Annotated in this window: 117 protein-coding genes and 4 tRNA genes (1 of these 121 only partly in view); 79 read left to right on the top strand and 42 right to left on the bottom strand. The window is 69.0% G+C overall.

Annotated features, from left to right (window positions below):
* Positions 1 to 40 precede the first annotated feature (40 nt).
* Together OG870_RS22390 and OG870_RS22395 are read left to right on the top strand one after the other, a co-directional pair.
* Entirely contained in the window at positions 41 to 337 is a 297-nt protein-coding gene (locus OG870_RS22390; RefSeq protein ID WP_003999914.1) for a type II toxin-antitoxin system VapB family antitoxin, read from the top strand.
* Positions 338 to 449: 112 nt separating this feature from the next.
* Entirely contained in the window at positions 450 to 1,088 is a 639-nt protein-coding gene (locus tag OG870_RS22395) for a LytR C-terminal domain-containing protein (protein WP_266839507.1), read from the top strand.
* Positions 1,089 to 1,217: 129 nt separating this feature from the next.
* Here the strand turns inward: OG870_RS22395 and upp are convergent, their stop codons facing one another.
* Entirely contained in the window at positions 1,218 to 1,853 is a 636-nt protein-coding gene (gene upp / locus OG870_RS22400) for a uracil phosphoribosyltransferase (protein WP_266517311.1), read from the bottom strand.
* A gap of 95 nt (positions 1,854 to 1,948) precedes the next feature.
* On the opposite strand from upp, the gene OG870_RS22405 reads away from it, so the two are divergent.
* The 9 genes from OG870_RS22405 to OG870_RS22445 all read left to right on the top strand — a co-directional run bounded on the left by OG870_RS22405 (position 1,949) and on the right by OG870_RS22445 (position 7,272).
* Positions 1,949 to 2,143, top strand: a complete 195-nt coding sequence (locus tag OG870_RS22405) for a hypothetical protein (protein ID WP_266517313.1) — start codon at positions 1,949 to 1,951, stop codon at positions 2,141 to 2,143.
* Between the two features lie 231 nt (positions 2,144 to 2,374).
* Positions 2,375 to 2,926 carry a tRNA adenosine deaminase-associated protein gene (locus OG870_RS22410; protein WP_266842130.1) on the top strand — a complete coding sequence of 184 codons (552 nt, stop codon included), beginning with the start codon at positions 2,375 to 2,377 and terminating at the stop codon, positions 2,924 to 2,926.
* Between the two features lie 59 nt (positions 2,927 to 2,985).
* Positions 2,986 to 3,411, top strand: a complete 426-nt coding sequence (tadA, locus tag OG870_RS22415) for a tRNA adenosine(34) deaminase TadA (RefSeq protein WP_266517315.1) — start codon at positions 2,986 to 2,988, stop codon at positions 3,409 to 3,411.
* 61 nt (positions 3,412 to 3,472) lie between these two features.
* Positions 3,473 to 3,557, top strand: a tRNA-Ser gene (locus OG870_RS22420).
* Positions 3,558 to 3,714: 157 nt separating this feature from the next.
* Positions 3,715 to 3,891, top strand: coding sequence for a hypothetical protein (locus OG870_RS22425; RefSeq protein ID WP_266517368.1), 177 nt, complete (start codon positions 3,715 to 3,717; stop codon positions 3,889 to 3,891).
* A 13-nt stretch (positions 3,892 to 3,904) separates the two neighbouring features.
* A complete protein-coding gene (locus OG870_RS22430; RefSeq protein ID WP_327691317.1) occupies positions 3,905 to 4,198 on the top strand; it encodes a Dabb family protein in 294 nt (97 codons plus the stop codon).
* 190 nt (positions 4,199 to 4,388) lie between these two features.
* Entirely contained in the window at positions 4,389 to 5,228 is an 840-nt protein-coding gene (locus tag OG870_RS22435) for an RNA polymerase sigma factor SigF (RefSeq protein ID WP_266517373.1), read from the top strand.
* Positions 5,229 to 5,532: 304 nt separating this feature from the next.
* Entirely contained in the window at positions 5,533 to 6,423 is an 891-nt protein-coding gene (locus OG870_RS22440) for an RNA polymerase sigma factor SigF (RefSeq protein WP_266517375.1), read from the top strand.
* 54 nt (positions 6,424 to 6,477) lie between these two features.
* Positions 6,478 to 7,272, top strand: coding sequence for a hypothetical protein (locus OG870_RS22445; protein ID WP_327691318.1), 795 nt, complete (start codon positions 6,478 to 6,480; stop codon positions 7,270 to 7,272).
* A 10-nt stretch (positions 7,273 to 7,282) separates the two neighbouring features.
* On the opposite strand, the gene OG870_RS22450 is transcribed toward OG870_RS22445, so the two are convergent.
* Complete coding sequence (locus OG870_RS22450) at positions 7,283 to 7,483, bottom strand: hypothetical protein (RefSeq protein WP_266583246.1); 201 nt, start codon at positions 7,481 to 7,483, stop codon at positions 7,283 to 7,285.
* A gap of 206 nt (positions 7,484 to 7,689) precedes the next feature.
* On the opposite strand from OG870_RS22450, the gene OG870_RS22455 reads away from it, so the two are divergent.
* From OG870_RS22455 to OG870_RS22470, 4 genes are all read left to right on the top strand, one after another.
* Positions 7,690 to 8,190, top strand: a complete 501-nt coding sequence (locus tag OG870_RS22455) for a MarR family winged helix-turn-helix transcriptional regulator (protein ID WP_266517382.1) — start codon at positions 7,690 to 7,692, stop codon at positions 8,188 to 8,190.
* Positions 8,191 to 8,203: 13 nt separating this feature from the next.
* Positions 8,204 to 10,741, top strand: coding sequence for an MFS transporter (locus tag OG870_RS22460; RefSeq protein WP_266583244.1), 2,538 nt, complete (start codon positions 8,204 to 8,206; stop codon positions 10,739 to 10,741).
* A gap of 99 nt (positions 10,742 to 10,840) precedes the next feature.
* Positions 10,841 to 11,662, top strand: a complete 822-nt coding sequence (locus tag OG870_RS22465; RefSeq protein ID WP_266583242.1) for a YceI family protein — start codon at positions 10,841 to 10,843, stop codon at positions 11,660 to 11,662.
* 49 nt (positions 11,663 to 11,711) lie between these two features.
* Positions 11,712 to 12,182 (top strand): PPOX class F420-dependent oxidoreductase, encoded by a 471-nt coding sequence (locus tag OG870_RS22470; RefSeq protein WP_266583240.1) that lies wholly within the window; start codon positions 11,712 to 11,714, stop codon positions 12,180 to 12,182.
* Here OG870_RS22470 and OG870_RS22475 read toward each other — a convergent pair whose 3' ends face one another.
* The 8 genes from OG870_RS22475 to OG870_RS22510 all read right to left on the bottom strand — a co-directional run bounded on the left by OG870_RS22475 (position 12,183) and on the right by OG870_RS22510 (position 22,821).
* Positions 12,183 to 12,938, bottom strand: coding sequence for a TetR/AcrR family transcriptional regulator (locus tag OG870_RS22475; protein ID WP_266517393.1), 756 nt, complete (start codon positions 12,936 to 12,938; stop codon positions 12,183 to 12,185).
* A gap of 64 nt (positions 12,939 to 13,002) precedes the next feature.
* Positions 13,003 to 14,508, bottom strand: a complete 1,506-nt coding sequence (locus OG870_RS22480; protein WP_266517395.1) for an MFS transporter — start codon at positions 14,506 to 14,508, stop codon at positions 13,003 to 13,005.
* Between the two features lie 66 nt (positions 14,509 to 14,574).
* Complete coding sequence (locus OG870_RS22485; RefSeq protein ID WP_327691320.1) at positions 14,575 to 16,758, bottom strand: glycosyltransferase family 39 protein; 2,184 nt, start codon at positions 16,756 to 16,758, stop codon at positions 14,575 to 14,577.
* Positions 16,755 to 18,329: a bifunctional glycosyltransferase family 2/GtrA family protein gene (locus OG870_RS22490; RefSeq protein WP_266517399.1), complete on the bottom strand. Its 1,575-nt coding sequence runs from the start codon at positions 18,327 to 18,329 to the stop codon at positions 16,755 to 16,757. Before OG870_RS22490 ends, OG870_RS22485 begins: the two co-directional genes overlap by 4 nt.
* Positions 18,330 to 18,343: 14 nt before the next feature.
* The gene (locus tag OG870_RS22495) at positions 18,344 to 20,008 is read right to left on the bottom strand and encodes a sensor histidine kinase (protein WP_266517403.1); all 1,665 of its coding nucleotides are present in this window, start codon (positions 20,006 to 20,008) and stop codon (positions 18,344 to 18,346) included.
* Positions 20,005 to 20,745, bottom strand: coding sequence for a response regulator transcription factor (locus OG870_RS22500; protein WP_266583232.1), 741 nt, complete (start codon positions 20,743 to 20,745; stop codon positions 20,005 to 20,007). The genes OG870_RS22495 and OG870_RS22500 overlap by 4 nt, the downstream gene beginning before the upstream one ends.
* A gap of 285 nt (positions 20,746 to 21,030) precedes the next feature.
* The gene (locus OG870_RS22505) at positions 21,031 to 21,906 is read right to left on the bottom strand and encodes an amidohydrolase family protein (RefSeq protein WP_266583230.1); all 876 of its coding nucleotides are present in this window, start codon (positions 21,904 to 21,906) and stop codon (positions 21,031 to 21,033) included.
* A gap of 39 nt (positions 21,907 to 21,945) precedes the next feature.
* Positions 21,946 to 22,821: a DUF2797 domain-containing protein gene (locus OG870_RS22510; protein ID WP_266517410.1), complete on the bottom strand. Its 876-nt coding sequence runs from the start codon at positions 22,819 to 22,821 to the stop codon at positions 21,946 to 21,948.
* 352 nt (positions 22,822 to 23,173) lie between these two features.
* Here OG870_RS22510 and OG870_RS22515 point away from each other — a divergent pair, with 352 nt between their 5' ends.
* The 8 genes from OG870_RS22515 to OG870_RS22550 all read left to right on the top strand — a co-directional run bounded on the left by OG870_RS22515 (position 23,174) and on the right by OG870_RS22550 (position 28,878).
* Positions 23,174 to 23,707, top strand: coding sequence for a hypothetical protein (locus tag OG870_RS22515; protein WP_327691321.1), 534 nt, complete (start codon positions 23,174 to 23,176; stop codon positions 23,705 to 23,707).
* 184 nt (positions 23,708 to 23,891) lie between these two features.
* Positions 23,892 to 24,134 (top strand): hypothetical protein, encoded by a 243-nt coding sequence (locus OG870_RS22520; RefSeq protein ID WP_266583226.1) that lies wholly within the window; start codon positions 23,892 to 23,894, stop codon positions 24,132 to 24,134.
* 253 nt (positions 24,135 to 24,387) lie between these two features.
* Positions 24,388 to 24,930, top strand: a complete 543-nt coding sequence (locus tag OG870_RS22525; RefSeq protein ID WP_327692327.1) for a hypothetical protein — start codon at positions 24,388 to 24,390, stop codon at positions 24,928 to 24,930.
* A 159-nt stretch (positions 24,931 to 25,089) separates the two neighbouring features.
* Positions 25,090 to 25,341, top strand: a complete 252-nt coding sequence (locus tag OG870_RS22530; RefSeq protein ID WP_266517416.1) for a hypothetical protein — start codon at positions 25,090 to 25,092, stop codon at positions 25,339 to 25,341.
* 342 nt (positions 25,342 to 25,683) lie between these two features.
* Entirely contained in the window at positions 25,684 to 26,658 is a 975-nt protein-coding gene (locus OG870_RS22535) for a threonine ammonia-lyase (protein WP_266583219.1), read from the top strand.
* A 92-nt stretch (positions 26,659 to 26,750) separates the two neighbouring features.
* Entirely contained in the window at positions 26,751 to 26,969 is a 219-nt protein-coding gene (locus OG870_RS22540; RefSeq protein WP_266583216.1) for a hypothetical protein, read from the top strand.
* Positions 26,970 to 27,066: 97 nt separating this feature from the next.
* A complete protein-coding gene (locus tag OG870_RS22545) occupies positions 27,067 to 27,291 on the top strand; it encodes a hypothetical protein (protein ID WP_266517423.1) in 225 nt (74 codons plus the stop codon).
* 78 nt (positions 27,292 to 27,369) lie between these two features.
* Positions 27,370 to 28,878 carry a DUF4246 domain-containing protein gene (locus tag OG870_RS22550; protein ID WP_327691323.1) on the top strand — a complete coding sequence of 503 codons (1,509 nt, stop codon included), beginning with the start codon at positions 27,370 to 27,372 and terminating at the stop codon, positions 28,876 to 28,878.
* Between the two features lie 177 nt (positions 28,879 to 29,055).
* Here the strand turns inward: OG870_RS22550 and OG870_RS22555 are convergent, their stop codons facing one another.
* Positions 29,056 to 29,481 (bottom strand): SCO4402 family protein, encoded by a 426-nt coding sequence (locus OG870_RS22555; RefSeq protein WP_327691324.1) that lies wholly within the window; start codon positions 29,479 to 29,481, stop codon positions 29,056 to 29,058.
* Positions 29,482 to 29,853: 372 nt separating this feature from the next.
* Between OG870_RS22555 and OG870_RS22560 the strand changes: the two genes are divergently transcribed.
* Positions 29,854 to 30,684 (top strand): hypothetical protein, encoded by an 831-nt coding sequence (locus OG870_RS22560; RefSeq protein WP_327691325.1) that lies wholly within the window; start codon positions 29,854 to 29,856, stop codon positions 30,682 to 30,684.
* Positions 30,681 to 31,055: a winged helix-turn-helix domain-containing protein gene (locus tag OG870_RS22565; RefSeq protein ID WP_266517441.1), complete on the top strand. Its 375-nt coding sequence runs from the start codon at positions 30,681 to 30,683 to the stop codon at positions 31,053 to 31,055. Before OG870_RS22560 ends, OG870_RS22565 begins: the two co-directional genes overlap by 4 nt.
* Positions 31,056 to 31,471: 416 nt before the next feature.
* Here OG870_RS22565 and OG870_RS22570 read toward each other — a convergent pair.
* Together OG870_RS22570 and OG870_RS22575 are read right to left on the bottom strand one after the other, a co-directional pair.
* Positions 31,472 to 31,544 (bottom strand) — tRNA-Arg (locus OG870_RS22570).
* A gap of 189 nt (positions 31,545 to 31,733) precedes the next feature.
* Positions 31,734 to 31,824: transfer RNA gene (locus OG870_RS22575), tRNA-Ser, on the bottom strand.
* A gap of 188 nt (positions 31,825 to 32,012) precedes the next feature.
* Between OG870_RS22575 and OG870_RS22580 the strand changes: the two genes are divergently transcribed.
* Together OG870_RS22580 and OG870_RS22585 are read left to right on the top strand one after the other, a co-directional pair.
* A complete protein-coding gene (locus OG870_RS22580) occupies positions 32,013 to 32,477 on the top strand; it encodes an SSI family serine proteinase inhibitor (protein ID WP_266517487.1) in 465 nt (154 codons plus the stop codon).
* Positions 32,478 to 32,724: 247 nt separating this feature from the next.
* On the top strand, positions 32,725 to 36,927 hold the full coding sequence (locus OG870_RS22585; RefSeq protein ID WP_327691326.1) for a hybrid sensor histidine kinase/response regulator: 4,203 nt from the start codon (positions 32,725 to 32,727) through the stop codon (positions 36,925 to 36,927).
* 69 nt (positions 36,928 to 36,996) lie between these two features.
* Here OG870_RS22585 and OG870_RS22590 read toward each other — a convergent pair whose 3' ends face one another.
* Positions 36,997 to 37,575, bottom strand: coding sequence for a TetR family transcriptional regulator (locus tag OG870_RS22590; protein WP_266517492.1), 579 nt, complete (start codon positions 37,573 to 37,575; stop codon positions 36,997 to 36,999).
* A gap of 131 nt (positions 37,576 to 37,706) precedes the next feature.
* Here OG870_RS22590 and OG870_RS22595 point away from each other — a divergent pair, with 131 nt between their 5' ends.
* Positions 37,707 to 38,903 carry an MFS transporter gene (locus OG870_RS22595; RefSeq protein ID WP_327691327.1) on the top strand — a complete coding sequence of 399 codons (1,197 nt, stop codon included), beginning with the start codon at positions 37,707 to 37,709 and terminating at the stop codon, positions 38,901 to 38,903.
* Positions 38,904 to 39,284: 381 nt separating this feature from the next.
* Here the strand turns inward: OG870_RS22595 and OG870_RS22600 are convergent, their stop codons facing one another.
* From OG870_RS22600 to OG870_RS22625, 6 genes are all read right to left on the bottom strand, one after another.
* A complete protein-coding gene (locus OG870_RS22600; protein WP_266517498.1) occupies positions 39,285 to 40,964 on the bottom strand; it encodes a long-chain fatty acid--CoA ligase in 1,680 nt (559 codons plus the stop codon).
* Between the two features lie 137 nt (positions 40,965 to 41,101).
* The gene (locus OG870_RS22605) at positions 41,102 to 41,659 is read right to left on the bottom strand and encodes a SigE family RNA polymerase sigma factor (protein ID WP_266517501.1); all 558 of its coding nucleotides are present in this window, start codon (positions 41,657 to 41,659) and stop codon (positions 41,102 to 41,104) included.
* A gap of 159 nt (positions 41,660 to 41,818) precedes the next feature.
* Positions 41,819 to 42,985, bottom strand: a complete 1,167-nt coding sequence (locus OG870_RS22610) for a lipid-transfer protein (protein WP_266517504.1) — start codon at positions 42,983 to 42,985, stop codon at positions 41,819 to 41,821.
* Positions 42,982 to 43,401, bottom strand: a complete 420-nt coding sequence (locus tag OG870_RS22615) for a MaoC family dehydratase (RefSeq protein ID WP_327692328.1) — start codon at positions 43,399 to 43,401, stop codon at positions 42,982 to 42,984. The genes OG870_RS22610 and OG870_RS22615 overlap by 4 nt, the downstream gene beginning before the upstream one ends.
* Positions 43,402 to 43,409: 8 nt before the next feature.
* Positions 43,410 to 44,366, bottom strand: coding sequence for a bifunctional MaoC family dehydratase N-terminal/OB-fold nucleic acid binding domain-containing protein (locus OG870_RS22620; RefSeq protein WP_327692329.1), 957 nt, complete (start codon positions 44,364 to 44,366; stop codon positions 43,410 to 43,412).
* A gap of 294 nt (positions 44,367 to 44,660) precedes the next feature.
* Positions 44,661 to 44,972, bottom strand: a complete 312-nt coding sequence (locus OG870_RS22625) for a hypothetical protein (protein WP_266517507.1) — start codon at positions 44,970 to 44,972, stop codon at positions 44,661 to 44,663.
* Positions 44,973 to 45,305: 333 nt separating this feature from the next.
* Between OG870_RS22625 and OG870_RS22630 the strand changes: the two genes are divergently transcribed.
* Together OG870_RS22630 and OG870_RS22635 are read left to right on the top strand one after the other, a co-directional pair.
* Entirely contained in the window at positions 45,306 to 46,190 is an 885-nt protein-coding gene (locus OG870_RS22630; protein WP_266517509.1) for a bifunctional DNA primase/polymerase, read from the top strand.
* Between the two features lie 68 nt (positions 46,191 to 46,258).
* Positions 46,259 to 46,717 (top strand): hypothetical protein, encoded by a 459-nt coding sequence (locus OG870_RS22635; RefSeq protein ID WP_327691328.1) that lies wholly within the window; start codon positions 46,259 to 46,261, stop codon positions 46,715 to 46,717.
* 33 nt (positions 46,718 to 46,750) lie between these two features.
* On the opposite strand, the gene OG870_RS22640 is transcribed toward OG870_RS22635, so the two are convergent.
* The 3 genes from OG870_RS22640 to OG870_RS22650 are packed head-to-tail and all read right to left on the bottom strand — an operon-like array spanning position 46,751 to position 49,206.
* Positions 46,751 to 47,290 (bottom strand): hypothetical protein, encoded by a 540-nt coding sequence (locus tag OG870_RS22640; protein ID WP_266583199.1) that lies wholly within the window; start codon positions 47,288 to 47,290, stop codon positions 46,751 to 46,753.
* Positions 47,291 to 47,344: 54 nt separating this feature from the next.
* Positions 47,345 to 47,995 (bottom strand): response regulator transcription factor, encoded by a 651-nt coding sequence (locus OG870_RS22645; protein WP_327691329.1) that lies wholly within the window; start codon positions 47,993 to 47,995, stop codon positions 47,345 to 47,347.
* Entirely contained in the window at positions 47,992 to 49,206 is a 1,215-nt protein-coding gene (locus tag OG870_RS22650) for a sensor histidine kinase (RefSeq protein WP_266925281.1), read from the bottom strand. The genes OG870_RS22645 and OG870_RS22650 overlap by 4 nt, the downstream gene beginning before the upstream one ends.
* Positions 49,207 to 49,409: 203 nt before the next feature.
* Between OG870_RS22650 and OG870_RS22655 the strand changes: the two genes are divergently transcribed.
* On the top strand, positions 49,410 to 49,841 hold the full coding sequence (locus OG870_RS22655) for a hypothetical protein (RefSeq protein ID WP_266517522.1): 432 nt from the start codon (positions 49,410 to 49,412) through the stop codon (positions 49,839 to 49,841).
* Between the two features lie 226 nt (positions 49,842 to 50,067).
* Here the strand turns inward: OG870_RS22655 and OG870_RS22660 are convergent, their stop codons facing one another.
* Complete coding sequence (locus OG870_RS22660) at positions 50,068 to 50,274, bottom strand: hypothetical protein (protein ID WP_266583193.1); 207 nt, start codon at positions 50,272 to 50,274, stop codon at positions 50,068 to 50,070.
* Positions 50,275 to 50,450: 176 nt separating this feature from the next.
* On the opposite strand from OG870_RS22660, the gene OG870_RS22665 reads away from it, so the two are divergent.
* Both OG870_RS22665 and OG870_RS22670 read left to right on the top strand, forming a co-directional pair.
* The gene (locus OG870_RS22665) at positions 50,451 to 51,344 is read left to right on the top strand and encodes an amidase domain-containing protein (RefSeq protein WP_266583191.1); all 894 of its coding nucleotides are present in this window, start codon (positions 50,451 to 50,453) and stop codon (positions 51,342 to 51,344) included.
* 13 nt (positions 51,345 to 51,357) lie between these two features.
* The gene (locus OG870_RS22670) at positions 51,358 to 51,921 is read left to right on the top strand and encodes a hypothetical protein (RefSeq protein ID WP_266583188.1); all 564 of its coding nucleotides are present in this window, start codon (positions 51,358 to 51,360) and stop codon (positions 51,919 to 51,921) included.
* A 710-nt stretch (positions 51,922 to 52,631) separates the two neighbouring features.
* Here OG870_RS22670 and OG870_RS22675 read toward each other — a convergent pair.
* The gene (locus tag OG870_RS22675) at positions 52,632 to 53,330 is read right to left on the bottom strand and encodes a hypothetical protein (protein ID WP_327691330.1); all 699 of its coding nucleotides are present in this window, start codon (positions 53,328 to 53,330) and stop codon (positions 52,632 to 52,634) included.
* Between the two features lie 475 nt (positions 53,331 to 53,805).
* On the opposite strand from OG870_RS22675, the gene OG870_RS22680 reads away from it, so the two are divergent.
* The 3 genes from OG870_RS22680 (at position 53,806) to ku (ending at position 59,246) form a co-directional block, all read left to right on the top strand.
* On the top strand, positions 53,806 to 54,777 hold the full coding sequence (locus OG870_RS22680) for an AAA family ATPase (protein WP_327691331.1): 972 nt from the start codon (positions 53,806 to 53,808) through the stop codon (positions 54,775 to 54,777).
* Between the two features lie 5 nt (positions 54,778 to 54,782).
* Positions 54,783 to 57,239 (top strand): S8 family peptidase, encoded by a 2,457-nt coding sequence (locus tag OG870_RS22685; protein ID WP_327691332.1) that lies wholly within the window; start codon positions 54,783 to 54,785, stop codon positions 57,237 to 57,239.
* A gap of 1,092 nt (positions 57,240 to 58,331) precedes the next feature.
* On the top strand, positions 58,332 to 59,246 hold the full coding sequence (gene ku / locus OG870_RS22690) for a non-homologous end joining protein Ku (protein ID WP_327692330.1): 915 nt from the start codon (positions 58,332 to 58,334) through the stop codon (positions 59,244 to 59,246).
* Here the strand turns inward: ku and OG870_RS22695 are convergent.
* Positions 59,243 to 59,581: a DUF6233 domain-containing protein gene (locus OG870_RS22695; RefSeq protein ID WP_327691333.1), complete on the bottom strand. Its 339-nt coding sequence runs from the start codon at positions 59,579 to 59,581 to the stop codon at positions 59,243 to 59,245. The genes ku and OG870_RS22695 overlap by 4 nt on opposite strands.
* Positions 59,582 to 59,631: 50 nt before the next feature.
* On the opposite strand from OG870_RS22695, the gene OG870_RS22700 reads away from it, so the two are divergent.
* Together OG870_RS22700 and OG870_RS22705 are read left to right on the top strand one after the other, a co-directional pair.
* Positions 59,632 to 60,018 carry a hypothetical protein gene (locus tag OG870_RS22700; protein WP_327691334.1) on the top strand — a complete coding sequence of 129 codons (387 nt, stop codon included), beginning with the start codon at positions 59,632 to 59,634 and terminating at the stop codon, positions 60,016 to 60,018.
* On the top strand, positions 60,005 to 60,205 hold the full coding sequence (locus OG870_RS22705) for a hypothetical protein (protein ID WP_327691335.1): 201 nt from the start codon (positions 60,005 to 60,007) through the stop codon (positions 60,203 to 60,205). Before OG870_RS22700 ends, OG870_RS22705 begins: the two co-directional genes overlap by 14 nt.
* A gap of 6 nt (positions 60,206 to 60,211) precedes the next feature.
* Here OG870_RS22705 and OG870_RS22710 read toward each other — a convergent pair whose 3' ends face one another.
* The 4 genes from OG870_RS22710 to OG870_RS22725 form a co-directional block, all read right to left on the bottom strand.
* Complete coding sequence (locus OG870_RS22710; RefSeq protein WP_327691336.1) at positions 60,212 to 60,451, bottom strand: hypothetical protein; 240 nt, start codon at positions 60,449 to 60,451, stop codon at positions 60,212 to 60,214.
* Positions 60,452 to 60,528: 77 nt separating this feature from the next.
* Positions 60,529 to 61,470 carry an SUMF1/EgtB/PvdO family nonheme iron enzyme gene (locus OG870_RS22715; protein ID WP_327691337.1) on the bottom strand — a complete coding sequence of 314 codons (942 nt, stop codon included), beginning with the start codon at positions 61,468 to 61,470 and terminating at the stop codon, positions 60,529 to 60,531.
* Between the two features lie 50 nt (positions 61,471 to 61,520).
* The gene (locus tag OG870_RS22720; RefSeq protein WP_327691338.1) at positions 61,521 to 62,306 is read right to left on the bottom strand and encodes an aminotransferase class IV family protein; all 786 of its coding nucleotides are present in this window, start codon (positions 62,304 to 62,306) and stop codon (positions 61,521 to 61,523) included.
* A 153-nt stretch (positions 62,307 to 62,459) separates the two neighbouring features.
* Complete coding sequence (locus OG870_RS22725) at positions 62,460 to 62,843, bottom strand: winged helix-turn-helix domain-containing protein (protein ID WP_327691339.1); 384 nt, start codon at positions 62,841 to 62,843, stop codon at positions 62,460 to 62,462.
* A 677-nt stretch (positions 62,844 to 63,520) separates the two neighbouring features.
* Here OG870_RS22725 and OG870_RS22730 point away from each other — a divergent pair.
* From OG870_RS22730 to OG870_RS22820, 19 genes are all read left to right on the top strand, one after another.
* The gene (locus tag OG870_RS22730; protein WP_327691340.1) at positions 63,521 to 63,730 is read left to right on the top strand and encodes a hypothetical protein; all 210 of its coding nucleotides are present in this window, start codon (positions 63,521 to 63,523) and stop codon (positions 63,728 to 63,730) included.
* Between the two features lie 165 nt (positions 63,731 to 63,895).
* A complete protein-coding gene (locus tag OG870_RS22735; RefSeq protein ID WP_266925673.1) occupies positions 63,896 to 64,246 on the top strand; it encodes a hypothetical protein in 351 nt (116 codons plus the stop codon).
* On the top strand, positions 64,243 to 64,689 hold the full coding sequence (locus OG870_RS22740) for a Pycsar system effector family protein (RefSeq protein WP_327691341.1): 447 nt from the start codon (positions 64,243 to 64,245) through the stop codon (positions 64,687 to 64,689). Before OG870_RS22735 ends, OG870_RS22740 begins: the two co-directional genes overlap by 4 nt.
* Positions 64,686 to 65,015 carry a hypothetical protein gene (locus OG870_RS22745; RefSeq protein WP_327691342.1) on the top strand — a complete coding sequence of 110 codons (330 nt, stop codon included), beginning with the start codon at positions 64,686 to 64,688 and terminating at the stop codon, positions 65,013 to 65,015. The genes OG870_RS22740 and OG870_RS22745 overlap by 4 nt, the downstream gene beginning before the upstream one ends.
* Entirely contained in the window at positions 65,015 to 65,398 is a 384-nt protein-coding gene (locus tag OG870_RS22750; RefSeq protein WP_327691343.1) for an RRQRL motif-containing zinc-binding protein, read from the top strand. The genes OG870_RS22745 and OG870_RS22750 overlap by 1 nt, the downstream gene beginning before the upstream one ends.
* 4 nt (positions 65,399 to 65,402) lie before the next feature.
* A complete protein-coding gene (locus OG870_RS22755) occupies positions 65,403 to 66,422 on the top strand; it encodes a hypothetical protein (RefSeq protein ID WP_327691344.1) in 1,020 nt (339 codons plus the stop codon).
* Positions 66,423 to 66,627: 205 nt separating this feature from the next.
* Positions 66,628 to 68,334 (top strand): FtsK/SpoIIIE domain-containing protein, encoded by a 1,707-nt coding sequence (locus tag OG870_RS22760; RefSeq protein WP_327691345.1) that lies wholly within the window; start codon positions 66,628 to 66,630, stop codon positions 68,332 to 68,334.
* A 224-nt stretch (positions 68,335 to 68,558) separates the two neighbouring features.
* Positions 68,559 to 69,497: a C40 family peptidase gene (locus OG870_RS22765; RefSeq protein WP_327691346.1), complete on the top strand. Its 939-nt coding sequence runs from the start codon at positions 68,559 to 68,561 to the stop codon at positions 69,495 to 69,497.
* A gap of 3 nt (positions 69,498 to 69,500) precedes the next feature.
* Positions 69,501 to 69,776 carry a hypothetical protein gene (locus OG870_RS22770; protein WP_327691347.1) on the top strand — a complete coding sequence of 92 codons (276 nt, stop codon included), beginning with the start codon at positions 69,501 to 69,503 and terminating at the stop codon, positions 69,774 to 69,776.
* Between the two features lie 6 nt (positions 69,777 to 69,782).
* Entirely contained in the window at positions 69,783 to 71,048 is a 1,266-nt protein-coding gene (locus tag OG870_RS22775; protein WP_327691348.1) for a hypothetical protein, read from the top strand.
* A gap of 104 nt (positions 71,049 to 71,152) precedes the next feature.
* Positions 71,153 to 72,226 carry a hypothetical protein gene (locus OG870_RS22780; protein ID WP_327691349.1) on the top strand — a complete coding sequence of 358 codons (1,074 nt, stop codon included), beginning with the start codon at positions 71,153 to 71,155 and terminating at the stop codon, positions 72,224 to 72,226.
* On the top strand, positions 72,223 to 74,397 hold the full coding sequence (locus OG870_RS22785) for a hypothetical protein (RefSeq protein ID WP_327691350.1): 2,175 nt from the start codon (positions 72,223 to 72,225) through the stop codon (positions 74,395 to 74,397). The genes OG870_RS22780 and OG870_RS22785 overlap by 4 nt, the downstream gene beginning before the upstream one ends.
* A 170-nt stretch (positions 74,398 to 74,567) precedes the next feature.
* Positions 74,568 to 74,858: a hypothetical protein gene (locus OG870_RS22790; RefSeq protein ID WP_327691351.1), complete on the top strand. Its 291-nt coding sequence runs from the start codon at positions 74,568 to 74,570 to the stop codon at positions 74,856 to 74,858.
* 17 nt (positions 74,859 to 74,875) lie between these two features.
* Positions 74,876 to 75,670, top strand: a complete 795-nt coding sequence (locus OG870_RS22795; protein ID WP_327691352.1) for a deazapurine DNA modification protein DpdA family protein — start codon at positions 74,876 to 74,878, stop codon at positions 75,668 to 75,670.
* Between the two features lie 19 nt (positions 75,671 to 75,689).
* A complete protein-coding gene (ssb, locus tag OG870_RS22800) occupies positions 75,690 to 76,136 on the top strand; it encodes a single-stranded DNA-binding protein (protein WP_327691353.1) in 447 nt (148 codons plus the stop codon).
* A gap of 91 nt (positions 76,137 to 76,227) precedes the next feature.
* Entirely contained in the window at positions 76,228 to 77,187 is a 960-nt protein-coding gene (locus OG870_RS22805; RefSeq protein ID WP_327691354.1) for a bifunctional DNA primase/polymerase, read from the top strand.
* A 190-nt stretch (positions 77,188 to 77,377) separates the two neighbouring features.
* A complete protein-coding gene (locus tag OG870_RS22810; protein WP_327691355.1) occupies positions 77,378 to 78,634 on the top strand; it encodes a DUF3631 domain-containing protein in 1,257 nt (418 codons plus the stop codon).
* Positions 78,635 to 78,790: 156 nt separating this feature from the next.
* A complete protein-coding gene (locus OG870_RS22815; RefSeq protein WP_327691356.1) occupies positions 78,791 to 78,979 on the top strand; it encodes a helix-turn-helix transcriptional regulator in 189 nt (62 codons plus the stop codon).
* A gap of 71 nt (positions 78,980 to 79,050) precedes the next feature.
* Positions 79,051 to 80,466 carry a tyrosine-type recombinase/integrase gene (locus OG870_RS22820; RefSeq protein ID WP_327691357.1) on the top strand — a complete coding sequence of 472 codons (1,416 nt, stop codon included), beginning with the start codon at positions 79,051 to 79,053 and terminating at the stop codon, positions 80,464 to 80,466.
* A gap of 303 nt (positions 80,467 to 80,769) precedes the next feature.
* Here the strand turns inward: OG870_RS22820 and OG870_RS22825 are convergent, their stop codons facing one another.
* Entirely contained in the window at positions 80,770 to 81,588 is an 819-nt protein-coding gene (locus tag OG870_RS22825) for a class I SAM-dependent methyltransferase (protein WP_266839479.1), read from the bottom strand.
* Positions 81,589 to 81,644: 56 nt separating this feature from the next.
* On the opposite strand from OG870_RS22825, the gene OG870_RS22830 reads away from it, so the two are divergent.
* The 15 genes from OG870_RS22830 (at position 81,645) to OG870_RS22900 (ending at position 93,248) form a co-directional block, all read left to right on the top strand.
* The gene (locus tag OG870_RS22830; protein WP_327691358.1) at positions 81,645 to 82,361 is read left to right on the top strand and encodes a GntR family transcriptional regulator; all 717 of its coding nucleotides are present in this window, start codon (positions 81,645 to 81,647) and stop codon (positions 82,359 to 82,361) included.
* A gap of 468 nt (positions 82,362 to 82,829) precedes the next feature.
* Positions 82,830 to 83,060, top strand: a complete 231-nt coding sequence (locus OG870_RS22835) for a hypothetical protein (protein WP_266839475.1) — start codon at positions 82,830 to 82,832, stop codon at positions 83,058 to 83,060.
* Between the two features lie 5 nt (positions 83,061 to 83,065).
* Positions 83,066 to 83,515, top strand: a complete 450-nt coding sequence (locus OG870_RS22840) for a DUF3307 domain-containing protein (RefSeq protein WP_266842127.1) — start codon at positions 83,066 to 83,068, stop codon at positions 83,513 to 83,515.
* Between the two features lie 42 nt (positions 83,516 to 83,557).
* A complete protein-coding gene (locus tag OG870_RS22845) occupies positions 83,558 to 83,710 on the top strand; it encodes a hypothetical protein (protein ID WP_266839473.1) in 153 nt (50 codons plus the stop codon).
* A gap of 138 nt (positions 83,711 to 83,848) precedes the next feature.
* The gene (locus tag OG870_RS22850) at positions 83,849 to 84,115 is read left to right on the top strand and encodes a DUF6284 family protein (RefSeq protein WP_266839471.1); all 267 of its coding nucleotides are present in this window, start codon (positions 83,849 to 83,851) and stop codon (positions 84,113 to 84,115) included.
* Positions 84,112 to 85,224: a conjugal transfer protein gene (locus tag OG870_RS22855; RefSeq protein ID WP_266839469.1), complete on the top strand. Its 1,113-nt coding sequence runs from the start codon at positions 84,112 to 84,114 to the stop codon at positions 85,222 to 85,224. The genes OG870_RS22850 and OG870_RS22855 overlap by 4 nt, the downstream gene beginning before the upstream one ends.
* Positions 85,224 to 85,571 (top strand): RRQRL motif-containing zinc-binding protein, encoded by a 348-nt coding sequence (locus OG870_RS22860; RefSeq protein WP_266839467.1) that lies wholly within the window; start codon positions 85,224 to 85,226, stop codon positions 85,569 to 85,571. The genes OG870_RS22855 and OG870_RS22860 overlap by 1 nt, the downstream gene beginning before the upstream one ends.
* 2 nt (positions 85,572 to 85,573) lie before the next feature.
* Positions 85,574 to 85,891: a hypothetical protein gene (locus OG870_RS22865; protein WP_266839465.1), complete on the top strand. Its 318-nt coding sequence runs from the start codon at positions 85,574 to 85,576 to the stop codon at positions 85,889 to 85,891.
* 2 nt (positions 85,892 to 85,893) lie between these two features.
* On the top strand, positions 85,894 to 86,064 hold the full coding sequence (locus OG870_RS22870; RefSeq protein WP_266839463.1) for a pRL2-8: 171 nt from the start codon (positions 85,894 to 85,896) through the stop codon (positions 86,062 to 86,064).
* An 82-nt stretch (positions 86,065 to 86,146) separates the two neighbouring features.
* Complete coding sequence (locus OG870_RS22875) at positions 86,147 to 88,273, top strand: FtsK/SpoIIIE domain-containing protein (RefSeq protein WP_327691360.1); 2,127 nt, start codon at positions 86,147 to 86,149, stop codon at positions 88,271 to 88,273.
* A 204-nt stretch (positions 88,274 to 88,477) separates the two neighbouring features.
* A complete protein-coding gene (locus OG870_RS22880) occupies positions 88,478 to 88,969 on the top strand; it encodes a hypothetical protein (RefSeq protein WP_266839460.1) in 492 nt (163 codons plus the stop codon).
* 88 nt (positions 88,970 to 89,057) lie between these two features.
* Positions 89,058 to 89,963, top strand: a complete 906-nt coding sequence (locus OG870_RS22885; RefSeq protein WP_327691361.1) for a bifunctional DNA primase/polymerase — start codon at positions 89,058 to 89,060, stop codon at positions 89,961 to 89,963.
* Between the two features lie 346 nt (positions 89,964 to 90,309).
* Positions 90,310 to 91,455, top strand: a complete 1,146-nt coding sequence (locus tag OG870_RS22890; RefSeq protein ID WP_266839455.1) for a DUF3631 domain-containing protein — start codon at positions 90,310 to 90,312, stop codon at positions 91,453 to 91,455.
* 169 nt (positions 91,456 to 91,624) lie between these two features.
* Positions 91,625 to 91,810 (top strand): helix-turn-helix transcriptional regulator, encoded by a 186-nt coding sequence (locus tag OG870_RS22895; protein WP_266839453.1) that lies wholly within the window; start codon positions 91,625 to 91,627, stop codon positions 91,808 to 91,810.
* Between the two features lie 61 nt (positions 91,811 to 91,871).
* Positions 91,872 to 93,248, top strand: a complete 1,377-nt coding sequence (locus OG870_RS22900; RefSeq protein WP_266839451.1) for a tyrosine-type recombinase/integrase — start codon at positions 91,872 to 91,874, stop codon at positions 93,246 to 93,248.
* 135 nt (positions 93,249 to 93,383) lie between these two features.
* On the opposite strand, the gene OG870_RS22905 is transcribed toward OG870_RS22900, so the two are convergent.
* Together OG870_RS22905 and OG870_RS22910 are read right to left on the bottom strand one after the other, a co-directional pair.
* A tRNA-Ser gene (locus OG870_RS22905) sits at positions 93,384 to 93,470 on the bottom strand.
* 112 nt (positions 93,471 to 93,582) lie between these two features.
* On the bottom strand, positions 93,583 to 95,064 hold the full coding sequence (locus OG870_RS22910; protein WP_266583186.1) for a S1C family serine protease: 1,482 nt from the start codon (positions 95,062 to 95,064) through the stop codon (positions 93,583 to 93,585).
* Positions 95,065 to 95,320: 256 nt separating this feature from the next.
* Here OG870_RS22910 and OG870_RS22915 point away from each other — a divergent pair, with 256 nt between their 5' ends.
* The 3 genes from OG870_RS22915 (at position 95,321) to OG870_RS22925 (ending at position 98,004) form a co-directional block, all read left to right on the top strand.
* Positions 95,321 to 96,148, top strand: coding sequence for a glycerophosphodiester phosphodiesterase (locus tag OG870_RS22915; protein WP_266517528.1), 828 nt, complete (start codon positions 95,321 to 95,323; stop codon positions 96,146 to 96,148).
* A gap of 236 nt (positions 96,149 to 96,384) precedes the next feature.
* Positions 96,385 to 96,945 carry an ATP-binding protein gene (locus tag OG870_RS22920; RefSeq protein ID WP_266517530.1) on the top strand — a complete coding sequence of 187 codons (561 nt, stop codon included), beginning with the start codon at positions 96,385 to 96,387 and terminating at the stop codon, positions 96,943 to 96,945.
* 93 nt (positions 96,946 to 97,038) lie between these two features.
* Positions 97,039 to 98,004 (top strand): DUF5926 family protein, encoded by a 966-nt coding sequence (locus OG870_RS22925; protein ID WP_266925283.1) that lies wholly within the window; start codon positions 97,039 to 97,041, stop codon positions 98,002 to 98,004.
* A gap of 243 nt (positions 98,005 to 98,247) precedes the next feature.
* Here OG870_RS22925 and OG870_RS22930 read toward each other — a convergent pair whose 3' ends face one another.
* Both OG870_RS22930 and OG870_RS22935 read right to left on the bottom strand, forming a co-directional pair.
* On the bottom strand, positions 98,248 to 98,856 hold the full coding sequence (locus OG870_RS22930; protein ID WP_327691362.1) for a hypothetical protein: 609 nt from the start codon (positions 98,854 to 98,856) through the stop codon (positions 98,248 to 98,250).
* A gap of 56 nt (positions 98,857 to 98,912) precedes the next feature.
* On the bottom strand, positions 98,913 to 99,578 hold the full coding sequence (locus tag OG870_RS22935; protein WP_266583180.1) for a bifunctional DNA primase/polymerase: 666 nt from the start codon (positions 99,576 to 99,578) through the stop codon (positions 98,913 to 98,915).
* Positions 99,579 to 100,071: 493 nt separating this feature from the next.
* Here OG870_RS22935 and OG870_RS22940 point away from each other — a divergent pair, with 493 nt between their 5' ends.
* The 4 genes from OG870_RS22940 (at position 100,072) to OG870_RS22955 (ending at position 105,989) form a co-directional block, all read left to right on the top strand.
* A complete protein-coding gene (locus tag OG870_RS22940; protein WP_266842125.1) occupies positions 100,072 to 101,583 on the top strand; it encodes a PP2C family protein-serine/threonine phosphatase in 1,512 nt (503 codons plus the stop codon).
* A gap of 91 nt (positions 101,584 to 101,674) precedes the next feature.
* A complete protein-coding gene (locus OG870_RS22945) occupies positions 101,675 to 103,147 on the top strand; it encodes an aminopeptidase P family protein (protein ID WP_443063436.1) in 1,473 nt (490 codons plus the stop codon).
* A gap of 157 nt (positions 103,148 to 103,304) precedes the next feature.
* Positions 103,305 to 104,672, top strand: a complete 1,368-nt coding sequence (gene pdxR, locus OG870_RS22950) for a MocR-like pyridoxine biosynthesis transcription factor PdxR (RefSeq protein ID WP_266517543.1) — start codon at positions 103,305 to 103,307, stop codon at positions 104,670 to 104,672.
* Between the two features lie 78 nt (positions 104,673 to 104,750).
* Positions 104,751 to 105,989, top strand: coding sequence for an MFS transporter (locus tag OG870_RS22955; protein WP_266517546.1), 1,239 nt, complete (start codon positions 104,751 to 104,753; stop codon positions 105,987 to 105,989).
* A 103-nt stretch (positions 105,990 to 106,092) separates the two neighbouring features.
* Here the strand turns inward: OG870_RS22955 and OG870_RS22960 are convergent, their stop codons facing one another.
* The 7 genes from OG870_RS22960 to fabD all read right to left on the bottom strand — a co-directional run.
* Positions 106,093 to 107,037: a 3-hydroxyacyl-ACP dehydratase FabZ family protein gene (locus OG870_RS22960; RefSeq protein WP_266517549.1), complete on the bottom strand. Its 945-nt coding sequence runs from the start codon at positions 107,035 to 107,037 to the stop codon at positions 106,093 to 106,095.
* Positions 107,038 to 107,066: 29 nt separating this feature from the next.
* A complete protein-coding gene (locus OG870_RS22965) occupies positions 107,067 to 107,972 on the bottom strand; it encodes a recombinase family protein (protein WP_266583174.1) in 906 nt (301 codons plus the stop codon).
* 343 nt (positions 107,973 to 108,315) lie between these two features.
* Positions 108,316 to 109,023 (bottom strand): helix-turn-helix transcriptional regulator, encoded by a 708-nt coding sequence (locus OG870_RS22970; RefSeq protein WP_266517553.1) that lies wholly within the window; start codon positions 109,021 to 109,023, stop codon positions 108,316 to 108,318.
* A 174-nt stretch (positions 109,024 to 109,197) separates the two neighbouring features.
* A complete protein-coding gene (locus OG870_RS22975) occupies positions 109,198 to 109,713 on the bottom strand; it encodes a DUF2867 domain-containing protein (RefSeq protein ID WP_266517555.1) in 516 nt (171 codons plus the stop codon).
* A gap of 304 nt (positions 109,714 to 110,017) precedes the next feature.
* Positions 110,018 to 110,212, bottom strand: coding sequence for an acyl-CoA carboxylase subunit epsilon (locus OG870_RS22980; protein WP_266517557.1), 195 nt, complete (start codon positions 110,210 to 110,212; stop codon positions 110,018 to 110,020).
* Positions 110,213 to 110,232: 20 nt separating this feature from the next.
* On the bottom strand, positions 110,233 to 111,801 hold the full coding sequence (locus OG870_RS22985) for an acyl-CoA carboxylase subunit beta (RefSeq protein ID WP_266517560.1): 1,569 nt from the start codon (positions 111,799 to 111,801) through the stop codon (positions 110,233 to 110,235).
* On the bottom strand, positions 111,798 to 112,220 hold the 3' portion of the coding sequence (gene fabD / locus OG870_RS22990; protein ID WP_327691364.1) for an ACP S-malonyltransferase. 549 nt of this gene lie beyond the right edge of the window; the window shows 423 of its 972 coding nt (coding positions 550-972); the start codon falls outside the window, past its right edge — the gene reads right to left on this strand; its stop codon occupies positions 111,798 to 111,800. The genes OG870_RS22985 and fabD overlap by 4 nt, the downstream gene beginning before the upstream one ends.

A 112,220-nucleotide genomic window follows, 5' to 3' on the forward strand; every position in this document is an offset into this window, starting at 1 on the left:
ATGGCTGCGCCCGGAAGGTCTTGACCGGTAGGCTTTCCGTGTGATCTTCAAGCGCATCGGAAACGGCCGGCCGTACCCCGACCACGGCCGGGAAAGCACCCGGCAGTGGGCGGACGTCGCGCCGCGCCCGGTCCGCCTCGATCAGCTCGTCACCACCAAGGGACAGCTCGACCTGGAGACCCTCCTGGCCGAGGACTCGACCTTCTACGGCGACCTGTTCGCACACGTCGTCAAATGGCAGGGCGATCTGTATCTCGAGGACGGCCTCCACCGCGCGGTGCGGGCGGCACTGCAGCAGCGTCAGGTCCTGCACGCGCGCGTGCTCGAACTGGACTGACGCACGCTTCCCACAGGCCTGTCGGTAAAGGCTTGGCCCTTTTGGGTTCACCTGTGCGGCGCCCGATGATCATCTAGTAGGCATTGCCGCTCAGGCGCACTACGCTGCGCTCATGAGCATGCTGACTCCCCCAGGCATGGGCGGGAAGTACCGGATCACGGGGGACAAACACCCCCGGATGCGCAGTCGCCGACGGCGCGGCAGGCTCGTGCTCGCCCTCGTGGCCTCGGTCGCCGCGCTCGGCCTGGTCGGCTGGGGCACTCTGCAGCTCATCGACGTCTTCACCGGCGGCGGCGAGAAGGCCTCGGCGGCGGGCCCCAAGGCGGACTGCGCGTCCAAGGCGAGCCCCTCGGCGAGCGTCAAGGGGGCCGCCCCCAAGCCGGGCGGGATCACGGTCAACGTCTACAACGCCACCACCCGCGGCGGTCTGGCCAAGAACACGGCGGACGAACTCAGGAAACGCGGCTTCAAGATCGGCGACGTGGGCAACGCGCCCAAGGAGTTCGACAAGAAGGTCAAGGGCACCGGGATACTGCTCGGCCCCTCGTCCTCCCTGAACAGCTCTCTGCCCGTGCTCGCCACCCAGCTCAGCACCGCCGAGCGCCGCACGGACGCGGCCCGCAAGGGCGCCGCCGTCGACCTGATCATCGGCGACGGCTTCAAAACCCTCACAGCCAAGCCGGACGCCGACAAGGCACTGGCAGCACTGACCAACCCGACGCCGACGTCGACTTCAAAGAAGGCCTGCTGAGCGACGCCCCTACAGGGGCGCGGGGCCGTGTCGACATGCGGCTCCGCCGCGTGGGCGCGATCAGCCACCGCGGACCGCCAGTCGCGACACGCCCGCACCCCTACGGCGAGAAGGCGCTAAAACGGGCCCCTACTCGGCTGCGCCGTAAAGCCGATCCCCCGCATCCCCCAGCCCCGGCACGATGTACCCGTGCTCATTGAGCCGCTCATCAACCGCGGCCGTCACCACCGTCACCGGCGTACCCGCCAGCTCGCGCTCCATCAGCTCGACGCCCTCCGGCGCGGCCAGCAGCACCACGGCGGTCACATCGTCCGCGCCGCGCTTGATCAGCTCCCGGATCGCCACGACCAGCGTGCCGCCGGTGGCCAGCATCGGGTCCAGGACGTACACCTGGCGCCCGGAGAGGTCCTCGGGCATGCGGGAGGCGTACGTGGACGCCTCCAGCGTCTCCTCGTTGCGGACCATGCCCAGGAAACCCACCTCGGCGGTCGGCAGCAGCCGGACCATGCCGTCCAGCATGCCGAGGCCGGCCCGCAGGATCGGCACCACCAAGGGGCGCGGGTAGGAGAGCTTGACGCCGGTGGTCGAGGCGACCGGCGTGTTGATGTCGACCTGTTCGGTGCGCACGTCGCGCGTGGCCTCATAGGCGAGCAGGGTGACCAGCTCGTCGGCGAGACGGCGGAAGGTCGCGGAGTCGGTGCGCTGGTCGCGCAGCGTGGTGAGCTTGTGAGCGACCAGGGGGTGGTCGACGACGTGGAGACGCATGGCCTAACAGTAACCGCGCCCGCGTAACCCCCGCGCTGGCATCAAACCGCCCATCGGAGGGAAAGTGGGAGGGACGGACCGGGGGTGGTGTGCCCATGCCTGACCTGCCAGAGCGCGACATCCGCGAGGACTCGCCGTCGAACGGGACCGACGCCGAGCGCCGGCGTCGCCGCGCCCAGTTCCTGCGTGACCTCGCCGAAGCACGCGAGCTGCGCGACCGTGTCCAGCCCCGCCGCGCCAAGACCGCCCGCCTGCGCCACGCCATGCGTATGCGCACGTTCCGCTGGTAACTCCGGGACCCGTTTGAGGGCCACCAGGTGCGTGTCCGCAAGGATCGCCGCGTACGATCCCGCTCGTGGCCGATCAAAACGGGCGGACACAGGGCGCCGAAGACGTCCCCTGAACGCCTTGTTTCTGCCACGATTCCGAGTGGGTGGGGCTCGGAGCACAGCTCTCCCCACCCAGAACCTCCGCCGGGGGGACCCCCAACCGGCACGCCTATGACCAGTGGGAGAGTCACGGTGTACTTCGCCGCACTGCTCGCGCGCACCGAAGACGGGTGGGAAGCGAGCGACACGGAGCTCGACGATGTGGAGACCCTGTCGGATCTGGCCGATCTCGCCCGGGAAGCCTCGACCGAGGACGACACGGTGCTCGTCCTGATCGAGCAGGAAGACGGGTGGTTCGGCGTCGTCCGCATCGACGGCGAGGAAGACCCTCGCATCTACGTCTCGGACGCCGCCGCCGCCGCCCGCAGCTCGTACGGAGAGATCCTGCTCACCGATGAACTGCTCGGAAGGGAGCCCGGCGACGACGATTCCGACCTGGACTCCCTCGACCTCGACGGCACGGAGGACGGTGAACCCGACGACAGAGCCGACGACGACGATGACGACGACGACGGAGACGGCGACACCTCCGCGGAGTCCGTGCCGCACAGCCCCGTCGGCGACCCCGCGATCCTCGACGACCTCGGTGTCAGCTCGAAGGAGCTGCGCTCGCTGGACGCGGACGCCTTGAACACGATCGCCGAGGCGCTGGGCGCCTCGGAGGTCCTGGAGACCGTCCGCTGACCGCTGCAGCGAGCGCGGGAGGCACCCCGGACCCGGTACGCGACCGCTGGCGGGCCGCGATGCGGCTCGCCCTGGGCGAGGCCGGGCGGGCCGGCGCGGACGTCCCCGTCGGTGCCGTGGTGCTGGCACCGGACGGGACGACCGTGCTCGCGGCCGGGCACAACGAACGCGAGGCAACCGGCGATCCGACGGCGCACGCCGAGGTCCTCGCGATCCGCCGGGCCGCCGCCGCGCTCGGGCAGTGGCGGCTGTCGGACTGCACGCTCGTCGTCACGCTCGAACCGTGCACGATGTGCGCGGGCGCGATCGTGCAGTCCCGCGTGGACCGCGTCGTCTACGGCGCCCGCGACGAGAAGGCCGGCGCGGCCGGCTCCCTCTGGGACGTCGTACGCGACCGGCGTCTCAACCATCGGCCCGAAGTCGTCGAGGGCGTACTCGCCGAGGAGTGCGCCCGTCTTCTGACCGACTTCTTCCGCTCCCGCTGACCCCTCGCTCCGCCGAATACCGATTTCAAACCACTGCCCGGCGTGCTGTAAGGTCTCCCTCGGTAGCGTGTCCGAGCGGCCGAAGGAGCTCGCCTCGAAAGCGAGTGTGGCGCAAGTCACCGAGGGTTCAAATCCCTCCGCTACCGCTTGAAAAGGGCCTCGTCGACAGACGGGGCCCTTTGTGCGTTCTGTGCGAATACCGTTCGTACAGCGGGCCGTTGATCCCAGAAAGAGCCGTGAAGGTTACACTCGCCGCCGTCAACAGGGGGCCCACGAGGCACAACAGTCCCAGGGGAGGCCGCCATGGCGGTGAATGCGAAGAAGATCGCCGTCTATGCGCTCGTGGTCTTCGCGCTGTACGTGATCATCACAGACCCGGCCAAGGCGGCCGATTACGTCCAGATAGGGTTCGAGGGCATTTCGGACGCCGCGAAGGCCATCGGCGACTTCTTCACCTGGCTCGCCGACGGGGCCCACTAGCTAGGAGCGCACCATGATCCGGCATCTCGTCCTCTTCAAGCTCGACAAGGACGTCGAGCGCGACGACCCGCGTGTCGTGGAGGGTGTCGAGGCCTTCCGGTCCCTGGAGGGGAAGATCGCCGAGATCCGCTTCTGGGAGCTCGGCTGGAACCTCAGCGACCGCCCCATCGCGTACGACTTCGCCATCAACTCCGGCTTCGACGACGCGGCCGCGCTGCGGCGCTACGTGGAGCACTCGGAGCACCAGGCGGGCGTCACGCTGTGGAAGGAGTTCTCCACCTGGGTGATCGCCGACTACGAGTACTGAGTCGGCCTTTACGAGTACTGGGTCGGCCTTTTGGGGCCCCGCGCCGGAGTGGCGTGGGGCTCTTTTGCGTCTTATGCCCCAACTTGCCATCAACACGGCGTTATGCGGTGCTTGCGCACAGTGCACATCTCTTGTGATGCTATGACCACTTTTGACGGATGAGTTGAGCGATTGCGAGGCGGAGTTGACCGTGCCGGCCAGTACTGCGCCTCAAGCACCGCCCCTGGAAACCGCTCCGGCCGCGCCGGAGACGCCTCCGGCCCGCAGCCGCGGCGCCGACACCCGGGCCCTCACCCAGGTGCTCTTCGGTGAGCTCAAGGAGCTCCTGCCGGGGACGCCGGAGCACATCCGGGTGCGTGGGGCGCTGATCGAGGCCAACCTCCCGCTCGTGCGCTACGCGGCAGCCCGCTTCCGCTCCCGCAACGAGCCGATGGAGGACGTGATCCAGGTCGGCACCATCGGCCTCATCAACGCGATCGACCGCTTCGACCCGGACCGGGGCGTGCAGTTCCCGACCTTCGCGATGCCGACCGTCGTGGGCGAGATCAAGCGGTACTTCCGCGACAACGTCCGCACGGTCCATGTCCCGCGCCGGCTGCACGAGCTGTGGGTGCAGGTCAACAGCGCGACCGAGGACCTGACGACCTCCTTCGGGCGCACCCCGACGACCCCGGAGATCGCCGAACGGCTGCGTATCACCGAGGAGGAGGTCCTCTCCTGCATCGAGGCCGGCCGCTCGTACCACGCGACCTCCCTGGAAGCCGCCCAGGAGGGCGACGGACTGCCCGGCCTCCTCGACCGGCTCGGTTACGAGGACCCGGCCCTGGACGGCGTCGAGCACCGGGACCTCGTCCGGCATCTCCTCGTCCAACTCCCCGAACGCGAACAGAGAATCCTTCTCCTGCGCTACTACAGCAACCTCACCCAGTCGCAAATCAGCGCGGAACTCGGCGTCTCCCAGATGCATGTCTCCCGGCTACTCGCGCGTAGCTTCCAGCGGCTGCGATCCGCCAATCGGATCGAGGCATAAGAGGCGCACGGGCGCACACTCCAGAACACCGCAGTTCGCAAACAGGATCGACGTGTAACCGGCACGAGCGAATCGCTCACCAGGGATGTTCCCGACAGTTCTGCGCTGAAAAAGCCTCAGACCCCCTCTTTCCAGGGCCTATTCACCCCCCGCATGTCGACATGTCACTACAGCGTGTTGCCGACATGTGACATTCTTCCGGCAGCGCGTTTGCCGTGGCTTCGGCTCCGGTATTCAGGTGAAGGCTGAACTCCTCACCAGGGGAGGCTCGGCCACGACCGTCCCGCGACCCAGAGGGGGTGGCATGTCCGCAGAACAGGGCAGCTCGAAGGTGCTCACGCTCACGAAGAGCGATTCAGCGCCCGCCGACGCCGTGCTTGACCAAGCTCCAGTGCTGGAGGCTCGCGAAGCCCCGGCCCTCCCGAGCACGGAAGGCATCGACACCCGCACCCTGTCCCGCTCCCTGTTCCTGCGGCTCGCCGCACTCGACGAGAACAGCCCCGAGCGCGCCTACGTCCGGGACACCCTCATCGAACTCAACCTCCCGCTCGTGCGGTACGCGGCAGCTCGCTTCCGCTCCCGCAACGAGCCGATGGAGGACATCGTCCAGGTCGGCACGATCGGCCTGATCAAGGCGATCGACCGCTTCGACTGCGAGCGGGGCGTGGAGTTCCCGACGTTCGCGATGCCGACGGTCGTCGGCGAGATCAAGCGTTTCTTCCGCGACACCTCGTGGTCGGTGCGCGTCCCGCGCCGGCTCCAGGAGCTGCGCCTGGCCCTCACCAAGGCCAGCGACGAGCTGTCGCAGAAGCTCGACCGTTCCCCGACCGTCCCCGAACTCGCCGCCGTTCTCGGCGTCTCCGAGGAGGACGTGGTCGACGGCCTCGCGGTCGGCAACGCGTACACGGCCTCCTCCCTCGACTCCCCGGCCCCCGAGGACGACGGCGGCGAGGGCTCCCTCGCGGACCGCCTCGGCTACGAGGACACCGCGCTGGAGGGCGTCGAGTACCGCGAGTCCCTCAAGCCCCTGCTGGCCAAACTCCCGCCCCGCGAGCGGCAGATCATCATGCTCCGCTTCTTCGCCAACATGACCCAGTCGCAGATCGGCGAGGAGGTCGGCATCTCGCAGATGCACGTCTCCCGCCTGCTGACCCGCACACTGGCGACGCTGCGCGAGGGACTCATCTCCGACTGAGCGAAGCTCCGCCCAGGGGTTCCTATTTGACGGAGCGTCAGCCACCATGGCGCGATGCTTCGTGGAACTCCTCGGCCGACATGGACACATGGCCGTCGAGGCGCCCTGATCGGCGCGTCGGCGGCCGTCGTCTGCCTGGGCACCGCGCTCGCCGCGTGCGGTGGCGGTGGCCCGGGCGGCGGATATGTGGCGGTGGGCGCGGCGGGCGGTACACCCCAGGCTTCCGGTACGGCGGTGAAGCCGACGGGGAGGGTGACGCTGGTGCCGCTCGACGGGGACCGGAAGGAGGGGAGCGGGGGCGCCGGCTCGGGCGACTCCACGGCGGGGAGCGGCGGTACGGGGAGCGGCGGTACGGGGAGCGGCGGTACGGAGAGCGGCGGTACGGAGAGCGGCCGGGAGGACCCGGCCGACGCGGGTGGCAGCCCGGGCACCTCGACCGCGGCCCCGGTCCCTACGGCCGACGACGCCACGTCCCGTCGTACGGCCTCGGGTTCACCGTCCGCGACCCCGGCACCGAGCCCGAGCCCTGCGGCCCCTGCCGGCCCCGCGGACCTGAGCTGGGGCGAACCGGTGCGCAAGGCCACGGACCAGCGGTGGTGCGAGGACGTGAGCCTCGCCTTCACCAACTCCGGGGGGACCGCGGTCCGTTCCGGCAGGGTGACCTTCGGGACGCACGTCATCGGCGCGCTCGGCATCGACTGGGCGACGGTCGAGTCGGCCGTGAAGCTTCCGGCGCCGATCGGTGCCGGGGCGCGGAAGAAGAAGACCTGGACGGTGTGCGTCGACGCGTGGCGCGTGCCGCTCGGCATGCGCATCGAGACGCGGGACGTCGCCGTCCAGTGGAAGTAGGGGTTCGCCGTTACATCAATGCGAGCCAGGCGACGGCCGCCACGACCGCGACGGCGACGGCGATGCCGACGATCAGGCCGATACGCGGGCCCGCCGGGGCGGGCGCCTGCTGCTGACGGCGACCCTGCGGGCCCTCGTCGACGAACGCACGGAACATCTGGGTGTTGCCTGCGGGGTCGTGGTTGCCCTCGGGGCCCTGGGGATTAGCCATAGCCCGAGACCCTAGCGAATCAGTGGTTGTGGCCCAAGTGGGGGGCAGCTCACGGTGGCAGGGCGGCAGCAGCGGCCCTCACCTGCGTATTTACGTTTGCAATACTTGCCTTTGCCAAGTTTTTATCCCGCATCCGACCCATTTTGTTTGCCTGCAGCAACCAACAACTTCTATGGTTGCCCCAAGCAACGAATGCGGGAGGTGTCATGGCCGAGCGGGCGCAGTACGAAGAGCTGGTACGTCAGTTCAGCGCCTTCGGTGCCGTGAAACGGGAGCTGGGACGGATCCTGCCGTCCGACTGCCCGAGCGGCAGCGCTGCCGTGCTGACGCTGCTGGGCCGCCACGGTGACATGCGCATGAGCAGGCTCGCGGAGCTGCTCGCGGTGGACATGTCGGTCACCAGCCGCCATGTCGCGCACCTCGCCGAGCGCGGCTGGATCGACCGCTCCCCCGACCCGGCGGACAAGCGGTCCCGGATCCTGCACCTCACACCCACGGGCCTGGCCCGCCTTGAGGCGCTGTCCGAGCGGACCACGCAGCTGCTCGCCGACCGGCTGAGCGACTGGAGCGACGACGAGGTCTCCCAGCTCACCCGGCTCATGGCCCGCCTGCGCGCCAGCTTCGACGACAGCCGCGCCCTGCCGCCCCGGCTCCCGCCGCCCGCACTCGAACTCGAACCGACCACCCGTACACCCGCAAGCACTTAAGAGAAGGAAGCCCATGGCAACGACCACACCAGCCGGTGTGCGGGCTCATGCCAAGCACGGGGGAGGCTCCGCCGAGTACGCCCCGATGACGCACCGGCAGATCATGGAGGCCATCTCCGGTCTGCTGCTCGGCATGTTCGTGGCGATCCTGTCCTCCACGATCGTCACCAACGCCCTGCCGCACATCATCAGCGACCTCGGCGGCGGCCAGTCCGCCTACACCTGGGTCGTCACCGCCTCTCTGCTGGCGATGACCGCGACGACCCCCCTGTGGGGCAAGCTCGCCGACCTGTACAGCAAGAAGGCGCTCGTCCAGATAGCCCTGGTCATCTACGTCCTGGGGTCCGCCGCCGCCGGTCTGTCGCAGAACTCCGGCATGCTGATCGCCTGCCGTGTCATCCAGGGTGTCGGCGTCGGCGGTCTGTCCGCCCTCGCCCAGATCGTCATGGCGGCGATGATCTCCCCGCGTGAGCGCGGCCGTTACTCCGGCTACCTCGGCGCGACCTTCGCCGTCGCCACCGTCGGCGGCCCGCTGCTCGGCGGTGTCATCACCGACACCTCGTGGCTCGGCTGGCGCTGGTGCTTCTACGTCGGCGTCCCCTTCGCCGTCCTCGCGCTGATCGTGCTGCAGAAGACCCTGCACCTGCCCGTCGTGAAGCGGGACGTGAAGGTCGACTGGGCAGGCGCGTTCTTCGTCGCCGCCGCCGTCTCGCTGCTGCTGGTCTGGGTCACCTTCGCCGGTGACAAGTACGACTGGGTGTCCTGGCAGACGTACGCCATGGTCGGCGGCTCGATCCTGCTCGGGCTGGTCTTCGTGCTCGTGGAGTCCAAGGCACGCGAGCCGATCATCCCGCTGCGGCTGTTCCGCAACCGCACCATCACGCTGGCCTCGCTGGCCTCGCTGTTCGTCGGTGTCGCGATGTTCACCGGCACGGTCTTCTTCAGCCAGTACTTCCAGCTGGCCCGCGACAACTCCCCGACGATGTCGGGTGTGATGACCATCCCGATGATCGGCGGACTGTTCGTCTCCTCCACCGTCTCCGGGCAGTTCATCACCCGCACCGGCCGCTGGAAGGCATGGCTGGTCGGTGGCGGCGTGCTGGTGACGGCCGGCCTGGGCCTGCTCGGCACCATCCGGTACGACACGGACTACTGGAAGATGGCCATCTTCATGGCCCTGCTGGGTCTCGGCATCGGCATGATGATGCAGAACCTGGTGCTGTGCACGCAGAACCAGGTCGACCCGAGCGACCTCGGCTCGGCCAGCTCCACGGTCACCTTCTTCCGCTCCCTCGGCGGTGCGGTCGGCGTCTCCGCGCTCGGCGCGGTGATGGCCCACCGGATCACGCACTACGTCACGGACGGCATCGCCGCCCTCGACCCCAAGTACCAGGCAGCGCTGGCCGGTTCCGGCTCCTCCACCGACAGCATCCCGGACCTGGGCAAGCTCCCGGCGCCGATCCGCACCCTCATGGAGAGCGCCTACGGTCACGGCATCGCCGACGTCTTCCTGATCGCCGGCTGCCTCGCGGCCGTCGCGTTGCTGGTCACCCTGTTCATCAAGGAGGTTCCGCTGAAGACGAAGGGCGCCCTGGCGCAGGCCGCTGCCGCGGACCAGCCGCAGACCGAGCCGCAGACCGCTTCGGCCACCGCCGGGACGCCGGCTCCGGCTGCCGCCGCCGAGCACGTCCCGAGCTGGGCGGTGTCCGACACCGAGACCGCCGCCGACGGCACCCAGCGGCTCGCCGCCGTGGCCACCATCGCCCGGCCCGAGGAGTCGGCCGGTGCCGGCGGTACCCCGGTGCGCGGCTTCGTGCGCGGCGCCGAGAGCGCGCCCGTGCCGCAGGCCGCCGTCACGCTGATCTCGTTGGCGGGACGGCAGTTGGGCCGGTCGGTCGCCCAGGCCGACGGCTCCTACGCCGTGGACGCGCCGGGCACGGGTTCGTACGTCCTGATCGCCTCCGCCGACGGGTTCCAGCCGCAGGCGTCCACGGTCGTGGTGAACGGTGAGCCGGTGTCGTACGACATCCTGCTCAGCGGCACCAGCGGGCTGAGCGGTGTGGTGCGGTCCGCCGAGACCACCCTGCCCGTCAAGGACGCGATGGTCGTCGTGACCGATGTGCGCGGGGACCTGCTGGCCACGGCCGTCACCGGTGAGCAGGGCGAGTTCTCCCTCGCCGAGCTGGTGCCGGGTGCCGTGACCGTCGCGGTGAACGCCGCCGGGTACCGGCCGCGGGCCCTGCCCGTCGAGGTGGGTGGCACCGGCGTCACCCGAGTCGAGGTCGACCTCGACTCGGGCGCCCAGCTCCAGGGCGTCGTACGCGCCCCGCACGGTCCCCTCGCGGACGCCCGCGTGACGCTGGTGGACGCGGCGGGCAACGTGGTCGGCACGGCCAGGACCGGCACGGACGGGGCGTACGCCTTCACCGACCTCAACGGCGGTGAGTACACGGTCATCGCGACGGGCTATCCGCCGGTCGCGACGGCACTGACGGTGAACGGCCGCGGAGTCGACGACCACGACATCGAACTCGCCCACCCCGGCGAGTAGTTCACACTCCGGCCCGTGGTGGTACGTGCGCTCTGAGCGGAGGCGCGCCCACCACGGGCCGGTTTCTTTGAGACCAGTTGCACTGCAGGGAGAAACGGGATGGGACTGACCGCGAGGATCCGCACCAGGGACGGATGGGCCGTGTCGCACGCGGTCGTCACGGTGACCGACATGACCGGCACGCAGGTGCTGCGCGCCGAGGCGGACGCCGAGGGTGCCGTCCGCGACGCCACCGAGCTGGCCCCGGGGCCGTACACCGTCATCGTCACGGCCGTCGGATACGCGCCCGTCGCCTCCACCGCGCTGGTCACCGCGAGCGGACGGGCCGAGGTCGGGGCGGTGACGCTGGCCCGGCAGGGCTGCGCCGAGCTGCCGCCGCCCGGGCCATGGACGATCGACCCCGCGCACTCCTCGGTGGGCGCGGTCGCCCAGCACCTGGGGATCTCCAGCGTGCACGGCCGGTTCACGGACTTCACCGGGCACATCGAGATCGCCCCGGACGAGGTGGAGAAGTCGCGGGTGGAGGCGGTGATCCGGGCGACGTCCATCGACACGGGCAACGGCATGCGCGACGGCCATCTGCGCTCGCCGGACTTCCTGGACGTCGAGAGGTACCCGGAGATCACCTACCGCTCGACCGGTCTCACCTCGGCGGGGACGGACCGCTGGACGGTGCACGGCGAACTGACCCTGCACGGCGTCGTACGGCCGGTGGACCTGGACCTGGCGTATCTGGGGACCGGCGCCGACCCCTGGGGCGGAACGCGGGCGGCTTTCCGCGCCACCACCGAACTGCGGCGCGAGGACTTCGCCATGAACTACAACCAGGTCGTGCAGGCCGGCATCGCCGCCATCGGTACGACGCTGAAGGTGGAACTGGACGTCCAGGCGGTGCAGGGCGAGTCACTGCCTCAGGCGTAGGCCCAGCAGGGTCACGTGCGCCGGGCAGCCCTGGCCCTAGGCTTGCGCCATGGCACCGAACATCGCGACCAACACCCGCGTCTCCCTCGACGAGCTGCTGGACTTCGTACGACCGCGGCACCGCGCGATCCTGCTGACGCGCAGGACCGACGGGAGCGCTCAGGCCTCGCCGCTGACCTGTGGGGTCGACGATGCGGGGCGGATCGTCGTCTCGACGTACCCCGAGCGCGCGAAGACGCGCAACGCCAAGCGGGACGAGCGGGTGAGCATCCTCGTGCTCAGCGACGACTGGAACGGGCCGTGGGTGCAGGTCGACGGGACCGCCGAGGTCATCGACTCGCCGGAGTCCGTCGAGCCGCTCGTGGAGTACTTCCGGAACATCTCCGGTGAACACCCGGACTGGGACGAGTACCGGGAGGCGATGGTCAAGCAGGGCAAGTCGATCATCCGGGTCACGCCGGAGAAGTGGGGCCCGGTGGCCACCGGCGGGTTCCCGGCACGGCTGGCCCCCCAGCAGTGATCAACTCCGGGCCACCATCGCCTCGATACCCGCCACCAGCAGGTCCAGGGCGAAGGTGAAGTCCCGCTCCCGCATCTCCTGCACCGTGTCGCCGCCGCGGGCCTCCATGACGTCGGCGGACGCGTGGATGACCGCGGCGGCCTCGGGTGCCCGGGTCACCGCGCTCATCGCGTGCTGGAAGTACTCGTCCTGGCTCATGCCCGCGGCCGCGCACCGGGCGATGAAGTGGCCCTCGATGGTGCCGTAGCCGTACACGAACTGGAAGACGGCCGAGAGGGCACCCGACAGACCGTGCACGGGCAGGCCCGTGTTGCGGACGACCCGCTGGACGACGAGGGAGAAGGCCAGCGAGTTCGGGCCGATGTTGAGGAAGGTGCCGGCCAGCGGCGACAGCCAGGGGTGGCGGACCAGGAGGGTGCGGTACTCGCGGGCCAGGGCGCGCAGTTGGTCCCGCCAGTCCTCGTCGCCATCCGGATCCGGCAGGGTCAGCTCGCCGAAGGCCGCGTCCAGGGCCAGCTCCAGGAGGTCGTCCTTGGTGTCGACGTACCAGTAGACGGACATCGCGGTGACGTTCAGCTCGGCGGCCAGCCGGCGCATGGAGAACTTGGCGAGCCCCTCCGCGTCCAGGAGGCGGACGGTCACCTCGGTGATCCGTTCGCGGTCGAGCCCCGACGGCTGTCCGCCGCGACCACCCCGGCGGACCTTGCCCTCCAGCCACACACTGGTCCGCGCCGCACGCTCGGCTGCCCTCACCATTGGCGCACCTTCCTCGACTTCGGTCACTGATCAAGATGCTAGGTGGCAGCTTCCCTGCCATCAGCTACCGGGCGACCGCCATCTCCGAGTCTGCCCGCTCGGCCCTGCGCAACAACGCGGCCGCCACCAACCCACCGAGCAGCACGGCCAGCGCCCCCACCAACAGGCTGGTCCCCAGCCCTGCGGAGAACGCGTCGCTGATACGTCCCTTTTCCCGCGCCGACCCCGCGGCCGCAAGGGCTGCGGGCAACGAGGACGCGGCGACGGAAATCCCCGCCGCGAACCGGGAGTTGAGCACCGCTCCGAGCACGGCCACCCCCAGACCGTTGCCGAACTCGGCCACCGTCCCGTTGACCCCGGCCCCGCTCCCCGCCTTCTCCACGGGAATCGCGCTCATGATCGCGTGCGCCATGGCGGGGCTCGCGACCGCGCCGCCGGCGCCGATGAGCAGCAGGCCGAGCAGGGTCCCCGGATAGCCCCGGTCGGCCAGCGTGGCGATGGCGACCAGGCCCGCCGACATCAGCACCATGCCCAGGCCGATCGCGACGGGCGTGCCGAGCTTCGCCGTCCACCTCGCCGACAGGCCGGTGAAGTTGAGGGCGACGATGGTGAGCGCGAGCGGCGCGGTGCGCAGGCCCGCCTCCAGAGGGCCGTATCCCAGGACGAACTGCAGGTGCTGGGTGAGCAGGAACAGCGAGCCGCCCATGCCGAAGGCGATGAGCACCGCGCCCGCGACGGCGCCCGTGAACCGCCGGTTGCTGAAGAAGTGCAGGTCGAGCATGGGGTACGGGATCCTGCTCTCCCAGTAGGCGAACAGGGAGAGCACGACCAGCGCCACCGCCGCGCTCGCCAGTACCCGTCCCGACGTCCAGCCGTGCGACGGGCCCGAGATGATCGCGAAGACCAGCGAGCTCATGCCGATCGTGGACAGCAGGGCGCCGAACAGGTCGGGGCGGTCGCCCCGGGGGTTCTTCGACTCGGGGACCAGCGCGGCGACCGCCACCAGGCCCAGCGCCGCCACCGGCAGGTTGATCAGGAAGATCGCGCCCCACCAGAAGTGGTTCAGCATGAAGCCGCCGAGCAGCGGGCCGACCGCGAAGCCGAGGGAGTTGACGGCGGCCCAGATGCCGATCGCCTTCGGCTGCTCCTCGGGCGTGAAGATCTGCATCGCCACCGCCAGCGTGGTCGTCATCAGCAGCGCGCCGCCGACGCCCATGCCGGCGCGTGCGGCGATCAGTTGGCCCGTGGATCCGGCCAGGCCCGCCACCAGGGAGCCGGTGCCGAACAGGGCCAGTCCCGCCACCAGCATCTTCTTACGGCCGTAACGGTCGGCCGCGCTGCCCGCGGTGAGCAGCAGGCCGGACTGGACGAGGGAGTAGGCGTTGATCATCCACTGAATGTCGGACGTGGCCGCGCCCAGCTCCCGGGTGAGGGAGGGGATCGCCACGTTCAGGACGGTGTTGTCGAGCAGCACGGTGAGCTGCGCCAGACAGATGACACCGAGGATCAGCCAGCGCTGGGGGTGGCCCTGGGGTCGGCCACCAGGTCGGCTTTGGGGGGACGTCGTCATGCCATACACCGTATGGCTGGGTGCTATACGGTGTACAACGATTTACTCGGTGCCCCTCTCCCTACGTCAGCTGCTCGCCTTCTGCGTCAGGTCGTAGAAGGTGGACGAACCCGCCGTCACCTTCTTGAAGTTCTTCTCGACCCATGAGGTGATCTGCGAGGAGGTGCCGTTGCTGCTGCCGTTGCCGCCCATGCCGCCTCCGGCGCCGGACGAGATGAAGTAGTGGATCCTGCCGTCCGCCACGTACTTCTTGAACTGGGCCAGGGTGGGGGACGGGTCGGTGCCGTTGAAGCCGCCGATGGCCATCACCGGGTCGCCGGTGGAGAGCTGGTAGCTCGCCGCGTTCTGCGCGCCGATGGCCGCCGCGACCCAGGTGTACTTGGACGAGTCCGTCTCCAGCAGCTTCTTGGCCTGGGAGGAGACGCTCGCGCCGTTCAGCAGACCGCCGACGCCAGCGCCGCCGCCCGTGCCGTTGCCCTTCTGCCGGCTCTGGCTGTTGCCGTTCCGGCCCGGCATACCGCCGCCGGGGAAGCCGTTGCCCTGCTGGTTCTGGCCCTGGTTCTGGCCCTGCTTCTGGCCCTGCTTCTGGCCCGGCATGCCGCCGTTGCCGCCACCGAAGCCGCCCCGGCCACCGCCACCGCCACCCGGCCCGCCGCCCATCATGCTCGCGCCCGCCGGACCGGCGGTCGGGATGGACCCGGTGTGCGCGGAGTCGACCGTGCTCAGCGTGTACGCCGTCGGACCGGCCAGCGCCGCCACGATGCTCAGGGCTGCCGCGCCGAGGGCCAGCCGCCGGGTGACACGGCCCGCGAAGATCAGGCCGAGCGCACCGGCCAGACCTCCGACCAGGACCAGCCACTTCAGCCAGGGCAGGTAGGAGGAGGTGCGGTTGAGCAGGACGTAACCCCAGGCGGAGGCCGCGACGACCGCGCCCGCGAGGGTGATCGACGCCCACGTCTCGCGCCGCTTCTCCCACAGGATGCCCGCGCCCATGCCGACCACGGCGGCGATGTAGGGGGCGAGAGCGACCGTGTAGTACTGGTGGAAGATGCCGGCCATGTAGCTGAAGACGATCGCGGTGATGAGCAGCGAGCCGCCCCAGACCAGGAACGAACCGCGGGTCACGGATGTCCGCCTGAGCTTGCGGGTGGCCACCAGGCCGCCGACGAGCAGGACCAGCGCGGCCGGCAGCAGCCACGAGATCTGGCCGCCGATCTCGGAGTCGAACATCCGGTTCCAGCCGGTCTCGCCCCACATGCCGGTACCCGTGCCACCGCCACCGCCCCCGACGCTGCCGGTCTCGTCACCGCTCAGGCGGCCGAGGCCGTTGTAGCCGAAGGTCAGCTCCAGGAAGGAGTTGTTCTGCGAGCCGCCGATGTACGGGCGGGAGGACGCGGGCCACAGCTCGACGATCGCGACCCACCAGCCGCCCGCGACGACCAGCGCGACCGTCGCCGCCGCCAGCTGCCCGAACCGCTTCTTCAGCGACACCGGGGCGCACACCGCGTACGCGACGGCCAGCGACGGGAGGATCAGAAAGGCCTGCAGGGTCTTGCCGAGGAAGGCGAAACCGATCGCCACACCGGCCCACACCAGCCACTTCGTACGACCGTCCTCGACGGCGCGGACCACGAGGTAGCAGGCCACCGACATGAGCAACGCCAGCATCGCGTCCGGGTTGTTGAACCGGAACATCAGCGCCGCGACCGGGGTGAGCGCGAGCACGGCGCCCGCGATCAGGCCGGCCGCGGGGCTGAACCGGCGTCGCACGGAGGCGTAGACGACCGCGACCGTGCCGACGCCCATGAGGACCTCGGGGGTGAGGATCGCCCACGAGTTCAGCCCGAAGACGCGGACCGAGATCTCCATCGGCCACAGGAAGGCCGAGGGCTTGTCGACGGTGATCGCGTTGGCCGCGTCCAGCGACCCGAAGAACATCGCCTTCCAGGACTTGCTGCCCGCCTGGACGGCCGCCGAGTAGAAGGAGTTGGAGTAGCCGGAGGCGCTCAGGTTGTAGAGGTAGAGCAGGGCGGTCGCCAGGAGCAGGCTCCAGAACGCGGGGCGCGCCCAGCGGGGGTCCTCGGGGCGCCCGCGCCACAGTCTGCGCACGAAGGGCTGCTGGGGCTCACCCGCCCGGGGAGCCGTGGGGGCCATCGGCTCCGGTACCGCCGTGGTCACGGGTGCCGGTCCCCAGGACGAGGGGCCCTGGTCCCCCTCCTGATGGGTCGACTGGTCGTAGTGGGTGGTCATCGGGAGTCCCTCGGATCGTTGTCGGTCGGGCGCACCGGCTGCAGATGCACGGTGGCGTCCTCCCAGCTGCGGTCCGCGACTTCGCCGGCGCGGAACGGGTTCGTCTGGTAGCCCTGCTGCCCGGTCGGCTGCGTGGCCGGGCGCTGCGGAAGCGGAGGCTGCGGAAGCGGAGGCTGCGGAAGCGGAGGCTGCAGAGGCAGGGGCTGCGACCCGTACGTCTGCTGCGGGAACTGCTGGTTCTGCGAGTACTGCTGGTGCTGCGGGTTCGCGGCCATGGCGTACGTCGGCGAGGACGGGTTGTGCGAGGCCACGACGGTGGACTGCCCGCCGTCGTTCCGGTCGGGGAAGACCCACGCGCGGAAGAGGAGGAAGCGCAGCACCGTCGCCGCGAGGTTGGCGGCGATGAGTACCGCCAGCTCGGTGGAGTGCCCGGGGTCGGACGTCGCCGCGTTCAGGGCGGCGAGCGAGCCGCTGGTCAGGGCGAGACCGATACCGAACACGACCAGGCCCTGCGCCTGGTGCCGGACGGCGCCGCCGCTGCCGCGTACCCCGAAGGTGAGCCGCCGGTTGGCCGCCGTGTTGGCCACGGCGGACACCAGCAGGGCGAGCGCGTTGGCGACCTGCGAGCCGCCGAACTGCCGGAAGAGGCTGTAGAGGACGAGATAGAACAGGGTCGACAGTCCGCCGACGACACAGAACCCGACGAGCTGGCGGGCCAGCCCCTTCGGTACGTCCTGGATCTCACGGTCGCGCGGGTCGTCCCCGAACGGCCGGGTGATCCGGTCCAGCGGCAGCGACCCGGTGGCCAGGGCCTTGCCCACGCGCCACACACCCTTGAGGTCCTCGGTCGCCGTCTTCACGATGTGGACGGTGGAGTCCGGGTCGTCGACCCAGTCGACAGGCACTTCGTGGATACGGAGCCCCGCGCGCTCGGCGATGACCAGCATCTCGGTGTCGAAGAACCAGCCGGTGTCCTCGACCATCGGCAGCAGCACCTGCGCGACGTCACGCCGTATCGCCTTGAAGCCGCACTGCGCGTCGGAGAAGCGGGCCTGCAGCGAGCCGCGCAGGATGAGGTTGTACGCCCGGCTGATGAACTCGCGCTTGGGACCGCGTACGACGCGGGAGGAGCGGGCCAGCCGGGAGCCGATCGCCAGGTCCGAGTGGCCCGAGATCAGCGGCGCCACCAGCGGCAGCAGCGCGTTGAGGTCGGTGGAGAGGTCCACGTCCATGTAGGCGAGGATCGGCGCCTCGGAAGCGGACCACACCGTCCGCAGGGCCCGACCCCGGCCCTTCTGCTCCAGTCGGAAGTGGGAGACCTCGGGGATCTCCTCCTCCAGCCGTGCCGCCACCAGCGGGGTGGTGTCGGTCGACGCGTTGTCCGCGATCGTGATGCGGAAGGCGTACGGGAACGTGCGCTTGAGGTGGTCATGCAGTCTCAGCACACACGGCTGGAGGTCCTTCTCCTCGTTGTAGACGGGGATCACTACGTCCAGGACAGGCGTACCGGCGTCGCCGGCCGGGAGGTGCTCCCGCGCCGGCAGAGTGCCGGGAGAAGAGTCGGTTCGCATGGCGCCGACTCTGGTCAAGTGCCCTGTTGCACCCATGTGTTGGCACTGTGGTCTGCCTGTGAGTGCGACTGCCAGTTCGTTTCGGGCGCCGGGCGGGGCAGGGCCGGGGCAAGCGCCGGCACATGCACGGTGAACACCGTGCGCCCCGGGACGCTGTCCACGGTCACGGCACCGCCGTGCGCCGTCGCGACGGCCTGCACGATCGCAAGCCCGAGGCCCGTCGAGCCGGAGGCACGGGAACGCGAGGAGTCTCCGCGCGCGAACCGCTCGAAGACGTGCGGGAGCAACTCCGCTGGAATTCCCTGCCCGTTGTCCTCGACGTCCACGCACATCCAGGGGCCGCGCCGCTGGATGCGTGCGGTGATGGTCGTGCCGGGGGCGGTGTGCTTGCGTGCGTTGCCCAGCAGATTGACCAGCACCTGCTGGATCCGGGCCGCGTCCGCGGACACGAGGGCCGGTTCGTCTGGCAGGTCGAGCCGCCAGTTGTGGTCCATGCCGGCCGCCCGGGAGTCGCTGATCGTGTCGACGACCAGCGGGATGAGGTCGGTCTGCTCGAACTGAAGCGGCCGTCCGGCGTCCAACCGGGCCAGGAGGAGGAGGTCTTCGACAAGCAACGTCATCCGGCCCGCCTCGGACTCGATACGGCCGAGGGCGTGCCGCGTGTCGGGGCCGACCTGCTCTCTGCCGCGTCTGGTCAGCTCGGCGTACCCGCGGATGGACGCCAGCGGTGTCCTCAGCTCATGACTGGCGTCGGCCACGAACTGCCGTACCCGCGTCTCGCTCTGCTGACGTGAGTGCAGCGCGGCGTGGACGTGGTCCAGCATCCGGTTGAGCGCGGCGCCGACCTGACCGACCTCGGTGTGCGGATCGGTCTCGGACTCGGGAACACGTTCGGAGAGGTTCACCTCGCCGGTGTGGAGGGGGAGTTCGGAGACACGGGTCGCGGTGGCGGCGACACGGCGGAGGGGGCGGGTGGCTACGCCTACGAGGACATAGCCGGCGATCACGGCTGCGCCCAGGCCGGCGGCGGTGACGCTTACCTCGACGAGGATGAGGGTGTCGATGGTGCTGTCGGGGACCTGGGTGGGGACGGCGACGTAGTAGCTGCCGTTCTCACTGGTGACGTACTTGGCGATGTACTTGCCCAGTCCGCTGATCTCCACGGTGTGGATCCTGCCGTCCTGGGGGACGGTGTTGAGCGAGGTGCGGGCCGCTTCGCCGAGGGAGTTGGGGATCATCCCGCTGAGGTCGGTGCTCTCGTCCGACCTCTCGCCGTACTTGGCGTCGGTGATGCGGCCTTTCTGGACCTTGGCTATGACGGTGCGCTCCGGCTGGGGGCCGTGCGTGACGAACTCCGTCAGGTTGAGGGTCTGCCCGTTGTCCTTCCCGGCCGAGTTCCTGCTGTCAGGGGCCGAGTACCTGCTGCCGAGAGCCGAACTCTTGCTGTCGGGGGCGCCGCCGAGCGGTCCGCCAAAACCTGCCGCACGCCCGGAGACCTGATTCAGCTGTTCGTTCAGCTGGCCGTACAGATGTGACCGCAACGCCAACGTCGTCACCGTCCCGATCACCGCACACACGGTGGCGATCAGCACCACGGAAGCGACGACGAGCCGCGCCCGCAGAGTGCGCGGCTGTCCTACTCGTCGCTTCTGCGTACGCGGGCGCCGCCGTCCGCTCATGACGCGGCAGGCTTGATCAGGTAACCGGCGCCGCGCCGGGTGTGGATCATCGGCTCACGGCCGGCGTCGATCTTCCGGCGCAGATAGGAGATGTAGAGCTCGACCACATTGGCCTGCCCACCGAAGTCGTACGACCACACACGGTCGAGGATCTGCGCCTTGCTGAGAACGCGCCGCGGGTTGCGCATCAGGAAGCGCAGCAGCTCGAACTCGGTGGCGGTGAGGTGGATGCCCTCGCCGGCCCGCGACACCTCGTGGCTGTCCTCGTCCAGCGTCAGGTCACCGACGACGAGCACGGAGTCGGAGCGCCGGTCGGCGGCACCGGACCGGCGGATCAGCCCGCGCAGCCGGGCGACGACCTCTTCGAGGCTGAACGGCTTGGTGACGTAGTCGTCGCCACCGGCGGTCAGGCCCGCGATCCGGTCCTCGACCGCGTCCTTGGCGGTGAGGAAGAGGACGGGGACGTCCGGAAGCTCGCGGCGCATCCGCCCCAGGACCGTGAGGCCGTCCATGTCGGGCAGCATCATGTCCAGGACGACGGCATCGGGCCGGAACTCGCGTGCGGTCTGGAGTGCACCCGTGCCATCCCCCGCGCTGCGGATCTGCCAGCCCTCGTAGCGAAGGGCCATGGACAGCAGCTCGGTGATCGACATCTCGTCGTCCACCACAAGCACTCGGACGGGGCTCCCGTCCGGCCTCAGCAGTTCGGTGCGCCCCTGGGGCGAGGTCGTGGTCATGTTGGAAACACTGTCGGGATCCTCTGAGAGCACGCTTTCCACAACCTGTGATTTCCCTGAGAAACGCACAGGAGCCTCTCAGGGAACCCCTGGGAAGCGCTCACCCGGGCGCATCCGCGCGGGTCGGGCCGTCATCGTGCACGGGTCGGGCCGTCATCGTGCGGGGCTGGGCGGGGTGCGGTGGAGTGCGGTGGAGTGCGGGGCGGGCGGGGCGGGCGGGGGTGATCAGGGCGTAAGCGCTGCCGGTGGGGAGCTTGGGGGTCCGGGTGGGGTGTCCCCCTGGTCTCACAGCCCGAACAGCCGCGCCCCGTTGTCATGGCAGACGGCCCGCAGCCACTCCTCCCCGAGGCCCAGCCGCTCCAGGGCGTGCAACTGATGGACGTACGGATACGGGATGTTGGGAAAGTCGCTGCCCAGCAGGATCCGGTCACCGAGGTCGGCCAGCCTGGGCAGCGCCCGCTGCGGGAACGGCGCGAACCGCTCGCTGAAGTCGGTGAACGCCATCGTCGTGTCCAGCCGCACCTCCCCGTACCGCTCGGCGAGGTCGAGGAAGTCCTCGTACTCGGGCATCCCCATGTGCGCGACGACCAGCCGGAGTTGCGGGTGCCGGGCCAGTACGCGCGCGATCGGCTCGGGCCCGGTGTGCTTGCCGGGCGCGGGCCCGGAACCGCAGTGGACGACGACCGGTGTCCCGGACTCCGCGAGCAGTCCCCATGCGGGATCGAGGAGTTCGCTCGCCGGGTCGTACGCCCCCACCTGCACATGCGCCTTGAACACCCGCGCGCCCGCCTCGATCGCCTCCCGGACGTAGGCGTCGACGCCCGGCTCCGGGAAGAGGGTCGAGGTGTGCAGACAGTCGGGTGTGCGACGGGCGAAGTCGACCGCCCAGCCGTTGAGCCACTGGGCCATGCCGGGCTTGTGCGGGTAGAGCATGGCGGTGAAGCGACGCACGCCGAACTCCCGGATCAGCGCGACCCGTTCGTCCTCCTCCTTGCGGTAGGTGATCGGCCATTCGACGCCGCCGGTCAGCGGGCCGAGCGAGTCGAAGTAGCCCCAGACCTTGCGCAGCACACGCTCCGGCATGAAGTGCGTGTGCACATCGACGAGCCCCGGCACCCCGAGCCGCTCCCAGAACTCCCGGACCTCCGCTGTCTCCGTCATGCGCCCTCTCGAACCGGGATCCAAGGAGGATCCACTCCCTCAGAACAGACCGTCCTGCACTCCTGCCGTCTGACCGAACTCCCGCACCGGAAGCGCCACTTTGTCGTCGCCCCCGGCCGGGACGATCTCCCACCCTGCCATCAGCCGGGTGTCCAGCACGACCACCCCGCGCCCCGTCGCAAGATGCAGGTCCGGGCCGGCGGCCGCCAGCAGCTCGCCCCCGACCGAGCCGCCCGCGACCAGCTCGCTCACCGCTCCGGCCGCACTCGGCAACCCTGCCAACCCGAATGCCCCGACATGGTCCACGACCTCGCATCTCTCCCGCGCCAGCGACTCCGGCCACTCGGCCAGCTCCACGGCCCGCGCATGCAGCGCCACGATCTCGGCCGCCCGCTCCGCGTCCGACGCCGGCAACCGGGACCGCACCGCCCGCTTCTCCGCGTACGGAATCCGGTCAGGCACCCGGAGCGCGGCGCGCAGCATCTCCTCGGTGCGTCGGGCCGCCATCAGCGGTCCCAGGCCCAACCAGCCGAAGCACACGGCGCCCTGCTCAAGCAGCCGCGCCGAGCCCCGCTCCTCAGCCGTGATCCCGACCTTGACCAGGCCGGGACCGAACCACGCCAGATATACGTGGTACGGCCGCGGGTCGTCCGCGATCGTGTCGGCGGCCACGGAGTGCGCCCGGTCCAGCCGCGCACACTCCTCGCACCGCGCCCCCGTGGTCCGCCCCGGCACGACCGCCCGGACCGGACACGCATGTCCCCGCGCTCCCACACATGTCCGCACACCCCCGTCCGCGACCCCGAAGGCCACGCGTTTCCCCCAGGTCAGCGCAGTGCGCCGCCCACCGTCCCACGCCAGCACGGGACCACCCGCCGCCCACCGCAGCCCCGTGCACTTCCATGCCTGTGCCATCGCTCCCGAGAGTAGAGGGCACCACTGACAACGGGGTATGGCCGGGCGGTTCACCGAGGCCAGCGACGTCAGCGCCGAGGACGTCAGCGACATCGGCGACGACAGCGACCGAATGCGCCGTCCGGACTCACCGGCCGGATTCACCGACCGGATTCACCGGCCGAGGCCGCGGCCGAGCGCACTGGCTGCGGACTGTCTGGAGGAGCACTGCAGGACGGAGTGACGTCCCCGGCGGTGTCGACTTCCTTTGGTAGAGCCAGCCCTACCCTGACTCGGTAGCACACCCCATCGTTCCGGCGAGCGGCTGACGGGATCGTTGACTCAAGTCCCGCTCCCCGGAAGGAATCCCGCGATGCAGCCGCAACTCTCCGCACAGGACGTACGGCACGCCTCGGCGGCTCCCGGCCCTTTCGGCTCCTTCGTACGGTTCGTGGTGTGCGGCGGCGGTGTCGGTGTGCTCTCCAGCGGCGCGGTCCCGCTGATGGCACTGCTGATGCCGTGGGCGGCGGCCAACGCGGTGATCACCGTCGCCTCCACCCTCCTGTGCACGGAGCTGCACGCCCGGTTCACCTTCGGCACGGGACGCCGGCCCGGCCGTCGCGAGCACTGGCAGTCGGCCGGATCCGCCGCGGCCGCCTACGTCGTGACCTGCGCCGCCGTGCTCCTCCTCCACGCGGTGCAGTCGTCCCCCTCGGTCCTGACCGCCCAACTCGTCTACCTCGGAGCGTCCGCCCTCGCCGGCACGGGCCGCTTCCTGGTCCTGCGCGTGTTCGTCTTCGCGACGGGCGGCCGGGGCCACGGGGCCGGTGCGATCACGAAGCGCCCGCGCACCAGCTGGTTCGCGTCGGCGGCCACGCCGTCCCACGCCCTGCCGCAGACGTCGTGACCCGGGGGACAGACGCCCTCCAGGGGTGCTACCCAAGAGGGTCCAGGGGGAGGACAGCCCCCTCCGGGTACAGCCAGGTGCACCCTCGTTCGGGTGGGTCGCTTCATGGCGGCGCCGAGGAGGCGGCGGCATCGTAGAACCCAACGGATCCCACACATTGAACCGCTCCCCGAAGGGAAACCGCATGAAGCCGCAGCGCCCCACCCAGCCGGGAACCAGCCCGAGCACCCGCACGAGCCCTCACGCCGGCACCCACGCCGGCACCCCTCCAACGGCCCCTCACGAGAGCGAACTCACCCCTCTCCTCACCGCCTGGGACCTGGCCCACCCGGGCCTTTCCGACCCCGAGTGGCGGCACGTCCTGGACGAGATCGCCCACCCTCGCACCACACGGGCGTTCCACCGCCTCGCCGAGGCGGCGGCTTGAGCCCGTACGCCCGGCCGGGCCCCGCCCCGGCCGACATGAACCACCGCTGCAGCCCAGACACAAGAGGCCCCGGGAAGATCCCCCGGGGCCTTTGACTGTCCGCACCCCGAAGATCTCCGCGTCTCGAAGCCCCCTGTGCCTCGAAGACGTCCACGCCTCGAAGTCACAGGATAATCACTTCTCTCACACAACCTCCACACATCACGCTCCCCACCCCTACGGTCATTTCACCTGAAACACCATGGGGGACGAGATGACCAACCCGTACACCGCGCCCATACCGCCGGCACCCCGCCCGCCCGACACCCGCCCCCTGCGCAAGCGCCCCCGCGTGTGGTTGGGCGGCGCAGGCCTCTTCGTCGCAGGCGCGATCATCGCGGCCGGCGGGAGCGGTGGGAACGGCGGACAGCAGTCCGTCGAAGCCAAGGTCAAGCCCGCGACGACCATCACCGCGACCGTGACGGCCACGCCCGAGCCCGGCCCGACCGTCACCGAGACCCTCAAGGCCAAGGCGAAGCCCCGCCCCACGATCACCGTCACCAGGACAGCCGCCGCGACCACCAGGACGGCCGGCAGCAGCAGCGGCAGCAGCAACCTGGACAGCACTGGTGCCGGCACAGGCACCGGTGCCGGCACCGGCACCGGCACTTGCTCGATCGTCTCCAACGCGGGCAACTGCTATACGGCGGGACAGTTCTGCCGGAACAGCGACCACGGCTCCGTCACGACCACCGCGAGCGGCTCGACGATCAGATGCGCGTACAGCTCGAACGCCTGGCGTTGGACGTACGCCTGACGGGACGTCGACGCCGGCCTCGGCGAGGACGAGGCCAACCGGTTGAGCCGGAGCCACGGATGGCAGACCCGGGAAGCGGTGCGGGAGATATCGGATTAGCCTCCGAAATGAGCGCAAAGTGGATCTTTCGTGCGCGCTCGACTCAACCAAGGAGGAGAAATGCGCAAGCTTCCCAAGGCTGCTGCGGCAGCCGCCATCCTCGGTATCTTCAGCCTCATAGGCACGGGCACCGCTTCGGCCCAGGGCATGGATGGCTCGCATGGCGGCGGGTGCAAGTCCCACGACATGAACATCGACATCCTCGGCCAGGTCGGTGTCCTCAACGGCCTGTTGGGCAACGCGCTCAACGGCGAAGGCAACCCGGGTGCGCAGGTGGCGCCAGTCGGTTCACACTGCGAAGGCGGTTGGTGAGCAGCAGGAATCGCATCACGTAGTCCATAAATGGGTCTCGGTGTCCGGGCAACCGGCCCGGCACCGTGCCCCGTCTTGACGCGTGGTCTTTCCGTCGCCGACCAATTCCTCGAAGTGGATGCGCAGTTAGCCGTCGGCGCCGCTCCTCCGCCCCACCCGCAGTACAAGAGGCCCCGGATCACTCCGGGGCCTCTTGTCGTGTGCGCTCCACCGGACTCGTTCCCGGAGACCTCACCGAGTCCCGCCTCGTCGGCTGCGGCGGACAGGACCCGTCGGCGGCGAGAATCGTTCGCGGGCCTTCACCCGGGTGGAACAGCGACGGCGGCGCTACGCTGCTGCGCCATGCAGGAGACGCGCCTCGACACCGCTCGGATCCGGGCGGCTCGCCGGGTGATCGACCCGATTTTTCTCGACACTCCGCTGTACCGCTGTGAGGCGCTGGAGCCAGGCCTCGGGTGCGCGGTCAGCATCAAGCTCGAAACGGCGAACCCGGTGCGCAGCTTCAAGGCCCGCGGCACGGAGCTGGTCGCGAGCCTGCTCGCCGAGAAGGGCTCGCGGGCGGCGGTGTGCGCCAGCGCGGGCAACCTCGGCCAAGCCCTCGCCTGGTCCGGTCGCGGCCGGGGACTCGACGTCACCGTCGTGGCCTCCCGCTTCGCGACCACGGCCAAGCTGGACCGCATCCGCGCACTGGGCGCTCGGCTGGAACTGGTCGACGGCGACCACGAGATGGCCCGCGACCGGGCGGCGGCCATCGCACGACACGACGGCATCCGGCTGGTCGAAGACAGCCTGGACATCGAGACCTGCGAGGGCGCGGCGACCATCGGCCTGGAACTGGTCGACACCAGGCCCACGTTCGACACCGTTCTGATCGCTCTCGGCGGCGGGGCGTTGGCCACCGGTGTGGGACATGTGGTGAAGGCCTGCGCGCCCCACGTCGAGGTGATCTGCGTCCAGCCGCTGGGCGCACCGGCCATGACGCACTCGTGGCGCCGACGGCACGTCGTCACCACCGACTCGACCGACACCATCGCTGACGGCGTCGCCGGGCGACGTCCCATCCCGGCCGTCCTGGACGACCTCCTCCTGGTCGCCGACGACGCCGTCCTGGTCCGGGAGGAGTCGATCATCGCGGGTATGCGGATGCTGTTCACCCACGCCGGCCTCGTCGTCGAACCGTCGGCCGCGCTCGGTATCGCGGCGATCCTCGAAGACCGTGACCGCTTCGCCGGCCGCCACGTGGCCACGATCGTGTGCGGCGGCAACGTCGACGTGGACGCCTACAGGCGCTGGGTCGGCCCCGAAGACGTTCGGTGACTTCGATGGCCTTCGACGACCTGCGACAACCTTCGACGACCCTCGACGACCCTCGATGGACGAATAAATCGAACACATGATTGAATCCGGCCATGCGACCGTTTCCCGCCGACCTCACCCGGGCGCAGCAGGAGTGGAGCGCCACCTACCGGCAGCTCGCCGAGCGGCCCGGCCGCACCGAGCTGCGCCGACGCCTGCACCAACTGTCGGCTCACCTGTACTTCCACCCCTACTGGCAGCAACGAAGGCCAAGCCCCGCAGCATGGTGGGAACTGCGTGACCTGGGACGCCCGAACCGGGACATGCCTTGAGCGGCCTCAACGCGCCGCGTTCCGCCACCCGGACGCCGAAGGCCCTCGGATGACGGGCCGGAATGCGGGACCGTACATCCCGGATGATCCTGAAGACATGTCCGGACCGATTCGCGTGATCGTCCATCCGCCGTCACCCACGGGCGGCCGACGCGTGCGCGTGGACGGCGAGATCCTCGGCCTGGCCCACAGCGTGGTCGACCTGGCGGAGTTCCTCCGCCGGGCCGGCCTGGAGATCGACCCTGCCGAGGTCGCGGACGCACAGTGGATCGACTGGCGCGGAGTGGGCCCTGACCACTGGGGCCCGGAAACCCCCAGCTGACGCCCCATCACCCGAGCGGTGTCAGTCCGCTGAAGTATCCTTCCCGCCACCGCACACCGACTGGGAGGATCAAGAGAATTGACGGGCCTGCCTGCTTTCCCGCTGCCGTTTCATGCTTCCCGTTCCATATCGTTCGCGACACCCCGAACGCTGAGGGAACTTCAGATGATGCAGTGCAGCGCCCATATTCGGGCGAAGCCGGGGTGGTTCGACAAGATGAACGATGCCGACATCGTCGCCAGATGGACGCAGGAAGCAGTCGCCCAGGGCCTCACCGAAGCGCAGGTTCGCTACGTGCTTGCCGAACTCCTGCATTACGCCGCGCTGCGGGACGAACGAACCGGCGTCGAGGTGTCGGCCGTCGACGGGGTGTGGCAGTCGGACACACTGGTCGACGACAAGCTCAGATCCCGGCTGCGCGAGGCGGTTCAGGTTCTCGAAGAGGTCCCCGAAGCAGAACGGGACTGGCATCCCGGATCCGACGGCCAGGTACTGGATCTCGTTCATCCCTCACTGTTCTGCCTGGTGAGAGAGGTGAGCGGTGCGCACGAGCGGGCTTGGCAGAACCCGACGGACCGTTACTCGAAGTACGAATTCTCCGAGAAATTCCAGTGGCTGCCCACGGACGTCGACATCAGTGACGACGGCGACGCCACCTTCCGTTCGTACGTCAACAACGTCCACCCCGAGACACATCGCGAACTGGCCTCCGTCCTGCCGGACTTGTTCGCGCGCCTGCGCCCGCTGCTGGAGAACGTACTCACCGATCTGCGCCACCCGCGGCCCCTGCGGATCAAGGTCGATCCTTTCGGGTGGTACGACTCGGAGCCGGAGTACCCGAACAAATCCTCCTACAGTGATCACGCGGCCTACACGGATGCCCTGAGCGCATGGGACGATGCTTACGAGAACTGGCGGGAAAACCGCCGCCCGGCCATCCCGGACGCCCCGGCCTTCACCCCGCCCGAGTTGCCCGATGAATCCGCCCGAGTCGACCTGCGCGGCCGCCGTCTCCAGGTCATCGTCAAGCTCGCCACCATTCATCTCACCCCGGACAAGCCCGAGTACTCCGGCGGTTCCTGGCATGTCGAGGGAATGATGAACGAGCGGATTGTCTCGACCGGCATTTACTACTGGGACAGCGAGAACATCACCGAAAGCCGGCTGAGTTTCCGGGCGGCACTCGACGACCCGCACTACGAACAGAACGACGACGACGGCCTGCGTGAGGTCTATGGCCTGGAGGACGAAGACGCCCTGAACCAGATGCTGGGATCGACCTCGACCCCAGCGGGCCGCTGCCTCGCATTCCCGAACATCCTGCAACACCGCGTCGACTCATTTCGCCTCACGGACCCCACCCGCCCGGGATATCGCAAAATTCTCGCGTTCTTCCTGGTCGACCCGTCAGAAAAGATCGTCTCCACATCCGACGTACCACCACAACAACCATGGTCCGACACCTCGACCATGACATTTGAACAGGCCAAGAACTACCGCGAACAACTCATGCAGGAACGCAAGTTCTTCGTCGACGAACACAACGAGCAACTATACGAGCGAGAATTCTCCCTCTGCGAACACTGACCCTCTCCCCTCCTGAACACGCGCAGGTCAGGAGGGCGAGAACGGCCTGGACGACGCCGCCGACGCGGCCGGTGGAACGTCTGGCCCGCCGGAGTCGCCAAGGCGAGCATTCATGGCGAATGTGCTGTACTCACGCTCCTCCCTGCTTGCGACGCCTGAGGCTCACGGTGAAGACACCTATTTCTCATGCGGCGGCTCGTCGCTGGACTTGGCCTGCAACAACGTGGCAAGTTCGCTCAGATCGTTCGCCACCATGACCTGTGCGAGACGCCCCGCGACGGCCACGACCTCGGGCCATGCGGATGCCTGCATGTACTCAGCGTCGGCGTCGTTCGGGGCCTCAGCCGCTGAGGCATTGAGCGCGACGCCCAGTTGCCGCATGAGAGAGACCTCTTCCTCGGTCCTCAAGCTGATGCCGAGGTAGTGCTCGGGATGGTCTGCATCGCAGAAGTCATCGAAGAGCGTGTGGAAAATGTGGTCCAGGTTCTCGAAAGATGACGGGTTGAGCCACACGTCCCGTTGCCACGGCGGATTCCCGAGAGCCAGGACCGCCGGCACAAGGTGGACTCGGAAGTCTGCTATGCGCTGACTGTCCTCGCTCACGGGCTTGAGGCTGGCGCTCCCGACCTCCAGGACCGTCGGCACTTTCCCCAGACCGGCTCAACGGCAGAGCTCCCACAGCTTCCGTCAGACGCTGAGCTTCGCAAGTTTGGGTGTTCTGGCGGGGGTTGCTGCGCTGACCCGTGAGGGAGCGGCACTCCAGCGCTGGGCGTGCCCGCGGCCAGTCCCCGCTGTTCCCGAGGTTCCCCGTACTTCCCCGCACGATCTCGGCGCGGGAGGACCCCCTGGTGCCGCCCGTACACGGCTTACTCTTGATCGCCATGTACTTTGTGTTGCAAAGTTGGGTCTCCGGCGAGCGACCGTCCGACGATCCGCTGACGAGCGCTGCCAGAGCTCCGACCGCAAGGGGGACAGATGGGAACATCCGCACAGAGCAGCGCGGAATCGGAACCGAGGGCGGCCGCGGCCGCCTTGTTGGCTGCGACCGAAGGCCTTCGAGTCAGAGCCCGCACGCAGACGAACGGCTCATGGACTCCTCTCCTTGGCTTCGGGCTCCTTTCACTGGCGGCTGCCCCGATCGCCCGGTACGCCTTCAACTTCGGAGCCCACGGGCGCGACATCGGGTCCTATCCAGCTTTCGCCTACGCCGAGCTGACCGGCCTGTGCGTCGTCCACGAACCAGGAACCCCTTGCCTGAAGGGCGACTTCGACGGCGCCGTACTGCGCTTCGCGGCCTGGGGCGTGTGGTTCGCGCTCCTCCCCCTCGCATGGTTCGCCTTCGCCCGCTGGTACCGCCTGCGTGGCGAGGCCCGGGGCATCGTCCCCCGACGCGGCATGTGGGTGCGCGTGACGGGCACAGCCGCGACATTGATCACGACAGCCCTGGTCGCGCTGCTCTTCGGCAGGGACCAGCCGTGGGAGGCCGTGCTGCTGGAGAACAGCTACGCCTCCCCGTGGTACCTGGTTGGCATCGGACTCCTCGCCCTCGGCGTGGTCGAACGCAGTTGGATCGCCGCATCGGCCGGCACCGCCCACGCCCTGCTGCTCACTGGGTACCTGGGAGCCTCCTGGGGCAGCGGATGGCTGCCGTGGCAGCACCCCGCCCACCCAGGCTGGGCCGACGGACCGCAGGCCAAGGCCCTTGTGCTCGCCGCCATCCTGCTCCTCGCCGGTCCGTGCGAGTGGGCGGTGGTCCGCCGCCGGGGCGAGCCCGGCTCCGCACGTGCGGGTACGGTCGTCTCATGAGCGCCGAACGCTCCACCGCTGCTCGGGACAACCAAGAGGGGCTGCATCCGACACAGGCGCTGGATGACACCGTCCATCAGCGTGTACGGCTCGGCGTCCTCACCGTTGCCCGCGAAGCCGACCGGGTCGAGTTCAGCTTCCTGAAAAAGCAACTGGCCGTCACCGACGGAAATCTCTCCCGGCACTTGAAGGTGCTGGAGGAGTCCGGAATGATCACCGTGGAGAAGGGCTACGCCGGTCGACGCCCCCGAACGTGGATCAGCCTCACCCGCGAAGGCGCACAGGCCCTGGACGCCGAACTCCGCGCCCTACGTGCACTCGTGCTACGCCTCGAAACTCCCCGTCCCGTGCCCGACGCCCCCGACAGGTGATCACCGCGTGCGCTGGTGTACGTCTCCGTCCGGCGCCGTTGATGTCAGCAGTGGATGTCAGCCATGGATGTCAGAAGCTTCTGATGATCCGTAGGATCGGGCAACCTCTCCTGCGTGGGCTCCGCCCTTCTTCGAGCTGATCGCTGGCACCCGCATGATCATGGAAGGCCTCGGCCGCAGCTCGATCCGCATGACCATGGACATCTACACGTGCGTGTGGCTCGACTCGCAGCGCACCGCCATCGATCGCGTCGGGGTTGCGCCGAGGGGTGACGACAATGGACCACACGACAACGGCGCGGCCGGTGCCCCCGTAAGCGTCTGATCCACCCCGAAAGGCGGTTGCCGTCAAACACCGCCGTCAAGGCAAAAGCCAGAGGCCCTGTGGATTGCTCCACAGGGCCTCTGGTCTGCTGTGCACTCGGCAGGATTCGAACCTGCAACCTTCTGATCCGTAGTCAGATGCTCTATCCGTTAAGCTACGAGTGCTTGTTTTGTTTTCTTGCCGATCCTGGTCCTTTCGGCCCGCTCGCGGCGACAGGAAGAACATTACATGACTGCCGCCGCCATGTGAAATCCGTTTGGTGCACCCCTTGTGAGCTGCGAAAACACCTTTGTGGGCGGTCTCGGGAACGACGAAGCCCCGGTCGGGTGGACCGGGGCTTCGGTGATCATGCGCGGAGGCGGAGGGATTTGAACCCTCGATGGGATTGAAGTCCCAAACCGCATTAGCAGTGCGGCGCCATAGACCGGACTAGGCGACGCCTCCCGCACAGCCGCCCGCGCGAGCGCGAGTGGTGCGTGCAGATGATGACACAGTCGAGCGTGCTGTCACCAATCGACTCCTACGGTACTAGGCAGGCGGGCCACAGGGCAAAGTCCTTCTCGGCCGCGCCGGGCCGCTGTCGCTGGTGGGGGTGCGCGCAACGTCCTGGCGGGTGATGCGTTAGGCAGCGCATGTTGCTCGCCCGGTTCCTGGTCGTCGCCGCCACCGCCGCCGCCTCCGTCGTGCCCGCCGCCGCCCACGCCGACGCCGGCCGCCTCACCCTCGCGCCGCCACCCGTACAGGACGAGGACCGGGGCGGCGACCGCCTCACCGTCACCGTCCAGCACGCGGGCGACGGTACGGACGGGACGTATGTGCTCTCCTGCCATCCCGGAGGCGGCACCCATCCCGACGTCAGCGCTGCGTGCGACGCCCTCGATCACCGCACCGTGTGGGGCAGGGACACCTTCGCGCCCGTGGCCGACGACAGCGTCTGCACCATGCAGTACGGCGGGCCCGCCACCGCGCATGTCACCGGGACCTGGGCCGGGCGGCCCGTCGACGCGTCGTACGACCGCAGCGACGGGTGTGAGATCGGCCGTTGGGACCGGCTCGTGCCGTTGCTGCCCGATCTGCGGCCGCAGGGGCTGGCGTAGAAACGGCCGGCGTTCGGGACGGTCGTAGGGCGGACTCCGTAAAAGTCCGGCGAAGGTCTCGCGCAGGCATGCGCAGGCCAGGGGATGCGGTCACATGTTCTACGTCACTTCGTCGTGCGACCTCCCTCTCATCCGGCGTCGCGAGCGGAACCACTGCGCTTAGACTCCCTCGCGTGACACGTCGCGGGCAGGTTGGCAAGATGGCCCGAGCGGTCGGCAAGGTGCGGTAACAGGGAGGAAGCGTCTCGTGAGCAGCAGGCCATCCCGAGGCGCTGCTCGCCTCGCAGCCATACTGGACGCGCTGCCCGATGCGTTGGTGCTGGTCAACGCCAATGGGACCGTCGTCAACGCGAACACCATCGCGCTCGAGGCCTTTGAAACGCCCGGGACCGCACTCGTCGGACGGGGGCTGCTCGACCTGCTGCCGCAGTTCGACTCCAAGCTCATCCCGGGGTCCATGCGGCGGCCCGATCACATGGACCCGGCCGGGCGGACCAAGCCGACGCGGATGATCGCGCGGCGGACCGACGGAGTCGAGTTCCCCGTCGAGGTCACCAGCGCCAATCTCGAGAACGGCCAGCAGGCCTACGACGGTTACGGCTACAGCGGCGACGAGCTGCTGATGCTCGTCGTACGGGACCTGACCGGGACCGTGGACACCGAGGCCGAGCTGGCGCGTTCGCAGCGGCAGACCGAGATGATCCTGCGGGCCGCGTCCGAGGGTGTGGTCGGGACCGATACGGATGGGCGGATCGTGCTCGTCAATCCGGCTGCCGCTCAGATACTGGGTTATCGGGCGAGTGATCTCGGTGGCAAGGAGCTGCACGACCTCGTGCTGCACTCGCGGCCCGACGGAACGCCGTTCCCGTACGCCGAGTCGCCGCTCGCCGACACCCTGCGCTCCGGGCGCAAGCACCGGGTGCGCGGGCAGGTGCTGTTCGCGAAGGGCGGGGACAAGGTCTCCGTCGACCTGACCACGGCGCCCGTGCGCGACGGCGACCAGCTCGTCGGTGCCGTGATGACCTTCGCCGACCGGCGGCCGTACGACACGCTCGCCGAGGAGAAGGCCGCTGACGACAAGCGGCACGCCGAGGAGCTGGAGCGGCTCGACGAGGAGCACGCCTCCGAGCTGACCGCCCTGCGCCAGAAGCACGTCGCCGAGCTCGAGGAGCTGCAGGAGCAGCACGAAGAGGAGCTGGCAGCCGGTGAGGACCGGTATGCCGCGCTCGGTGAGCGGGAGAAGGACCGTTACGAGGCGCTCGCCGGGCGGCACGAGCAGCTGCTCACGCTGCTGGGGCGGTCGTTGCGCGGGCCACTGGACGAGTTGCGGCGCGAGCTGGCCGCCCTCGCCTCCGACGACGCCGGGCAGCTGTGGCCCGAGGCCAATCAGGTGCTGCACCATCTGTCGGCCGGTTACTCCCGGATCACCACGCTCATCGACAACGTCCTCGGCTATCAGCTGCTGGACACCGGGAGCGAGCAGATCCACCGTACGAAGGTCATGCTCGACGCCGTCGTCGCCGCCGGTGTCGACGGGGCCGTCGAGCTGATCGGGCCCGGCCGGGTGCAGTTCGCCGTGCACGCGCCGCCCATCGAGGCCGAGGTCGATCCGCAGCGCCTCGCGAGTGCGCTCGCCCACCTGGTCGCGGACGTCGCCGGCGTCGACGCGACCGGCAACGCGCCCGTGTCGGCGGGCGGTTACATGGACAACACGGTCGTGGTCGCGGCGGCGCAGCGCGGTGAGGTCGTACGGATCGAGGTGCGCGGGCCGTACGCCGGGGGAGACCCGGTGCACGAGCCGATCGTGCGCGGGATCGTGCGCGCCCATGGTGGCGTGCTGCAGACGCATGACGTGCCCGGGATGAGCGGCAGCGCGTACGTGCTGGAGGTGCCCATCGGGGGCGGGGCCGGGGCCGTCGTGGCCGACGGCCCGGTCGAGGGTTCGGGTGCCGACGAGGACGCCCTGTCCGAGCAGGCCTCGGGTGGCGGGCGACGGCGCGCTCGGCGGTCGTCCGTCGACGCGTTCCTGGAGAGCGAGGCTCCGGGGGAGTCCGGTGACCCGGCCGACGCTGGTGACGGGGAGACCGGTGTGCCCACCGGACGGCGTCGCAGGCGCGCGGTCGAGGAGTCGGCGGCCGCCGCGGCCTCGGCCACCGGTGCCCTGGAGGTTTCCGGCGGTACGGGGCGGCGGCGTGGGCGGTCGGCCGAGGGTGCCGGTGGCGGTGCCGGTGACAGTGCTGCCGAGGGTGCCGTCGTCATGGCCGGCGAGCATGGCGCGGGGACCGCGGCCGTCGGTACGGGCCTGGGCGGGACCGTGCCCCCGCAGGGCGTGCCCGCGCCCGGCGGCCGACGTGCGCGACACGGCGGTGAACAGCACGCCCTGCCGGCGGCGCTGCCCGCGGCGGCAACCCCTACACCTGCCGACCGGTCCGCGCCCGGCGAGAACGCCGAACCGCCCGGGCGTCGCCGCCGCGCTCTGGCCGCCGCGAACGAGCGCGCCGCCGCGCAGGAGGCGGCCCCCCGCTCTGTGTTCGCCCTGCCGCCTGCGGAGGCGGACCGGGCGTCGGAGGGTACGCAGGGTACGGAGGCTACGCAGGGGACGGTGCCGTCGCCGGTGCCCGCTCCCGTACCGGTCCAGGCACAGGCACAGGCACAGGCACAGGCTGCCGGGTTGGTGCAGGCTCCCGTGCAGGCACAGATTCCGGGTCAGGCCCTGGTTCCGGGGCAGGTGCCGGCTCAGGGGCAGGTGCCGGTTCCCGTTCCCGTTGAATCGGCAGTGCCTGTTCAGTCACAGGTCCCGGGCCGGCCGCAGGTACCGGCGCGCCCGCAGCTTCCCGGCCAGGGTGTCCAGGAGGGGTCCGGTGACGTCCAAGCCGACGACGGACGCCACGACGCCGTGCCGCACGACCAGTCCGGCGACCACACCCCGCCCCAGCCCCACCCCACGAGCGCGCCGACGGGCCGCCGCCGTCGTGCCGTCGCACAGCCGGGTACGCCGGAGGCCGGTGGGCAGAGCGTCGGACAGGGGGCGCCGGTTCAGCAGGCCGCGCCCGTTCCCGCTCAGGTGACGCCCGGTCAGCCGGTGCCCGCGCAGGCCCCGCAGCCCGCTCCGGCCGCCTCCGGCGCCCCTCTCCCCCCGGAAGCCCCCGCTGCACGGACACCAGGGCAAGACCAGGGACAGGGACAGGGCCAGGGCCAGGGACAGGGACAGGGACAGGTACCCGGACAGGTACCGGCGCAGGCACGTCCCGCCCAGCCTCTCCCCGCCGAAGCAGGCGCAGCGGCCGCCGCACCGGTCGCTCCCGCCGCCCCCGTCGACCCGAACTCCACCCAGGGCCGGGCGATCAGTGTCCGGACCTTGGGGCAGGGCGTGCCGTTCACGCGGCAGGCAGCGCAGGTGCAGCAGCCGTCGGCCACACCCGCCCCGCACAACCCGAGCGGGTCCGGCCGGCGTCGCAAGCTCGGTACGCGGACCGATCCCGCCGCCGCGGCCCCGGAGCAGGCAGCCCGTCAGCATCCGTCGGCCGAACAGGCGCCCGCACAGCCCCAGCCGCAGCCGTCGTTGGCCGGGCAGTCCCGGCTCGCGCAGATGACGGAGGGCACCGGGCGGTCATACGCCATAGGTGCGCCGGACGAGAACGCCGCCGAGGGGCCCGAACCGCTGGACGGGCCGGGCGGGGCCGTCGAGGTGGCGGACCCGCCGCGGCCGCAGCCGATGGACGACGAACTGCCGCCGGAGCCGCTGGACAACCCGCGGCGGCTGCTGGTGTGGCCCGCGCCGGACGTGACGACCCAGCAGGCGCTGAGCGACCGTGGCTACCGGCCCGTGATCGTGCACTCGCGCGAGGAGGTCGACGCGCAGATCGCGGCGTTCCCGGCCGCGCTGTTCGTGGACCCGCTGACCGGGCCGATCACCCGTACCGCGCTGCAGTCCCTGCGGCAGGCCGCCGTCGCCGCCGAGGTGCCGGTGATGGTGACCGCGGGGCTCGGACAGGCGACGCGCGAGGCGGCGTACGGTGCCGATCCCGCCGTACTCCTGAAGGCTCTTGCGCCGCGGGACAGTGAGCAGCACCCGCCGCGGGTGCTGTTGATCGAGGAGCACGCGGAGATCGCGCTGGCGCTGACCGCGACGCTGGAGCGGCGCGGGATGCAGGTGGCGCGGGCCGCGAGTGATGCGGACGCGGTGACTCTGGCGGGGCAGTTCAGGCCGAACCTGGTCGTGATGGACCTGCTTCAGGTGCACCGGCGCCAGGCCGGGATCATCGACTGGCTGCGCGCGAACGGGCAGCTCAACCGCACCCCGCTCGTCGTCTACACCGCCGCCGTCGACCAGGCCGACCTGCCGCGGCTGGCCTCCGGCGAGACGGTGCTGTTCCTCGCGGAGCGTTCCACGAGCGGCGAGGTGCAGAGCCGGATCGTGGACCTGCTGTCGCGGATCGGGACCAACTGACCGACCGGCCGACCTATCGGCTGGCCGGCCGATAGAGCGAGTGACGGACCAACCAGGAGTCCGCGCGGTTCACTTCGCGACGAGCCTGCGTGCCGCCTCCTTGATCGAGGCGCGCAGGCGGTCCTGGTCGGTGTCGTCGGCGCCCACCAGGACGCGTCGCATCTGCGGGACGACGGTGGCCCAGTTGGCGATCGCGACCAGCAGGAACAACAGGTCCCGGGCGGGCATCACGTCGGTGATGACACCGCGGTCCTGACCGTCCTGGACGGCCGCGACCTTACGGGCGTAGTGCTCCTGGCGCTCGGCCTCGTCGGGGAGTTCGGTGGTGCCGTACTCCATGCCCTCCCAGAACAGCAGGCGCAGCAGTTCGGGGTGGGCGGCGTGGTAGTCCAGCAGGCGGTCGATCCAGCCCTCGATGTCGTCCGGGTCGACCGGGACCGAGACGGCGAGATCGACCATGCGGTTGCCCAGGACCTGCGTGAACAGCTCCGCCTTGTTGCCGAAGTAGGCATAGATCAACTGCTTGTTGGCCTTGGCCGCGGAGGCGATGCGGTCGATGCGGGCGCCCGCGATGCCGTGGCGGGCGAACTCGGCGACCGCCGCCTCGAAGATCCGGGCCTTGGTGGCCTCGGGGTCTCTGACTGCCATGGGGGCAGGGTACCTCTCCGGCTCCGGTAACCAACTATTTGGTTGACAGGGAATCCGCAGGCCGCGCAGACTGTTCCCCTTCCAACCAACCAGTTGGTTGTTGAAGTCGACTCGAAGGAGTCCGTGCGCTCATGCCGTCCGTCACCGCAGCCCGACCGGCCCTGGCCTCCGCCCAGGAGGCGGGAGGCGCGTCCCGCCTTCTCCTCCCGCTCATCGCCCTGTGCACGGCCGTCACCGCAGCCAACATCTACCTCGCGGCGCCGCTGCTCCCCCTTATTGCCCACGACTTCGGCTCGACCCCCTCGGCGGTCGCCTGGATCGCCTCGGTCGCCCAGTTCGGCTACGCGGCCGGCCTGCTCTTCTTCGCCCCGCTCGGCGACAGCGTGAACCGGCGCCGCCTGGTCGCCGTCCTGTCCCTGGTGACCGCCGCGGCCCTGGTCGTGGGCGCCACGGCCGCCGGGACCACCGCGCTCGCGGCCGCCGTCCTGGTCGCCTCGGCGGCGACCGTCGTTCCCCAGCTGCTCGTCCCGCTGGTCGCCGCCCGCGCTCCCGCCGACCGGCGCGCCCGCCATGTCGCCGCCGTCATCTCCGGCCTGTTCACCGGCATCGTGGCCGCCCGGGTGCTCGGCGGACTGGTCGGCCAGGCCTTCGGCTGGCGGGTGGTCTTCGTGGGCGCGGCCGTACTGACGGCCGTGCTGGGCCTCGCGACCGCGCGCGTTCTCCCCGTGGAGGCGCGTCGCCGCCAGGGCCCGCTCTTCTCCGGCCTCGCCGCCCTGCCGTCCGTCGTCCGCAACTCCCCCGACCTGTGGCGCGCCTGCGTGCGCCAAGCAGGGATGTACGGCGCCTGGAGCGCCCTGTGGACCTCACTCGCGCTGCTGCTGACCGGCGGATCCTACGGCCTGTCCACCGCTGCCGCCGGTCTGTTCGGCCTCTTCGGACTGGCGGCGAGCGCGGTGGCACCCCTGGCCGGGGGCCTGGTCGACCGCTTCGGCGCCGCCAAGGTCGTACGGTCCGCGTATCTGCTCGCCGGCGTGTCCGTGCCGCTGTTCTGGCTGGGCGGGCACGTCCTCGCGGCCCTGTTCGTCGCCGCGATCGCCATCCACGCGGCCCTCGTCGCCTCCCACGTCGCCAACCAGACCCTCGCCCTCACCACCACCTCGACCCCGGCCACCGCCAACAGCGCCTACGTCGTCGCGGGCTTCGCCGGCGGCGCCTCCGCCTCCGCCCTCGCGGGCCTCGGCTTCAGCCACTGGGGCTGGGGCGGAGTGTGCGCGGTGGCGGGGCTGTGGCTGGCTCTGGGGTGGGCGACGACTGTCGGACGGCGGTGAGGGTCGTTGGGAGGCGGCGAGGGTCGTCGCGCGTGGGTAAGTCGTCGTGCGGCGGCGAGGGGCGTAGTGCGTGGGTAAGTCGCCGTGCGGCGGCGAGGGGCATAGCGCGCCTGCGGTAAGTCGCTGTGCGGGCAGGGAGACGCGACGTGCGGCGCCAAGGGGCGTCGGACGACGGTGCCCGGGCGGCCGCCGCACCAGACGGTGCCCGGTCCGCCGTACGAGACGGCGCCGGACGGCCGTACGAGACGAGGCCCGGGCTTGTCGTGCGAAACGGTGCCCCGACTGCCGTACGAGGAGGCTCCCGGGCTGCCGTACGAAAGGTGCCCGGGCAGCCGTACGAAAGGTGCCCGGACAGCCGTACGACGGCCTCGCAACCGTGGGTCAGAGCTTGGTGACGTCCAGGTCTCCCTCGGCGTAACGCCTGCGCAGCACCTTCTTGTCGAACTTGCCAACGCTCGTCTTCGGCACCGCCTCGATGATCGTCCAGCGCTCGGGGAGCTGCCACCTGGCGATCTTGCAGACGTCGCTCGCGAGGAAGGCGCGCAGGGACTCGAAGTCGGCGGTGGAGCCCTCGGTCAACACGACCGTGGCGAGCGGGCGTTCGCCCCACTTCTCGTCCGGGACGGCGACGACGGCGGCCTCGGCGACCTCGGGGTGGGACATCAGGGCGTTCTCGAGGTCGACAGAGGAGATCCACTCGCCGCCGGACTTGATGACGTCCTTGGCGCGGTCGGTGAGGGTGAGGAAGCCCTCGTCGGAGATCGTGCCGACATCGCCCGTCTTCAGCCAGCCGTCCTCACTGAACTTGTCGGCCGGGCGCAGGGGTTCGGCGTCGGGGCCGTTGTAGTACGCGCCCGCGATCCAGTTGCCGCGGACCTCCAGCTCGCCGGCCGACTCGCCGTCCCAGGGGAGGCGCTCCCCTCCGGGGCCGGTGAGCCGGGCCTCGACACCGGCCGGGAAACGGCCCTGCGTCAGGCGGTACGCCAACTCCCCCTCGGTGCCGACCGCGTGGGCCGGCGGGCGGGCGATCGTGCCGAGCGGGGAGGTCTCCGTCATGCCCCAGGCGTGACAGACCCGCATACCCAGCTTGTCGAACGCCTCCATGAGGGAGGGCGGACAGGCCGAACCGCCGATGGTGACCTGGGTAAGGGAGGAGACGTCGCGCGGCTTGGCGGTCAGCTCGGCAAGCAGGCCCTGCCAGATGGTGGGGACGGCGGCCGCGTGGGTCGGGCGCTCGGACTCGATCATCTCGGCGAGCGGCGCCGGCTGCAGGAAGCGGTCCGGCATCAGCATGTTGACGCCGGTCATGAAGGTGGCGTGCGGCAGACCCCAGGCGTTGACATGGAACTGGGGGACCACGACCAGCGAGGTGTCCTGGTCGGTCAGGCCCATCGACTGGGCCATGTTGACCTGCATGGAGTGCAGGTAGATCGAACGGTGGCTGTAGACCACGCCCTTGGGGTCGCCCGTGGTGCCGGAGGTGTAGCACATGGCGGCGGCCTGGCGCTCGTCCAGCTCCGGCCAGTCGTACGTGGTCGGCCTGCCGGCGATCAGCTCCTCGTACTCGTGCACCTGCGGGCGGGCGCCGTCGAGGAGGGAGCGGTCGCCGGGGCCGGAGACGACAATGTGCTCGATCGTCGGCAGCTTCGGCAGCAACGCGGCGAGCAGCGGGAGCAGCGAGCCGTTGACGATGACGACCTTGTCGGCCGCGTGGTTGACGATCCACACCAGCTGCTCGGGAGGCAGCCGGAGGTTGAGCGTGTGCAGCACCGCGCCCATGGAGGGGATCGCGAAGTAGGCCTCGACATGCTCGGCGTTGTTCCACATCAGGGTCGCGACCCGGTCGTCGCCCCGGACGCCGAGCTCGTCGCGCAGGGCGCCTGCGAGCTGCACCGCACGCGTGCCCGCCTCCGCGAAACTGCGCCGCTGCGGCTCGTCCTCACCGGTCCAGGTGGTGATCTGGGACCGTCCGTGTACCAGCACCCCGTGGACGAGGATGCGGGTTACGGTCAGCGGTACGTCCTGCATCGTGCTCAGCACGGTGTCCTCCCGGGGCGACATTGCCTACGCGGCGGTGAGATCTGCGCTGATTCTGCGCACATACCGCGCGGTATGTCACTAGGTGCCGATGATCGATCGCATCACGTCGGCTCCCAATAGCCACCAGGTCGGCCCTCAACAGCCACCAGGTCGGCGCATTACCGCACAAGCCCCAGCTCAGAATCCTCGCGCAGCTTGCCGAGCGCACGCGAGACCGCCGACTTCACCGTCCCCACCGACACGCCGAGCACCTCGGCCGTCTGCACCTCGCTGAGGTCCTCGTAGTACCTGAGGACGACCATCGCCCGCTGCCGGGCGGGCAGTTTCATGATCGCCCGCCACATCGCGTCGCGCAGCGCCTGCTGCTCGGCCGGGTCGTCCGTGCCCCGCAGGGGCTCCGGCTCGGGCAGTTCCTCGCACACGAACTCGTCGACCCTGCGCTTGCGCCACTGCGACGTACGCGTGTTCAGCAGTGCCCGGCGCACATAGCCGTCGAGCGCGCGGTGGTCCTCGATGCGCTCCCAGGCGACATACGTCTTGGTGAGCGCGGTCTGCAGCAGGTCCTCCGCGTCGCTCGGGTTCGCGGTGAGCGACCGGGCGGTACGCAGCAGCACCGGCTGCCGGGCCCTCACGTACGACGCGAACGACGGGTACGGGAGAGTCTGCGTCGCCGGCGTGGCGGCGTTCGAAGCGCTGGTGCAGACGGGTGTGGTCATGGCTCCACGCTATGAGCGAGGGTGCCTCCGGCTCATCGGCCGCAGGTCCCGAAGCCGAGTCCGCCTCAGGTTGTAGGGGTGGAGGTGGCTGCACCTCCTGAAGGTGGACGAGCGGGTCGGGGGTACTGCGGGATGACCCCTGAGGGACACCCGGGTGTCTCAGCCGTCCGCGGTCAGGACCAGGCCCGATGTCGGCACCCCGGTCCCTGCCGTGACCAGCACCCGTCCCGCCCCCGGTATGAGGTTCACGGCCGAACCGCGCAGCTGCCGGACCCCCTCCGCCACCCCGTTCATCCCATGGAGGTACGCCTCCCCGAGCTGCCCTCCGTGTGTGTTGATCGGCAACGCCCCGCTCGCCACGAAGTCCGCCGCCTCCCCTTTCCCGCAGAACCCGAACTCCTCCAGCTGCATCAGCACGAACGGTGTGAAGTGGTCGTACAGGATCGCCACGTCCATGTCGGCCGGCGCCAGCCCGGAGGTGCGCCACAGCTGACGCGCGACCACACCCATCTCCGGCAGGCCGGCCAGGTCGTCCCGGTAGAAGCTGGTCATCTGCTCCTGCCCGCGACCCGCGCCCTGGGCGGCCGCCGCTATGACGGCGGGCGGGTGGGGCAGATCGCGGGCCCGCTCGACCGACGTGACGACGATCGCCTGGCCCCCGTCCGTCTCCTGGCAGCAGTCCAGGAGTCTGAGCGGTTCGACGATCCAGCGCGAGGCCGCGTGGTCGGCGAGGGTGATCGGGCGGCCGTGGAAGTACGCCGCCGGGTTCGTCGCCGCGTACGTCCGGTCGACCACCGCCACGTGCCCGAACGCCTCCGGGGTCAGCCCGTAGGTGTACAGATAGCGCTGGGCCGCCATCGCCACCCACGAGGCCGGGGTCAGCAGCCCGAACGGCAGGGACCAGCCGAGCGCCGCGCCCTCCGCCGACGGCTCCCGGTGCTGCACCCCTGAGCCGAAGCGGCGGCCCGATCTCTCGTTGAAGGCCCGGTAGCAGACCACCACCTCCGCCACGCCCGTCGCCACCGCGAGCGCCGCCTGCTGGACGGTCGCGCAGGCCGCGCCTCCGCCATAGTGGATCCGGGAGAAGAACGACAGCTCGCCCATCCCGCAGGCCTGGGCCACGGTGATCTCCGGGCTGGTGTCCATCGTGAACGTGACCATCCCGTCCACCTCGCCCGGCGTCAGACCCGCGTCGTCCAGCGCGGCCCGCACCGCCTCCGCGGCCAGCCGCAGCTCGCTGCGCCCCGAGTCCTTGGAGAACTCCGTGGCCCCGATGCCGACGATCGCGGCCCGCCCGCCGAGCTCGTCCCGGGTGCGGACACTCATCCGGCACCTCCTGACGGGACCTCTGACGGCACGGTGACCGTCACCGTGCCTGTGACATGGCTGCCGATGCCGTTCGCGCCGACCACCCGGACCGTCGCGGTGTCCCCCTCGGCCTCCTCGACGACTTTCTCGACCGTGCCCGTCAACACCATCGTGTCCCCGGGGTAGTTGGGCGCCCCCAGGCGTATGGCCACCTTGCGGAGGACCGCAGCCGGGCCGAAGTGGTCGGTGATGTAGCGGCCGACCAGGCCGTTCGTCGTCAGGATGTTCATGAAGATGTCCGGGGAGCCCTTCTGCCGGGCCAGCTCGGCGTCATGGTGCACGTCCTGGTAGTCGCGGGAGGCGATGGCGCCGGCGACGACCAGGGTGCGGGTGATCGGGATCTCCAGCGCGGGCAGCACCTCTCCGGGTCGCATGCCGTGGCTCATGCCGCGTCCTCCAGGGTGCGGAAGACGGGGAGCACCAACTCATCGTCGTACGACTGGAATTCGAGCCGCACCGGCATGCCGATGCGCACCTTGTCGCAGGGCACCCCCACCACGTTGCTGATCATCCGCACGCCTTCCGCCAGTTCGATCAGTGCGACCGCGTAGGGAGGGGAGAAGGCCGGGAAGGGTGGGTGGTGCATGACGACGTACGAGTACACCGTCCCCTCGCCGCTCGCCTCCACCGTGTCCCAGTCCGGGCCCCCGCAGCCGTTGCACCCCGGGAGCCAGGGGAAGCGGAGGGTCGTGCAGTCGGTGCAGCGCTGTATGAGCAGTCGGTGGTGCTGGACTCCTTCCCAGAAGCCGGCGTTGTCGCGGTTGACGACGGGGCGGGGGCGGGGCGGGGGCTTGTGGTCACGGCGGGCGGGGGCGTACTTGAGGATGCGGAAGCGGTGGGTGCCGACGAGGGGGCCGACGAAGGCAGGGGTGGTGGGGGTGGTGGGGGTGGTGGGGGCGTCCAGGGCGTGTTTCGCCCTGATGTCCGTGCGGGTGGTCACGAAGTAGCCCGTGCCCAGCTTCGTCGTCTTGCGCTGTGACACCGACTCGATCACCGTGTCGAAGGTGATCTCGTCACCGGGGCGCAGTGGTCGCACGTACTCCTGCTCGCAGTCGGTGGCGACGACCGAGGTGCAGCCCGCGTCGTCGAGCAGGCCGAGCAGTTCGTCGTAGTCCCCCGTGCGTCCCTCGTGGCCGGAGAGTCCGCCCATGGTCCAGGCCTGGAGCATGGTGGGCGGGGCCATGGCGTCGGGGCCGGCGTAGGCCGGATTGGTGTCTCCCATCGCCTCGCACCAGTGCCGGATCATCGGCATGTTGACGGGGTCCTTGCCCGTGCCGGCGACGGCGGCGGCCCGCCCCTCGTAGGCCTTCAGCCGCACCCCCAGCTCGTCCTCGCCCACCGCAGCCCTTTCACTCCCGCCCTCGCCCTCGCGCACCGTCGCCCCCTCGTCGTCTCCCGCATCCCACTGACACTTCTGGTACACCGCTGCCGCCGAGCGGGTTCCCACGATCTCCGTCGGATTTTCCTGACTGTCCGTCAGATACGGTGGACTGTCAAGGTCGGCCCGAACGCGAAAACGCCTGTGCGGCGGCACCGAAGTACCGCCGCACAGACGCCTTGCGCCCCTTGCACCCCTTGCACCCCCTGCGCCCCACAGAGCGCACCCGACTCCCCTTCGGTCAGGGGCGTCGGCTCACCACAGCTCGCTGAAGTTGATGGCGACGTTCTTGTTTCCCTGGTTGATGGCCGTGAACGCGGAGCCCTTCACCTGGGCGGTGTTGCTCTGGTTCGAGGCGCCGTTGCCGACCGCGTTCTGCTGTGTGGTGGACGAGTTGCCGTTGTTGTCGTGACCGACACCGCTGCCGACGACACTCGCGACACCCGCGTTCGATCCGTTGTCCGCGATGGCGCCGTTGTCCGCCGCCGCGACGCCGGTGAACAGAGCGGCTGCCAGCGGAAGGGCGGAGACGGCGGCGATGACGCGGGCAGTACGGATGCTTGCCATGTTGTTCCTCCAGAACACCAACGTGAACTACGGCTTGTTCCAAGGCAGTTGGCCGACCACCTCGGCGGTTGTGCTCGACGTCGCAAGACCAGAGTTGCCCACCGAATCCCCGGCGAACCACCCCGTAAGCCGCTATTCCTCCTCAAGTGCTACGACAAGTCGATAAACCCCTATCGCTACTTCCAAGCCCCGAGTCGGAACAGAAGGGACGTCTCTGCACCAAGCGCCGCAAGGGATGAAGCGTTCCGGCACAATTCCGGCCAACCTCTCCGGCCCGGCGCGTCGCACCCGATCCCCCTTCCCTTTTTCGAACGTACGTACGAACATAGAGGCATGGCCACCACCGACCGGCAGGCCACGACGCTGGCCCTCGCACACGCCCTGTCAGCCGCCGAGCGCGGACTGGCCGTCATCCCCTTGTCCCGGACGAAACTCCCGGCCCTGCGCTCCCCCCACCGCGACGATCCCGAACCCCAGTCCCAGCCCCAGTCCCAGCCCTGTCACGGCGAGTGCGGACGCCTCGGACACGGTGTGTACGACGCCTCGACCCATCCGGCGCGCATCCGCGAACAGTTCGCCGCGGCCCCCTGGGCCACCGGCTACGGCATCGCCTGCGGCCTGCCGCCCCACCACCTCATCGGCGTCGACCTCGACACGAAATCGGGCACGGACTCCTCGGCCGCCCTGCGCGAACTGGCCTTACGCCACCTGTTCACGATCCCCGACACGGTGGTCGTCGTCACCCCGAGCGGCGGCCGCCACCTCTGGCTGAGCGGCCCGCCGGACGTCGTCGTCCCCAACTCCGCCGGCCGCCTCGCCCCCGGCATCGACATCCGCGGCGCCGGCGGCTACCTCGTCGGCCCCGGCTCCCGCACCGACCACGGCGTCTACGGCACGGCTCCCGGCACCGCCCACCTCGCCCCCGCGGCCTGCCCGCCCGCTCTTCTGCGCCTGCTGCTCCCGCCGCCCCGTGCCCAGCACCCCACCCCGCCCTCGGCCGGCGACCACGGCCAGGGCCTCGTCCAGTTCGTCCTCGCCGCGCACGAGGGGCAGCGCAACACCCGCCTGTTCTGGGCGGCCTGCCGCGCCTACGAGGACGGCATCGGCCCGGCCCTCGTCGTTCCCCTGATCGAGGCGGCCCTCAACACCGGTCTGACCGAACGCGAGGCGCGGGCGACGATCGCCTCGGCGGCCCGGATGACGGGGCACCGGCCGTGAGACCCACGGGACGACCGTGGTGAGACCCACGGGACGACCGTGGCAGTACAAGAACCAAGAGGAGCCCCATGCACGACCGCCCGAGAGCGCGGACCATGTCGCTGACCCGCGTGGTCCTCGCCTCCGGCCGCCCCGTCGACCTCGCCGAGCTGCGGCTGTCGTCGACGTACGGAGGAATGCCCGCGGGCTATCCCTGCAAGCCGGTCAACGACATGGTGATCAAGAGCCTGCTGCACACCACCGAACACACCTTCCCCACCAGCCCCATCCACCTCGTCCCGCCCTCGCGCGAGTACCCGGACCAGTACGCGGGCGCCTTCGGCCCGGTCGAGATCCTGCCGCCCGTCGCCTGCGTGGGGTCGTTCCGCTCCAGGGCACTGGACCCGTCCCACGACCCGGTCGACTACTTCTCGGCGCTGACGGTCATCTGGTTCCAGCCGACGATGCGGGTACCGTCCGAGTGCGACGCGGCGGCCTCGCTGCGGGAGGTCGACTGGGAGGGGCTGGCGCGGGACCACGAGCTGTAACGCGGGACCACGAACTTCAGCGGGGCTGTCGGCTCACACCTTGTCGATCCGCCAGGCGACCATTCCCGTGGCCCCCGGACGACCGCTGACGTCGACGCGCAGCGACTTCTTGCCCGTGAAGCGGTCCCGGACCGGCGTCCCGTCGCAGGTGACCGGCTTCTTCGGGGTCCTGTGCCCCGGAGCCGTGGTCATCGACGTGAACTCGATGTCGGCGGCTCCGGTGCCGGCGCACACCACGCTCAACCGGTAGACGGTGCCCGAGGACAGGCCGGGGTCGGCGTGCACGCCGTCCCCCACACGCTCCACACCGGAGGCCACGAACGACGCGTCCGCGGCTGCCGGAGCGCCGAGCGCCGCCACGGCCTGCGCGGTCAGCTCCTTCTCCCGGTCCTTCGCGCGGTCCTTCTCCTGGTCCTTCTCGTGGTCCTTCTCCTGGTTTGTCTCCCCGTTCTTGTCCTGCTGCGCCGAGGGCGTGGGATCGGCCTGGGTTTCCTTCCCCGACGAACACGCGGCGAGAAGGAACACCGCCACCACGGCGCCGGCGAGCGCGCTCGTCCCAATGGTCCTGGTCAACGCCTGATCCTTTCGACAACCCGGTTGCCGACCTTCTCACGAGGCACCGCGCTGCTAGGGGCCCACTCCCAGGAAGTGCAGCACCGCCAGGACCCGCCGGTGGTCGGCGTCGGCCTTGGGCAGGTCGAGTTTGGCGAGGATGTTGTTGATGTGTTTGGCCACCGCGCTCTCGCTGACCACGAGTTGGGCGGCGATGCCCGCGTTGGAGCGGCCCTCGGCCATCAGGGCGAGCACCTCGCGCTCGCGGGCCGTCAGCCGGCCCAACGGGTCACTCTGCCGCCGTACCAGGAGCTGGGCGACGACCTGCGGGTCCAGCGCGGTACCGCCATCGGCCACCCGTCGCAGCGCCTCGATGAACTCCTCGACGTCCGCGACCCGTTGCTTGAGCAGATAGCCCACTCCGCTGGTGTTGGTGGCGAGCAGGTCGGCGGCGTAGCGCTCCTCGACGTACTGGGAGAGCAGCAGTACGGCGGTCGACGGCCGGGTCTGCCGGATCGACAGCGCGGCACGCACACCCTCGTCCGTGAAGGCGGGCGGCATCCGTACGTCCACCACCGCCAGTTCGGGGCGGTGCTCCTCGACCGCGGTCAGCAGCGCCTGTGCGTCGCCCACCTCGGCCGCCACCTCGAAGCCGGCCATCTCCACCACCTTGACCAGCCCGATCCGCAGCAGCACGGAGTCCTCGGCGATCACGGCACGTCTCATCGCGGGCACGGCAACTCCACGCTCATCACGGTCGGTCCCCCCACAGGGCTGCTCATCCGGAACGTGCCGTCCACCGACCGCACGCGCTGAACCAGCCCCGTGAGGCCACTTCCCTTGGCGGCGTCGGCCCCGCCCAGACCGTCGTCGGCGATCACGACCCGAAGTATCTCGCCCAGCAGAGCCACCGTCACATCCGCCCGGCTCGCCTCCTGTGCGTGCTTGGCGACATTCGTCAGCGCCTCGGAGACCACGAAGTACGCGACCGCCTCGACCGCCGGCGCCAGTCGTTGCGGCAGATCCACCCTCAGCCTCACGGGCAGCGGAGCACGAGCCGCGAGACCCGACAGCGCCGCGTCCAGCCCGAGTTCGTCCAGGACGGCCGGGTGCAGTCCGCGCACCAGACTGCTCAGCTCCTCGATCGCCTCCTTGGCCCCCCGGTGCGCCGCGTCGATCACCTGCCGCGCCTCGGGCGACAGATCCGTCAACGTCGCCTTGGCCAGACCCAGGTTCAGCGCCAGCGACACCAGCCGTTGCTGCGCACCGTCGTGCAGATCCCGTTCGATACGGCGCCGTTCCGCATCCGCGGCATGCACCGCGCCGGCCCGGCTCTCGGTGAGGTCCTCGACCCGCTGCGCCAGGTCCTCCTCCCTGCTGCGGCCGAGCAGGGAGGGCACCGTCTGACTCTCCAGGCGTACGACGGCGGCGGCCAGGCTCGGGACGACGGCCAGGACGATCAGCCCCGCGACGGAGAGATACGCCGTCTGCGTGGCGTAGCCGACGTGCTCGGTCCGCCAGTGCGCGGGCAGGGCGTAGATCCACACCGGGACAAGCGCCGCGCTCACTCCGGCCAGCAGCAGCCCCACGGTGAGGGCTTCGAGCGCCCCGAACAGCGTCCCGGCCAGGCAGTGGTAGCCGAACTGGCGCCACGGCCGCCGCCACCCCGGGCTGGCGATGTCGATCCCGAGCAGCCGCCGGAAACGCCGGCGCTGGGCCGCGGTGAGCGCCGGCGCCGAAATCCCCGTCAGCACCAGTGCGAACGCCAGGACCACCGGTGCGGTGCTGTCCCGCCCCGCGATGATCTCCCACACGAGACCGAACATCATGAACAGCGCGAAGCCCGTGAAGAGGTGCAGTGGCGCTCCCAGCGCGAGGAAGGACGTGTCGCGGTTCAGGCGGATGAGCGCCCGCCGCAGCCGGGGCGGGATTGTCATGTCCCAACCGTAGGTGCCGTACTCCGTGGCCCGACATGCCACTGCTTTCCGTATCGGGGGTGAAGCCAGTGCCACCCCAAGACGGAAAAGGGTGTTACTGACTCCGGCCGCCGCAGATCTGAGGGTGGATCACGAGCCCGAAGGCCGGGTTCGTGACACCGGAAGCGAGTTCCGTCGTGGCCCTCTTCGCCCTCAATTCACCTGTGCCAAACGGTAGTTACCTCACGACCGGGGCTGCCCTCGGTTCCGGACGGCTGAGCCGTGCCCGCCGACGGCACAGCCGCGTACTGATCGGCGCGGGCCTCGTCCTGCTGCCCTGGCTCGGCTATCTCGCCGGCACCTTGCCACCGGGCGAGGCCGCCGCCTGGGTCACGCTCGACGCGATGGAGGCCGTCGCGCTGCTCACCGCCGGCAGCCGCCTGGTACGCGTCGACGCCAGTCACCGCGCGCCCGCGGCCGCCGCGGCGGTGCTTCTCCTCGCCGACGCCTGCATCGACCTCGCCACCGCCGCTCCCGGCCCGGAACTGGCGACGGCGATCGCCATGGCCGCGGTCGCGGAACTCCCCCTCGCGGCCCTGTGCGCGGCCCTCGCCACCCGCACCGACCGACCACGGGACGGAGCACACCCGAGGTGAGACGCGCCAGCCCGTCCAGCCCGCAAAAGGGGCGCCCCGGAACCTGGGCTCTGGGGGAGCCGGCGGCAGGGATCGTTGTGGATGGACGAGGCAGTCACGTACGACATGGCCCACCGGCCGCTGCCCGTGTTGTGGGCGCCGTTGGGGCATGCCGACGCCGTTCACGGCTTGTACTACCTGCTGGAGGGCGGCCCGGATCGCGATGCTGACAGAGTCCGAGGCTGCCTCACCGCTGGCTGACGTGCCGTACTTCCTGCGCCACGCGGGCGTCTCGCTCTGGCTTGAGTCCGGCCTCTCCCCGGCTGAGGTCACGCGGCGGGCTGGCCACAGCATCGCTGTCCTCTTCCGCTTCTACGCGAAGGCGATTCACCGCAGCCGGCAGCGCGCAAACGAGCAGATCCAGCGTGCCCTTGAAGCTGCTGAGGAGCAGCAAGCCCACCTGGGGCTATCGAGACGTCACCCAGTTGCTCCGCCTCGGATGCCGCTCGAAACACGGCCAACTGGGAACCCACGCGTTCGCCCGTCCATCCTCCTAGTCACGAGTCCCGAAGCCGCACCTATCCGCGACCAGGCGGCCGGGACCCATCACAGGGGGAAGGAACCCGACTCTTGCGCAACAAGCTCGGCCGTACCATCACCGGCGCAGCGGTGCTCGCCCTCACCGCCACCGGCGTCATCACAGGAACGGCGAACGCCACCACAGACGTTCCCGACCCTTCGGGCGCCATCGCAGGAACAGCGAACGCCACCACAGACGCTGCCGACGATGCCTCCGCAGACGCTGCCAGCAGCCCCTCTATAGATCTTCCCGACAGCTTCTCCGCAGCCGTTCCCGACGCAGTGTGGACCGGGAGCGGTTGGCCTGCACCTTCAGCCGATCCGCACCTTCCTGACGCGAACGGCAACATCGCCGCCAACCAGGAGGAGGAGCCGCAGCCGCTCATTGACGAAGGCATCTACGGTCCTGACGCCAACCCGGCGTCCACGTCGGCAGATTCAGCAGATTCGGCAGCCGCAGCAGCAGCGATCGGCGGCAACGGAACGGCCAACTGGGCGTACAACAACCTGGACACCAGGTGGGAGTACAGAACCGACTGCGCGAACTTCGTCTCAAAGGCCCTGTACCACGGGGGCGGGATGCAGATGCGCCCCGGCGGCCGCAAGGCGGACAATGCATGGTGGCAGGGCAGGTACGGGTTCGGTAAGAGCTGGAGCTGGACGAGCGCGGACTACCTCCGACGGCACGTGACCAAGTGGCGGCACTCCGCGATGATTCCGCACGAGTACAACGCCAAGGTGGGGGATCTCGTCTTCTTCAAGTGGAAGAGGGAGAGGATCTACAACCACGTGGCGATCGTGAACTCCATGGTGCAAGGACACGCCGGCATCGTGCAGCACGGCCTGAAGAATGAGACCACCCTGCACGAGGTAATCCAGCGATACAGTCACACCTCGAACCCGATCGAGAAGGTCACGATCGTCAGGCCCAAGGACCGTAGGTAGCAAGGACATTGAGATGCCCAGGTTGAAGCGGAGTCATACAGCGGCCGGATGGCTGGCAGCAGCAATGTTGCTGACAGCTGGATGTGCTGTCCTGGACAGCAGCTCTGCTGATGCCAGAGGGCCGGGAGCGTCGTACGAGCAGGCGTACGCCGACCACGAGCCCTTGCACGTGGTCGGCTACCCCTCCACCGGCTCTCTGCTGGTGGTGCAAAAGCTCGTGTGGGACATCGCCGACGGCAAAACGGGTGAACTTCGCAAGCTGGCGACCAGCGACAGCAACGAGACGGACGCCCGGAAGACCGCCGAGAACTGGATCAAGGGCTTCGGTACCGGCGCCCGTCGCAATGTGACAGGCGATTTCTATGACGACGCCTCAGAGCGCCAAGTCGTGGTCCTGTACTTCCATGACACCCGCCAGGTCAAAGAGTTCACCGTTCGGCTCGATGGCGACGCGGGCAAGCAGGACTGGCGAGTTCTGATGAAGTCGGCCGATTTCAAGGACGCAACCCATACTCCCAAGTGGGCGCCGAAGGAGCCGGGAGGAACCGGCTCCAGAATGAAGAACAACGACAACTGATCGCATGAGCACCCCGGGCCCCCGCCCTCCGGAACAAGCCGGAGGGCGGGGGCTCGTCATCTGTTCGTCTCGCAATGGTGGTCCACGCCTGGTGCACACTCAGTGATCCACAACGAAACAGAGCAGGATCAAGGTGAGACAGGACCCACGCCGAAGGGGTGCCCCTAAGCACGAGGCACCCCTTCTGACCAGCACGTCTACGACCTGCGCGGAGGCGGTGGGATTTGAACCCACGGTGACATCGCTGCCACGACGGTTTTCAAGACCGATGGGCGATCGCGAGGTCTATGCCCTCTGACCTGCAGAGCAGGCCCCCGACGAACGCCCTACGACGCTTCTGGCCCACATATGGCCCATGAGCCCCCAGGAGCCACCCTTCGATCCGTGTTCAGCTGAGCTTGCGCTATCGAAGCTTGTGCCTCGGGCTGCAGTTGCTGCCCTGACTCACGGCCCAGTGGTTTTGGAACCCTGGCCGTCCCAGTCCCCAGTCCCCGCTGTTGCCCGTGGTTGCGCGGTTGCTGTCGCACAGTCCATCAGCAGGCCTCTGGTGCACGCGGCTCCGGAGGCCGCTTAGGTCCCTCAAGTTCTCGCAGGTCAACGGGTTGCAATCAGTTACCAGGGGCTAGCCCGTCCACGAATAGTCCGTGTGCCGCCTGGCCGGGGCTACCTGCTGCAGCGAGTGGAAATATTCCACTTGGCCATCGAAAATCCTATTTGCCCTTTGGGCATTCTGCTGCGGCTGTCAACTTTGTGATGGTTGCCACCGGTATCCGCGCCACCATGCCCTTCTCTCCCACGATGACCAGAACCCCTTTTGATTGTTTAGCGGAGAGGCCGCAATAGCTCCCTCCTGCGGCGTCCCGTACAAAAACCTTAGGAGGTGCGTCACTGTTCTGAGGTGCGTAAGCCATGATCCCAAGCGTCGCCATATAGAATGGAACGATTAGTAGGGCTAGCCGCCTGCTAATCTTGAGGCGACGATTAGCAATTTTTGTAGCTCTTGTCGTTTCTTCGGCATATCTAGGCCCGCTGACGACGATGTTCACCGGCTGTCCCTGTGCGGCCATCGCCGCCCAGACAACACTGGCAACAGCAATCAAGAGAGACGCGGCAGCGAGAATCCCGACCAGCAACTTATACGGAAAGAGATCTTGTAGCGCAGCTAGGTCTGAGGCGCCGCGAACTACCGTGAGGGTAGTTAGTAGCCCTGTGATAACGAGGATCGTGGCACCCCAGCGTTCGGCGGAACGCTGAATGTCGGGTAGCCCGTTGAAGCGGGCCTCATCGGCCATGCGAGCCCACCGAACATCCTCGGGCGTCGCTGGGTTAGGGGAGGGGATGAACTCCAGCTCGTCTGCTGGTACGTCGCCCAGATCGAGGTCGGAACCATTCTCACGTGCTGCACTCACGGTTGCCTCTTCCGGAGTAGGAGCCTCGCCATGGCGCCGCAACCAACCGAGCCTTCAGGCCGGCCGTCGTGTTCGTTAGTACATGAGCAGAAGATGGTGTGCTCCTGGTGAGGCGCCGTCAGGGAGCCACTTCCAGACTGCCCAGTTACGTAGGATCCAGGCGTGACAAGCATCGGCCTTACAGGAAAGCTGAACGAGAACTCGTGGCCGCAACGAGGGCAGGCGCCGATCACGGTGGCGATGCCGTTGGCCGAAGCCTTCTTAAATAGTCCATTCATGATGTCCGTCGACAATTCAGAACAATCTACTTGCGAGTAGCCAACAGAACTGTCTGCCATCTCGTTACCCCCCGGGCCGAGTCCATTTGTCCGGATGTCGGCCGGTTCAACTGTGTGACATCGGCCGAGTGTTGGGTATGGTAGCGCCGGGAAGATGTCTCCAGGGACATCATGCGGGAGGCCCTGAGAGGAACGACGTGGCTGCCAGCGACAAGGCTGAGACTCTGTGGATGGATGAAGAGAGCTCGTTGACGGACGCCGTCCACTCTGCCCTCCATGAGAACCGCCATCAGCCTGGAGGCCTCGCCGGCCGGCTTGAGCGAGCAGCTGCTACCCGTGGTCGACGTAGGCCACTGAACGTCAACAACATGACGCCGCTGCCACTGAGTGATGAGGACGTGCCACTCGTCACAGTGAGTGAACCCCAGGTCTCCATGGATGACCTGGTCCTGGGTGCGCAAACTGTCACTGCATTGAGGGAAGTCCTCAATGAACAGCGTAACGTCAGCCGCCTCGCCGCTTATGGGCTGCGCCCCAGGCGAAAACTGCTATTGGCGGGCCCTAGCGGAACTGGAAAGACTCGTACGGCCGAAGCTCTCGCTTACGCGCTCGGAATTCCGCTTGTAAGGGTTCGATTGTCTGCCGTGGTCTCTTCATACCTTGGACAGACGGCCCGTCACTTGGAGAGGATTCTCGAATTTTGTGAGAGTGGCCGATGGGTTGTAAGTTTCGATGAGATCGACATGTTTGCCGGTGAGCGTGAGGACTCCGATCACGGCGAGATGCGACGTGTCTCCACAGTCCTTCTTCAGCAGCTAGAAGAATACGCGGCCGATAATCTAGTTATCGCGACCACAAATCATGGCACTTCAATCGATACCGCCATGTGGAGACGATTCGATGAAGTGTTGGCTTATCGAAATCCAACCCAAGCGCAGATTTCTTCGCTCCTAGAGATGAAACTGCGCCGCTTTTCTTACAAGATAAACAGGGAACTGGTTTCGCGATCGCTCTCTGGGATGAGTCATGCCGAAGTTGAAGCAGTTTGCCTAGACGCCATGCGTAAGTCTGTATTGGCTGGCGCCAAAAGCATCTCCACGGATGACCTAGTGGAGAGCGCCGCTTCCCGGAAGAAAAGATACAAGGAGGCAGGGAAATCTCAGGGTTAATTCCGTTGCCGATCTTCGATTCTGCAGCTCTTCCGCATATTGAAATTGACCGAACCGCAGTCGAACGTGCCAGGCGAAAAGTCCCTGGACGTGGTGGCGGTCGGCAGTTCGCTAAGCATAAAGAGCATGGCGATGATATCCATGGTGATCTCGACTTCGTATTCCAAGAGCTGGGGCAACGCACGCCGGCCTTGGGTATCGATCCCCGCCTCATTCTCGTCGTCGAGATTGGTGCTGAGACTGTTGGTCCTTCTGACGAGGCCGACTGGGGACGCGCAGGGCTGCGCGTAGTTGAAGCTCGGGAAGCCAGTCGTGTGATCGCCTTCAGCGATGACCCTCAAATGACAGAGTTTGTGCGCCGTCTGGATGTCTATTCAAAGGGTCCGCAGGGCGACAATAAGACGGCAACCTACGAGACCTTCTTCGATAACATAGCAAGCGTACGGCCGTATGGCCGCATCGACCGAATGGGGGTTGCGCTAGATTCTCGCCTCGGGGAAATTGGCGACTCTAGCAGCGATCGAATTACGGTTGACGTTGAAGTTTGGCACCCGGGAGACCAAGAAAAGGCTGATGCGTGGCTTAGTGCCCTCGATGAAGCGCTCACTGGTTTCGGCGTAGAGATTCACGATTCCTTTTCGAGTCTCGCTGCAGGTGTATCCCTGATGAGAGTGACGGCGACGGCTAGGCTCGTATCACAGCTTTTGAATGTCGACCTCATCGCTAAGATCGAGTTGTTGCCAGTCGAGGGTTCTGACCACTTGCGCCCGAGCAACGTGGATGCAGCACAAGTCTCGGACCTGCCTGTTCCCGCGGGTGACGCTCCGGTAGTCGGACTCATTGATAGTGGTGTTCAAGCAGAGCACCCTCTTCTGCGTGGTTGCGTAGTGGATGCTACGGCTGTCGGAAGTGCATTTAACGATGGAATTGACAGGCATGGCCACGGCACAAGTGTCGCTAGTATCTTGATTCGCGGATCCATTGAAACCCAACTCGCTTCTGGTGAGTGGGAAACTCCGCCATGCCGGATTCTCTCAGTGCGTGTCCTGGACTCGGATAATCGGATTCCGCAAAGTAGGCTTCCCCAATCTGAGATCACGAACGCTGTTGCCTATCTGGCTGCGCAAGGCGTCAAAGTGATTAACGTGAGCCTCGGTGACGAAGATGGAGTGATGGTCGGCGATCGGGCGCCTACGCTGGCCGCCGTCCTGGATAGCCTCGCTCAGAAGTTTGGCGTAGTTTTCGTCGTGCCAACGGGAAACGTTGCTCCGGCGGATTACTCTGGACCGTTTGATGAGCAGCTGAGGAACGACTACCCGTTGCGCCTGCTCGGGGACTCTATAGGCGGCCTCATGGATCCAGCTCCCTCAGCCTTGTCACTTACCGTCGGGGGTACGGTGCCGGCTCTTCGGGCGCCGACCCTTGGACGAGTCCCTATGGGTAAACCAGGGTGGCCGTCTCCCTTTTCACGTGTCGGCCCGGGTATCAACGGGGCAATCAAGCCTGAGGTAAGTGCTCCTGCCGGCACCTTGGGCCAGGAACTTGATAGCTATAATCCGGACGACGACGAAGCTTTCATGGTTGCAGTCGCTGATGGGCGGCGCGATAGGTCGACGGTCGTTTCCTATAACCGCGGGACTAGCTTCGCGGCACCTCATGTCGCACGGGCGTGTGCCATGGTGCAGGATGCGTACCCCGACGCATCGGCTAACCTCATTCGGGCTTTGGTATTGCAATCAGTGACAAGCGGGGAATCGCCGTTGAGCGGGATTCCAGGCATCACTGACGCTGTGAGGGAAAGTGAAAATCTCCGACTGACTGGCTATGGCTCGGTCTCGGAGGAGCGCAGCGTCCTGAGTGGTGACAGGGATACCGTTCTCTTTGCTGAGGAGAAGATACCGCTCGACTCCGTACACCTCTACACCATCCCTGTCCCGGATTCATTCTTTGTTGCAGGGCGGGTCGATCGGGGTATCACTGTCTCTTTGTGCTATGACCCTCCGGTTCGGGCTAGGCGTATGGACTATATGGGATCCCGGATGCAGTTCGAATTGCTTCGTGGGGTCAGTCCAGAGGCGACAGTGGACTTGCTGCTTGCCGAGGAGAAGGAAGCGAGGAGGGCTCGAAAGGATTTGCAGCAGAGCCTGCCCACCTTGTCGTCGCTTTCGACCAGGCAGCGAATTCAGATGAAGCCCAGTCGGACAGCTAGATCTGCAGGCGCCAATCAGGTCGGCAGATTTGCCTGGAAGTCCGGCTTCACGCGGTTCAATGAAAACGCTTCAGAGTTCGTTTTGGCAATTCAAAACGTCAACCGATGGGATTCTCCTACGCGCAGGCAACCTTATGCTGTCGCTGTTCGGCTATGGGTCGGGGACAATCTCCCACCGGTCTATGCGGATCTCCGGACCAAGGTGCGAACCATGAAGGCTCAGGCTGCGGCGCGTGCGCAAGCGCGTGGTTGACGACCGACCTCGTCGTGTGCCGTTTGATGGGCCGGAGACAGCCCCGTCGGTTTGGGAAGACTAGTCGTCGAACGGCAGCAGCTCGTCAGGGTGGTCAGCAGCCGGATAGACGCCGCCGATGCACCCGTCCGTCAAAGCCTCGGGATGGCCTGGGTGCTTGGTCCACAACTCGTCGGGGAGATTGTCCCCGCACCATTTCTCGGCGGTGTCGCTGTTGGTGTCGTAGGTGTCAGTGGTGACACCTACGCTTGGATCAACAGCCAGGGATGGCAGGCCTTCGTCCCGGTGCTTGCTACCGAAACTTCTGCCATCGCGGTATGCCTCCCACGCAGGGCCTGAGTGTGTCCTGGGTGACGAGTCAGGCGTGCTGTCCGATGCAGTGCAGGCGGTGAGTGCAAGTGAGGCCAAGAGGGCCGCTGATAAGGCACGCAGGGCGGATGTCATGCGCAGAGCATAGATCTTGTGGGATTTAGAGAGAGGCCGGATTCCGAGGCGCGGATTGACGTGCGGTCGGTGGAGCGACTTTGGGCGGGAGCTGCCATGGGGCGAGTGATCATGGCCCCGTAAGCTCATCGCGAGTCGGGCAGTCTCCTGAGCTGCCCGGTAAAGCACGACGTTGGGGCCATGATCTTCGAGGCTCGCCCCATGGTGGCTGCCTAAAGTCGTGGAGCCGACCGCCCCGGCCACGACGTGTTCTGACCTCATGCCGCCGGCCAACCCTCTCCAGGGCGCGCGTCGGCGCAGCCCGCGCGGAGCGGGCCGAAGGCAGGAGCGTCGCGCGGAGCAGAGCCGGGAGCGCGCCCGGCGGAGCGAAGCGCAGCCGTGGCTTGAACCAGTGGAGAAGGTTGTAACTCAGCCGGTCTATTGGGGCGTGTCATGTCTCGGTTAGTTGGTCTGCGGCTTCACCTGATGCTTGGCACCGCTTGCCTCGGCTTCGCCTCGCCCGTTGTGAACCACACGGTTGTGCTGGACGCCGTTGGTGAGCCGGCGCCCGCTCCCTACAACGTCAGAACGGAGGGGCGCTAGTCCGCATGCGGGGCGCCCGTGCCGCTCGTAGGCTGATGTTGCTCGGGGTTCTTGCGGAGGTCTGCCATGCCCCGAACGATTTGGAGTGGTGCGATCAGCTTCGGTCTCGTGACCGTGCCGATCAACGTCCAGAGTGCCACCGAGGATCATTCGATCCGCTTCCACCAGTACCACCTGGAGGACATGGGCCGGGTGCGGGTGAAGAAGGTGTGTGAGCTGGAGGACCGTGAGGTCGCTCAGTCGGAGATCGGCAAGGGCTACGAGTACGCCAAGGACCAGGTTGTCGCCATCAGCGACGCCGATCTGCGGGATCTCCCGCTGCCAACCGCGAAGGCCATCGAAATCGAAGCGTTCGTGCCGCTCGACAGCATCGACCCGATCCGGATCGGCGAGGGGTACTACCTGGCGCCTGATGGGCAGGTCGCGGCGAAGCCGTACAAGCTGCTGGTGCAGGCGTTGGGACGGTCGTCGAAGGTAGCCGTGGCGAAGTATGCGTGGTCGGGGCGGGAGCGGCTGGGCCTGCTGCGGGTGCAGGGTGACGTGATCGTGCTGCATGCGATGCGCTGGCCGGACGAGATCCGCGACCCTGCCGAGCTACTGCCACCGCCAACTGAGGTGTCGGACGGGGAGATCGAGGGCGCGCTTGCACTGATGGAGTCGATGACCCGCGACGATCTGAAGGGGCCGGAGTTCGAAGACGCCTACACCGACGCCATGGCAAAGATCATTGAAGCGAAGCGGGAACACCGCGAGCTACCGGATGCCCCGGAACCTCAGGAGACGGGCAAGGTGCTCGACCTCATGGCGGCCCTCAACGAGTCCGTCCAGCAGGCCAAGGCTTCCCGCGGCGAGGACGCCGACGTGCACGAGCTGCCGAAGAAGAAGACCGCTGCCAAGAAGCAGCCGGCGAAGAAGGCAGCGACAAAGACCACGAAGAAGGCTGCCGCGAAGAAGACGGCACGGCGACCACGCAGTGCCTAATCCAACATCCCCAGGGCAGTGTCTGGCTGGCACTGCCGACAGGCCTTGACTCCGTCGGCGAGCGCCCCCCGCGCCTGGTCCCGGCTGATGGCCCGGCTGCGCTTGCCCGCCATCCAACAGTCCCCCACGTGTACGAACACAGGCGGAGCGTGCCGGTTGAGCCCCACTTCGAGCAGCCACTCCGGCGCCGGCGGGCGGGCTCGGACGCCGCGCTGTCGCTCGGCTTCGTGCCGCTCTTCGTCGGCGATCCACCGGCGGGTGCGGGCAAGGTCACGCTCCTGCACGCGCTCCAGGAAACGGAGCAGCGCGAGTCTCGACGGAGCCGGATCGTTCACATGTTCGATTCTAGGCGGTAGGCTTCCGCCTGCACATCGGGGGAGGCCACGTGCGAGACCGGATAGACCTGGGCGAGCTGCTGCGTCAGCAGCATGTCGACCTCTCCGCGCTGGAACCGGCGCCCGCCAAGCCGACCAGCAGTGAGAAGGTGCGCCGCATTCAGCGCATGCCGCCCTGGCCGTGTTCTGTGTGCGGCGAGATGAGCCCCACAGTTCGCGTGTACGACAGCCCCGAGCACGGGCCGCGCTGGGTGGACCTGTGCCGGGATCACGGCATTACCACAATGCCGCCCTGGCGCGGGCCGTCCACCGTGGAGGGGATCATCGCGGACCTGCGGGAGGTGGCCGACAAGCTGGGACTGACGCTACGGCTCGTCAGGCCCGAGAAGTTCGAAGAAAAAGGCCGCCGGGCGAGGAAACGTCGTGGACGATCCTGAACGCTTCCACCTCACCCTGACCGCCGTAGGGCGCCCCGTGGCGCACGGCTGGTGGTCGGACGAGACGATCGCGCGAGGAAGGTTCGTATCGTGGGTGGGCAAGTACGGCGCCATTCCCGGCTCGCGCCTCACGCTGGTCGACGAGGCCGAAGCTCGCACTCTGGCCGTCTGGCCGGACCAGGAGTAGCCCCCGTCAGCCCTCAGGCTCTGGGTGCCGTACGACCCGCTTCACCGCCTGCTCCACCTCGTGCCGCGAGATGGATACGTCGTCGCGTGCGGCGTACTCCGTCACCGCGGCCTGGAAGACGGCCGCTGCCTCACGCCATGCCTTCCACTGAGCGTCGTACACCTCGCCGTCGAGAGCGGTGAGCTTCTCGCGCTCCTCTTCGGCGGAACGTTCCAGCTTGATCAATTCGTCGGGGATGTCTGCCACGACCAGGAATCTTAAGGGGTCGTGACGGAGCCCCCGCCGACTCGGCAGGGGCTCGCTGTCCTGAGCGCATGCCTAACTCATTGCCGCTTGCGGGGCCCCATCTGCTCCGGCGTCGCCACGCAGCGGAACCCGGTGTCATCGTCGTGCATCGTGTCGTTGGCGTCGTTGGGGCTGGCCGGGACCCCTCGGAACAGAGGACTCGTGAAGGCGCTACCGCGGAGTTCATAGCGACCGGGCGTCGTCGAGGTCGCGAGCCATTCCCACACGTTGCCCACCATGTCGTAGACCCCGTAAGGCGAAACGCCGCTGTGGTAGCGAGAGACGGACGTCGTACGCTCCACGCCGGTCTCTCGGACGTTGCACTTCGCAGCAGTCTTCTGGTCCCCCCAAGGGAAGGTGCGGCCGGAGGTACCGCGCGCTGCCTTCTCCCACTGTTCGACTGACGGCAGCGACTTCCCTGCCCATGTCGCGTACGCGTTCGCGTCACGCCAAGTCACGTGCACAACGGGGTGGTCGTACAGCTCGCGCGGACAGCGGCCGTTCTCCCAGTGCTCAGGCGCGGGGTGCCGAGTCGCCGCACAGAACCGTGCATAGTCGGCGTTGGTCGTCGGGAACGTGTCTATGTGGAATTCGTCCACCCACACGGGGTCGTCGTCCTCGCCCGACAGGAAGATTCCTTCCGGGACGTGCGCCATGAGCTTTCCGTCGCCGGGGTACTTCACGTACTCGCCGCTGCTCGTCTGGTCGCCGTCGGGCTCGATGATTGCATGGACGGGGACGTCATCCACCGCCAAGATGCCGACGAAGCGGCCTTGAGCGTCTTTGTCAGCCTTGGCGAGCAACGTGTCCAAGGCGGCTTGGTTCACCATGCGGAGGGAAGCATCTTCACCGTCCGCCTCCCACCGGGAGACGATGCGATCGGATACCCCGAGCTTCTCGGCAAACTCCATAAGGCTCATGCGTACGGCTTCACGCAGCGCCTTGACTTCACGTCCGGTCCATTTCGTAACGAGTGGCATGGGCTACCTCTGTCGTGAGCCGCCGCCCTGGTGAGGGCGGCGGCACGCGTCTACAGCTGCTCGCCGGGGATATCGGCGTAGGCGTCACGCAGCGCTGCGAGCACGGGGTGGTCCTGCGGGAACTGCACATCATCGAGCGCGCTGACGGAGCGCACGCCGATCGTCGTGTTCGTCGCGAATGCGGCTGCCATGTTCGGGACGTCTGCCAGCCGCACTGGAGCGGTGATCTGCTTCGAGGCGTCGAGGCTCTGGAGCAACAGCATCGTCGTGCCAGGGAGTACGGGGGCGTCCGGCCAGATGACCGTGCCGTCCTTGTCGACGAAGCCAAGGTTCCAAGTGCCGCCCTCGGAAATTCGGCCGTCCGGCTCGATGAACACGGCATCGTCGAATCCAGCGAGTTGGGCATCACGACGAAGCCGGAGTTGCGGGTGAAGTCCGATGTGCTTCACCTTCGCATTGTCGCGAGTGAAGGTGAAGGTCTTGGCCGTGAGGGGTGGCGGCGACAGGGCGCCGGCGGGCCGCAGGTTCACCAGGATGTGGGGGTTTTTGGCGTCGCTGGGGCGCCCCATGTCGAGCGCGGGGTCGAACACGGTGACGCGGAGGCCTGCGATCCCTTTGACGCCGTCGGCAGCCTTGCGGATGTAGTTCAGCGTCCGCTCACGGTCCAGCTCGACGCCGAAAACGATGCGACAGTCCCGCACCAAGCGTTCCAGGTGGAGCGAGAGGCCCCGGATGGTGCCGTCCTCCATCCGCATGGACGTGAAGTGCCCGTAGTTCGTGAGAGCAAGGCTCTGGAGGTCTTCGAGGGTGGCGGGTTTCCCGTTGAGTTCGGCCATAGAGCCAGTCTTGCAGCCCCTCAAGGCCCGCCAACACCCTGGCAAACAGCCAAAGTTCGGATTAGTTCGGTGCTGGGGCGGCGGGAGTACGTACTCACGGCTCGCTCGCCGGGACACGCTAAGTACATGACGACGAGCACACCGCGGGAGACGCTAAGCGCCGGGCTCCCCCTCCACTGGGCCCACAGCCGCCTCAAGCTGCTTGACGCGTTCGACGAGGCCGGCCAGTTCGGTCGAGACGCGCGCAACCTCAGCTTGCAGGTCGGTCAGGCGTTGAGCCGCCTCGCGGGGACCCTGCTCGCCGGGGGCGGTGTCGCGCACGTAGGTACCGCTCCCCGAGACGCCTTCCACCAGCCCCTCATCGCGGAGCTGCGCGTAGGCGTTCTGCACGGTCATCAGCGATACGCCGAGCTTCTTGGCGTAGGCCCGACCACCGGGAAGCCGGTCCCCAGGGCCGAACGTCCCTGCGGCGATCTCGTCTCTGATCCTGGCGGCGATCTCGCGGGCGTTGGGCTTCCGCTTCGACTGTGAGTCCACCCCGAAAGCGTACTTGACCTAGGTCGCTCGAAATCAGGGCGCGTGAGCACTTGACGACCCGCAAGCGACCTAGGTAGCTTTCACATCAACGGCAAGCGACCTAGGTCGCTTCACTCTCTGGGCACCTGCCTGGGGAAACGCCCGGAGTACCCCGCCGGTCCCGCTTACACGCGGTCCGCGCGGCAGGGGAGACGTAGAAGTCCGTCGTCTTCACGGATTGATCGGTGTCATCGGCTAAGCCGTTGGTCTGACCCTCGGGCGTAGACCCAGGGAGTGGATCGGCGGGGATCCCGGTGGTTGGGCTGCACCCGGTCCATGACAGGTAGCCATTCCAGGGAGATCGACTCAGCGAGTGACGTCTGAGTGACGCGGTGACCGCGCGCCGTCCAAAGGAGGCGGAGCAAGGCGCATACGGGAGCCGCGAGACGACAGTGGCGGGCTTTCCCGTCACTCGTCATGCGGGCAGGACGCCAACATCACGTCGGCGCCCTGCCCGTTTGATGAGGAATCAGAGCGGTCCCCCGGGTGGCACCCCGAGGGGACCGCGTTCAGGCACCTGACGTGGAGGCACCTGTGATCACCAGTCTGACAGACCAGGAACGCGACGACCTGTCGCAGAAGAACGCTGAGACGAACAAGCGCAGCGAGGACAACGCCCGTGCCCGGGGCGGCCAGTGATGGTCGGCAGCGAACACGACAGGGCGGACGACAGCCCGGCGCCGGCCGCCGGGTTCATGGTCGTGGCGTATCAGCGCGCCGTTGCAGTGTGTGAGGTCGCCGGCGTAGGCGCCGGCCTCAACGGGACGGACGCCACCTACTTCGCTCACGAACTGCGCGAGGAGTTCCCGGGCGCGATCGTGGCGATCCTTCCCAAGAACTCGGCCTAGTTGCTCTGATCAGCCCCGATGGTCGCAGGCCGGGTTCGACTCCCGGCCGGGGCGCTCCGGCCCGCCGCTCCACGCGGCGGCGCCGCGCAACCCGGACCAGCCGCCGCCCTGTTGGCGCTCTCGCGGCCCCGGCTCTTCTCCTATCCCTTCGACATGGGAGCTCCCATGCTCAATTACGTCTGCGGCCACCGGGCCGACACCCCACAGGACTTCGCCGAACTCGCCCTCGGCACACCGATTGAGCTGTGGCTCGGGGTGGAGGGTGAGCCCAGCGAGGAATGCACGCCCTGCAAGAACCGTGACGAGGGCGACAGGCTGTGCACGGCCTGCGCAGAGCGTGCCGCCCGCATCGACGCGGCCCGTGACATCCTCGCCGACCCCGAGTACCGCACCCTTCCCGATGAACTGATCCGCTTGGCCGCGCGGGTAGTTGAGGACCACCCGGACCTGTTCAACGTGGTCCCGATGGTCCGCCCCGCCCGACGCCGTGCGGCAGGTCGGGGGGTGGCTGCATGAGTGCCGCCGGACAGGGGCTGACAGCCGCGCACGCCGAAGTAAAGGCGGAGATCGCGCGGACCGACACCAAGACGGGCCTACTACTGGCGTTCGTCGGGGCAGTGCTCGCCGGCGCCTGGACGGTCGCGCGTGACCTGCCGCTGAACCTCCCCGCGTATCTGGCGGGCGGGCTCGGTCTGGCACTGCTGGTCGCGGCGGCCGGTCTGCTGCTGCGGTCGGTGAGGCCGAACCTTCGCGGGCGGCACGGCTTCCCGCTGTGGGCCACGCTGACGCCGGAGGAGATTCCCGCTGCCGTCTCCGGCGATCTCGCCGCCGACGTCGCGGGGCTGTCCCGGCTGGCGGTGACCAAGTTCACCGGCCTGCGCCGCGCGATCGACCTGACCTTTGCGGGCGGCGTCCTGCTCATCCTGGCTGCCCTGCTCGCGCTGGGGGTTGCGGCATGAACGACGGCATGACGCTCGACGAACTGGCCGTGCCGCTGCGGGCGCTGCGCCTGCTGGCCACGGACTTCGGGCACCTCGCGGCCCCGACTGTGAGGGTGACCCCCATCTTTCCTGACCAACTGGAGCTGTCGTTCCACGGCGATCTGGCCGGCTTCGAGGCATGGCGGGAGGCGCTGGACATCGTCCCGGATGCCGTGCAGTACGACACGCAGGGCGAGAGTGGCCGTACGTGTGTCCTGCACGCGAGCACCAAATACGCGGGCGCTGAGCTGGAGTTGGTCGGCTACGGCGACGTCCCCGCCCTGGCAACGGTCGGGGCGGCCTGATGTCCGCGGCGTGGGGCAAGTGCTTCGACCCGAGCGGCGCCCGCTACGGGGTGCCCACCTACCCCTGGCGCCTGGCCCCGGACGGACTGGCCACCCGCCGTCAGCTCCGCACCCGCGGGTTACGGCCCGGCGGTCAGCCGATCGCCGCACAGGTCATGCGCGTGAACCGCCGAACCGGCACGGTCCGGGTCGCCTACTTCTACCGCCTCGACCTGGCCAAGCCGGTTAGGCCGATGACGTCGCGCAAGTGGGGAGCACTCGCGCTGGCGATGCTCGCCCGCCGCACCTGCCCCCGCTGCCTGCTGGATGTCGGCTATTGCATCCCACGCTCGCACGGCATCTGCGGTCTGTGCCTGGCCACCGAAGAACCTGAAAGGAAGTGATCACATGGACATGGAGTGGTGGAAGGAAGCCGCCCGCAGGGCGGTGCACTGGAGTCTGCCGGTCGGTCTGACCGGCCTGTCACTGGGCTGGACGGTCTACGCGGTGGGGGAGATCCTCGCCCACCAGGCCCCGGCGCCGCTGGCGTACACCGTGGCCGGTATCTACGACGCGGTGTGGCTGTACGCGCTGGCCATGGAGACCGCGCACCGCCGGCAGGGATCGTCCGGCAAACTGCCCGCCTCCCTCGGCTGGCTGTTCCTGGTCACCTCGGTCGGCGTGCTGGTCACCCACGGCCTGCTCTACGCCACGGCGGTCGTCGCCGTGATCGGCGCGGTGGTTCCGGCCGCCGCAAAGGCCACGCTGATCATGGCGGTGGAGCGGGACACCACCCGGATCTCCCCTGCGGCACAGCGGCAGATCGACGCCGTGCGCAGCGCGACGCGGGACCAGGTGGCGATCGGCCGCGCGGTCACCCGAGCCAAGGCCGACCGGCACAAGACAGCCGCCCACCTGGAGCGCGAGGAGCACACCGCCCGCGGCCAGGCGCACAAGGTGCGCCACCAGGCAGCCGAGAAGCTGACGAAGCTCACCTCCGAGCACCCGACCGCGGACGGCCCCGAGGCGGTTCCGGCGCTGTTCTCGGATGAGGACCTGACCCGGGTGCTGGGCACATGGACACAGGAGGGTGTGTCCCCGGCCGTGTCCCCTGTGTCCCCGCAGGTCAACCCCGTGTCCCCGATCGGGGAACTCCCCCCGCCGCAGGGCGAGGGACACACCCCGCTCGACTGGGCAGCCCTTGCCGCAGTGGCCGCCGTGGCCGGAGTCGATACACCCCAGCCCGGCGAGCCGCTGACTGAGGAACAGCTCACGGTCGCGCTGCGGTGGCTGCGCCACTCGGACAACCCCCCGCTGTCCTACCGCAAGGCCCTGGCCGCCTATCGCGGAGCGGGCTTCTCCGCGAAGGAAGAGCGGGTGCGCAAGGCGTACGCCGCCCTGATCGACGCGGAAGACGCGCAGCCGTAAACCGGCGTCCGGCACACACCAATGACGGCCAGCCCACGGGAATTGGGCTGGCCGTCGTTGCGACTGCCGGAAGCAGTCGAACCCAAGTGAAGCAGAACCGGTGAGCCCCGGCGAGCGGCACCTTCGCAGACCCGGCGCGCAGACCCGGCGAGCACCACAGAAACCAAATCCCATGAATCCGACTGGACGCGCGGGCCATGCCCGCATGCCCACGATCACCCAGAACGGAGAGGGTGTGGGAAGGACGAAACAGCAAGGCAAGGGCGAGGACACCTACGGACAGGCAGCCGGTGCCATCGGCGGTCTCGCCATCGCTTTCGGTTTCCTCGCCACCATCAAGGACAAATTGGGGCTGTCCTGGCCGGCCACGGTGCTGCTCACCGTCGGAGGACTGGTCGCACTCGGCTACCTGGCCTGGAGGATCCGTTGGGGCGTCCCGGCTCTGTGGGCGCGCAAACCGGCAACCTCCCCCGCGGCCCAACCGACGGCCCTGCAACAGGAATCCCCTGTCCAGGCCGTCAACGAGGCGCAGGCGCCCGGTGAGCCCGTCAGTGAAGCGCAGGTGGCTGTCGAGGCCGCTTCGGGCGGGGATGAGAGCCATCCGCAACTGACCATGGTGCTCAGCCGGGTTGGGGCCATCGGCAGGGGTGAACGCGTCCGGGCCGGTGACGTCGTGATCGAGACGCTGCCCGGTATCGGCACCGTCTACGACTTCCTGGTGCCGGAGGGCCGCACCCACGACGACGTGGCCAAGCGGCTCGGTCCCATCGCGTCGATGTTCGGCGTCACCCGCCTGCACCTGAAGCTGGAGACGAGCAGGAAGACCGAGCGCCGTGTGCGCCTTCTGGTGCTCAACGAGCCCCCGTTCAGCAGCCCGTTCCCGGCGCCGACCCGGCACGAGATCCAGACGTTCGCGGGGGTTCCCCTCGGACACGAGGTCACCGGCCGGCTCGCCGGGGTGCCCACCTTCGACAAGGCTTCCTTGTTGGTCGGTGGCATGACCCAGATGGGCAAGACGACGCTGGTCAACGGGCTCATCACATGCCTGCTGATCGCGTACGGCGACTTCGACCTGTACTTGCTCGACGGCAAGCTGTGCGGGCTGACCAGGTTCGAGAAACTCGCCGTGCGCTACGAGGCGTCCGACGATCCGGCCGTCCTGGAAAGCATGCTCAATGAGCTGCTCATCCGCGTGGACGACCGGTACACGCAGTTGCAGGACGCCATCCGCAACCGGCAGCCCGCACCGGTCTTCAAACCGGTGTTCTTCATCATCGACGAGGCCGCCGACTTCTACACCGACAACGGAACCAAGGAATCGAAGGAACAGGTTCGCCGGGTAGAGGACAAGTCGCGTTCCCTGGTGGCCAAATCCCTGGAATCGGGGATTGCCACGGTGATGCTGACGCAGCGCCCGGCACGGGATGCGATTCCAGTGAAGGTGCGGGATCAGTTCCTGTACCGGCTGTGCCTGTACGTGGCGTCGGAGGGAAGCGCGAAGGTCGCCCTCGGGGATTCGTATTTCGATACGGTCGCCCCCATTCACCCGGCGCTTCTCGATCCGGACGTCAAGGGGCAGGGCGTGCTCTTCGCTAACGGCACGTCAACTCTGCTCCGGGGCTTCAATTTCTCGGATGAGTTCATCTGGGGTGTGGTCGACGAAGTCCATGCCCGGCGCGAAGCGGCGATCCCGGATTCTCCGCTGAAGCAGGCGATCGGCCTACTGCGGGAGACCGGGGTGGATTTCATGTCCACCCCCGACCTGGCCCCGGCTCTCGGGATCACGGAAGACGATCCGGCAGAGCGCGGAAAGCAGCTGAACCGGCTGCTCGGTGTTCCCGCGGTCAAGACGGCACAGGGCCGGGGCTACCGGCTGGCCGATCTCACCGCAGCCGCTATGTCCGGTTCGTGACCGCCACCCCGCACCGCCACCACTACCGCCACGGCACCGCCATACCCGCTTGCCTCATGGCGGTGCCATGGCGGTTCCGAACCATCTCGTGGCGGTGCTCTGGCGGTCCGCCATGGCGGTGCTGACCAGCACAGACAATCAACAACCCCAGGAGAGAGGGAGGAGGCCCGTTGCGTGCCTCTACCGCCGTCACGGTCGGTGTGGGAGCGACCGCGGCAGTCCTTGTGGCCGCGCTCGTCCAGGGCGCCGGCGACGACCCCGTGTCCACGGCGCTCAGCCTGACCGTACCCAGCCAGTACAAATCCCTGATTGAGGACGCGGGACATACCTGTTCCGAGGTCACTCCGAATCTGCTCGCCGCGCTTTTGACGCAGGAATCCGGCTTCAATGCGAAAGCACAGTCCCAGGTTGGCGCGGAAGGCATCGCCCAGTTCATGCCGTCCACCTGGCAGGCCCACGGAATCGACGGAAACGGCGACGGCAAGCGCGATGCGTGGGATCCCGCCGACGCGATCCCCTCCGCAGCCGCATACCTGTGCGGCATAGCCAAGGACGTCAAGGGCGTTCCCGGAAACACGCAGAGCAACATGCTCGCTGCCTACAACGCCGGAAGCGGCGCCGTCCGTAAATACGGAGGCGTTCCCCCGTACAAGGAGACGCAGAACTACGTCAAATCCATTCAGGCACTCGCCCAGCAGCCGTCCGGCGGGAAAACTGCGACCACGACGCAGGCCGAAGCCGCGATCGGCGCGGCAAAGGAAATGATCGGCAAGCCGTATTCGTGGGGCGGCGGAAACGCCAACGGACCCAGCACGGGAACCTGCTGCTCACCCAAGGGACGTTCCGGTACAGAAATTTCCGGGTTCGACTGTTCCGGGCTCACGCTCTACGCCTACGCGAAGGCGGGTATTTCCCTGCCCCGCACAGCAGCCGAGCAGTACGCGGCATCGGAGCCCGTCAAGCCCGGCGATGTACGCCCCGGAGATCTCGTCTTCTACGGCTCCAGCCTCACAAGCATCCACCACGTCGGCCTCTACATCGGTGGCGGCTGGATTCTCGACGCCCCCCGCCCCGGCACCCAGGTCCGCTACGACCCCATGGACGTCATGACCGACCTGATCGCCGTCGCCCGTCCCACCTCCCACGGCAACAAGGAGATCTGATCCATGTCCAAGTTCACCGTCCTCGCCAAGCCCACCGACATGTCCGGCGGCTTCAAGGACTTCTTCGACACCATCGGCCTGACCGGCGGCGGCCTGGTCACCAAGGGCATCGCCGCCGTCATCGCGATCATCGCGCTGCGCATGCTGCTGCAACTGTCCAGCGACCCCAAGGGCGCCCTTCGCAAGGGCAGCATGGCGATCGGCACGCTGTTCGTCGCGGTGGTGCTCGCCCTGTACGGGGACACCCTGTTTTCCACCGTCACCCAGGCCAAGGGCTGATGCCGCATGGCAGACAAGGACCCGTGTGACGCACTGAAGGGCACTCCGGGCTACGACTACTGCACGAGGGGCCCGGACTCGGACGGCCCCCCGGCCACCGGCAGTGCCACCGGTGGCGCCTCCGACCACGTCCGCGCCCTTGCCGACAGCCTCATTGCGAAGATCAAGGGACTCATCGCGCCGGAGCACGCGTGGGCGCCGGCGAAGTCGGACAGCGGGCTGTACGAGCCGTTCCTGTGGCTCGGTCAGCATCTGGCGGTCGCGATCTTCGTCTGTGTCGTGGTCGTGTGCGCCCTGACCGCCTGGCAGGGCGCACCGCGCCTCAAGCAGATGGGTGCGTCGACTGGATGGACCCTGGTGGCCGTCGCCGGCATGGCGTCGGTCCCCGGGGCCGTCATGCTGCTGAACAAGGCCGTGAGCAGTGCGTTCACGGCCGCGTTCAGTAGCAACGAGTCGACGCTGTTCGGCGCGATCAGTGACGACATGCAGCACGGCGCGGACTCGGGAAACCCGCTCGCCATCCTGGTCATCTTCAGTGCTCTGGTCGTCGCTCTCGGCTTCGCCGTGTTGGTGTTCGTGACGCGGCAGCTCGGCATCCTGGCGTTCGTCGCCATGGCTCCCCTGGTGCTGGCATCGCTGGCGCGCGGGGGCGACATGAGTGCGGTCAAGGAGTGGGCGAAGCGGCTGCTGGGGTTGATGTTCGCCCCGTTCGCGCTGCTGCTCATCTCGCCGTTCGTGGAGATCACCAAGGGCTCGCTCCTTGTGGACTCCGTCCTGCTCATCTCCGCAGACGCCTTGATGCTGCGGATGATCTTCCACGGTGTGCCGTACTTCGGGCCCAAAGTGGCCCGTGCCGCCCGGTCCTGGGTGGAAGGCCGGACCCCCAGTCCGCTGGCGCATGCCGTGGTGCGGGCCGGTGTCCCCGACTTCTACGAGAGGGAGAACGCCCCGCGCGGCCTCCGCACCGTGGACACCCCGGGCCGTGCCATCTCCCAGGATCGCGGTGTCCTGTTCGCCGCTTACGGCCTCAACAAGCCGGAGCGGTCCGGGCGGTTGACCACCACGTCGGCCGTCGCGAAGGAGCGGCGGGACGCGAGCGAAAGCGCCACCCGTCGTCAGCAACTCCGGGAGGTACGCCAGCAGTACCGAACCACCCCGCCGCAGGCTGCGGCCCCCGCAGGCCAGCCGGCCAATCCCCCCACCCCGCCGCCGAGCCCCCGAGGCCCGGCGGCGACTCCACGGCCGGCCCCGGGCCAGCCGAACACCCCGTAAGAGCCGCCTCCTGGCCCCGGCGCCCGCTCCCTTCCCGGCCATCCGGCAGGAGGGAGCGGCGCCGGGGTCAGGCGCGCTCACCCAGACTTCAGGAGGTTGCTCCCGTGTACTCCCTGACCCCCGGCTACCGCATCCCCGCCCTGCAGCGCGGACTCAGCCGCGCCGAAACCCTGCTGACCAAGGCGAACGCCGGGCTCGGGAGCGCCGTACTCATGTCGGCGATGCTCACCCCGCCGCCCGTATGGACGTTCGGCGCCGTAGGCGCCACCGCGGCGGTGTTGAATCTCGCGCCGGGGCCGCGCTCGTTGGCCCGGTGGGCAACAGTCGGCTACCGGCACCTGCGCGAACGCGGCATGCCCGACAGCATCGCCGCACCCCCGGGCACGACCACGACATGGGCGCTGTACCCGGAGCACGGCACCATGCAAGACCCGCAGCGCCGGGCCGCGTTCCATGACGCGTTCGCCCGCGCGTTGGTATTTGCCGGCGGGCAGGCCCGCACCGCGGGCGTCCAGGTCCACGTCACCCACCACACCACCGCCCGCGACTACACCGACCACACCCAGACGATCACCGTCCACGTCCCCAAGGGACTGATCAGCCACCCTGCCCGGGTCCTCGACAGTCTGCACGGTGAGTTCGCCGCCCTCGGAGCTCTGGCCCCCGTCAACCCGGAGCCACTGCCCGCCGTGACCGAACGCGGCTCTGCCTGGGTGGGTTTGGACGACGGCCGTTACGCGGCGACCGCCCGGATCACCGCGTGGCCGGGGGAGACGGACGGCGACCTCATGCCCAAGCTCCTGCTAGGGCCTGGCACCGATCGGTCCCTTGCTGTTTTGTACCGGCCGCTGCCGGCGGGGCTGTCCCGCCGGTACGCGAAGTGGCAGAGCGCCGCGAGTGACGCCTTCACCGCCGACAAGGTCAAGCAGGACACGCACGACATGGCCAGCGGGACGACACACGGTGCGCTCGTCCAGGGCGCCACCCTTGTCGACCTGGACGCCTACCTGACGGTGTTTGACGACAGCCCGGAGAGCGTCACCGAGGCCCGCTGGCAGGCCTCCCTTGCAGCGGACCGGCACCGCATCCGGCTGGACTGGCTTGCCGGCCAGCAGCACCGCGCGCACGTGATGACCACCCCGCACGGAGCCTCCACCCGGAAAGGGGCGATCCTGTGATTCGACTGCCCACCACCCACGCCGCGATCACGGCGCCGCTGGTCGCCTCCAACACGGCCTTCCCCGGCATCGCGATCGGCCGCTCCCTGCTGGACGGACGGCCCTTCCACCTCTCGCCCGTCCAGACGTCGGCCGCGCTGCTGCCGTCGACCAACTCCCTTGCCCTGGGCGGGCTCGGCTCCGGCAAGAGCACCACCGCCAAGGCGCGGACCCGCCGCGAGATCCTCGATCACGGCCACCAGGCCGTCGTCATCGACAGCTTCGGCGAGGACAACAGCGGAGAGTGGGCACCGCTGGTGCGCTCCCTAGGCGGCCGGGTCATCGAGGCCGGCGCCTTCACTCTCAACCCGGTCAGCGAGCTGTTCCCGCCCGAGGTGCGGGAACAGCTGGTCCGGTCGCTGATCCTGGCGGTCGAGCCCGGCGCTCTCACCCACCAGGCCGCCCACGCCCTGCAGCACGCGCTGAACCACCCGAAGGCGACCTCGCTCAACGGCCTGGTGGACGCTCTAGTCAGCCCGGAAGACGGCCGCTGGCCGGCCGCCAAGCTGACCGAGTGGGGCGAGGGCGCCGCGATCGGCCTCTCCCGCTACACCGAAGGCTCCCTGCGGGGTCTGTTCGACGGCCAGGGTGCGAGCCTGCCGGAGACGGACTTGCCGATCATCTCCTTCGACTTCTCCCACCTGGACCGCAACTCCCCGGCGATCCCGTCGCTGATGGCCGCGGTCAGCTGCTGGGCAGAGCACGTGTGGCTGCGCCAGTCGAGCGCCGTGCACAAGCACCTGGTGCTGGAGGAGGCATGGCAGATCCTGCTCTCCCCGGCGACCAGCGAACTGATCCAGCGGCTGCTGAAGAACAGCCGGAAGGCCGGGCTGTCGCTGGACGTGCTCATGCACACCCTGTCCGACCTGGGTGAGGGCAAGGCCCGCGACCTGGCCCGGCTCTGCGAGATCGCCCACGTCGGACGCCTGAACCCGGAAGAGGCCGCCATCGTCGGCACCCTGCTCGGACTGCCCGCCTGGGCAGTCGACAGGATCCCCACACTCGATCCGGGACAGGCCGTCTGGAAGGTCGGACCCGACTACGTCGACATCGTCCAGACCGTCCTCAGTGACGAGGAAGCCGCGCTCACCGACACCTCGGCACGACGCCGCATCGCACAGCAGCCCCTGGCCGTCGAACAGGACACCACTGTCGCCTTGGCGGAGCCTGTCACAGACCCCAGCGAGGGGACCGGCGTCGACGTCGACCCGAGCGAGGACCTGTACGCGCCGTTCACGACAGCTGACGGCACCTGGGACTGGAAGACGCTCCCGCCGAACGTCATCGACGGCGTGGCCGGGCACTTCGACCTCGCCCGGCACGAGAGCGTCCTCCAAGCCGCGATGGAAGGCCGGTTCGGCGAAGCCGCTGAGCTGGCCGCCGTCTACGAGCGCGAGGACATCACTACCTACGGCCTCAACTCCCCCCAGGCTCTTGCCTGGTTGGAGACCCGAGCGCAGGTAGCGGATCTGCGCGGGGACCCCGGACAGGCGATGCAGCTGCGCGCTACCGTCGCCAGCATGGGCAACGACGACCGCGCATGGTTCGAGAAGAGCGACGACAGCACGTCTCCGGCATGGCACAGCGTGCCCCAACCGCCCGCCCTCGCACCGGCACTGGACAACGAACAACCCGAGCGGGCGCGCCGGCGCACCTGGCCCTACGTCGCCGCGGTCGCAGGACTGTCGATCGCTGCTGCTGGCGTGTGGACGAACGCCCAGAACGAACACCACACCCAGGAACGCCAGCAGAAAGCCGCCGCCTACAAGGGCCGCTCGGGCGCGGCACTCACCCTCGACGGCGTCAAAGCCGACGTCGTGGCGCAGTGGACCACGGACAGGGACAACGTCATCGTCGAACTGCGCTCGTACTTCGACAAGAACGCCAGGTACCTGCGGATCGACGGGGCCAGCAAGACCGCCAGCAGCATCCGGGAAAACGGCTGGTTCCCCAAGGACCCCGAGATCAAGCTCCCGGTGACCGACCCCCTCGCCGACGTGACGGTCCACGTCGCGGTCGGCGGACGCACCTGGAAGGGAGGCTCCCGAGCCACCTCCCGGACAGTCCGCCTGTCCCCGACCGGGATCGCCTACGACGCAGAGACCGGAGAAAAGCTCCCTTCCGATCTCTGACGCACGCTCCGCTGCTGCCGAGGGCCCGCACCCCCAGGGGTGCGGGCCCTCACACGTGCTCGCTTCCGGGCGCTCCGGCTAGTCCTCGACCACCCGCCCTGCGCGGTGGGCGAGGACGGGCCAGGCCGTCCGGCCTCACCCGCTACCCCACCCGCGAAGGAGACCCCGTTTTGGCGAAAGCCCCGACCGTCATAGGTGTGCTCACCGAGCCTCCGGCCCCCACCTGGTGGAAGGCCAACCGGCACAAAGTCCTCGCTATCGCCGGACTGCTCATCGGCTTGTACATCGGCACCCACCAGGACGGAACGCCCCAGCCGGAGACTCCGCGCCCGGGCCACAGCACACCCGCGCCAGCCGCACACACGCCTGGCCCGAGCAGCACGCATACGGCCCGCGGACGCGGTTCCGCCGGACCCTTCGGAGCCAACGGCATCACCCTCAAACTCGCCCACTCCAAGTGACCATGCCAGGAGGCTTCTTGCGTTTCTATCTGACCACCCACAAGCGGCACTGGCTGCGTCTCACCGATGTGCCGCTGTTCTTGAAGTCCGAGCACTGGGACCGTGCCATCAAGTGGGACGAAGCCCAGGGCCCCTACGCCGTTGACTCCGGCGGCTTCATGGATCTCAAGGACAACGGCACCTTCACCAGGCCGCCCCGCCAGTACGTGCAGGATCTGCGCCGCATCTGGGAACACGTCGGCACCTACGACTGGGCCGCACCGCAAGACTGGATGTGCGAGGACGCCATCATCAACGGCGGCTGGTTCGGCGGACAGTACTTCGTCGGCACCCACCTCAGCGTGGAAGAACACCAGCGCCGCACCGTTCAAAACTTCCTCGAACTACGCTCCCTCGCCCCCGACCTGCGCATCGCCCCCGTCATCCAAGGCGACAACGTGCCGGCCTACGAGCGGTGCGTGGAGCTGTACGAAAAGGCGGGCGTCGACCTGCGAGCCGAACCGGTCGTCGGGCTCGGCTCCGTGTGCCGCTTGCAGTCCACTCGACAGGGCGCCGCGATCGTCACCGCGATGGCCGCCCACGGCTTCAAGCTGCACGGCTTCGGCTTCAAAATCCTCGGCCTGGAACGCGTCGGCCACCTGCTCGCCTCCGCGGATTCCGCGGCCTGGAGCTCCCACGCCCGCTACCGCCCGGCACTGCCCGGCCACACGCACAAGAACTGCGCCAACTGCTTGGAGTACGCCCTCAACTGGCGCACTCGCGTCATCGCATCCATACCCGCCTGGCAACAACCCCTGCTCAACGCCGCCTGACCACCACCTAGGAGACAGCATGTCGTTCGGAGAGACCCCCGTGACCCTGGTCGGCAACCTGACCGACGAGCCGGAGTTGAAGTTCACCGAGGGCGGAGCGGCTCTGGCGAAGTTCACCATCGCCGTCACCCCGCGCAGCTTCGACCGCACCGCCAATCAGTGGAAGGACGGCACCACCGCCTTCTACCGGTGCGCCGCCTGGCGCACCCTCGCCGAGCACATCGCCGAGAGCTTGAAGAAGGGTTCCCGCGTAGTCGCGTCAGGTCGGATGCGGCAGCACGACTGGACGACCGACCAGGGCGAGAAGCGCTCCATGCTCGCCGTCGAAGTCGACGACATCGGCGCCTCCGTCCGCTTCACCACCGTGAGCATCAACGCCAAGCGCGCCACCCAGAACGGTCCGGCCGGCGACCCCTGGAACACCGCAGGCAACCCGGCGGAACCGGGCAACGAACCGCCGTTCTAGCTACGCCAAGGGCGGCCCCCGCGCATCTCGCCAAAGAACCCGGGGCCGCCCTTGTCCACCTGCCCACTACAGACCTGTGGAGGTCTCCAGCATGACCCAACCCACCGACATCCGGCGAGCCCCCGCCGCACCGCCCCCGACCGTGGCCCTGGAAACTCTGCACCTACTCGCCGCCGCCCTGCTGTCCGCTGAGCGCGCCTGGCCCGTCATCCCCCTGCACCCCAACGCCAAGCGCCCCGCCGGACACCCAGAACGGTCCTGCCCCGGCACCGGACGCTGCGCCCGGGGGCATCGCACGCCCGAGCAGCGCGCCACGACCGACCCCGACCTGATCCATGCGGCGTGGGCGAACCTCCCGTACAACGTCGGGATCGCGACTGGACCGGCTGGCCTGCTCGTGGTCGATCTGGACGTGCCGAAGGAGGAAGAGCCAGAAGGAGCGCCTGACGGCGCCACTTCGTTCAAGGCGCTCTGCGAGCGCGCCGACGAGCCCTATCCGTACACGTACCAGGTGCGGACCCCCAGCGGGGGACGCCATCTGTACTTCACAGCCCCGCGCGGGATGACGTTGAAGTGCAGCGTGAAGCGGCTCGCCCCGCACATCGACACCCGTGCCTGGGGCGGCTACATCGTCGCCGCTGGCAGCACCACACCGCAGGGCGCCTATGCGGTGGCAGAAGCGGCCCCGGTCGCCCTGCTGCCCGCCTGGCTGGCTGCCCTTCTCACCGAACCGGCGAAATCGGCCGAACCGCCCGCGCTTGCGCCGGTTCGGGACGGCACCAAGGCCGCGCGCACCGCGTTGGAGCGGGAGTGCGCGGTCGTCCGGGCCGCATCGGAGGGTGGACCGAACGGGCGCAACGCCACGCTGCACAAGAGCGCGTGCAAGGTGGCCCGGTTCGTGGCCTGGGGCCACATCTCCCGGCACACGGTGGAAGAGGCAATCCAGGCGGCGGGGGAGTCGACGGGACTGTCGGCTGCCGAGTGCCGCACGACGATCCGCAGCGCCATGGAGTGGATCCTCGCCAACGCCACACCGCGGGAGGCCGCGTGACCACCACCCACTCCCCCCGCCTGGATTGCCCCATCCCCGCCCCGAACGGGCCGCAGGACGCCCCGCACGCCCGCATCACGGCGGGCGTAGGCGGCCGAAGGAAGGCCGCCCGAAGGGCGTCCATTCAGCCCTTCCCCCCGGCTCACCGCACCTCGCGCTCGACACGTAACTCCGAAGGGAGGAACGCCGCATGACCAGGTCCAACACCCCCATTGACGGAGCCGCGCTGCTCGACGAGGTGGAAGCCTTCCACCGCCGCTTCAACGTCTTCCCCACCGAACACGCCTACGTCGCCGTCGCCTTGTGGGACGCCCACGCCCACCTGATGGACGCGCTCGACGGCACCGCCCGCATCGCCTTCCTCAGCCCCGAACCCGGCTCCGGGAAGTCCCGCGCCCTGGAGATCATCGAAACCCTCACCCCGCGCGCTGCGACCACCGTCAACGCCTCCGCCAACGCCCTGTTCCGGCTCGTCTCCGCAGATGAGGGCACCCCCACGCTCCTCTTCGACGAGATCGACACCGTGTTCGGACCCAAAGCAGGGGGCAACGAGGAAGTCCGCGGGTTCCTCAACTCCGGCTACCGGCGCGGCGCCAAGTCCCTGCGCTGCATCGGTGAAGGCTCCGATCAGAAGGCAGCCTTCCTCCCGTCGTTCTGCGCGGTCGCCATGGCCGGCCTCGGCTCCCTCCCCGACACGATCCTGACCCGCTCGGTCATCGTCCGCATGCGCAAGAAGGCGCCCAACGAGAAGTGCGAGCCCTACCGGCGCCGCATCCACGAAAAGCAGGGCCACGTCCTGCGGGACCGGCTCGCGGACTGGACCGCCACCCTGCACGATCAGGTCGCCGAAGCGTGGCCGGAGATGCCCGAAGGGGTCTCCGACCGGCCGGCCGACGTGTGGGAGCCCCTCCTCGCGGTTGCCGACGCGGCCGGAGGGCACTGGCCCAAGCGCGCCCGCGAAGCATGCACGGCGCTCATCAAGGCCGCGTCCGCGGGCGACCAAGCCTCCCTCGGGGTTCGTCTGTTGACCGATCTGCGCGACAAGGTGTTCTGCGGAGTGGACCGGATGCCGACCGCGGCCATCCTCGAAGTCCTCCTCGGTTTGGATGACGCCCCCTGGTCCGACATGAGCGAGGACGGACAGAGCGCCAAGCCGCTCACCGCGCGCGGACTGTCCAAGCTCCTGAGCCAGTACGTGCGCCCCGACACCACCCCCATCAAGCCCCGAGGAATCCGGGTCGGGGCCACGACGCCGAAGGGCTACTACGCGGAAGACCTCGCCGACGCGTGGATGCGCTACTGCCCCCCGGACGCCCAGAAGTCCGCAACATCCGCAACGTCCGCAACATCGCAGGTCAACGAGGGTGAATCTGTGGCGGATACCCCTTCCGAGAGCCGCCACATGTCCGCGGAAACCGACACACGCCAACTCCGCATCGCCGGCTGACCAGTCGCAACCGAAGGTGCCGCTGCGCGTCCGCGTGGCGGCACCTATCCGCAACAGAAACGGCATCCGCCACAGATTCAAGCCGCTGACCAGCAATGTTGCGGCGTGGCGGATGTTGCGGATTCCCCAGAAGCCCCGAGACGAGGAGTCGCAACGATGGTCCGCCCGAAGATGCTCAAGCTCCCCGAAGTCCTGGAAGAGATCGACATGAGCCGCGCCGCCTTCTATCGCATGCGCGCCCGAGGTAAGGCCCCGAAGCTCATCAAGCTCCCCAACGGTCAGATTCGCTGCCGCCGTGCCGACCTCGACGCGTGGTGGTCGTCCATCGAAGACGCTGCCGCCTGACCACCTCCCGGCACAGCCGAGACACGAGGGGCCCGCGCTGAGCGCGGGCCCCTCCTCTTCCCTGGAGAGACATGCTCACGTACGACGTCGACATTTGGTCCATCCGCAAGCGGGCTGGCCGTCCGAAACCGTGGGAGCTTCGTTGGAGGGTCGGTGACCGCCCTCATTCCCGCAGCTTCAAGCTCAAGCCGCAGGCAGACGGACGGCGCGCAGAGTTGATGACGGCTCTCCGCGATCACCAGCAGTTCGACGAGGAAACAGGACTCCCCGCAGCCGAGTTGCTGGCGCGCACCTCGCCATCTTGGTACGAGCACGTCACTAACTACGTGCTGATGAAGTGGCCGCAAGCCGCCGCCAAGCACCGGGCGAGCATCGCGGAAGCGCTCGCTGTCGTGACTCCCATGCTCGTCACCAGCCGGCGCGGGGCGCCCAACGAGGTGGTGCTACGCGCCGCGCTGTATCAGTGGGCCTTCCGAGCAGTGCGCAATCCTGAGGCGGTCTGGATGCCGCGATACACCGTGGAAGAGCCACCACCCGAGATCAGCGCAGCACTGGAGTGGGTTGCAGCCCACTCAATCAAGGTCAAGGATTTGGAGGACCCAACCCTTCTACGCCCTGCCCTGGAAGCGCTCTCGCTCCGGATGGACGGAGCGCGAGCGGCAGAGAACACCGTTCGACGCAAGCGAATGGTGCTGAGCAACGTGCTGCGCTACACAGTCGAGGAGAAGGGGCTGCTCACCGCTAACCCTCTACCGCGCGTGGACTGGACGCCGCCCGAGAGCGAAGACGAGATCGACTTTCGGTACGTACCGGGCCCGGACGTGGCACGAGCCTTGCTAGGAGCGGTCCGTGATTCCGGGCCTCGCGGCAAACACCTGCACGCTTTCTTTGGGTGCCTCTACTACGCGGCCATGCGGCCTGGTGAGATCGTCGCCCTCAAAGAGTCAGATTGCACTTTGCCGCCAGCATCGCCTGAAGCCGTCAAAGACTGGGGCGAGCTGCTGCTTGGTGAGAGCCGACCAGAGGTCGGCGGCGGCTGGACGAACGATGGCGCGTCGTACGACACGCGTGGGCTCAAGCGCCGTAAGCGCGGCGCTACACGGGCTGTGCCCATCCCGCCCGTTTTGGTGCATCTACTCCGTGAGCACATTTCGCGCTTTGGCACTGCCGATGACGGCCGGTTGTTCCGGGCGGCACGAGGTGGACGAGTGGCGTCCACCGAGTACTGCGACATCTGGGAAGGTGCTCGGAAAGCCGTGCTCACCCGCCAGGAACTCAAGTCCGGGCTCGCGGCGGTGCCGTACTCCCTGCGGCATGCCGGAGTATCACTTTGGATCAAGTCAGGGGTGGACCCTGCAGAGGTCGCAGCGCGGGCCGGCCACAGCATCGCCGTGCTGTACCGCTTCTACGCGAAGATCCTTAAGGGTGGGCAGCAACACTCCAACAACCTGATCGCTCAGGCGCTGGACGAGGGAGAACAGCCCTGACTTTGGCCCACAGATGGCCCATACGCACTGGTCAGAGGTGGGATACGGGCGAGAATGAGTGAGACGGGGTGAACGTAAAAGGGGTGCCTCTTAGCGAGAGACACCCCTTCTGACCTGCTACGTCTACGACCTGCGCGGAGGCGGTGGGATTTGAACCCACGGTGACATCGCTGCCACGACGGTTTTCAAGACCGCCCGGTTTCTCGCGAGCGAATGGGCCGTGACCTGGGACTTCTGTGTTCGACGTTGCATCCTCTGGCTCATCCTGGCCAGAGGATGGCCGCAGAGATGGCGCGATGCGCGTCACGCGCCCGTGCTGGGAGCCCTGCCCACGGCCAGTAGATGCGAACTGGCAGCAAGCAATTCCGGGTACGGCTCTGCCATGCGCGCCGCCTCCATGGCGGAGGCAATCAGCTCGTCCGTGGGCCCCTCACCCGGCTGCTGCTCGGCTGCCTTTACGAGCGACCATGCGGGGCCTTCGATTCCGAAGACCTGTACGTCCGTCAGCCCGGCGGCCACCAACTCCGCCACCAGCTCCTCAGCCCGGTGGAAGTAGGACAGGGTGAACCCACGTACACCGTCATAGACGGCCGTCTCAAGAATCTGGGAGACGGAGTCACGAATCCGTTCGGTGTGCAGGTGGGCGTATGCGACGTGCTCAAAGAGCGACGCGTAACGGTTGATCGCCGCCGCCGCGACCAATCCGCCCGGCTTCACCACACGGTGGGCCTCTTCCAGCGCCTTACACCGATCATCGGGGTCAGGCAGGTGGTACAGCGGCCCAAGGAGCTGTACAACGTCGAAACTGTCGTCTGGCTCGCGCAGGTCACGGGCGTCTCCCACGATCGCCGAGCACACGTCCGCCGCACTCTCAACATGACGGGGGACGGGGTCTACCAGCGTCACTTCGTAGCCGTCCCTCACAAGCCATTCAGCGTGAATCCCGGTCCCTCCCCCCACGTCAAGCACACGCGCCGGTGTGGGGGGCAAGAAGCGTCGGAGAAGCTCTTGAGTCCTGACCAACTCCATACGTCCGTCTGCCGACCTACGCAGGCGGCTGTCCTCGTTCACTGTCTCGCCGTAGAACCGCATCACGGAGGGAGCCAATTCGAGATTCGACATGGTCGCAGTATCCTGTGTACCGGTGGACCAGTCCAGCGCGCGGAGTAGGGGAAGCCATGGCCATTCTGAAGTACGAAGAGATCGCCGAGTCTCTGCGCGCCCGCATCGCCGCTGGTGAGTTCGCCCCTGGCGACACCATCCCGTCCGGCCGCGACCTTGCCGAGCAGTGGGACGTGTCGCGAGCCACCGCCATCAAAGCTGTGGACGTGCTTCGCAACGATGGCGTGGTGGTGGCCAAGCAGGGCACCGGTTTCGTCGTCACTGAGACGCCAGTAGCGCGCCCTGCCGGCGCCCGCCGAGCCGGATCGGCGCGCATCTTGGGCGGAATGCCGTTCCTGCGCATCGGTACGCCCGACTGGGCAGAACCTCCCACACGCGTCGCCAATGCCCTTGGGATCTCCCCCGGAGTGCAGGCACTGCGACGCATTCGCGTCCTCCAGCTCCCCGACGGAACCCCGAATAGCGCCGTGGAGGCATGGTTCCCTCCAGAGATCGCAGAGGCAGCGCCTCGCCTCGCCGACAGTGCTCCCATCGCCGAGGGCACGACACGGTACGTCCGTCGGCAGACTGGTCGGTTCCCAGTCGAGGGAGTAGATATCACCACCGTGCGCCTCGCGACGGACACGGAGGCGGACCGCTTGCAGGTAGCGGCAAGCACTGCGGTAGCCGTGCTCCTCCACACGGCACACGACGAGGACGGCCGTCCGCTGGTCTGCGAGGAAGGCGTCACACCGTCCTCACTTTTCGAGCAGGTGGACACCTACGCCATGTAGAAGGCCTCAAATCGAGCTGGACCGGTCCTCCGGTCCAGCTTTTTTGATGGCTCGTCATGTGCTTTGACCTGCGAAAACTTTAGTCGGCTCCGGGCGCCTCACTTTTCAGGGCTTGACTGGACCGGTCCACCGGTCCAGTCTGTAAATGCAACGCCGTTCCTCCACTGCGTGGAGCGGTTCCGGATCGGGATGGCTCGCCACAACTAGGAGCCCCGCGCTGGTCGTTGCTTGAGAACTGCATAGGTGGGCCCCGCCTCCCCGAGTCGAAAAGGCGGACCGCACGGCTCTGCCGCGCATCAACCTCGCAGCTCAACGGCTGCGGCCGGTTGCCTCCGCTGCTCGTCTCGTACGAGCAGCGCTGAGGGGAGCCGGATTCCAACCACCGGACTTTCCGGCGTGGTGACCGCCCCTGTCGGGGTGCTCACCCGCTTCCGGGCTCCGTCCCGACTGCTGCCAAGGAGTGGAAGCGTGAATCAGAACGACCTGAACCACATCGGGCACCGCATCGCGCAGGCCGCCGCACAGTTCGCCCCCGGTCACCAGCCGACCGCCGCTCAGACGGCCGACGCCGCCGCGATCCTGCACGGCATGCTTCAGGCGGTAGAGACCTACGGCGTGACGTTCGCGCACTTCGAGATCGTCGCCGACTTCCCGCGCATGGCCATTCAGCTGGTCCAGGCCCGCGACGAGAGCCGGTGACCGCCGTGACCGCCGCCACCTTCGCCGCCGTGTTCGTCGCCCTGTACGTCGCCCACAGTGTGGGCGACCACTGGGTGCAGACCTCCCACCAGTCCGCGCACAAGGGCCGCCCCGGCTGGACCGGCCGTCTCGCCGACGCCCGGCACGTCGCCACCCTGACGCTCACCAAGCTCGCCGTCCTGCTGCCGGTCGTGTGGCTGCTGGACCTGCGCCTGTCCGTGCTCGGCATCCTCGCCGGTCTCGGCATCGACGCCCTCACGCACTGGTGGGCCGACCGTCGCAGCACGCTCGCATGGCTGGCCAAGGTGACCGGCAAGGGCGAGTTCTACCGGCTCGGCACCCCGCGCGCCGGCCACGACGACAACCCGCACATCGGCACCGGCGCCTACGCGCTTGACCAGTCCTTCCACCACCTGTGGCTGCTGGTCGCCGCCCTCCTCATCACAGCGGTCTGACCCCGCTCACCCACCGACTCACCAGCAAGCAGGAGGAACCCCATGGCGATTTTCAAGGGCGGCATCACCATCGGCGGCGGGACCGTCGGCGGGAAGAAGACCGAGGTATCCGGCAAGAAGATCACGGGCGGGATCACGATCGGCGGCCCGAGCAAGGGCAAGAGCACGGGCGGCAAGGAGAGCGGCAAGAAGTAGTGAGTTCCTAGCCCTCCGACTCTGACCGCACACCGCGCCCTGAGCGCGGCTTCCACCTTCAACGGCGCGCGCCCCCGGAGCTGTAACTCCGGGGGCGCTGTTCGGGCCGTTTCCACCTAGCAGGGAGACCACGACCCAATGAGCCACATCGTCACTGTTCAGGAAGCTGTTACCGCGTTCGCCGACTTCATGGAGCCGACGGATGCCGAGCTGGACGCGATCGAGCGGGAGATGCCGCTGATCCTGGCGGACGTCGACTTGCTCGACGCGCAGATCATCACCCTGGACCGCACCCCGAGCGAGCTGGACGCCCAGCGCATCCGCCGCGCACGGCGCCGCCTGCTCACCGCCCGCCGCACGCTCGCCAACCAGGACGCCACCGCCGCCGCCGGAGGCGCGGCATGAACCGCACCGAGCTGACGAAGGCTCAGAAGGGTGTGTTGACGGCCGCGTTCGTGCCGATGCTCGCCACGGGCGTGATCGGCGGTATCGGCACCTACAGCAACATCGGCCGCGCCTACGGCAAGGGCACCGCGCTCGGGGCGCTTGGTGCCGGTGAGGGCGCCACCGCCGTGCTCGCCCTGGTCCTGCTCGGGCTGACCATGCTGGGCCAGTCCTCCCCGCGCATCGTGCGCATGGGGCTGTGGGCACTGCCGGCCGCCGCGTCCGCCATGGGTGCGATGGCGGCGCCTGATCCGGGCCGGACCGTCATCTACGCCCTGACCCCGATGGGCATGTCCGTATCGGCGGAGGGCATGGCGTTCCTCGCCCGCCGGATCGTGGTGCACACCGACGGCCGCGATGCGGAGAACGAGCGACGCACCGCCGACATCGTGCAGGCCCTCGCCTACCACCGCGCCCGCGCCGCCCACCACCCCAGCGATCGGGTCAAGTGGTGGTCGGAGCGCAAGTCGTGGCGTCTGGCCCGCAAGGTCGGCGTCGGCGACGTGGCCCTCGGATCGAGGCTGCTGGACGTCCAGCGCGACCGCGTCACCGCCGGAGCCGATGCCGCACTCGGGTCGATGTTCGGCACGGAGAATCCCGCACCCGCCCCGATCGCAAATGCGGAGGAATCAACCGAGACCGCAAGGAAACGGTCTACGGCTGAGCTGGGGGAATCGACCCCGGCCCCGGCCGTGACGCTCACCCGGCTGGCCGTGCCGGATCCGGTCGCGGTCGATGCGGGTAAGCCGATTCTTCCGCTCAAGTCGATGCCCGCGATTCCGGGCCCGATCCCGGCACCGATCGCCGCACCGGTCCGGGGGAGCGTGGCGGCGGGATCGACTACGCCGCGTGGGGTGACCGGTCGGGTTCCCGAGGCGGCCCGATCGCCCCGGCCCAAGCGCACCCCGGAACAGCTGCTCGACGAGGCACGCAAGGCGACGGCCGGATGGCCGGACGCGAAGGTCACCGCCGAGGGCATCCGCCGCGCGATCCACACCTCACCCGCCAACGCCAGGATGTTGCGGGACACGCTGCTCGCCGAGCGCGCCGCTGCGGTCGGGACGCCGTGATGGGGGCGCTGCCGGTGTTCCGGTGGCGCCTGGCCCCGGACGGCTACGCCACCCGCCGACAACTTCGGGCGCGTGATCTGCGCCCCGGTGGTCAACAGGTGGCCGCGCAGCTCGAACGGCCCCGCCGGCACCGCCCGCCGCTGGTCGCTTACCTCTACCGCATCGACCAGGCCAAACCCATCCGCCCGATGACGCCGGCACGGTGGGCGGCTCTGGCCAAGGCCAACACCGCCCGCCGTACCTGCCCCGAGTGCCGCCGCGATGCCGGATACACCATCCCCACCTCGCTCGGCATGTGCGTGACCTGCGCCTTCCCCGACAACTCCGACGCCTTGAGGAGTGCGTGACCATGGGTAAGCCCAACACCCGCCGCCTGGACCACGAAATCCAGCTGACACAGCGCAAGTTGGCGGCGGTGCAGAACGAGGAGATGTGGCCGCTGAGCGGCGAGGAGCGGCGCAAGGTCGCCCGCGCCATGGTCGGCGGCTCCTACCGCGTAGCCCGCGGCAAGAGCACCGGCCGCGCCGAACGCGCCGCGGAAAGCGTCTGGAACAGCGTGCTGATCCGGCTGACCGCCGAACTGAGCGCCCTGCAGAGCGAGAGGCAGCACATCGTCAACGACGCCGCCAAGGACAAGGCCGCCAAGAAGTCCTCGGGGTGGTGGTGACCATGGCCAGCACGAACACGCCTGCCGGCCAGTGCCCGCAGTGCTGGCAGCACGCCCATGACCGCAGCATCCACCGGCGCCTTGGCCCGCGTGAGGACTGCCCGCAGTGCGTGGACCACATGAACAACGGCCACCCCTACCTCGTGCCCAAGAAGGAATCCCGCTGGTGGTGACAACCACCCCCACCGCGCCCTAAGCACACCCCTGCCCTTCTCAACTCCCGCCCTGATCAGGGCAGTCAGGAGCACCTCCAGCATGTCCGAGAACGTCGTTCACCTGCACAAGAACCCCGAACCGGCTGCCGAGGAGGCGGCCGTGACCACACTGACCGTGGTCCCCGACCCCGTGCCGGTGCCGATCGTGCCGCTGTGGGTGCGCTCCGGCCGCGCCATCAAGACGGCCGTCACCCACGAGCGCACCCGCACCACCGCCCGCGCGGTGGCCCGCCACGGCCTCTACACCGTCAACGGGGGCCGGATCGTGGCCCGCCGCACCTGGGATGGCAAGACCGGCGCCCGCTACGAACGCATGCTGCGCGCGGCTGAGGCTGCCGGGAACTACGAGGTCGCCGAGGAGTGGGAGGAGCGGTTGCAGCGCTTCCGCGAGGCCCGTCACCGCCGCCGTATGGACCTGCTCCACTCGCCCGTGGACGTGGCCAAGGGCGTCGGAGTCGGGGCCGGTATGAGCGTCGGTGTGCTGGTCGCGCTCGGGGTCGTGATGGCCATCAACAACCACGACATCACCGACGTCATCACCCCCCTTGCGGCCACGATCGAGTTCATCGGCCTGCTGATCCGGATCGTGCAGGTCGTGTGGGGTCCGGCCCTCACGATCGGCCCACTGTTGGCGCTGCTCGCGCTGTGGGCGGTGGGCAGCAAGCAGCAGGCCGCCCCCGCGTGGGTCATGCCGGCCAACGTCCGCAGCAGCGAGGGTGAGCCGATCACCCCGTCCATCGTCGTCAAGGCCCTGCGCGACCTGGGGGTGCCCGCGCTGCGCAACGCCATCAAGGAGATGGGCGACGCCGGCGCCTCCATGCTCGGACCGATCACGATCGCCGGATGCGGCGTCGAGGTCGACGTCACCCTCCCCTCCGGTGTCTCCACGAACGAGGTGCAGCAGCGCCGCCGCAAGCTGGCGGAGAACCTCACCCGGCACGAGCACGAGGTGTACATCACCATCCCGCAAGCGGCCCGCACCGTGCGGCTGTGGATCGCCGACTCCGGCGCGCTGGACGAGCCGATCGGGCCCTCCCCGCTGGTCACGGACGAGACCATGACCGCGAACTACAAGACCGGTAAGGCGCCGTGGGGTCGGGACCTGCGCGGCGACGGAGCCGAGCTGAGCGTGTATCAGCGTCACCTGCTCATCACCGGCCGCTCCAACCAGGGCAAGACCGCCGCCCTGCGCTCCCTCGTCCTGTGGCTCGCGCTGGACCGGTCGGTGCAGTTCTGGGTTGCCGACCTCAAGGGCGTGGGCGACTGGTCCATGCTCTACGGCATCGCGGACGTGCTGATCGAGGGTCCCTCCGATGACCACTGCATCCAGGCGACCGAGATGGTCGAGGACGCGGTGACAGAGATGAACCGCCGGATCGAGGTCCGCAAGAACGACCCCAGCGCGGTCTTCCCGCCGCTGATCGTGCTGGTGGACGAGGCGCAGAAGGCGTTCATGTGCCCGGCCGTCGACGACCAGAAGCGCCCCTACGGCGGCTCCAAGGCCACCTCGCGGTACTTCATGGCCGCCCGGACGATCCACAACCAGGGCCGTGCCGTCGACGTGCTGCTGTGGCAGGGCACCCAGGACCCCACCGACCAGAACCTGCCCAAGCTGGTCCGCGAGGGCGCCCACACCCGCGCCTCGCTCGTACTGGGCTCCGAGTCGCAAGCCAAGATGGCACTCGGCGACAAGGCAGTCGAGGACGGCGCCGCCCCGCACATGCTGCGCCAGGGCCTGGACAAGGGAACCCTGGTCGTCGCCTCGGACGGCATCGACATGCCCAAGGGCCAGTCGTCCATCACGGTGCGCACCCACTTCATCGACGACGACCCCGCCAAGGCCATCGCCGACCGGGCCAAGGCCCTGCGCAGCGGGGTGACCACCCTGCGCGTCATCGAGCGGGGCGAGCAGCGCGACCCGCTCGCCGACATCGCGAACCTGCTCGGAGACGCCAAGTGGCTGTTCACCCAGGACGTCCTCAAGCGGCTCGCCGCGCTGAACGAGGACGCCTACGGCTCCTGGTCGTTCCTCGACCTCAAGCGCGTCCTGGACGGCACCGGCGCCGAGCCCTACAAGTCCGACGGCCGCATGCGCGTCGGCCGCGAACGCGTCCTGCGCGCCCTCGCCGAACGCGACTCCGAGGGTTCCGCTTCCGCCTCCCAGTGACAGGGAGGCAACCCGCGTCGGGGCAGGGAGGCAGGGAGAACTCCCTGAACCCCTCCCTGCCCCGCCTCCCTGGCCCTGACCTGCACGAATGATCGTTCAGGGAGGCAGGGAGGCACCCCAGGTCAGACCCCCGAACCCCCCTCCACAACGCCCCCGACAGGGGGTGTCCCCGCCTCCCTGACCCACATTTCGAAGGGATTCCGCATGCACGCCGAGAACGCCCCCAGCACGGTCCGGCCGGACACCGCGATGACCGAGGACGAGGCGACCGCCGAGGCCCGCCGGATCATCGCCGACGCCTACCGGCCCGTGTCCGAGACGCCGACGGCCTACCGCGACGACACCCCGGTCCCCGCCCGTGGCAGTGCCCCGCCGGTTGCTCAGCCCGGACGGCCGCCGATGAGCCAGGGCGCCACCGACGCGAGCGTCCTCATGCTGACCGGCGGGGCAACCGTGTCCATGATCGGGCTCACGGCCGCCGTGCTCATGTACGTCTCGCAGTACGCCGACCCCGTGGTCTGCGGCCTCGTGTTCGGCGCCCCCACCACCTTCGTGCTCGCCCTCGCACGACTCGCCAAGCGAGCCAAGCCCGCCCCCGACGTCCACCACCACTACGAGGGTCCCGTCTACCAAGACCGGCGCAACGTCCACAGCCGGACCACCGGCGTGTGGGCCAAGACCAACAACCAGCAGTAGCCACGCCAAGGGCGGCCCCCGTACCTCGCCAAAGATCCGGGACCGCCCTTGCCAGCCAGAACCCGTCAAGGAACTGGAGACCTCCAGCATGACCCATGACGCCCGTTCCGCGCTGCTGCATTCAGCGCTCGACGCCGCTCAACGCGGCTGGCACGTCTTCCCTCTCCGGCCTGGCACCAAGCGGCCCGCCCTGCACGGCGAGCAGGCCTGCACCGGCACCGACGGATGCGCGAACGGCCACCTGAAGTGGGAACAGCGCGCCACCACGGATCCGGACCGCATCCAAGCAGCCTGGTCCCGGGCCCCGTTCAACGTCGGCATCGCCACCGGCCCCTCCGGGCTGGTCGTGGTCGACCTCGACATTCCCAAGGACAAGAGCAGTTCGGACGCGCCTAGCGGCGCGGCAACCTTCGGGGCGCTCTGCCAGCGCGCCGGAGACGCCGTCCCCGACACCTACCGGACGCGGACCGCGAGCGGCGGTGAGCACCTGTACTTCACCGCCCCGGACCGTGTCCGGCTCGCCAACACAGCAGGAACCATCGGCGAGTTGGTCGACACCCGCGCATGGGGCGGATACGTCGTCGCCGCCGGCAGCCTTACCCCCACCGGAGCCTACGAAGCGCTGAGCAGCCCTCTGGTGGCCCCTCTGCCCGCGTGGCTGCAAAGCATCCTCGAACCGGCCCCCAGGGCGCCTCAGGCGCCTCCAATGGCCTTAGCGGGTCAATCACGCCGATATGCGGATGTAGCACTCACCAGTGAGACGCGGAACATCGCATCGGCCCAACCCGGGGCGCGGGAAGCCGCGTTGTTCCGGGCAGCGCGCGCCCTCGGTCGCTTCGTCGCGTGGGGCGACCTCCCCAGGAGCGTGGTTGAGCAGGCTCTTCAGGAGGCAGGCGAGGCCGCTGGACTGTCCGCGTCCGAGTGCCGCTCCACCCTCCGCAGCGCCCTCAACTGGTCCATCGCCCACAACCAGAGCAGGCGGGATGCGGCATGAACACACCCTCCCGCCCCTCCCTGAAGAGCATCATCGGCACCCCGGCCGGCCCGCGCGCCGCCGAACCGGGCGCACCGCGTCCGGCCACGGGCGACCGAAAGGAGGTCGCCGAAGGCGTCCCCACTGCTGTTCGCCCTGAGCCGCGCCGTGGTGACGGCCGGTACCCCGTGGCGTGGTTGTCCATCTGCGCCCCGCGCGGCGCGACCCCGACGGCCACCTCGAAGTGCTTGTGCGGGTGGGATCGCAGCGCCGTTGGCCACAAGCGGGTGCTGGCCCTGATCGCAGCCCACACAGGTCACCGTGATGCCTGCCCGCTCCGCACTCCCCAGGAAGGGAGGGCCGCCGCATGACCGACACCATCGACGGGGCCGCGCTGCTCGACGAGGTGGAAGCCTTCCACCGCCGCTTCAACGTCTTCCCTCACGAAGCCGCCTACGTCGCCGTGACGTTGTGGGATGCGCACGCCCACTTGCTCGACTGCTTCGACTCCACACCTCGGTTGGCGTTCCTGTCGCCGGAGCCGGGGTCGGGGAAGTCGCGGGCGCTGGAGATCGTGGAAACCCTCGTCCCGGATCCGATGACGGCCGTCAACGCGTCCGCCGCCGCTCTGTTCCGGTCCGTGTCCAACCCGAACGGGCGGCCGACGATCCTGTTCGACGAGATTGACACGGTGTTCGGGCCGAAGGCGGGCGACAACGAGGAGCTGCGCGGGTTCCTCAACGCCGGTCACCGCCGTACCGGGGTCACCTACCGGTGCATCGGCGACGGCGGCAACCAAACCGTTCAGGCCTTCCCCTCGTACTGCGGCGTCGCGGTCGCCGGACTCGGCAACCTGCCCGACACGATCATGACCCGCTCCATCATCATCCGCATGCGCCGGCGGGCCCGAAACGAATCCATCGAATCCTTCCGGGCCCGCCTCCACGAGGCGGAGGGACACGCGCTGCGTGACCGGCTCGCCCAATGGGCCGAACACGCCCGGGGCTTCGTCATGGGGGCCTGGCCGGACATGCCCGACGGCGTCAGCGACCGCCCGGCCGACGTGTGGGAACCCCTGCTCGCCATCGCCGACGCCGCCGGCGGCGACTGGCCCGAGCGAGCACGCGAGGCCTGCGTCACCCTCGTGACCGCGTCCAAGGCCAACGACAAGGGCAGCCTCGGAGTTCGGCTGCTGACCGACCTGCGTGACCACGTCATGGTCGGCATCGACCGCCTGCCCACCGTCGCCATCCTCGACCGCCTCAACGCCCTCGACGACGCCCCCTGGGCCGACCTCCAGGGCAAACCGCTCGACAACCGGCGCCTGTCGAAAATGCTCGCCGAATACATGACGGCCGACAACGAACCCATCGCCTCCCGCAACATCAAGACCGCAGGAAGCGTCCTCAAGGGCTACTACGCCGCCGATCTCTGGGACGCGTGGGCCCGCTACTGCCCCCCACCCCCGGAAAGTCCGCTACCTCCGCTACCCGGCACGGAAAACGTGGCCTGACCAGCGGCAACGGGGTAGCGGGAACCGGCATCCGAACCCGCTACCCCACCGCTACCCATCCGCTACCGCTACCCCTTCCCGCTACCTCAAACAGGCCCCTGACCTGCGAGGTAGCGGCAGTAGCGGAAGTAGCGCCCCTCAGAGAGCACCGCGAGAAGGAGTCGCCGCCTTGGCCAGCACCGAGAAGCTGAAACTCCCCGACGTCCTCAAAGAGATCAAGATGAGCCGCGCCGCGTTCTACCGCATGCGCGCCCGTGGCGAGGCCCCGAAGCTCATCAAGTTGTCCAACGGGCAACTCCGTTGCCGACGAACCGACCTCGACGCCTGGTGGGAGCAGCACGAGATGAGCGCATGACCGTTGCCTGACCCGAGGGACCCCGCCGACCTGCGGGGTCCCTCTCCTATTAGGGAGATCAATGCACAGCTACGACGTGCGCATTTGGAGTGTCCGGAAGCGTCCGAGCAAAGCCGCTCCGTTCCAACTCCGCTGGCAGGTCGACAGAACGGAGCATCAGGAGAAGTTCACGACCAAGACGCTTGCTGACGCCCGCCGCGCGGAGCTGCTCACAGCGACCCGCAAGGGCGAGCCGTTCGACACTGAGACCGGACTGCCGGTGTCAGAGGTGCGGGAGCGGAACCGCACCAGTTGGTACGCCCACGCCCGCGCGCATGCCGCGCGGAAGTGGTCCGCTGCAGCGGCCAAGCACCGCGCGAGCATCGCCGAAAGTCTGACCATCGCCACAATGGCTCTCTGCCCGACAGGCAAGGGGCGCCCCTCAGATGACGTCTTGCGCCGCGCCCTTTATCAGTGGGCGTTCAACGCGGGGCGCCACGGCCAGGAGGTGCCCGAAACGGAAGCCAAAGCCCTGGCATGGGTGGAACGCAATGCGCCAGCCGTGGTCGACCTGGACAGCGCCATGCGCGTGCGGACGGTACTGGAGAACCTGGCCAAGCGGCAGGATGGGAAGTCTGCGGCTGCCAACACGTTCCGGCGCCGTCGCGCGGTACTGAGCAACTGCCTGCGCTTGGCCGTGGAGCACGAGTTGCTGCCCGGAAACCCCCTGCTCCGCGTGCACTGGGAGACACCCAAGGCAGTGGAGGAACTAGACGTGCGCAGCGTCGCCACGCCCACACAGGCACGGGCGCTGCTGGACGCCGTCCGCACTCAAGGGCCGCGGGGTGCTCGCCTGGTCGCGTTCTTCGCGTGCATCTACTACGCGGCGATGCGCCCGGAAGAGGTGTCCATGCTGAGCGCTGACCAGTGCGAACTCCCCACAGAAGGTTGGGGTCGACTCATGCTCGCTGGCGCCCGGCCGCAGGTGGGATCCGCCTGGACCGACGATGGCAAGCCCTACGAGGAAAGGCAACTGAAACACCGAGCCCTCCGCGCAGTCCGACCTGTACCGATCCCGCCGGTACTGGTCGCCATACTGCGCACCCACATCGACGCATTCGGGACCACGCCTGAGGGGCGACTCTTCAGTGCCGTACGCGGCGGACCGATCCGCTCACAGGAGTACGGCGCCGCATGGAAGGACGCCCGCCGCAAGGTACTCACGCCGGCCCAGGTCGCCTCTCCGCTGGCCGCGATCCCGTACGACCTGCGGCACGCATGCGTGTCGTTCTGGCTTCGCTCCGGGGTGAGCCTTGCCGAGACTGCCCGGCGCGCGGGGCAGAGCGTCGCCGTGCTTCAGCGGTACTACGCCAAAGTGCTGGACGGCGAGGAAGCGAAGATGAACACCCTGATCGAGCAGGGGTTGGCGGAGCACGAGAGCGAGGCCGAAGGGCCGTGAATCCTGGCCGCAGGTTGGCCGTACGCACTGGTCAACCCCGGGATACGGGTGAGCCAGGGTGAGACAAGGTGCGCGCAGAAGGGGTGCCCCTCACTGAGGGGCACCCCTTCTGACCTGCTACGTCCATGACCTGCGCGGAGGCGGTGGGATTTGAACCCACGGTGACATCGCTGCCACGACGGTTTTCAAGACCGTTCCCTTCGGCCGCTCGGGCACGCCTCCCCGCGCCGCCCTGTGGATCAGCGGCGCGGGGACAAGAGTAACGGGTTGGCACGCGCGCGCGTGGGTCAGATGGTGCTCGACCGGGGAGGTACGCGCGCGTGCGGCGGTGGGGTCAGCTGTCGCCCGTGCGGGAGCCCAGGGTGAGCGGGACCGTGTGGGTCTTGCCGTCTCGTTCGTAGGTGATCGTGACCTTGTCGCCGGGCTGGTGGGTCCAGATCTCGCCGATCAGGGTGGGACCGGAGTCGATCACATGGTCGTCGAGCTTGGTGATCACGTCGCCGGGCTTGAGGCCGGCCGTCTCGGCGGGGCCGCCGGACTCGACCGCGGCGGAGCCGCCGGAACCTTGGTCGGTGATCTTCGCGCCGCCCGAGGAGTCCTCCAGGGAGACGGAGGCGCCGATCTTCGCGTAGACCGGCTTGCCGGTCTTGATCAGCTGCTGGGCGACGTACTTGGCCTGGTTGATCGGGATGGCGAAGCCCAGGCCGATCGAGCCGGACTGGCTGGTGCCGCCGAGGCCGCCGTTGCTGCTGGACTGGATCGCGGAGTTGATGCCGATGACGTTGCCCGACGCGTCGAGCAGCGGGCCGCCGGAGTTGCCGGGGTTTATCGAGGCGTCCGTCTGCAGGGCGCTCATGTACGAGGCGTTGCTGCCGGTGCCGTCGCTGGAGGCCACCGGGCGGTTCTTCGCGCTGATGATGCCGGTGGTGACGGTGTTGGACAGGCCGAAGGGGGCGCCGATGGCGATCGTGGAGTCGCCCACGGCCACCTTGTCGGAGTCGCCCAGGGCCAGGGGCTTGAGGTTCGACGGGGCGTTCTTCAGCTTGATGACCGCCACGTCGTAGCCCTGCGCGTGGCCGACGACCTCGGCGTCGTACTTCTTCCCGCTCGGGAAGGTCGCCGTGAGCTTGCCGCCGTCGACCGCTTCCGCAACGACGTGGTTGTTGGTGACGATGTGGCCCTGCGTGTCGAAGACGAAGCCGGTGCCGGTGCCGCCCTCGCCGCTGTTGGACTCGGCCTCGATGGTGACCGTGCTGGGCACGGCCTTGGCGGCCACGCCCGCGACCGTGCCCGGGTCGCGCTTGACGGAGGTGCCGCTGTCGGAGGCGGCGACCGTCGTGGAGCCGGTGTTGTCGTCGTTGTTCTTCGCCAGCGTGTAGCCGAGGCCGCCGCCCAGGCCGCCGGCGACCAGGGCGGCCACCAGGATCGCGGCGACGAGGCCACCGCGGCCGGACTTCGGGGAGGGCTGCTGCTGGTACGAGGAGCCCCAGCCGGCGCCCGAGCCGCCGGAGCCCGCATCGGAGTAGGAGGGAACGGCGGGGGCCGGGGGCGGCCAGGAGGCGTCCGGGGCCGAGCCCTGGGTCCCTCCGGCTCCCTGGGGACCCTGCGCGCTCGTCGACGCGTACGCAGGGGCATGGCCGGCGTGCACCAGTTCCTGCTCCTGCGCGCCGGGGGCGCTCTGCGGCACCGGCGGGAGCGGGGCCGTCGGGGCGCTTCCCTCGGGGGCGTCGGGTGCCGAGGGAGTGGGAGCGTCCACCGGCACGGGAGGCGCGGACGGGGCCGGGGGTACCGCGGTGCCCTCGTTCTCGGTGCTCACAGCTTCTCTCCTCGATCCACGGCTGTTGTTCTCGGTCGCACTCGGTCACGCTCGTCACGTTGGTCGACGATCCGGCGCGATGCAGCTGTGCATGTTCTTTTGTATGCCGTCAGCTTTTCCCATGAGCCGTCAGGGCACCATAAGCCGTGCCTGTGCGTTCGGGGCCATTCCTTATATAGGTCATGACAGGCAAAAGGGGCGCAATCTATGCTCCCCCGATCGCACGACTACCCCGCTCCGGTGGCACCATGACGCGGTGACCCACGCACGGCAGCACCGGATTCAAGTCGTCGCCCACCGCGGAGCCTCCGAAGAGGCCCCCGAGCACACCCTGGCCGCGTACAAGAAGGCGATCGAGGACGGTGCTGACGCCCTCGAGTGCGATGTACGCCTGACGGCGGACGGTCATCTCGTCTGCGTCCACGACCGTCGCGTCAACCGTACGTCCAATGGCCGGGGCGCGGTCTCCGCGCTGGAGCTCGCCGACCTCGCCGCCCTGGACTTCGGCTCGCGCAAGACACGGGAGCTGTGGCGCACCCGCGACGAGGAGCCCGACTGGGAGTTCCTCCCCGAGGACCCCGAGGACACCTCCGTACTGACCCTGGAGCGGCTGCTGGAGCTGGTCGCGGACGCGGGGCGGCGGGTGGAGCTGGCGATCGAGACCAAGCACCCGACCCGGTGGGCGGGTCAGGTGGAGGAGCGGCTGCTGATGCTGCTGAAACGGTTCGGACTGGACGCCCCGGCCTCCGCCGCCGACTCCCCCGTACGCGTGATGAGCTTCTCGGCGCGGTCGCTGCATCGCGTGCGCGCCGCCTCGCCGACGCTGCCGACGGTCTATCTTCTGCAGTTCGTCTCGCCCCGGCTGCGCGACGGACGGCTGCCGGCGGGTGTCCGGATCGCGGGCCCCTCGATCCGGACCGTGCGCAATCACCCCGCGTATATCGAACGGCTGAAACGGGCCGGCCACCAGGTGCACGTGTGGACCGTGAACGAGCCCGAGGACGTGGATCTCTGCCTCGACCTGGGCATCGACGCCATCATCACCAACCGCCCACGCGCTGTCCTACGTCAGCTCGGCCGGTGACCGATGTTCTTCACTGGTAAAGACCTGTGAAGAACCCTTGACCCATGCACCCCTTCGGCACCATTCTCCAGACTCGTCCACAGTCGGAATCCAGCCACTCGGCTACAGGGAGTGCTCCGGCGCGTTCGCTCCGTGTTCGAACGTTTCGAATGCGTCACTGAACGTGGATTGGCCGGTTTCCGGTACAGGCCAATGGGGCATCCACTTCGTGGCGTGGGGCAAAGGAGGTCTCGGGGGTGGCGTTGGTGGTGGCACAGGAGGTGCCCGCGTCGTCGAGCATGGCCGTACCCCATGGCCCGGCGGGCGTGGGCAAGGCGAGACACCGGATGCGCGAGCAGTTGCGCACGGGCGGTCTGCCGGATGCGGTGATCGACGACGCCGTACTGATTCTTTCCGAACTCTTGAGCAACGCGTGCAAGCACGGCCGCCCGCTGGGAGACGCCCTCGCCGGGGACGGCGATGTCCGGGCGGCCTGGCGTGTGGACCTGGGCGGGCGACTCACGGTGGAGGTGACGGACGGCGGCGGACCCACCCGCCCGGCTCCGGCCACCCCCTCGGTCACCGCGCACGGCGGACGCGGCCTGAACATCATCACCGCACTCGCCGACGACTGGGGCGTACGGGACGACGCCCGCGGCGAGGTCACGGTGTGGGTCGTCGTCCACGACGTCATCCACGACCCGGACGCGGGGTTTCACCACGACCGCTTTCCTACGCGCGTCACCTCCCCGTCGGTGTCGAGGATTCCGCCGATGCCGGGCCGGGAGTTCGCGGACGCATTCGACGACCTCGACTGACTCGACTGAACGGTCCACAGGTTCCCCTGGGTCGTGGTGTGAACGGCTAGGCTCCCGCCGTACCAGACGAGCCGTACCCGGGAGACACCCACGATGGCCAAGAAGCGACCTCAGACGAAGGCCAAGCGCCCGCAGATCAGCGATGCAGAGATCCCGGTCGTCGGCGCACGCGAGCCCTGCCCGTGCGGCAGCGGCCGCCGCTACAAGGCCTGTCACGGACGGGCCGCCGCGCACGCCGTGACCGAGCTGGTGCACCGTCCCTTCGAGGGGCTCGCGGGCGAGTGCGACTGGGTGGCGCTGCGCGAACTGGTGCCGGCGGCCACGGTCGAACTGCCGCTGAAGGGCGGCCTGCCCGAGGGCGTCCCGTCGGTGACGCTGGCGACCGTTCTGCCCATGGCCTGGCCGGCCCTGCGCCGCGACGACGGCTCGGTGCTGCTGGGCCTGCAGAACGACACGGCGTCCGGTGACATCAGCCGCGACCTCGCCGACACCCTCCTGCGCGCGCTGGCCGCCGAGCCGGGCACGCCGGTCGAGGGCCGTCGCGCGCCGGCCGACGGTCCGCGGCTGCAGGATCTGCTCGATCCCGAAGGCGCGTTCGAGCCAGTTGTGCACAGCGGCTTCGAGTTCTGGGTTCCGGACTCGGAGAACGCCACGCCGGAGGTGGCCGCCTCCCTGGAGCGGGCCAACGCCGCGGCCATCCCGACCGAGAAGCTCACGGGTGTGGACGCCGCGTACTGGTGCGAGACGCCGGACAAGAACCACCTGCGCTGGGTCATGCCGCACCCGGAGGAGCAGCTTCTGGACGCCCTCGCGCGACTGCACGCGGCAGGCCGGTCGAACCTCGGTGAAGGCACTCGCCTCGTGGGTTCCTTCCGCGCTCACGGGCTCACCGTGCCGGTCTGGGACCTGCCGAGCGGGGTCACCGCGAGCGACATCGAGAAGCCTGCGGCCGAGTTCGCCGAGCGTTTCGCGAGCGCTCTCGCCTCGGACGCGCCGCTGACCGTCGACGAGCGTCGCGCGCGCGGCGGTCTCACCAACCGGCAGGTCACGCTCAGTTGAGGACCGTGACGTGATCGGGTTCGGCTGACCGGCCGGTCAGCCGAACCCGACCCATCGGAATCGGTGACGCCGCTCACAACTCCCGTTCGGCGCAGGCACATACGTGACTGGAAAGCCCGGATCGAATTTGCGAACCGCCGATCTCTTGTTACCGTTCCAGTAGCCCGGTTGCTGGTGCATCCCCCGTCGCCAGCAACCGGGCCTTTTCATGCCCGCGATCCCTTTACGGAATGCCGCCGTACGTCAACTGATCGCGGATGTCCCGGAGTTGTCTCCGGAGCCACTCTCGGAGGCGTTCTCGGAGCCGTTCTCCGAGTCGCTTCCGGCGCGCAGCAGCAGCGGCCCGCGCCCGGACTTCGCCGCGAACTCCGCGACCGCCGCGTAGGCGGTCGGCTCGCCCTCGGTGCGTTCCCGGGGTGTCTCGCACATCCCCGGCTCGTCCTCGGAGCCCACCGCGCAGTGCAGCTGCAGGGTGCGGCCGTCGGGCTTCATGAGACTCAGCGAGGAGTCCAGGATCTGCCCCGTCGCGTTGCGGTAGTAGCTGCGCGCCCAGGTGTCCTGGCCCTGTGTGAGCACACAGGTCTGCGCCTCGATGCCTTCGGGGGAGCTGAGCTCGGGGCCGCAGCGGACGGCGGTGGCCAGGCCCAGGCCGAGCAGCAGGGGAGATTCGGTGGGAGCGGGGGAGAGCGCCTTGGCGTCCTCTTGGCGCGGGGAGGGCCGTACGGATTCGCGCGCCGGGGCGCGTACGACGGTGCGGTCCTTGTCGCCCACCGGTCCCGCGGACGCCACGGCCAGCGGCAGCGCGACGGCGCACGCCACGACGCCCGCAAGGGCGAGCAGACGGAGGTTCATACTGCGGAAGATAACTACCGCTCAGGGGCCTGCCGTCCCGCGCGCGCCCGACACCCCTACAACTCGGGCGCGCTCACACCCGTACGAGTGAGGGCCTCGACCGCGGCGTCCACCACGGCCTCGACATCGGGGACCCAGGGGGAGGCGGAGCCGGGCAGTGGTGCGCGCTCCCAGCGGATCTCGCCCTCGCCGGTCTCGGACGGGGGCAGGGTGATGTACCCGCCCTCGCCGTGGAAACGCAGCGAACCGGGGACGAAGTCCTTGGCGAAGAGCAGTTCGCCCAACTGCTCCATGGTGTACGGCTTCACGAGGATCGACCAGCGGCTCGGCGAGGCGACGACCGGGCCCAGGCGCATGCCCATGCGGTCGAGCGCGGTGAGGGCGTGCGCGGCGGCCAGGGCCGGCAGGCTCACGGCACACGGAGCGTTGCCACCGGTGGCCAGGATGATCGGCGCGGTGGGCCGGTTGGTCCACCACCAGCGCACCATGCGGGCGTCGGCGGTGGCCGCGAGGAGGCCGGGGTCGAAGGGATGCGCACCGGGCACCGTGCAGTCCGCGTCGGGGCAGGCGCAGCGGGATCGTCCCTGCGGGTCCGCCGCCACACCCGGGAGTACGGGCCACTGCCATTCCGTCGCGAAGGTCAGGGCCGCGCTGATCAACTCAGGCCTTCCGTCGCTGCGCTGGGACAGGAGCCTGCGTCGCCTTCCGAGGATCTCGCGCATGAGCGCTCGTTCCTTTCCGTTGCACCGCTGGCAACACCGTGGGTCACATCACACCATGTGTCGATCACTTCACTGTGCGTACCTGTTGGCGCATCACACCCCTGCCTGAGGCAAGGGGAACCCCTATGGGCCGAACGTTGACTGCATCCGCGGCAGCCTCGTCCATGCTGCTTCCATCAAAAGCATGGGCGTGGCGTGGGGGTGGCGAAGTCTGGCGTTTTGCGGTCCCGCATTTTTCTCTTCGCCTCCGCCACGGGAGGATGGGGCTCGGTCGTCGGTGGCTAAGACGCCCGGGTCGGTCACCAGGTTCCGGGTGGCGGTCAACCACCCCTGGCCTTCTCCGAGTACGTACCCATCACGACCGGTGTGACGCTCTGTGGAGCAACGCCAGTCGACCGCAATACCCCGTTACCCGAGTCAGTTTTAAGCCAAATTTGCTTTTAGGCAAGGGAACCACTGCCTACCCGTGGACACCAGGAATCCCGGCAGGACAATGCTGGACATCCCCTCACGAGTGCGTGTACATGTGGAGACACTGCTAGCGGCGCAGAATGACATGGGGGTTTGCGATGCTTTTGAGCAAAACGCACCGGTCGGAAGGCCGGACGCCATGAACGCCCCTCACCCTTCGAAAGTGGCTGGAATCGATGCAACGGTTCCCTCGCCCGCACACACTGTCGCGCCCGCGCCCGCCGCCCCGGGTACCTCTCCGGTCTCCCCACCGCATGCACCAGGGGCGCTGCTCACCGACCGTCTCGCCGGCTGGGTCTCGGACCTCACGACCCTCCATGAACTCACCGAACGCCTGGCCCGCACCGACACACTCACGGACGCCCTGACGGAACTGCTGCGCGCCGGAGCCGCCCTCGTGGGCGCCCGCCGCGGCCTCCTCGTGCTGGAGCCGGGCGACGGGCTCGGACCGGACACGACCATCGGCCTCGGCCTCGCCCGCGCCGACCTCGGGCACATCGAGACCGTGCCGCGCAGTGCGATGTCGTACGGCCGCATCCTCGACGGACTGCCGGGCGGGGACGGTGAGATCGCCCAGCCGGATCTCTTCGCCGAGGACGGACTGGACCCGCGGCACCGCGAGGTGGCCGCCCGTCTCGGCTATGCCGCGTGTTACGCCCTTCCGCTGGTCGGCGAGCGTGCGGGCCGGGTCGGCGCCGCGGTGTGGCTGTACGACGAGCCCGCCGAGCCGGTCGAGCGCCAGCGCCACCTCGTGGGGCTCTACGCCCGTTACGCCGGCGAGCACCTGGCCCGGCTTGTGGAGGTCGAGCGCACGCGTGCGTGCATGAAGACGATGACCGAGGAGCTGCTGCCGTCCCGGCTCCCCCGCGTGGCCGGCGTCCAGCTCGCCGCCCGCCACCGCACCGGCCCGCGCGGCGGCGGCGACTGGTTCGACGCGCTGCCGCTGCCGGACGCCGCACTGGGGCTCGCGGTCGGCTCCGTGACCGGCTCCGGGCCGAGCGCGGTCGCCGCGATGGGACGGCTGCGGGCGTCCCTGCGCGCGTACGCCGTGATGGAGGGCGAGGACCCGGTCGCGGTCCTCTCCGACCTCGAACTGCTGCTGCGGCTGACCGAGCCCGCCCGCTCCGCCACCGCCCTGTTCGCCTACTGCGAACCCTCCCTGCGCAAGATCACGCTGGCCGGTGCCGGGCACTGCCCGCCGCTGCTGGTCGGCGAGCGGCGCACCGAGTTCGTGGAGACGTCCGTGTCCGCGCCGCTCGGCATGCTCGCCTGCTGGGAGGCGCCGAGCATGGAGTTTCAGGCGGAGGCCGGCGAGACGGTGCTGCTCTACACCGACGGGCTGCTGCACCGCACCGGCGACCCCACCGACCGCGCCTTCGCCCGGCTGCACGCGGCGGCGGCCGGTGTGCCCAGGGCGCTGCGGAACGACCCCGACGCGATCGTCGACCACGTGCTGCGGACGGTGCTGCCGGACGGGCTGGCCTCGGCGGACAGCGACGAGGACGTGGTGCTGCTGGCGGCTCGCTTCGAGTAGCCGCCGGTGACGTCCGTAACAGGTCTTCCGGCCCTGGGCCCCCTTCCGTACGACCGTACGATGGAGGGGGTCCAGTGCCGTATCAAGGAGGATGACCGTGGCGGACGAGCTCATTCCGGTGACCCCGGAGACTGAGACCGAGCCCGAAGAGCCGATCAAGCAGCGGAAGAACGGCCTGTACCCGGGCGTGTCCGACGAGCTGGCCGAGAGCATGAAGTCCGGCTGGGCCGACACGGAGCTGCGCGACCTGGAGCCGATCGCCCAGGTCGCCGAGACCGCCGCACGACGGTCGGCGCTGTCGGCGCGGTTCCCGGGCGAGCGTCTGGTGATCCCCGCGGGCAACCTCAAGACCCGCTCGAACGACACGGAGTACTCCTTCCGGGCGTCGGTGGAGTACGCGTACCTCAGCGGAAACCAGACCGAGGACGGCGTCCTCGTGCTGGAGCCCACGGCCGACGGCCACCGGGAGACGATCTACCTCCTGCCGCGCTCCGACCGGGACAACGGCGAGTTCTGGCTCTCCGGCCAGGGCGAGCTGTGGGTCGGGCGCCGGCACTCGCTCACCGAGGCGGAGAAGCTGTACGGCATCCCCGCCTCCGACGTGCGCGAGCTGGCGGACGCGCTGCGCGAGGCCACCGGCCCGGTGCGGGTCGTGCGCGGGTACGACGCCGAGATCGAGGCGGCCCTGACCGACAAGGTCACCGCCGAGCGGGACGAGGAGCTGCGGGTCTTCCTGTCCGAGGCGCGGCTGGTCAAGGACGAGTTCGAGGTCGGCGAGCTGCAGAAGGCGGTCGACTCGACCGTGCGCGGCTTCGAGGACGTCGTGAAGGTCCTCGACAAGGCGGAGGCGACCTCCGAGCGGTACATCGAGGGCACGTTCTTCCTCCGTGCGCGCGTGGAGGGCAACGACGTCGGCTACGGCACGATCGCCGCGGCCGGTCCGCACGCCTGCACGCTGCACTGGGTGCGCAACGACGGGCCGGTGCGCTCGGGCGACCTGCTGCTCCTGGACGCCGGTGTGGAGACGCACACGTACTACACCGCGGACGTCACCCGCACACTGCCGGTCAACGGACGCTTCTCCGAGATCCAGAAGCAGATCTACGACGCCGTGTACGACGCCCAGGAGGCCGGGATCGCGGCGGTGCGGCCGGGCGGCAAGTACCGGGACTTCCACGACGCCGCGCAACGTGTGCTCACCGAGCGGCTCGTCGAGTGGGGTCTGGTCGAGGGACCGGTGGAGCGGGTGCTGGAGCTCGGGCTGCAGCGGCGGTGGACGCTGCACGGGACCGGTCACATGCTCGGGATGGACGTGCACGACTGCGCCGCCGCGCGCGTGGAGTCGTACGTCGACGGGACGCTGGAGCCCGGGATGGTGCTGACGGTCGAGCCGGGGCTGTACTTCCAGGCCGATGACCTGACGGTGCCGGAGGACTACCGGGGTGTCGGGGTGCGGATCGAGGACGACATCCTCGTGACCCAGGACGGGAACCGGAATCTGTCGGCGGGGCTGCCCCGACGGTCCGACGAGGTCGAGGCCTGGATGGCTTCGCTCAAGGGCTGACGGTTGGTCGATGGCCGGGTACGAAGTGGGTGCCCGGCCATTTGTATGCGGTCCGCGGGTAGGTGGGGGCTCGTCGCGCCCGCGCGGCGCGGCCGCACATCGGTGCAGTCCCGCGCCCCTGAAAGGGGCGCTTCAGCTCAGCTCACGGGGGTTATACGTGAACGACTTCTGGTCCGGCGTCGGTGTCGATCTGCATCTGGAGCCCGACGCCGGTGACGGGCGGCGGGTCGGGCTCGAACGCGCCCTGAGAGACGCCGTGCGGGACGGGCGGCTGGCGCCCGGGAGCAGGTTGCCCGCCACCCGGCGGCTGGCGGCGGAGCTCGGAGTCTCCCGGGGGACCGCCAAGGCCGCCTACGACCAGCTGGTCGCCGAGGGGTACCTGACGGCCCGGCAGGGATCCGGTACGCAGGTCGCCTCGCTGCCCTCCCTGGACGCCGACGCGCCGGAGGCGGCCGCACGCGCGCGTACCCCGCGTTTCGATCTGCGGCCCGGGAGCCCGGACGTCGGGGCGTTTCCGGCGGCGGCCTGGTTGCGGGCGCTGCGGCGGGCCATCGCGACGGCGCCGTTGCTGGCGTACGACTACGGGGATCCGCGTGGCCGTATCGAGTTGCGGACGGCGTTGTCGGGGTATCTGGGGCGGGCCCGGGGTGTCATCGCGCCGCCCGAGCGGATCGTGATCACCTCCGGGTACGTGCAGGGGCTCGCGCTGCTCACGCGCGTGCTGGAGGGCGGCACGGTCGCCATGGAGGACCCCGGGCTGCCCTTCCACCGGGAGGTGGTGCGGCACAACGGGGGAATCGTGGCGCCGGTGCGGGTCGACGAGCGGGGGGTGTGCGCGCAGGAGCTGGGGGACGCCGGGGCCGTGGTCGTGACGCCGGCCCACCAGTACCCGACCGGTGTGACGCTGCGCCCCGAGCAGCGGCGGGCGCTCACGGACTGGGCACGCGCCCGTGGCGGGCTGATCGTCGAGGACGACTACGACGGGGAGTTCCGCTACGACCGGCAGCCGGTGGGCGCGTTGCAGGGGATGGCGCCCGGGCAGGTCGTCTACCTCGGTACGGCCTCCAAGACGCTCGGGCCCGCGCTGCGGCTGGGCTGGATGGTGCTGCCGCCGCACCTGGTCGACGCGGTCGCCGACGCCAAACTGCACAGCGACCACCACACCGAGTCGATCGGCCAGTTGGCGCTCGCGGAGCTCATCGACAGCCATGCCTACGACCGTCACGTGCGCGCGTGCCGGCTCAGATACCGCAGACGCAGGGACCAGCTCCTGGGCCGGCTCGGCGGGCGGCACGGCGTGCGCGGGATCGCGGCCGGGCTGCACGCGCTCGTGGAGGTCGACGACGAGGAGGACGTGCTGAAGCGGGCCGAGGCGGAGGGGCTCGCGCTGGGGCGGCTGGGCGATCACTGGCACACGCCGGGCCAGGGGCGGCCCCAGGGGCTGGTCGTGGGGTACGGGACACCTCGGGAGCGGGTGTATCCGGAGGCCTTGGAGGTACTGGGCCAGGTGCTGGACGGCCGCTGAATCGGGCAGGATTGGGCCAGTCATACGGGTGCTGATTGGGACTGTATAGCGGCCCATTGTGCTTCTAGTGTCCTGGGTATGACCTCTCGTCTCGTACCGCCCGCCGGTCCGCAGCGTCTGCTGGCGCTGGCCCAGTTGACCAACTCCATCGGTGACGGCGCCTACTACGTGACCTCGGCGCTCTACTTCACCCATGTCGTCGGCCTGGCGCCGGCGCGCGTGGGGCTCGGGCTGACCGTGGCCTGGGCGGTGGGCTCGCTGGCGGGGGTGCCGCTCGGGCGGGTCGCCGACCGGCGCGGGGCGCGCGGGACGGCCGTACTGCTGGCGCTGGGAACCGGGGCGGCGGTCGCCTCGTTCCTGGTGGTGCGGGGGTTCGTGCCGTTCGTCCTCGCCGCCTGTGCGTACGCGACGGCGCAGTCGGGTCTGGCGGCGGCCCGGCAGGCGCTGCTGGCGGGGCTGGTGGCGGTCGGGGAGCGGACGGGGCTGCTCGCGCATCTGCAGGCGACGCTCAACGCGGGGCTCGCGGTGGGGGCGGGGCTGGGCGGGCTGGCGTTGCAGGCGGGGACGCGGGCCGCGTATCTCGCGGTGTTCGCCCTGGACGCGGCGAGCTTCCTGGTGTGCGCCGCGATGTTGCTCCGGCTGCCGGCGGTGGCGCCCGTCGCCGTGCGCAAGCGGGACACGCTCGGTGTGCTGCGCGACCGGCCGTACGCCGTGATCACGCTTCTCAACACCGTTCTGCTGCTGCGGATGCCGCTGCTCAGCCTGGGGCTGCCGCTGTGGATCGCCGAGCGGACGACGGCGCCGACCTGGCTGGTGTCCGCGCTGTTCGTGCTCAACACCGGGGCGGTGATGCTGTTCCAGGTGCGGACGGCGCGGGGTGTCACCGGACTCGCGTCCGCCACGCGCGCGGTGCGGCGCTCCGGCTGGGTCATGCTCGGGGCGTGCGCGGTGTTCGCGCTGTCGGCGGGGGCCTCGCCATGGGTGGCCGCAGGGGCGCTGGTCGTGGGAGCCGTGCTCCAGGTGGTCGCCGAGATGGGGCAGTCCGCCGGTTCCTGGCAGCTGTCGTTCGATCTGGCACCGGCCGGCCGGGTGGGCGAGTACCAGGGCTTCTTCGGGACCGGCGTGACGGTCGCCCGGACACTCGGTCCACTCGTGCTGACCTCGCTCCTGGTGGGGTGGGGAACCCCGGGATGGCTGCTGCTCGGCGCGCTGACCGTGGTGGCGTCGTACGCGATGGGGCCGGCGACCCGCAGGGCCGCGGGGCGGGCGGCCGGGGGCGCGAGGCAGCCGGAGCTGGTCGGGTGTGTCCGGGGGTGAAGCGTGCGGGCCCTTCAGGGACGTCGGGCGCGGCCGACGCGGGGTGGGCGGCGAGGTGCCGCCCACCCCGTGCGCCGTCCCACCCCGTTCGCCGTCGGACCGGTCAGGCCTGTGCGGCGGCCGTGAGCCCGGTGAGCGCCTCACTCGGGCGCAACGCCGTCATCACACTGTCCACGGTGAGCACGGCGGAGCCGTCGACGGTCGTCGTGCCCTCGAAGATCCACGTCCCCTCCAGCGCACGGCTGATCCGCACCTCGTGACGCAGTACGTCGCCGGGCAGCACCTCGGCGCCGAGCCCGATGCCGGACATACCGCCGAACAGGGCGACCTGTCCGGCCAGTTCGTCCGGCGGGCGGTCCCAGGCGGCCAGCAGCGCCGCGCTCTGGCACCAGGACTCGATCAGCAGCGCGGTCGGGTATGCGTAGGCGGTGTCCCCGGCGCTGTCCGGCACGTCCTGGTACCAGGGTTCGTTGCAGGTCACCGCCTTGGTGGTGATGATGCGGCGTCCGGGGTCGACCGTGTGGACCCGGTCCACGAGCAGGGCCGGGTAGCGGTGCGGGATCAGCTTCTTGAGGGCGGCCGGGCCGTACCGCGCCTTCGGGAGGGGTGAGTTGTCCGACGGTGCGGCTGCCGTGGGCCGCCGCTGTCCCGGAGTCCCGTACCGCAGCCGCAGGGTCGCGGTCCTGCCCCGTTCGGTTCGGCAGGTCGCGCGCACGTCGCGGGTCCCGTCCACGTCCTTGACGGCGGCCTCGACCGTGAGGGTGTCGCCCGGGAGGACGGGGGACTGGAAGCGGACGGAGCGAATGTCCACCAGTTGAAGATCCGTCGGAAGGCCGGTCGGGAGGTCCGTCGGCCGGAGGTCGTCCTCCGCGTGCCGCAGCACCGCCTGGTGAACGGCGTCCAGGGTGAACACCCCCGGCAGGAGCGGGAAGTCGGGGTAGTGGCCGGTGAAGACGGGTGCCGTGGGGTCCACGGCGAAACTCATCTCGATGCCGGTGGCGTCCGTGCGCACCACGGAGGCGTCCGGCATCAGCGCGATCGAGCGCACTCGATTCCCTTCTGGGGCTGTTGACATGCCTACAGTTCGATGCGGCCGTGGACCACGACGCCTGCCGAGCCGAGCACCGCCTTGGCCGTGACCAGCCGGTCGGCGTCGGAGTAGCTCAGCCTGACCCCGAGCGCCTGGAACGCGGACGGCGTGAGAGCGCCGCCCATCTCCACGCCCCGGGCGCGCAGTTGGTGCCGGGCGGCCGCCGCGGTGGTGTGGCCGTGCGGGCCCGAGGTGGTGAGCCGGCGCAGGCCCTGCGGTACGAAGAGGCCGCGCACCCACGTGGTGAGGGGGCCCATGACGGACCGTTCGCGCAGATAGACGTTGCGCGGGTGGTCGTCCGGGTGGTCCTCGGCGGTCGTGGCGCGGCAGCGGTAGTAGGGCTCGCCGTTGTTCCAGGTGCCCTGCATCAGCCGGTTGCAGCGCGCACAGCGCAGCAGGCCGCGCAAGGCGTACGTCCGGGCCGCGCGGCCCTCGCACTCGCGGGGGCGCTTCCTGCGCCTGGCGAAGACCTCGTCCACCTGGTCGAAGACCTCGGGAGCCACGAGTTGCCACCCGCCGCCGGGGACGCGTGCGTCACCGGCGTAGCGCGAGTTGGTCAGGATGGCCCGCACCGTGCTCTTGGTCCAGGCGGAGGCGGGGCCCGGAATGCCGTCGGCGTTCAGGTCCTCGGCGATACTCTGCAGGCTGCCGCCCTTCAGGAACTCCTCGAAGATCCGCTGCACGACGGGCGCGGTGCGCTCGTCGGGGACGAGGCGGGGCTGCCGGCCGCCGGGGGCGGCGACGGCGTCGGGGCCGGTTCCGGGCTCGGTGACCGTCGTACGGAATCCGTACGGGGGCCGGCCGCGCCCGCGGGTGAGCGGGCGCGGCGGAGCGCCCGGGTCGGTGAGGTGGTCGAGTGGTCGGTCGGTGCAATCAAGATGCTGTTGTTTCATGACATATCCCCCGTTGGTCTGGCCACGTCGCCGTCCTCGGCAACGGTGCGGAGGCCGCGCGGCATGACCGTGAAAAGCGTGAGCGACCGCCCTGGACGAACCGGGCGGGACGACGGGCCGATGGCCGCAGTCCGACCAGGATCCCGGCCGCCCCGTCGCGGCCGAAAGTGATCGGTTACTGCTCCGTAGGTGAGCCCGTTTCCGGGACGCTCACGCCTGTTTCACGCTATGCGGGCGGCCGAAACAAGAGCAATGCCGTGGCCGCAAGATGACGTCCGCGCCCGGCCGGTTGCGGGCGGCGCCACGGAGTCCTGGCAGGTTGTTGTCGCCGAGGCAGCGGCTGTCAGGCAGGCGGGGCCAGGTCGCGTTCGGCGCCCAGGTCCCCTCTGAGAAGCCCCATCTCCGTGGCGTGGACGCCCGCCTGGAAACGCGAACTCGCGCCCAGGATCCGCATGATCCCGGCCACGTGCCGACGGTAGGTGCGCACGGACATGGACAGGGCCCGCGCCGCGGTGTCGTCGGTGTACCCCTTGCGCAGGCAGTCGAGGATCTCCTGCAGCACGCCGTCCAGGAGGTGCTCGTCGGACAGGGGCACGGCGCGGTTCCACACGTCGGCGAAGAGCGCGTTGAGTGCGTCGACGACGGCGGGCGCACGCATCAGCGCGGTGTGCCGGGGGCCGTTTCCGTGCGCTCCGTCGGACCTGGTCAGCACCGTCTCGCCGTCGACGACGATCGCGCCGCTCAGCGCGGCGTCAGTGAGCCGGATACCGATGCCCTTGCGGCGTTTCTGCAGTTCGGCGAGGCGGTAGCGGTCCGCCGTGGTCCAGCAGTCCAGCACCCGTACGGCGACGCCGTCGGGCACGTCACTGGCCAGCTTGGACAGCACATGGATACGCAGCCGGGCCGCCGACCGGTCCGACGGGACCAGCACGTCCACCCGCCGTCTGGCCTCGCTGAGTTGGCGTCGCAGGGCTTCGAGGGCCGCCCGGGCACTCTCCGCGGTGACCAGGAGCGACTTGCTGTCGGCGGCGGGCCATTCCCCGCGCGCCACTACCGTTTCAATGAGATCGCGTATTTCCAGGAGTGCCCGCTCGGCCCCGCCGGATATATGCGATCCCGATATTTCCGGGAATTCCAAGGAATGATCACTGGACACGCTTCCCCCGTTATCGTCCAGAATTTTCCGGAGGCAGCCTATCCAAGCGGCACCAGACCCGTCAACGCGTTACCGATGGGTGAAGTTTGAACGTTCGGCGCCCCTGCGGAGAATCCCCGAGATGATCGCGTAGTGAAAGGGTTCAATGGCACGGAAGTACCGGCGGCCGGCCACACGGTGAAAACGTACGACCGTGGTGCACACGGCCTCCGGCCCGTGCGGGCCCTGTCGCACGGCGAACGAGCAGCGGAAGCTCAGGTGCCTGTCGTCGTCCCCGGCCAGCACCTCGTCGTCCGCCACGCTCAGCAGCAGGAACGGCCCGATCCTGGCCCCCGGGACGATCTCCGTCCGGCCGCGCTTCTCCCGCTGCCTGAGCCCGAACGGCGCCACGGCCGCGTCCCGCACGGCGAGCAGGCCCGAAACCCAGCGCGGCGGTGCGCCCAGCATGCCGCGGGCGAAGTCGACGGCCGTGACGCCGGCGGGGACATCGACCGCGGACGCGTCGACGTGGTCCACCTTGCCGAGGCTCTCCCGCGCCGCGTTTGTGACCGGTTCCACGTTCTTGCGGACCACTATCCGAGTCATGTTCCTGCTCTCCGTCCTCACGGTCACCGAGGAATTCATCGCATCGACTCTCTCATAATTAATTCCCTGAGAGGATTCTTCGGCCGGATTCCGGTCCGTGCTGGTCCCCGGGTCCTGTTCCGGGTTGCTGTTCCGGGTTCGTGTCCGGGTTGCTGTTCCGGGTTCGTGTCCGGGTTGCTGTTCCGGGTTCGTGTCCGGGTTGTTTTCCCGGGCGGGTTCTGAAGCGGCCCGTGGTCAGTCCTGGTCGGTCATGGTCAGTCCTTGAATTCGACTTCGCCACGGTCGCCGATGGGCACCTCGCGGATCACGGGCAAGACCTCCAGGAGCCGGCCGGGAAGCGGGAGCCGACGGTGCCCCGGTCCCAACTCGCCCTGCGGACACGTACGTCCGAGGGTTCCGCGGCGCTGTGATGGGCAGCCAGCAGGACGCCGACGAGGGCCGCGAGGTCCTCGGGATCGGCACGGCCGCGCACGATCGTGAACGATGGCTGGTCGGACACGGGCGTAACGGACATGGCCATCACACCGGGGGGTTGCCGTGCTTGCGCGACGGCAGGTCGACGTGTTTGGTGCGCAGCATCTCCAGCGCACCGATGAGTGCCGAGCGGGTCTCGGCGGGGTCGATGACGTCGTCGACGAGGCCGCGCTCAGCGGCGTAGTAGGGGCTCATCAGCTCGGACCTGTACTCCTTGATCTTCTGTGCGCGGACCGTCTCGGGGTCGTCGGAGGCGGCGATCTCGCGCCGGAAGATGACGTTCGCCGCGCCCTCCGCGCCCATGACGGCGATCTCGTTGGACGGCCAGGCCAGCGACACGTCGGCGCCGATGGAGCGGGAGTCCATGACGATGTAGGCGCCGCCGTAGGCCTTGCGCAGGATCAGGGAGATGCGCGGGACGGTGGCGTTGCAGTAGGCGTAGAGGAGTTTGGCGCCCCGGCGGATGATGCCGTCGTGCTCCTGGCCCACGCCCGGCAGGAAGCCGGGCACGTCCACCAGGGTGACCAGCGGGATGTTGAACGCGTCGCAGAACTGCACGAAGCGGGCGGCCTTTTCGGACGCCTCGATGTCGAGGACCCCGGCGAGGCTGGCGGGCTGGTTGGCGACGATGCCGACGACGCGGCCGCCGAGCCGGGCAAGGACGCACAGGACGTTGGTCGCCCAGGCCTCGCTGACCTCGAAGTACTCGCCGTGGTCCACGACGTGCTCGATCACCGCGCGCATGTCGTACGCGCGGCCGGGGTCGAGCGGGACGAGGTCGACGAGGGACTCGGTGGAGCGGTCGGGCGGGTCGTCGCAGGGCAGTTCGGGGGAGAGTTCGCGGTTGTTGGAGGGGAGCAGGGAGAGGAGGTAGCGGACCTCCTCCAGGCAGTGCTCCTCGTCGTCGTGGACGAAGGCGGCGACGCCGGAGGTGGCCGCGTGGACGTCGGCGCCGCCCAGCCCGTTCTGGGTGATCTCCTCGCCGGTCACCGCCTTCACCACGTCCGGCCCGGTGATGAACATCTGCGAGGTCTCGCGGACCATGAACACGAAGTCCGTCAGCGCGGGGCTGTAGGCAGCGCCGCCCGCACACGGGCCGAGCATCACGCTGATCTGCGGAATCGCGCCGGAGCAGCGGGTGTTGCGGCGGAAGATGCCGCCGTAGCCGGCGAGTGCGGTGACGCCTTCCTGGATGCGGGCGCCCGCGCCGTCGTTGAGGGAGACCAGCGGAGCGCCCGTGCGCTCGGCCAGGTCCATGACCTTGTGGATCTTCTGGGCGTGGGCCTCGCCGAGCGCTCCGCCGAAGATGCGGAAGTCGTGGGCGTAGACGAAGACGGTACGTCCGTGCACCGTGCCCCAGCCGGTGATCACGCCGTCGGTGTGCGGGCGGCGCTGTTCCAGGCCGAAGCCGGTCGCGCGGTGCCGGCGCAGCGGCTCGATCTCGGTGAACGAGCCCTCGTCCAGGAGGAGTTCGATGCGTTCGTGGGCGGTGAGCTTGCCCTTGGCGTGCTGGCGTTCGGTCGCGGCGGGGTCGGGGCCGGCGCGCAGCGAGCCCTTCAACTCCCTTAGTTCCGCCAGGCGTTCGGTGAGGACGCCGGTCTCGGCCACGCTCATGCGACCGCCTCCGTCCGTGCGGTGCCGAAGCGTGCCAGCGTCCTCGCGTACGCGCGCTCGTCGTCGGTGCCGTACACCTCCGCCTCGCGTGCGATACGACGGCACAGTCCGCCCAGCACCCGACCGGGCCCCACCTCGACGAAGGCGGTGACGCCGCTGCGGGTGAGGGTGCGGACGGCCTCCGTCCAGCGGACCCGGCCGGCGAGCTGGCGGCGCAGACACGCGGCGACCTCGTCGGCGGTGGTGACGTGGTCGGCGGTGACGGTGGAGACCAGCGGGAGGCGCGGGGCGCGCAGGGTGACGCGGTCGAGCTCGGCCGCGAACTCCGCCTCGATGTCGCCCATCAGGCTGGAGTGGAAGGGCGCTCCCACGTCCAAGTTCATCGCGCGGACCGCGCCCGCCGCCTCGGCCTCGGCGCG

Origin of the sequence: Streptomyces sp. NBC_00461 (assembly GCF_036013935.1) — a bacterium.
Classification (GTDB): Bacteria; Actinomycetota; Actinomycetes; order Streptomycetales; family Streptomycetaceae; genus Streptomyces.

Coding starts and splice junctions, on each gene's coding strand:
- OG870_RS22890 (WP_266839455.1), top strand. CDS start 90,310: ATGACCGACACCATCGACGGGGCCGCGCTGCTCGACGAGGTGGAAGCC.
- OG870_RS22545 (WP_266517423.1), top strand. CDS start 27,067: ATGTCCGGACCGATTCGCGTGATCGTCCATCCGCCGTCACCCACGGGC.
- OG870_RS22805 (WP_327691354.1), top strand. CDS start 76,228: ATGACCCAACCCACCGACATCCGGCGAGCCCCCGCCGCACCGCCCCCG.
- OG870_RS22775 (WP_327691348.1), top strand. CDS start 69,783: ATGGCAGACAAGGACCCGTGTGACGCACTGAAGGGCACTCCGGGCTAC.
- OG870_RS22480 (WP_266517395.1), bottom strand. CDS start 14,508: ATGACGACGTCCCCCCAAAGCCGACCTGGTGGCCGACCCCAGGGCCAC.
- tadA (WP_266517315.1), top strand. CDS start 2,986: ATGCGGCTCGCCCTGGGCGAGGCCGGGCGGGCCGGCGCGGACGTCCCC.
- OG870_RS22900 (WP_266839451.1), top strand. CDS start 91,872: ATGCACAGCTACGACGTGCGCATTTGGAGTGTCCGGAAGCGTCCGAGC.
- OG870_RS22845 (WP_266839473.1), top strand. CDS start 83,558: ATGGCGATTTTCAAGGGCGGCATCACCATCGGCGGCGGGACCGTCGGC.
- OG870_RS22965 (WP_266583174.1), bottom strand. CDS start 107,972: ATGAAACAACAGCATCTTGATTGCACCGACCGACCACTCGACCACCTC.
- ku (WP_327692330.1), top strand. CDS start 58,332: ATGCCCCGAACGATTTGGAGTGGTGCGATCAGCTTCGGTCTCGTGACC.
- OG870_RS22490 (WP_266517399.1), bottom strand. CDS start 18,329: ATGCGAACCGACTCTTCTCCCGGCACTCTGCCGGCGCGGGAGCACCTC.
- OG870_RS22820 (WP_327691357.1), top strand. CDS start 79,051: ATGCTCACGTACGACGTCGACATTTGGTCCATCCGCAAGCGGGCTGGC.
- OG870_RS22470 (WP_266583240.1), top strand. CDS start 11,712: ATGGCACCGAACATCGCGACCAACACCCGCGTCTCCCTCGACGAGCTG.
- OG870_RS22885 (WP_327691361.1), top strand. CDS start 89,058: ATGACCCATGACGCCCGTTCCGCGCTGCTGCATTCAGCGCTCGACGCC.
- OG870_RS22605 (WP_266517501.1), bottom strand. CDS start 41,659: ATGACCACACCCGTCTGCACCAGCGCTTCGAACGCCGCCACGCCGGCG.
- OG870_RS22755 (WP_327691344.1), top strand. CDS start 65,403: ATGGACATGGAGTGGTGGAAGGAAGCCGCCCGCAGGGCGGTGCACTGG.
- OG870_RS22810 (WP_327691355.1), top strand. CDS start 77,378: ATGACCAGGTCCAACACCCCCATTGACGGAGCCGCGCTGCTCGACGAG.
- OG870_RS22955 (WP_266517546.1), top strand. CDS start 104,751: ATGACCTCTCGTCTCGTACCGCCCGCCGGTCCGCAGCGTCTGCTGGCG.
- OG870_RS22520 (WP_266583226.1), top strand. CDS start 23,892: ATGAAGCCGCAGCGCCCCACCCAGCCGGGAACCAGCCCGAGCACCCGC.
- OG870_RS22975 (WP_266517555.1), bottom strand. CDS start 109,713: ATGACTCGGATAGTGGTCCGCAAGAACGTGGAACCGGTCACAAACGCG.
- OG870_RS22525 (WP_327692327.1), top strand. CDS start 24,388: ATGACCAACCCGTACACCGCGCCCATACCGCCGGCACCCCGCCCGCCC.
- OG870_RS22580 (WP_266517487.1), top strand. CDS start 32,013: ATGTTGCTCGCCCGGTTCCTGGTCGTCGCCGCCACCGCCGCCGCCTCC.
- OG870_RS22455 (WP_266517382.1), top strand. CDS start 7,690: ATGGCCGAGCGGGCGCAGTACGAAGAGCTGGTACGTCAGTTCAGCGCC.
- OG870_RS22610 (WP_266517504.1), bottom strand. CDS start 42,985: ATGAGTGTCCGCACCCGGGACGAGCTCGGCGGGCGGGCCGCGATCGTC.
- OG870_RS22595 (WP_327691327.1), top strand. CDS start 37,707: ATGCCGTCCGTCACCGCAGCCCGACCGGCCCTGGCCTCCGCCCAGGAG.
- OG870_RS22740 (WP_327691341.1), top strand. CDS start 64,243: ATGAGTGCCGCCGGACAGGGGCTGACAGCCGCGCACGCCGAAGTAAAG.
- OG870_RS22465 (WP_266583242.1), top strand. CDS start 10,841: ATGGGACTGACCGCGAGGATCCGCACCAGGGACGGATGGGCCGTGTCG.
- OG870_RS22855 (WP_266839469.1), top strand. CDS start 84,112: ATGAACCGCACCGAGCTGACGAAGGCTCAGAAGGGTGTGTTGACGGCC.
- OG870_RS22925 (WP_266925283.1), top strand. CDS start 97,039: ATGGCCAAGAAGCGACCTCAGACGAAGGCCAAGCGCCCGCAGATCAGC.
- OG870_RS22495 (WP_266517403.1), bottom strand. CDS start 20,008: ATGAGCGGACGGCGGCGCCCGCGTACGCAGAAGCGACGAGTAGGACAG.
- OG870_RS22815 (WP_327691356.1), top strand. CDS start 78,791: ATGGTCCGCCCGAAGATGCTCAAGCTCCCCGAAGTCCTGGAAGAGATC.
- OG870_RS22830 (WP_327691358.1), top strand. CDS start 81,645: ATGGCCATTCTGAAGTACGAAGAGATCGCCGAGTCTCTGCGCGCCCGC.
- OG870_RS22540 (WP_266583216.1), top strand. CDS start 26,751: ATGCGACCGTTTCCCGCCGACCTCACCCGGGCGCAGCAGGAGTGGAGC.
- OG870_RS22930 (WP_327691362.1), bottom strand. CDS start 98,856: ATGAACCTCCGTCTGCTCGCCCTTGCGGGCGTCGTGGCGTGCGCCGTC.
- OG870_RS22535 (WP_266583219.1), top strand. CDS start 25,684: ATGCAGGAGACGCGCCTCGACACCGCTCGGATCCGGGCGGCTCGCCGG.
- OG870_RS22935 (WP_266583180.1), bottom strand. CDS start 99,578: ATGCGCGAGATCCTCGGAAGGCGACGCAGGCTCCTGTCCCAGCGCAGC.
- OG870_RS22860 (WP_266839467.1), top strand. CDS start 85,224: ATGGGGGCGCTGCCGGTGTTCCGGTGGCGCCTGGCCCCGGACGGCTAC.
- OG870_RS22650 (WP_266925281.1), bottom strand. CDS start 49,206: ATGACAATCCCGCCCCGGCTGCGGCGGGCGCTCATCCGCCTGAACCGC.
- OG870_RS22880 (WP_266839460.1), top strand. CDS start 88,478: ATGCACGCCGAGAACGCCCCCAGCACGGTCCGGCCGGACACCGCGATG.
- OG870_RS22720 (WP_327691338.1), bottom strand. CDS start 62,306: ATGGCCGAACTCAACGGGAAACCCGCCACCCTCGAAGACCTCCAGAGC.
- OG870_RS22500 (WP_266583232.1), bottom strand. CDS start 20,745: ATGACCACGACCTCGCCCCAGGGGCGCACCGAACTGCTGAGGCCGGAC.
- OG870_RS22625 (WP_266517507.1), bottom strand. CDS start 44,972: ATGGCAAGCATCCGTACTGCCCGCGTCATCGCCGCCGTCTCCGCCCTT.
- OG870_RS22485 (WP_327691320.1), bottom strand. CDS start 16,758: ATGACCACCCACTACGACCAGTCGACCCATCAGGAGGGGGACCAGGGC.
- OG870_RS22450 (WP_266583246.1), bottom strand. CDS start 7,483: ATGGCTAATCCCCAGGGCCCCGAGGGCAACCACGACCCCGCAGGCAAC.
- OG870_RS22505 (WP_266583230.1), bottom strand. CDS start 21,906: ATGACGGAGACAGCGGAGGTCCGGGAGTTCTGGGAGCGGCTCGGGGTG.
- OG870_RS22945 (WP_443063436.1), top strand. CDS start 101,675: ATGACCGTGGCGGACGAGCTCATTCCGGTGACCCCGGAGACTGAGACC.
- OG870_RS22875 (WP_327691360.1), top strand. CDS start 86,147: ATGTCCGAGAACGTCGTTCACCTGCACAAGAACCCCGAACCGGCTGCC.
- OG870_RS22770 (WP_327691347.1), top strand. CDS start 69,501: ATGTCCAAGTTCACCGTCCTCGCCAAGCCCACCGACATGTCCGGCGGC.
- OG870_RS22985 (WP_266517560.1), bottom strand. CDS start 111,801: ATGAGCGTGGCCGAGACCGGCGTCCTCACCGAACGCCTGGCGGAACTA.
- OG870_RS22565 (WP_266517441.1), top strand. CDS start 30,681: ATGAGCGCCGAACGCTCCACCGCTGCTCGGGACAACCAAGAGGGGCTG.
- OG870_RS22530 (WP_266517416.1), top strand. CDS start 25,090: ATGCGCAAGCTTCCCAAGGCTGCTGCGGCAGCCGCCATCCTCGGTATC.
- OG870_RS22850 (WP_266839471.1), top strand. CDS start 83,849: ATGAGCCACATCGTCACTGTTCAGGAAGCTGTTACCGCGTTCGCCGAC.
- OG870_RS22430 (WP_327691317.1), top strand. CDS start 3,905: ATGATCCGGCATCTCGTCCTCTTCAAGCTCGACAAGGACGTCGAGCGC.
- OG870_RS22510 (WP_266517410.1), bottom strand. CDS start 22,821: ATGGCACAGGCATGGAAGTGCACGGGGCTGCGGTGGGCGGCGGGTGGT.
- OG870_RS22760 (WP_327691345.1), top strand. CDS start 66,628: ATGCCCACGATCACCCAGAACGGAGAGGGTGTGGGAAGGACGAAACAG.
- OG870_RS22645 (WP_327691329.1), bottom strand. CDS start 47,995: ATGAGACGTGCCGTGATCGCCGAGGACTCCGTGCTGCTGCGGATCGGG.
- OG870_RS22440 (WP_266517375.1), top strand. CDS start 5,533: ATGTCCGCAGAACAGGGCAGCTCGAAGGTGCTCACGCTCACGAAGAGC.
- OG870_RS22460 (WP_266583244.1), top strand. CDS start 8,204: ATGGCAACGACCACACCAGCCGGTGTGCGGGCTCATGCCAAGCACGGG.
- OG870_RS22560 (WP_327691325.1), top strand. CDS start 29,854: ATGGGAACATCCGCACAGAGCAGCGCGGAATCGGAACCGAGGGCGGCC.
- OG870_RS22590 (WP_266517492.1), bottom strand. CDS start 37,575: ATGGCAGTCAGAGACCCCGAGGCCACCAAGGCCCGGATCTTCGAGGCG.
- OG870_RS22730 (WP_327691340.1), top strand. CDS start 63,521: ATGGTCGGCAGCGAACACGACAGGGCGGACGACAGCCCGGCGCCGGCC.
- OG870_RS22405 (WP_266517313.1), top strand. CDS start 1,949: ATGCCTGACCTGCCAGAGCGCGACATCCGCGAGGACTCGCCGTCGAAC.
- OG870_RS22515 (WP_327691321.1), top strand. CDS start 23,174: ATGCAGCCGCAACTCTCCGCACAGGACGTACGGCACGCCTCGGCGGCT.
- OG870_RS22750 (WP_327691343.1), top strand. CDS start 65,015: ATGTCCGCGGCGTGGGGCAAGTGCTTCGACCCGAGCGGCGCCCGCTAC.
- OG870_RS22825 (WP_266839479.1), bottom strand. CDS start 81,588: ATGTCGAATCTCGAATTGGCTCCCTCCGTGATGCGGTTCTACGGCGAG.
- OG870_RS22670 (WP_266583188.1), top strand. CDS start 51,358: ATGCCCAGGTTGAAGCGGAGTCATACAGCGGCCGGATGGCTGGCAGCA.
- OG870_RS22940 (WP_266842125.1), top strand. CDS start 100,072: ATGCTGGACATCCCCTCACGAGTGCGTGTACATGTGGAGACACTGCTA.
- OG870_RS22735 (WP_266925673.1), top strand. CDS start 63,896: ATGCTCAATTACGTCTGCGGCCACCGGGCCGACACCCCACAGGACTTC.
- upp (WP_266517311.1), bottom strand. CDS start 1,853: ATGCGTCTCCACGTCGTCGACCACCCCCTGGTCGCTCACAAGCTCACC.
- OG870_RS22865 (WP_266839465.1), top strand. CDS start 85,574: ATGGGTAAGCCCAACACCCGCCGCCTGGACCACGAAATCCAGCTGACA.
- OG870_RS22715 (WP_327691337.1), bottom strand. CDS start 61,470: ATGCCACTCGTTACGAAATGGACCGGACGTGAAGTCAAGGCGCTGCGT.
- OG870_RS22630 (WP_266517509.1), top strand. CDS start 45,306: ATGGCCACCACCGACCGGCAGGCCACGACGCTGGCCCTCGCACACGCC.
- OG870_RS22600 (WP_266517498.1), bottom strand. CDS start 40,964: ATGTCGCCCCGGGAGGACACCGTGCTGAGCACGATGCAGGACGTACCG.
- OG870_RS22445 (WP_327691318.1), top strand. CDS start 6,478: ATGCTTCGTGGAACTCCTCGGCCGACATGGACACATGGCCGTCGAGGC.
- OG870_RS22475 (WP_266517393.1), bottom strand. CDS start 12,938: ATGGTGAGGGCAGCCGAGCGTGCGGCGCGGACCAGTGTGTGGCTGGAG.
- OG870_RS22615 (WP_327692328.1), bottom strand. CDS start 43,401: ATGCGACCCGGAGAGGTGCTGCCCGCGCTGGAGATCCCGATCACCCGC.
- OG870_RS22395 (WP_266839507.1), top strand. CDS start 450: ATGAGCATGCTGACTCCCCCAGGCATGGGCGGGAAGTACCGGATCACG.
- OG870_RS22635 (WP_327691328.1), top strand. CDS start 46,259: ATGCACGACCGCCCGAGAGCGCGGACCATGTCGCTGACCCGCGTGGTC.
- ssb (WP_327691353.1), top strand. CDS start 75,690: ATGTCGTTCGGAGAGACCCCCGTGACCCTGGTCGGCAACCTGACCGAC.
- OG870_RS22425 (WP_266517368.1), top strand. CDS start 3,715: ATGGCGGTGAATGCGAAGAAGATCGCCGTCTATGCGCTCGTGGTCTTC.
- OG870_RS22745 (WP_327691342.1), top strand. CDS start 64,686: ATGAACGACGGCATGACGCTCGACGAACTGGCCGTGCCGCTGCGGGCG.
- OG870_RS22870 (WP_266839463.1), top strand. CDS start 85,894: ATGGCCAGCACGAACACGCCTGCCGGCCAGTGCCCGCAGTGCTGGCAG.